This is a genomic window from Massilia forsythiae, from assembly GCF_012849555.1.
Taxonomy (GTDB): domain Bacteria; phylum Pseudomonadota; class Gammaproteobacteria; order Burkholderiales; family Burkholderiaceae_D; genus Telluria; species Telluria forsythiae.
Genome location: NZ_CP051685.1, coordinates 5,058,192 through 5,172,946, shown reverse-complemented (window position 1 = coordinate 5,172,946; position 114,755 = coordinate 5,058,192). Strand labels below are relative to the sequence as shown.

Below are 114,755 nucleotides of genomic sequence, written 5' to 3'. Positions count from 1 at the left end.
GGCGCAGGTGGCTCATGTAGATGCGCAGGTAATGGGCGTTATCGGCCTGGTTCGGTCCCCACACCGCGCGCAGCAGCTGCGGCGTGGTCATCACCTTGCCGGCCTGCCCCACCAGCGCCGCCAGCAGGCGGTGCTCGGTCGGCGTCAGGCGCACCGTTTCGCCGGCGCGGGTGACGCGGCGGTTCTGCAGGTCCACCGTGACCTCGCCGAACGCGACCATGCCATCCATGTCCGCCGCCGGGCCGCGCTGGCGCCGCTGCGAAGCGCGCACGCGCGCCAGCAGTTCGCCCACGCCGAACGGCTTGGTCAGGTAGTCGTCGGCGCCGGCGTCCAGCGCGCGGATCTTTTCGTCCTCGTTGACGCGCGCCGACAGCACGATCACCGCCACCGCCGACCACTTGCGCAGGTCGCCGATGAAATCGACGCCGTCGCCGTCCGGCAGGCCGAGGTCGAGGATGACCAGGTCCGGCTTGCGCGTGGCGGCGTCGATCAGGCCGCGCTTGAAGGTGGCGGCTTCGTGTACGTGCCAGCCTTCCTGTTCCAGGGCGCCGCGCACGAAACGGCGGATGTGCGGCTCGTCTTCCACGAGCAGGGCGGTGGCTGTGGGTTCAGTCATTTGCTTCGTTCACTCCAGTTGATCTCGTCATGCGCGGCCAGCGCGATCACGCCGCGCCGGCCGCGCCGCCATCGGCTTCCCGGTCCGCCGGCAGCGCCTCCGCCAGCGGCATGTCCAGCGGCATCTCGGGCGGCGGCAGCGCCGGCGGCGTCCCCAGCGGCAGCGTGAACACGAAGGCGGCGCCGCCCTGCGGCCGGTTGCGCGCCACGATCGTGCCGCCGTGGGCGCCGACGATGGCGCGGCAGATCGCCAGCCCGAGTCCGACGCCCGGCTTGGCCGATTCGCGCTCGCCGCGCGCGAACTTCTCGAACACCGCTTCTTCCTGGCCCGGCGGCAGGCCCGGCCCGTCATCGGCCACCGTCAGGTCCAGCCAGCGCACGCGCGCCGCCGCGCCGATGGTGATGGCGCTGTCCGGCGGCGTGTATTTTCCGGCATTCTCGAGCAGGTTGCACAGCACCCGTTCGATCAGCATGGCGTCGAAGCGCACCAGCGGCAAGTCCGGCGCCAGCTCGGTGACGACGCGCCGGCCCTGCAGGGCGGCGCGGCTGGCGCGCAGGGCGCTGCCGACGACTTCCTCGACCGGCTGCCATTGCAGGTTCAGCTTCACTTCGCCGCTTTCGATGCGCGCCATCTCCAGCAGGTTCGTCACCAGCATCCCCAGGCGCATGGTTTCCTCGCGCAGCGCCGCCGCCATCGCCTGCTGGTGCGGCGCCAGCGGCGGCCGGGACGAGGACAGCGATTCGGCCAGCGCGATCTGCGCCGTCAGCGGCGTGCGCAGGTCATGGGACAGCGCCGCCAGCAGCGAGTTGCGCAGCCGTTCGGATTCGATCTTGACCAGCGCGTCCTGCGCCACGTCGATGTAGTGCACCCGTTCCAGCGCGATCGCCGCCAGCGCGGCGAACGTGTCCAGCTGCTGGCGCTGCTCCGGCTCAGGCAGCCAGCGCGCGGCGCCGGTCTCGATGGCGAGCACGCCGCGCGTGCGCATCGGCGCCACCAGCGGCATGTAGAACACCGGGCTGGCCGGCAGGGTGTCGGTACCGCTGCCGGCGGGCGCGGCGCGGTCGAAGCTCCATTGGGCGATGCCGGGGTCGATGCCGGCGATCGCTGCCGTGCCGGCCGTGCCGGCGTCGGGGGCCGCCTGCAGGCGGCCGTCGCCGTCCGGCAGCAGCAGCGCGGTGCGCACCCCGAAGCTGGCGGCGATGGCGTCGCGCGTCGCTTCGTACACCTGCTCGGTCTGCAGCACGCCCGACAGGGCGCGCGCGAATTCGTACAAGGCGCGCGCCCTGCCCTCGCGCTCGGCCGCCACGCGCGCCTGGAAGCGCAGGCCGGCGGTCAGGTGGCCGGTGATCAGGCCGACCGCCAGCATCACGCCGAAGGTGACCAGGTACTGGAAGTCGGATACCGCGAACGCGAAGCGCGGCGCCACGAAGAAGTAGTCGAAGCAGGCCACGCCGACGCAGGTGGCGGTCACCGAGGGCCCGCGGCCGAGGCGCACCGCCACCAGCAGCACCACCAGCAGGAACAGCATGGCGATGTTCGCCAGTTCCAGCTTGCCCAGGCTGGTCGTCGCCAGCAAGGCCATCGCCAGGCTGGCGGCCACGGCGGCGCCGTGCGCCAGCGCGTAACGGCGCAGCCGGCCGGACGCCGGCGCCGCGGCCGCCGTCGACCGCGGCGCGGCGCGGGATGGGGCGGCGTTGCCGTCGCCGACCTCGACCAGGTCGATGTCGGGCGCCAGGCGGGCGAAGCGGCGCCCGCGCGCCGGTTGCCACGGCCAGCGGCGCAATGCTGCCCGGCCGATCGCGGCGCGGCCTGGCGCGGCGCGGCCGATCGCGATCTTGGCCAGGTTGTGGCTGCGCGCATACTCCACCGCGGCCGCTTCGACCTCGTTGGCCGCCAATACGGCGGTGACGGCGCCCAGTTCGCGCGCCAGCGCCAAGGCGTCCAGCGTGCGTTCGCGCTGCGGCGCCGGGCGCCGCCGCAGGCTGGGTGTCTCGATGTGGATCGCGTGCCAGCCGGTATTCAACTGGCCGGCCAGGCGCGCCGCGCTGCGCACCACCCGTTCGGCCGCGTCGCCGCTGCCGATGCAGGCCAGCAGCGCGGCGCCGGTCGCCCACACCGGCTCGATCGATTTTTCGATGCGGTAGGCGCGCACGTCGTCACCGATGCGCTCGGCGGTGCGGCGCAGCGCCAGCTCGCGCAGCGCGATCAGGTTCCCCTTGCGGAAGAAATTGCGGCCGGCGCGCTCGGCCTGTGCCGCCTGATAGACCTTGCCGAGGCGCAGGCGCGCGAGCAGTTCGTCGGCCGGCAGGTCGACCAAGATCACCTCGTCGGCGCCGTCGAACACCTTGTCCGGCACCGTCTCGCCCACGCGCACGCCGGTGATGCCGCCGACCACGTCGTTCAGGCTTTCCAGGTGCTGCACGTTGACCGTGGTGTAGACGTCGATGCCGGCGCCGAGCAGTTCCTCGACGTCCTGCCAGCGCTTCGGGTGGCGCGAGCCGGGCGCGTTGGTGTGCGCCAGTTCGTCCACCAGCACAAGCGCCGGCCGGCGCGCCAGCGCGGCGTCGATGTCGAACTCGGCCAACTGCGCGCCGCGATGGGAAAATGCACGGCGTGGCAGCAGGTCGAGGCCGTCCAGCAGCGCCTCGGTCTCGTGGCGGCCATGGGTCTCGACGATGCCGACCAGCGGCGTTGGGCTGCCCGCCGCCGCGCCGCCGGCCGCGCTGGTTGCCGCGCCGTTTTCCGTGCCGTCTACCGTGCTGGTTGCCACGCCGTTTACCACACTGGTTGCCAATAATGCGCGCGCCGCCGACAGCATCGCGTAGGTCTTGCCGACGCCGGCCGAGGCGCCGAAGTAGATGCGCAGGCGCCCGCGCACGGCGCGCCGTTCGCGCGCCTGCAACTGCGCCAGCAGCGCGTCCGGGTCGCCGCGGCGCGCATCGTCGGGCACGACGGGGTCTGCGTCCGCGCGGCCGTCCGGATCAGTGGCCATGCACTTCCCTGGCGCCGCCGGCCGCGGCGCTATCCAGCGCCAGGTTCAGCGCCAGCACGTTGACGCGCGCCTCGCCGAACAGGCCGAGCCAGGGCTTGTCGGCGTGGGCGTCGATCAGCGCCTGCACCTGGCTAGGGGCCAGGCCGCGCGCGGCAGCCACGCGGCCGGCTTGCCAGCGCGCCGCGGCCAGGCTGATGTCCGGGTCCAGGCCGCTGGCTGAGGCGGTCACCAGGTCGACCGGGATCGGCGCGCGGTTGCCGGGGTCGGCCCGGCGCAGCGCGGCGGCGCGCGCCGCGACCGCATCGGCCAGCGCCGGGTTGGTCGGCCCCAGGTTGGAGCCGCCCGAGCCGGCCGCGTTGGCGGCCATCGGCGCAGTGGCCGAGGGGCGGCCCCAGAAGTGGCCGGGCTGGCTGAAGGTCTGGCCGATCAGGATTGAGCCGGCCACGCGGCCCTGCGTTTCGACCAGGCTGCCGTTGGCCTGGTGCGGGAAGGCGGCCTGGCCGATGCCGGTGACGGCGGCCGGGTACAGCGCGCCGCACAGCAGGGTCAAGGCGCCGAGCAGCACCAGGGCCGGGCGCAGCACGGGCGCGGCGGCCGGGGTGCGTGCGTCATTGATGGTGGAATGAGTAAGCGATGACATGTTGTTCTCCTTGTATAGGCAGCCGATCGTCGTTCCCGGCCTTGGCGGCCATGGTTGCCGGAAACGACGATGTGCCTGCTTCACACCAGATGCAATCCTGCCAGCAGCAGGTCGATCAACTTGATGCCGATGAACGGCAGGATGATACCTCCTAGTCCGTACACCAGCAGGTTACGGCGCAGCAGCGCACTGGCGCCGATGGCGCGCAAGCGCACGCCGCGCAGCGCCAGCGGGATCAGGAACACGATGATCAGGGCGTTGAAGATCACCGCCGACATGATCGCCGAGGCCGGGCTGGCTAGGTGCATCACGTCCAGCGCGCGCAACTGCGGATAGGTGCCGACGAAGGCGGCCGGGATGATGGCGAAGTACTTGGCGACGTCGTTGGCGATCGAGAACGTGGTCAGGGCGCCGCGCGTCATCAGCATCTGCTTGCCGATCTCGACGATTTCCAGCAGCTTGGTCGGGTTCGAGTCGAGGTCGACCATGTTGCCGGCCTCTTTCGCCGCCTGGGTGCCGCTGTTCATCGCCACCGCCACGTCGGCCTGCGCCAGCGCCGGGGCGTCGTTGGTGCCGTCGCCCGTCATCGCCACCAGCCGCCCTTCTTTCTGGTAGTCGCGGATCAGGGCCAGCTTGTCTTCCGGGGTGGCCTCGGCCAGGAAGTCGTCGACCCCGGCTTCGGCGGCGATGGCGGCCGCGGTCAGCTTGTTGTCGCCGGTGATCATCACGGTCTTGATGCCCATGCGGCGCAGCTCGGCGAAGCGCTCCTTGATGCCGGCCTTGACGATGTCCTTCAGTTCGACCACGCCCAGTACGCGCACGCCGTCGGCCACCACCAGCGGCGTGCTGCCGCGCCGCGCGGCATCCTCCACCGCGCGCATCACGTCCGGCGGCAAGGCCGCGCCGAGCGCTTCGACGTGGCGCTGCACTGCCGACGCCGCGCCCTTGCGCAGCCGGCGCGTGCCGATGTCGATGCCGCTCATGCGCGTGTTGGCGGAAAACGGCACCGGCTCGGCATCCAGCGATGCCAGGTCCGGCAGTTGCGCCGCGCTGCGCTGGCGTGCCAGCGCCACGATGCTGCGTCCTTCCGGCGTCTCGTCGGCCAGCGACGCCAGTGCGACGACCTCGGCCAGTTGCGGCTCGGTGACGCCGCGCACCGGCAAAAAGGCGGCGGCCTGGCGGTTGCCGTGGGTGATGGTGCCGGTCTTGTCAAGCAACAGCACGTCGACGTCGCCCGCCGCTTCCACCGCGCGCCCGGACGTGGCGATGACGTTCGCGCGCATCATGCGGCTCATGCCGGCCACGCCGATGGCCGACAGCAGGCCGCCGATGGTGGTCGGGATCAGGCACACCAGCAGCGCCACCAGCACCGTGACCGTGACCGGCGCGCCGGCATGGGCGGCGTCCACCGCGAACAGCGAGAACGGCAACAAGGTCACCGTCACCACCAGGAACACGATGGTCAAGGCCACCAGCAGGATGCTCAGGGCGATCTCGTTCGGGGTCTTCTTGCGCTTGGCGCCTTCGACCATCGAGATCATGCGGTCGAGGAAAGTCTCGCCCGGGTTGGCGCTGACTTTCACCACCAGCCAGTCGGACAGTACGCGGGTGCCGCCGGTGACGGACGAGAAGTCGCCGCCGGATTCGCGGATCACCGGCGCCGATTCGCCGGTGATCGCGCTCTCGTCGACCGAGGCCATGCCTTCGACGACGTCGCCGTCGATCGGGATCACGTCGCCGGCCTCGACCAGGATGTGGTTGCCCTTGCGCAGGTCGGTGGCCGGGCACGGCAGCCAGCCGGCCTTGCGCAGCGACGTGGCGGGGTTGGATGCGGCCGTCAGCTTCTTGGCCATCACGCTTTCCTTCAGGCCGCGCAGCGAAGCCGCCTGCGCCTTGCTGCGGCCTTCGGCCAGCGCCTCGGCGAAGTTCGCGAACAGCACCGTAAACCACAGCCAGACGGCGGTGGCCAGGATGAAGCCGGGCGGCGCCTCGGCGTTCCCCGCCAGCGCCTGCAGGTACAGCAGGCTGGTGAGGATGCTGCACACGTACACCACGAACATCACGGGGCTGCGCAGCTGGGTGCGCGGGCTCAGTTTCTTGAAGGCGTCCGCCAGCGCCGGGACCAGCATGGCGGCGTCGAACAGCGGCAGGCGCTTGGGCAGCGCGTTTGGAAGCGCATCGAGCGCCGCGGCGGGTGCCGCCAGGGGTTTTACGATCGTATCGGATTCGGACATGTTGATCACTCCAGGTTCAATGGGCAGCCAGCTGCAGGTGTTCGACCACCGGCCCCAGGGCCAGCGCCGGCACGTAGTTCAACACCCCGACCAGCAGCACCACGCCGACCAGCAGCAGCACGAACATCGGACCGTGGGTCGGCATGGTGCCGGCCGTCACCGGCAGGCGCCGCTTGGCGGCCAGCGAACCGGCCACCGCCAGCACCGGCACGATCACGCCGAAGCGCCCCAGCCACATCGCCAGCGCCAGCATCGCGTTGTAGAACGGCGTGTTGGCCGACAGCCCGGCGAAGGCGCTGCCGTTGTTGTTGGCGGCCGAGCTGAACGCGTACAGCACTTCCGAGAAGCCGTGTGCGCCGGGGTTGGCGATGCCGGCGCGGCCGGCCTCGCTCATCAGCGCGACGGCGGTCCCGAGCAGCACCAGCAGCGGCGTCACCAGGATCGCGATCGAGGTCATCTTGATCTCGTAGGCCTGGATCTTCTTGCCCAGGTATTCCGGCGTGCGGCCGATCATCAGCCCGGCGATGAACACCGCCATGATGGCGAATACCAGCATGCCGTACAGGCCCGAGCCGACCCCGCCGAACACCACTTCGCCCAGCTGCATCAGCAGCAGCGGCACCGCGCCCCCCAGCGGGGTGAAGGAATCGTGCATGGCATTCACCGCGCCGCAGGATGCCGCGGTGGTGACGGCGGCGAACAGCGCCGAGGCGTCGATGCCGAAGCGGACTTCCTTGCCTTCCATGTTGCCGCCGGCCTGCAGCGCGCTTGCGCCCTGGTCGACGCCGAGCGCCTGCAGCGCCGGGTGCGCCGCATGCTCGGCGCCCATGACGGCCATTGCGGCAGCGGCGAACATCAGCGTCATCGCGCCCAGCACCGCCCAGCCCTGGCGGCGGTCGCCGACCAGGTGGCCGAAGGCGAAGCACAGCGCGGCCGGGATCAGGAAGATGGCGACCATCTGGGCGAAGTTGGTCAGCGCCGTCGGGTTCTCGTACGGGTGCGCCGAGTTGGCGTTGAAGAAGCCGCCGCCGTTGGTGCCGATCATCTTGATCGCTTCCTGCGAGGCGACCGGGCCCATGGCGATGCTCTGGCTGGTCGCGGTGAGTTCGTCGGCGACCGGCTTGCCGGCGGCATCCAGGACCGGCTGGCCGTCGGCGCCCGTGCGCGGCTGGGTATAGGCCTGCGGTTCGACCAGCTGCGCTTGCCGGTACGCCGAAACATTCTGGATCACGCCCTGCCCCATCAGCAGCACCGAGAACAGCAGCGACAGCGGCAGCAGCACGTACAGCGTGATGCGCACCAGATCGGCCCAGAAGTTGCCGATGGCGTGGGCGGAGCGGCCGGCGAAGCCGCGCACCAGCGCGAACACCACGGCGATGCCGGTGGCCGCCGAAAAGAAGTTCTGGCAGGTCAGCGCCAGCATTTGCGTGGCGTAGCTCATGGTCTGTTCGCCGCTGTAGCCCTGCCAGTTGGTGTTGGCGACGAAGCTGACCGCGGTATTGAAGGCCGAGTCGGGGCTGACATTGGCCAGGCCCTGCGGATTGAACGGCAGCCAGGCTTGCACCCGCTGCAGCGCGTACGCCAGCAGCGTGCCGGCCACGTTAAACGCGAGCAGCGCCAGCGCATAGGCCTGCCAGCCCATGCCGGCGCCGCCGTCGATGCCGGCGGCGCGGTACAGCGCCCGCTCCAGCGGCCGCAGCCAGTTCAGGCCGGGAACGGCGGCGCCGCCCGGGCCGGCCACGTGCGCCAGCAGGCGGCCCAGCGGCCACGCCAGCATCAATACGACCAGCAAAAAGGCTGCCAGCAGCAGCCAGGATGGCGTGCCCATCACAGTTCCTCCGCGTTGAACAGAGCAACCAGCAGGTAGGCGACCAGGGCGCCGGCGGCGAGCGCGCCGGCCAGGTAGATCGGGTTCATTCTTTGTCTCCCAGGCGCGCGCAGCCGGCGGCCATGCCCCACACGAGGGCGAACAGCGCGGCGATCGCGCCGATATAAACGATATCCATGCAATACCTCGAGAAGGTAAATTGAAAAGCGGGGCGGATCGGCGCCGATGGACGGCGCCGATCCGTGTGCGAATGCCATGATTCGAGCTTAGCGGCCCGCCCCTAAAATCGGTGTAAAGAAGCGGCGGGCCGCTGTAAACGCGATGTAAACGCCGCCATGTCGACGCGGCGGCGCTCAGAACACCTTGGCGATGCCGGCCACCAGTGCGCTGCGGCCGGTGAACTTGCCGTTGGCCGGCGAGGCGTAGGCGGCGCGGTCGGCATTCGTGCCGACCAGCGCCAGCGAGACGGTGACGCCGTGGAGGACGTCGGCGCCATCAAAGGCGTGCGCCACGCCGACCTTCCAGTCGGTGTACGAGGCGTTCGCGCTGTGGCGCACCTGTTGGCGCCCGGCGTGCAGGTTCAATGTCCAGCCATTGCCGAGGTCGGGGTTGGCGCCGAGGTCGAGGTAGCCGCTGTAGCGGCTGTCGCGCAGGCCGAACAGGTTGGTGGTGGCGACGGAATATTTTACGGTGGCCGGCCCGGCGCCGACCTGGGCGTACAGCTCCAAGGTATTGGCGTCGGCAAAGCCGGGGACGTCCTTCAGTCCGTTGCCCGGATAGACGTAGCCGAGCACGCCGACGTCGTAGGTGGCATTGGCGCCGAGCGCGCCGCGCTTGCCGGCGTACAGGTCCCACTCGACGTCGCCGCCGCCGCCGGCATCCTTGCTCCAGCGGATGGTGGACAGCCAGGTGCCGGCATATAGGCCACCGGCGGCATCGGTGTAGTCGGCGCCGCCCTGCAGCGCCGGCCGCAGGCGGGTTTGCGAAATGCCGCGGTAGCGGTAGTCCGAGACCAGCGCGGCGTTCCAGGCGATAGTGCCGGCAGAGGGGCCGGTGGCAGCGCCGGTGTCGGTGGGCGCGGCTTCCTGGGCATGCAGCGGCGCCGCGGCCAGCCAGGTGGCGGCCAGCGCAACGATCGTTTTGTTCATGGTGTCCTTGTCGGTTGATGACGATGGCGGGCATGGCTGTCGCGCATGCCGGCGCCGACTCCGCCGCCGGCGCGCTGCGTGGGAGCGCGCCGGCGACGGAAAGGAGTCTAGGACCGGGGCCGTAAATAGGGTCTAAAAAGAACCGGTTTCAAGATAAACGGTTTATTTACACAAGCCGCTACAGGATGCCCCTGCCGCTCGCCGAACCGATGATCTCGTCGTAGCGCTCGTTGTCGGTCTTGTGCAGGTAGGCCGCCGTGGTGGCGATGCTGGCGTGGCCGGCGGTGTCCTGCAGGGTCTTCAACTGCACGCCGTTGTTGGCGTGGTTGGTCAGCATGCTATGGCGCAGCCAGTGCGCCGAGGCGTGGCGCAGCGTGGCGGCGGTGTCGCCGTCGCCCTGGGCGTCGGCGGCCAGCGCGGCGTCGGCGAACACCGCCTTGATCGCTTCCGATGCCGCCTCGTCGGTGATGCGCGCCGGCACCCGGCTGCGGCTGGACAGCACCAGCGGCGTGCGGTCGCTGCGCCCGGCCTGCGGCGGCAGCCCGAAGGCTTCGCGGTAGGTGCGCAGCGCATCGAGCATGTCGGGCGGCACCGGCAGGCGGCGCGGCTTGCTGCCCTTGCCGACCACGTCCAGCCACCAGCGGCCGTTGCCCTCGGTGTAGATCGAACCCATCACCGCACCGACGATCTCGTTCAGGCGCGCGCCGGTATGGGCGAACGCCACCAGCAGGAAGCGGTCGCGCGCGCGCCGGCGCAGCGCCGCCGGCGTCTCGGCCGGGCGCGCCGACACGGTCTGCAGCGCCAGCGCGATCGCGCCTTGCGTCAGGTAGCGCGTGATGCGGCTGCTGGATGGCGCGCGCACGTTGCGCACCAGCGCGCCGGGGTTGCGCCGCAGGTAGCCGGTCTGCTCGGCGAAGCCCAGCAAGCCCTTCACCGCGATCAGCGCCTGGCGCCGGCTGGCGTCCGAGAGCGGACCGGTGAACGGCCGGTAGCGCGGGTCGCTGCGCGGCCACTTGGTGGTCGAGACCCATTCGGGCGGCGGATTGCGCAGGAATTCCTTGTAGCCGTTCAGGTCGGCCAGGTTGAGCTGGGCCAGCGTCTTGTGCGCCTCTTCGCGGCACCAGGTCAGGAAGCGGAACAGCTCCTTCTGGTTGTTCTGGATCGACTTGGCGCTCAGCTCGCCGTGCGCGATGAATTCGCGCGCCAGCTCGATGTCGGTGCCGGCTTCGGTGATCGCATCGTCGGCGACGCGGTACATCTTCACGTGCAGGCGCCCGCTTTCTGCGCTGACGATGGCGTCGGGAGCCGCGGGGCCGAGGTCGATGGGCGTGAAGTCTGGCATGGAAGGAACAAGGAAATGCTGTATCTATGTACAGTATAGCATCTTGCTCCGTGGCCAGTATGGGCGCGTGCGTCGCGGGCGCCGGCCAATCGTGTTTGCAGCCATCCTTGACGTACGGGACAATGAATCCCTGACAACTTACCAATCAGCCGGAAGGAAAGCGCATGAGCATCACGGTCAACAACACCACCCCGGACACCGTCCGCATCACCTTGTTCGGCGAACTGGACGACGGCAGCTTCGCCGCCAAGGTCATGACGGAAACCGACGTGCCGTACACGCCCTATTGGAACAACCAGATCGAGCAGCGCATCGTCTACATCGAACCCGACCAGGAACAATTGAAAACGATCCTGGCCGCCCTCAACGAACGCCGGCTGACGCTGGACCAGTTGCAGGAGGCGGGCAGCGCCGGCGGTGGCACGTCCGAGATCCAGGCGTGAACGCGGCGCAGACCTTCAATCGAACCGGAGAACATACATGAGCACGAACAATGCGAATGCAGACGCCAGCATCGGCCATACCACCAGCGGCGAACAGGGTGCGACGCCGACCCATGAAACCATGGCGGAAACCGGCGGCAGCGGCGGAGAAGCCCTGACCAAGCCGAAGGACGCCGAAAGCGCACCGCGCGCGGCTCCTCAGCCTGGCGCCGGCGGCGAGGGCCGCGACGCATCGCCGGCGCAAGCCGCGCCGGAGGGCGCCGATACGGCCGCCACCGCCATGGGCCGCGGCCACCTGGACACGCGCAGCGACCAGGCCGATCCCGGCTCGACCGGACTGGGCACGCCGGAAACCGGCGCCAACCAGGACGAAGGCGACCTGGCGCCGCCGCGCCGGGACTGAATCAGGCGGCGCCCGCCATGCGCCGGCATTCTTCCGCACAGCGCCGGCAGGCGGCGGCGCAGGCCTGGCAGTGGTCCATGTCGTGCTTGCCGCACTCGTCGGCGCAGGCGGCGCAGACATCCGCGCACAGGCGGCACAGATCATGTGCGGAGTCGCTGCCGCGCGCCATGAAGGCGGCGGCCGTGCGGCAGAGCTGGGCGCAATCCATGTCGAGGGCAATGCAGCGCGCCATCATCTTGACGTCGTCTTCCTGCAGGCAGGCGCTGGAACAGTGGTCGCACGCCGCGGCGCAGGCGTAGCAGGCTTCGATACAGGCTCGGAATCGGTCTTGGGGCATGCTGGGCTCCTGGTTCGCTGAAAACAGCAGCCTAGCATGGCGGTCCGGGATCGCCCGGACGATACCCAGTGGAAAACAACCGCGCTCAGCGCGCGTCCGCGTCCTTGACCACCGTGCCGCCCTTCATGACGAAGCGCACGCGCGTCAGTTCGGCCGGATCGGCCAGCGGATCGCCCCGCACCGCGATCAGGTCGGCGAACTTGCCGGCGCTGACCGAGCCGATGCGGTCCTTCCAGCCGAGCAGGTCGGCGCCGTCGATGGTGGCGGCGCGGATCGCCTGCATCGGCGTCATCCCGTACTGCACCATGTAGCGGAATTGGCGCGCATTGTCGCCGTGCGGGTAGACGCCGGCGTCGGTGCCGAAGGCCATCTTGACGCCGGCCTGCCAGGCCTTGCGGAAGTTGTCGCGCTGGACCTGGCCGACCTTGCGTTCCTTTTCCAGCGACTCCGGCAGCATGCCGACTTTCGCGCCTTCCTGCAGGATGTAGTCGTCGTTGTAGATGTCCATGACGAGATAGGTGCCCTTCTGGCGCGCCAGGCGGATGCCTTCGTCGTCGATCAGGCTGGCGTGCTCGACCGAGTCGACCCCGGCCAGGATGGCATCGCGGATGCTGCTGGCGCCGTGCGCATGGGCGGCCACGCGCCGGCCCAGCTTGTGCGCTTCCTCGACGATCGCCTGCATTTCTTCCAGTGTGTATTGCTGGGCGCCCGCCTCGTCGCCCTTGGACAGCACGCCGCCGGAAGCGCAGATCTTGATGGTGTCGGCGCCGTATTTCGCCATCTCGCGCACCTTGGCGCGCGCTTGCCACGGGCCGTCCGCCACGCCCTGCTCGGCGTAATGAAAATCGTTGGGCAGCAGGTTGTTGTCGCAGTGGCCGCCCTTGATGCCGAGCGCGTAGCCGGCCACGCGCATGCGCGGCCCGGGCAGCTCGCCGGCATCGATGGCGTCGCGCAGGGCCACGTCGCCGAAGCCGCCGGCGCCGACGTTGCGCACCGTGGTGAAGCCGGCCGCCAGCGTCACTTGCGCCGCGTGCGCGCCGTACATGGCGGCGCGGATGTCGGACACGCCCAGCGACTGGTAGCCGTGCAGCGTGGGGTCGCCGGTCAGGTGCACGTGGGCGTCGACCAGCCCCGGCAGCACGGTGGCGCCGGACAGGTCGACGATGCGGGCGCCGGCCGGAACGACGGCGCCGGCGGCCGGGCCGACCGACAGGATGCGCTCGCCGCTGACCAGGATGACCTGGTCGGCCAGCACCTTGCCGGCGACCACGTCGACCAGGCGGCCGGCGCGGATGGCGGTGACGGCCTGGGCGGACGGCTGCGCGAGCGCCGGCGGCGTGCCGCCCTGAGCGGCGGCGCCGGCGTCGATGGACGAGATGGACGCGGCGGCGCCCAGCGCGGCCAGCACGGCCGCGCGCAATCGGAAGTTCATGAGGACAGTCTTTCGGTGGACGAGGAAGGGACGACGGCAGCGGCCGCGCTGGCGGCTGCTGCAGCGCGCGCCAGCCGGCGCCAGTTGCGCCAGGAAACGATGGCATTGACCCAGAAGCCGGCGTACAGCACGCTGGTCAGCACCAGTCCACGGCTGGCGTACAGCGGCACGGCGATGGTATTGACCAGCACCCAGAAGGACCAGTTCTCGACGCGGCGCTGCATCATCAGCACCTGGCCGATGATGGAGAAGACGAGCACGGTCGAATCCGGGAACGGTGCGTAGGCGTCGGTGGTGGCGTGCAGTAGCGTGCCGTAGGCCAGCGTGGCAGCGATGCCGGCGCCGGCGGTCCAGCCCAGCGTGGAGCGCGTCGCATGGGTGATCGGCAGCGGCTCGCCGTGGGCGCCGCGCAGCCATTTCCACCAGCCATACACGCTGGTGAGGACGAAGAATACCTGCAGCGTGACGTCGGCGTACAGGTGGTTTTGCAGGTACAGGGCGCCGAACAGGGTGCAGCCGACGATGCCGGTCCACCAGGTGTAGACGTTGTTGCGGCCGGCCAGCACGATGGCGGCCGCGGTGAAGGCGTTGGCGGCCAGTTCCAATGCGGAGATCATGCCTTGCCCTGCGTGCGCTGCGCCATTGCGGCTCCTGTCGAGAGAAGCGCGTACTGTACGCCACAAGCTGTGTTTATTGCAAGGTGGAACGACCGGATGCGTTGGGGCCGGATGAACGCGTGGACGGCGAAGCCGCCTCGCCGGCCACGTCCACCCTACGGACCGATGCAGACATCAGGATCGGTGCAGCAATACTACCGCCCTCCGTGGAGGGCGAATCCGGCGTTGCCGCCGCGATTACAGCATCACGGTCTTGTGGTCGCTGTCCAGGTCCGGCTTGTCGCCGGTGATGGCGGCCTTGGCCATGGCGAACAGCTGCACCATCTTGCTGTCGTGGGTGTCCCAGTACTCGGCCGAGTGCGGGTCGACGCGGATCAGTACGGCGTGCTCGTCGTCCGGGCCGGCCGGGAACCAGGCCTGGGCGCCGGCATTCCACATGGCGCGGATTTTCTCGCGGTCGACCACGCGCTCGGCGGTGCCGCTGATCGACACGTACAGGCTGTCGTCCGGCTCCGAGAACGCCAGGTTGACCAGCGGACGCGGACCGATGCAGTTCCACAGGCCGGTCTGGGTCGAGGTGAAGAACCAGATGCCGCCCTGGTCGTCGACCTTTTCCTTGGTCATCGGCTGGCTGAGCAGGTGGCCGTGCTGGTCTTGCCAGACGAACATCGGGAAGCGAACGTCGCTGATCTTGGATGCCATTTCGGCGATGTTGCTGCTGTCGTGCGTGGTCATATGCGTATCCTCATGGTTCTTGATTCATCAAAGAACCCCCATTCTGGACGCGATCGGCCAGCGCTTCCGTGCGGCGGCGAACCATGTACAAAATGATACGGCTTGTACGTGGCGCGGATCGCTGTCCGGCGACGCCAAGGCGTCGGCGACACAGGTTTTGCGTCGATTGCGCCTCTATCCAGGCAGTTTTTGAGACCAGTCAACGGCGCTGGAGAGCGAAAAAAACCCGCCTTTGCAGCGCAATATAATGGCTTCCATGCGCTGGAAACCATTCCGCGCGCCCTTCCGACCCGAGCATGGAGCAGCCCGACATGATCCGCCACCACCGCCATGCGCCTTCCGCCACGTTTCCAGCACGCGCATGCCGGCATTGGGCACGGACCCATGGATGAAGCATGGGCGCCAAGGATTCCGCCGGCGTCGCGCCGCCCTTTCCGGATGACCCCTCGCCCTCCGGCGAGCAACCCGGCGTGCAACCCGCGTCGCGGCTCATCGTGCACCTGGTCGACACGTTCGACGGTGCGCATCGCGAAAACGGCCTGCTCGAGCTGATCCGCCACCTGCCGCGCGAGCGCTACCGCCACGCCGTCGTCTGCCTGCACGAGCGCGGCGGCGACCAGGCCGGGGCGCTGACGCAAGGCGTCGAGATCGTCAACCTGCACAAGGGCGAAGGCCGCGATCCGCTGCATTACCTGCGCATGTTCCGCGCCCTGCGGCGGCTGCGCCCCGACCTGGTCCACACGCGCAACCGCGCCGGCCTGCTGGCCCAGGTGGTGGCGGCCCTGGCCGGGGTGCCGCTGCGGGTGCACGCCGAACACCGGCGTGCCCTGCACGACAGCGGCGGCCGCCTGGGGGCACGCCTGCTGCGCAAGCTGCTGTATCCGCTGATCGACCACGTCATCGCCGTCAGCTGCGACCTGGAACAGTGGCTGGTCGACTCGGTCGGCGCCGAGCCGGCGCGCGTCTCGCAGATCGCCAACGGCGTCGACAGCGTGCAGTTCCACCCGCGCCTGGGGCCGGCGGCCGCGGTCGGCCCGCCCGGCTTCATGCAGGACAACGTGTTCGTGATCGGCTGCGTGGGCGCCATGGACGAGCACGGCGGCCATGCGACCCTGGTCGAGGCATTCCTGCGGCTGATCGCCTCTCCCCACCCCGCGCATGCGCGCCTGCGCCTGCTGATCGCCGGCGAGGGGCCGGAGCGCGCCGAATGCCAGGCGCTGCTGAACCGCGCCGGCGCCGCCCAGCGCGCCTGGCTGCCGGGCGCGCGCGCCGACACCGCCCAGCTGCTGCGGGCGATGGACCTGTTCGTGCTGCCCGCGCCCGCCGAGGACCGCGCCAACGCCATCCTGGAAGCGATGGCGAGCGGCTTGCCGGTGGTGGCCAACGCGGTCGGCGGGAATACGGAACTGGTGCATCCGGGCTTCACCGGCATCCTGGTGCCGCCGCTACAGCCGGAACTGCTGGCCGCCGCCATCGCCGACTATTGCCGCATCCCCGAGATGGCGCTGCGCCACGGCGCGCGCGCGCGCAGCCAGGTGATCGCGCGCCACAGCATCCCGGCCATGGCGCGCGACTACCTCGCCATCTACGACAACCTGACCGACAGCCTGGCCGGATCGCCGGATGCCGCCCCGGCCCACGGCAGCGCCGGGCAGGCCGGCAGGATGGCCGGCCTCGGCCCGTCCGGCGCCGGCGGCGCTGGCGGCGCGGCCGGGCGGGAGCCTTGATGCGCGTGCTGCACCTGCTCGATGCGGCCGTGCTGCGCCCGACCGATTACCGCAGCCGCACGCTGGCGCTGATCGAGCAGCTGCGCGCCCAAGGCGTGCAGACCGTGCACCTGGCGGCGCCCTGCCTTGCCGTGCCCAGCCTTTCTGCCCTGCCGGGTCTTTCTGCTGTCTGCGCCGACGCCACGCCGCACGGCGCCGCGCCGGCGCCGCATCCAGGCCGGTGCGATGCCAACCTACCCGACCCCGGCTGGCACATCTACCGCACCGCCGCACCGGCCTGGCTGCCTGCCGCCGTGCTGCAACGCCTGCCCGCGCGCCATGCGCCGGCGCTGTCGCGGGCGGCGGCGATGGCGGCGTTCGCCCTGCGCGTGCGCCGGGTGGCGCGCCTGACCCGGCCCGACCTGATCCACGTGCATGCCGGGCACGGGACGGCGATGGCGGCATTCCCGGCGCTGTGCGGCGCCCGCCTGCCGGCGGTGGCGGAAGCCGGGCGCCGCGCCGCCGACCGCACGCTGCCGTCCTGGGAACGCTGGGCGCTGGAGCGCGCCGGCGCCCTGGCGGCGTCCAGCGCCGAATTACGCGCGGCTCTGCGCGGCGCCGGCCTCGGCGGACGGCGCATCCGGGTGATTCCGCCGGCCGCCGAATTCGCGGGCACCCCGCGCCGCGATCCCGCGCCGCCCGGCCTGGCGGACGCGCCGCTGCTGGCCCATGCGGGCGGCCTCGAACGCGAGGCCGGCATCGACCTGCTGCTGGCGGTGCTGCCGGCGCTGCGGCGCCGTCATCCCGCGCTGCGCGTGGTGGTGGCCGGCGGCGGCGCGCGCGAGGACGAACTCGCCCGGCGCATCGGCGCGTCCGCCATGCGCGGCCGCGTGGCAGTCACCGGCGCCATGCCGTCGCGCCGGGTGGCGGACCTGCTGCCGCGCGCGGACATCGCGGTGTTTCCGGCGCTGTGCAGCGCGTCCACGCCGGTGGCGTCGCGCCATCTGCTCAATGCCATGGCGCAGGGCTGCGCCATCGTCGCTTCCGACATCGCCTGCCACCGCGAACTGCTGGTGCACGGCCACAGCGCCATGCTGTTTCGTGCCGGCAGCCGGCATGCGCTGGCGGAGACGCTGGCGCGGCTGCTGGCCCGGCCCGCACTGTTGCCGGCGCTGGGGCAAGCCGCCGCGGCCCAGGCGGCGGCGCAGCACAGCTGGCCGGCGACCGCCGCGCGCTACCGGCGTTTGTACCAGGACGTGCTGGCGCAGGCGCGGCGAGGCTGAGCGCATCCGGCACCGGCGGGACGCGGTCGCGGCGGCGGGGGCGTCCGTCCGCTCGTGGACAGGCACCGCAGGCCCTGCCCCGTGCGCAGCCGATCGGCCGGGCATTCGCACGGCAAATGCTCTATAGTGATGCCTCCTTATAAAACCACTAGACTGCGATGAAATTTGACGTAGCAATCGTCGGCAGCGGCCTGGCCGGCCTGTCGGTCGCCCTGCATCTGGCGCAAACGCGCAAGGTCGCCATCGTTTCCAAGCGTGAACTGCTGGATGGCGCGAGCAACTGGGCGCAGGGCGGCATCGCCGCCGTGCTCGACTCCGGAGACAGCCACGACCAGCATATCGCCGACACCCTGGTCGCCGGCGCCGGCCTGTGCGACGAAGCGGCCACCCGCTACATCGTCGAGCACGGGCGCGAATCGATCGAATGGCTGATCGAGCAAGGCGTGCCGTTCACCCGCGACGAGAGCGCGGAACTCGGCTTCCACCTGACCCGCGAGGGCGGCCACAGCCAGCGCCGCATCATCCACGCCGCCGACGCCACCGGGCACGCGGTGCAGGTCACGCTGGAACAGAAGGTGCGCGCGCACCCGAACATCACGCTGTTCGAGCACCATTGCGCCATCGACGTGATCACCTCGGACAAGCTGACCCCGGCCGGCGTGCATGGCGGCGCGCCCAGCCTGGTCGGCCAGCCGCGCTGCCACGGCCTGTACGTGCAGGACGAACGGAGCGGCGCGGTACTGACCTTCCAGGCCGAGCACACCGTGCTGGCCACCGGCGGCGCCGGCAAGGTCTACCTGTACACCACCAATCCCGACACCGCCACCGGCGACGGCATCGCCATGGCCTGGCGCGCCGGCTGCCGCGTGTCGAACATGGAATTCATCCAGTTCCATCCGACCTGCCTGTACCACCCGTACGCCAAGTCCTTCCTGATCAGCGAGGCGGTGCGCGGCGAAGGCGGCCTCTTGATCTTGCCGCCGGAAGCCGGCGCCGCCGCCGGCACCCGCTTCATGCCGGCCCATGACGAGCGCGGCGAACTGGCACCGCGCGACGTGGTCGCGCGTGCCATCGACTTCGAGATGAAGAAGCGTGGCCTCGACTACGTGCACCTGGACATCTCGCACCAGTCGCCCGAATTCATCCAGGAACATTTCCCCACCATTTACGCACGCTGCCTGGAGCTGGGCATCGACATCACGCAACAGCCGATCCCGGTGGTGCCGGCTGTCCACTTCACGTGCGGCGGCGTGGTGACCGACCTGGTCGGCCGCACCGACATCCCCGGCCTGTACGCGGTCGGCGAGACCGCGTACACGGGCCTGCACGGCGCCAACCGCCTGGCCAGCAATTCCCTGCTGGAATGCCTGGTGGTCGGGCGCGCCTGCGCGCGCCACATCGCCGCCGCGCAGCCGCTGGAATCGCCGCAGCTGCCGCCGTGGGACGAAAGCCGCGTTACCAATGCCGACGAGGAAGTGGTCATCGCCCACAACTGGGACGAGCTGCGCCGCTTCATGTGGAACTACGTCGGCATCGTGCGCACCACCAAGCGCCTGGAACGCGCCCAGCACCGCATCAAGCTGCTGAAGGAAGAGATCGACGAGTACTACCGCAACTTCCGCGTGACCAGCGACCTGCTCGAGCTGCGCAACCTGGTCGAGGTGGCGGAACTGATCGTGGCCGCCGCCCTGTCGCGCCGCGAAAGCCGCGGCCTGCACTATTCGCGCGACTACCCGGATACGCTGCCGAAGGCGCTGCCGAGCGTACTGACGCCGCGCCGGCGCTAGCCTGCTGCTGTTGGTTCGCCGAAACAAATGCAGCCGTCGTCCCCGCGCAGGCGGGGACCCATACCGAGCTCAACGAAGCCGCAATGCCGGCATAGCGATTTCAGTTGCTATGTATGGGTTCCCGCCTTCGCGGGGACGACGGTTTACTCACGCCGCGTCTCATATGGCAAGCTGGCTTGCAGCGCAATGAACCAGAAACTCACCCCCTCCACCATCCTCCTGCTGACCATCCCGCCCCTGCTGTGGGCCGGCAACGCCATCGTCGGGCGCCTGGTGCGTGCGGCGGTGCCGCCGATGACGCTGAACCTGCTGCGCTGGAGCATCGCCCTGGCGGTGTTGCTGCCGCTCGGGCGCGCCGCACTGCGCCACGGCAGCGGCGCGCTGGCCAACTGGCGCCGCTATGCGCTGCTGGGCCTGCTCGGCATCGGCACCTACAACTCGCTGCAATACCTGGCGCTGCAAAGCTCGACGCCGATCAACGCCACCCTGGTGGCGTCCGGCATGCCGGTGTGGATGATGCTGGTCGGCCGCCTGTTCTTCGGGGTGGCGGTGCGGCCGCGCCAGGTAGCCGGCGCGCTGTTGTCGATCCTGGGCGTGCTGGTGGTGCTGAGTCGCGGCGATGCGGCGCAGCTGCTGGGCCTGCGCCTGGTGACCGGCGACCTGTACATGATCCTGGCGACGATCGCCTGGTCGTTCTACAGCTGGATGCTGCTGCAGCCTCGGGAAGCCCCGCCCCTGCGCGCCGACTGGGCGGCGTTCCTGCTGGTCCAGGTCGGCTACGGCCTGCTGTGGTCGAGCGCGTTCACCGGCGTGGAATGGTCGCTGGGCGCGCCGGCGATCGCCTGGAGTCCGCAGGTGGTGTTGGCGCTGCTGTTCGTGGGCATCGGCCCGGCGGTGGTCGCGTATGCGCTATGGGGCGCGGGTATCCGCCGCGCCGGTCCCGGCATCGGCGCCTTTTTCGTCAACCTGACGCCGCTGTTCGCCGCCCTGCTGTCGTCCTGGTTCCTGGGCGAAGCGCCGCACGGGTACCACGCGCTGGCGTTCCTGTTGATCGTCGGCGGGATCGTGGTGTCGGCGCGACGCTGAGCCGGCATATCACAGGAATGGCAGCAGGAAACGTGTGTCCTTCGCGACATACGGGATGTTACGATCCCATGCGAAGGAGATCATGATGGCTGAAGCATTCACGGCGCACGACCACGCAGCGGCAATCGCCGCATTCCTCGACCGCCACCCGCGTACGCTGGTGCTGACCGGCGCCGGACTCTCGACCGCGTCCGGCATTCCGGACTACCGCGACCGCGACGGCACCCGGCGCGGCCGCCCGCCGATCCAGGGGCCGGATTTCCGCAAGTCCGAATTCGTCCAGCGCCGCTACTGGGCGCGCAGCATGATCGGCTGGCCGGTGCTGGCCAGGTCGCGGCCGAACGCCGGCCACGTCGCCATCGCCGGGCTGGAAGCGATCGGCCGCATCGGCTCGGTGCTGACCCAGAATGTGGACGGCCTGCACGGCCAGGCCGGCAGCCATGGCGTGCTCGAACTGCACGGCAATATCCACACGGTGGTGTGCCTGGACTGCGCGGCCCTGTTCCCGCGCGCCTTCGTGCAGGGGCAATTGACCGACGCGAATCCGCACATGCTGGGCGCCGACGCCACGCCGCTGCCCGACGGCGACGCCTCGGTCGAGCCGGCGGAGCTGGCGGCATTCAAGCTGCCGCGCTGCGTGTGCTGCGGCGGCACGCTGATGCCGAACGTGGTGTTCTTCGGCGATAACGTGCCGGCCGCGCGCACCGCCACCGCGCTGGATCAGATGGAACGCGCCGATGCGTTATTGGTGGTGGGCTCGTCGCTGATGGTGTACTCGGGCTTTCGCTTTTGCCGCATGGCGCGGGCGGCCGGCAAGCCGATCGCGGTGATCAACCTCGGGCGCACGCGCGCCGACGACATCCTCGACATCAAGATCGAGGATGCCAGCGAGCGGGTGTTGCCGCTGGCGTTGCAGATGCTGCGCGAGCGGCATGGAAACGGTCACGCGCCGTTCATCGAACTCGACGGCGGGACCTTGTAACCGATGCAGTCTCAGCCGACAATCCGCAGCGAATAATCGGTCGCCCGGATATCCTTGGTCAGGCTGCCGATCGAGATGCGGTCGACGCCGGTCTCGGCGATGGCGCGCACGGTGTGCAGGTTGATGCCGCCGGACGCTTCCAGCAACGCGCGCCCGGCGTTGATGCGCACCGCCTCGGCCATCATGCCGAGGTCGAAGTTGTCGAGCAGGACCGACACGGCGCCGGCGCCCAGCGCTTCCTCCATTTCGGCGATCGATTCGACCTCGATCTGGATCGACACCTTGGCATCGACCGCCTGCGCCGCGCGCAGGGCCGCAGTGATGCCGCCGGCCGCTGCGATGTGGTTTTCCTTGATCAGGATGCCGTCATACAGCGCCATGCGCTGGTTGGCGCCGCCGCCCACGCGCACCGCGTACTTCTGCGCCTGGCGCAGCCCCGGCAGGGTCTTGCGCGTGTCCAGGATGCGCGCGCGCGTGCCCTCGACCACGTCGACGTAGACGCGGGTAGCCGAGGCCACGCCCGACAGCAGCTGCAGGAAATTCAGCGCCGAACGCTCGGCGGTGAGCAGCGAACGCGGCGAGCCTTCGATGGTGCAGACCACGCTGTCGGCCGCCATCGGGTCGCCCTCGGCATAGTTCCAGGCGATCTCGGTGTCGTGGTCGACCGCCAGCATGATGCCCTCGAACCAGGGCGCGCCGCACAGCACCGCTTCTTCGCGCACGATCACGCGGGCGCGTGCGCGCGGCTGCTCGGGCACCAGATTGCCGGTCAGATCGCCGCTGCCGACATCTTCCAGCAGCGCTGCCAGCAGGTTCTGCTCGAAGGCGGCCTGCAGCTTTTCATCGAACTGGCCGGCTTCGGCGAAGGGATTGCGCAGCGTCGTGTTCTGGTTGCTCATGCCGGGCCCACTCCATTGAACAAGGTGCTTTCCTGTTCCAGCGCGCCGCTCGGCAGCGCCCTGGCCTTTTTCGCGGCCGCGAAATCGAGCATGCGGTCGATGGCGCGTTTAGCCTGGCGGCCGGTTTCCGGGTCGACGAAGATCTCGTTGCTGCGTGACGTCTTGCCTTCCAGTACGTCGGCCAGGTTCTGCAGGCCGTTCATCGCCATCCACGGGCAATGCGCGCAGCTCTTGCAGGTGGCGCTGTTGCCCGCGGTGGGCGCCTCGATCAGCGTCTTGCCCGGCGCCGCCAGGCGCATCTTGTGCAGGATGCCATTGTCGGTGGCGACGATGAAATGGGTGGCGTCCATGGTCTGGGCCGCGTTGATCAGTTGCGTGGTCGAGCCGACCACATCGGCCTGCTCGACCACGTTGGCTGGCGATTCCGGGTGCACCAGCACCTTTGCGTCCGGATACTCGGCGCGCAGCAGGTCCAGTTCGATGCCCTTGAACTCGTCGTGCACCAGGCACGAACCCTGCCACAGCAGCATGTCGGCCCCGGTCTGCTTCTGGATGTACGATCCCAAATGGCGGTCCGGCGCCCACAAGATCTTCTTGCCCTGCTCGTGCAGCGACTTGACGATGTCCAGGCCGATCGACGAGGTCACCATCCAGTCGGCGCGCGCCTTGACCGCCGCGCTGGTATTCGCGTACACCACCACCGTGCGGTCCGGATGCTGGTCGCAGAAGGCCGCGAACTCGGCCTCCGGGCAACCGAGATCGAGCGAGCAGGTCGCGTCCAGGTCCGGCATCAGGATGGTCTTTTCCGGGCTCAGGATCTTGGCGGTCTCGCCCATGAAGCGCACGCCGGCCACCACCAGGGTCCGGGCCGGGTGGTCGCGGCCGAAGCGCGCCATCTCCAGCGAATCCGAGACGCAGCCGCCGGTTTCCTCGGCCAGGTCCTGCAGGTCGGCGTCGACGTAGTAATGTGCGACCAGTACCGCCTCGCGCTCCTTCAGCAGGCGGCGGATGCGGTCCTTCAAGGCCGCTTTTTCCGCCAGTTCCAGCGGCGATGGCGTGCGCGCCCAGGCTTCGGCGGTCGCGCAGACGCCGCCGACCGGGCGGTCGTATTCGAAAGTCTTGATGGGGGCAATCGTGTTCATGGCAAGGTCATCGCGATGAGTTGGGCGGGTGCGCATGTGGGGGCGCGCTGCCGTGGATTGTAATCCGTTGTGCGGCGGATGGGTGACATCCGGTCCGGGCCGATTCAGTGTGGGTTGAACGCGTGGACGGCGACGATGTCGACGCCATGCGGATGAAGTGGACAGCGCGCTGTCCACGCGTTCAAATAACGTGACGCATCACGAAAATTAATTCACGCCCTGGCTCTTGAGGTAATCCTCGTAATTGCCCTGGAAGTCGACGATGCCGTCTTCCTTGATCTCGAGGATGCGCGTGGCCAGCGACGACACGAACTCGCGGTCGTGCGAGACGAAGATCAGGGTGCCGGCGTACTTGTCCAGCGCGATGTTGAGCGACTCGATCGATTCCATGTCCATGTGGTTGGTCGGCTCGTCCAGCAGCAGCACGTTGTGACGGCCCAGCATCAGCTTGCCGTACATCATGCGGCCCTTTTCGCCGCCGGACAGTACCTTCACCGACTTCTTGACCTCGTCGCCGCCGAACAGCAGGCGGCCCAGGATCGAGCGCACGGCCTGGTCGTCGTCGCCCTCCTGCGTCCAGTTGCCCATCCAGTCGGTCAGGTTGGCGCCGCTGGCGAATTCCTCGGTCGGGTCTTGCGGCATGTAGCCGACGTCGGCATTCTCCGCCCATTTCACACGGCCCGTATCGGCATCCAGGCCGCTGATGTCGTGGCCGCCGATCGAACGCAGCAGCGTGGTTTTACCCGCACCGTTGGCGCCGATGATGGCGATGCGCTCGCCGGCCTCGACCATGATCGAGAAGTTCTTGAACAGCTGGCGCTCGTAGGTCTTCGACAGGCCCTCGGTCTCCACCGCCAGGCGGTGCAGCTTCTTCTCGCCTTCGAAGCGCACGAATGGATAGGCGCGCGAGGACGGCTTGAATTCCTCGATCTTGATCTTGTCGATCTGCTTGGCGCGCGAGGTCGCCTGGCGCGCCTTGGACTTGTTGGCGGAGAAGCGGCGCACGAAGTCTTGCAGCTCGGCCACCTTTTCCTTGGCCTTGGCATTGTTCGCCAGCTGCTGGTTGCGCGCCTGGGTCGAGGCTTCCATGTAGTCGTCGTAATTGCCCGGATACACCTTCAGCGTGCCGTAGTCCATGTCGGCCACGTGGGTGCAGACCTGGTTCAGGAAGTGGCGGTCGTGCGAGATGATGATCATCGTCGAGTTGCGCTCGTTGAGCACGTCTTCCAGCCAGCGGATGGTGTTGATGTCCAGGTTGTTGGTCGGCTCGTCCAGCAGCAGGATGTCCGGATCCGAGAACAGCGCCTGCGCCAGCAGCACGCGCAGCTTCCAGCCCGGCGCCACGGCGCTCATCACGCCCTGGTGCAGGTCGGTGGGAATGCCCACGCCCAGCAGCAGTTCGCCGGCGCGCGCCTCGGCCGAGTAGCCGTCGTATTCCGCGACCTTGCCTTCCAGTTCGGCGGCTTTCATGTAGTCGTCGTCGGTGGCGTCCGGATTGGCGTAGATGGCGTCGCGTTCGCTGATCGCGTTCCACAGCTCGGTGTGGCCCATCATGACCACGTCCAGCACGCGCACGTCTTCGTAGGCGAACTGGTCCTGGCGCAGCTTGCCCAGGCGCTCGTTGGCATCCAGGCTGACGTTGCCGCCCGACGGCTCCAGGTCGCCGCCCAGGATCTTCATGAAGGTCGACTTGCCGCAGCCGTTGGCGCCGATCAGGCCATAACGGTTGCCGTCGCCGAATTTGACGGAAATGTTCTCGAACAACGGCTTGGCGCCGAACTGCATGGTGATGTTGGCTGTACTGAGCACTGAGGAAATCCCTTGAATGGTTTTTCGATTAACCGCGTATTTTACCACTGCGGAAAGCGCGCGGCATAGCGGCGGCCGGCGCGGGCCGCCCGGCTCGCTCAGCGGAGGCGCACGGTCGGATAATCGGACAGCGTCAGCGTCCACCCGTCCGCATCCGACAGCAGATGCCCCTGCGCCCCGAACGGCAGCGTCACCCGGCGTGCGATGTGGCCGAATGCCAGCCCGGTCAGCACGGGGCACGGCAGTTCCTGGCGCAGGTGCGCCAGCATGTGGTCGAAATCGTAGCCGTTGTCGACCGTCCCCAGGCGGTAGCCGGAAAAATCGCCCAGCACGATGGCCTGCTGGCGCGCCAGCACGCCGGCATGCATCAGCTGCAGCAGCATGCGCTCGACCCGGTACGGGTGTTCGGCGATGTCTTCCAGGAACAGGATGCCGTCGTCGATGCGCGGGAAATACGGGGTGCCGAGCAGCGAGACGATCATCGACAGGTTGCCGCCCCATGCCGTGCCGCGCACGTCGAGCGCCGGGTTGCCGGCGCCCTGCCCGCGCACCGTGTGGGTCGGCCCGGCCAGGCAATGCCAGAAATCGTCGAGCGTGAAATCGACCGGCTCGGCGGCGCCGAAGTCGCCGGAAAACATCGGGCCGGCATAGCTGCCCACGCGGCGCCGGGCATACAGCGCCATGTGAAAGGCGGTGACGTCGGAAAAGCCGACGAACAGCTTGCCGCTGTCGGCCATGCGGTCGAAGTCGATGCGCGGCAGCAGGCGCGTCATGCCGTACGAGCCGCGGATCGCCATCACGATCTGCACGTCCGGATCGGCGGCCGCCGCTTCCAGCTGGGCCAGGCGCGCGGCATCGGTGCCGCCGAAGCGCAGGTGGCGCGCATCGTGCTCGTAGTAATTGTGGACCAGGATGCCATGCGCTTCCAGGCGGGCGATGCCGCACCCGATGGATTCGGGCTCGGTGGCGAAGCTGCCGGGCGCGACCAGCGCGATGCCGATCCGGGAAACCGGCGCGGCGGGAACGGCGGATGGGGATCGGGATGGGGTGTCTTGCGTGGGGCTGGCGTTGATCACTGTTTGACGAAGAGCCGTGGTGTCGAGTCGAGCGCCATCTTACCGTGCGCATGGGCGTCGATCAAGGCAAGCAGCCTCTCCAGCAGCTGGCCGGGCAAGTCGTGGCCCATGCCCTGGATGACTTCCAGGCGCGCACCGGGAATCGCCGCGGCGGTGTCGACGCCGCACGCCAGCGGCACCAGCGGATCGGCGGCGCCATGGATCACCAGCGTCGGCGCGGCGATCGTGCGCAGCAGCGGCGTGCGGTCGCCGTCGGCCATCACCGCCAGCGTCTGGCGCGCCACCCCGGCCGGGCAGCAATTGCGGCGCAGCGCGCGCATGACGCGCCGGTGCAGCTGCTTCTCGGGTGTCGGATAGGCCGGGCTGGCCAGCGCCTGCAGCAGGCGCACCGATTGCTGCGCCATGGAATCGAGATCGCCGGGCATGGCGGGACGGCGCATGAAGGCGCGCCGCACCGCCGCCGTCGGTCCCGGCAGGCCACGCCGGCCGCTGCTGGACATGATGGACGTCAGGCTCAGCACGCGCGCCGGGAACCTGGCCGCCACCAGCTGGGCGATCATGCCGCCCATCGACAGCCCCACCACGTGCGCGCGCGCCACGCCCAGCGCCGACAGCACGGCGATGGCGTCGCCGGCCATGTCTTCCAGGCGGTAGGCCGGCTTGAGCGGCAGGCGCAGACGCGACCTGAGCCAGGCCAGCGCCAGGTTCGGCGTGCCGGCCTTGTCGAACTTGGTGGACAGCCCGCAATCGCGGTTGTCGAAACGGATGACGTAGAACCCCAGGTCGGCCAGGCCTTCGACGAAGCCGTCCGGCCACGAGATCAGTTGCAGGCCGAGGCCGTTGATCAGGAGCAGCGGCACGGCCTTCGGGTCGCCCGCGGTATCGAAGGCGATGCGGATGCCGTTGACGTTCAGATTGGGCATGGCGGCAAGGCGGCGAAGTGGAAAGGCGCGCTCCCGGCCCGGCGGGCGTGGCGCATCAGGATGGCTGGTAGCAAGGACGGTCTCCGGGCCGCACCGCGCGGCGTCGAACCAGCATACCATTTTCGCCAGCCCGTGGGCGCGCCACGGACATCATGCGCAAGGCCCGATGGAACGCCGCCCGGATGCGAGCCGGGCGGCCCGGTCCGCCGGCTCAGCCGGCCGCATCGGGCGGCGCCCGCCGCGCGGCGCGCCGTTCGGCGAAAAAGGCCTTCAGCATGGCGCCGGCATCGTCGGCCAGCACGCCGCCGACCACCGCCGTGTGATGGTTGAGCTGCTCCAGCGCGAACAGGTCGAGCACCGAGCCGCACACGCCGGTCTTGGGGTCGCCCGCGGCGTAGACCACGCGCGCCAGGCGCGCATGCATCATGGCGCCGGAACACATCGCGCACGGCTCCAGCGTCACGTACAGCTCGCAGCCCGGCAGGCGGTAGTTGCCGAGCTTTTCGGCGGCGGCGCGCAGCGCCATGATCTCGGCGTGCGCGGTCGGGTCGTGGCGGCCGATCGGCTGGTTGTAGCCGGTCGCCACGACTTCGCCATCCTTGACCACGACGGCGCCGACCGGCACTTCGCCGGCGTCCCATGCCTTGCGCGCCTCGGCCAGCGCCAGGCCCATCCAGCGCACGTCGGCGGCGGATGCGGGTGCGCTCATCGGCACGGCCGGCGGCGCAACTGCGGGCGCGGCGGCCGCGGGAATGCCCGGGCCGACCGGCAGCGCAGCGGGCAGGTCGCGCTCACACATCCGTGATTTCGGCCCAGCAGTTCGGGGTTTCGTGCAGCACCAGTTTCTGCAGGTGCAGGCCGGTGCCGTAGCGGTCGGTGTACGCCGCCTTGAGGATGTTCCAGGCCACCTGCGCCAGGTTCTCGACGGTCGGGATGCGGTCGATCACCACCGTCTTGTGGTTGGGCAGGGTTTCCAGGAAGCCGCGCACCGCTTCGTCCTTCTCGTACACCAGGAAGGCGTGGTCCCAGACGTCGACCAGGTGTTCCTTGGCGATCGCCTTGATGTCGGAAAAGTCCATGATCATGCCGTTGTCGGAATTGCCTTCGACATCGATGACGGCGCCGGTCAGCGTGATTTCCAGCGTGTAGCGGTGGCCGTGCAGGTTGCGGCACTGGCTCTTGTGGTCGGGGATGCGGTGGCCGGCATCGAATTCGAGTTTACGGGTGATAGTGAGCATGTCTGAAGCAGCGTAGGAATAATACTTAGGGAATTTCTTAGGGAATTTGCAGCAGCTTGTGGGTCTGGAGACTCAGCTTCCACTTCGGATTGCGGCGGCAGGTATCGATCGCCAGCTTGGTATTGAAGTCGGCCAGCGGGCCGTCCATCGGCTGCACGTAGAAATTGTCGAAGGCCAGGTCCTCGTAGGCGGACAGGTCCTGTCCGGCCTGCGGCACCACGACCTTGATCTCGTTGCCCTTGCCGACCACCAGCTTGCTGCCCATCTTGGGGCTCACGCAGATCCAGTCGACGCCCTCGGGCACCGGCAGCGTGCCGTTGGTTTCGATGGCGATCGTGAAACCCCTGGCGTGCATGGCGTCGATCAGCGCGGCGTCCAGCTGCAGCAGCGGTTCGCCGCCGGTGAACACCACGTACTTGCTGGCCGGATAGGAGGCCGGCCACAGGCCGTCGATCTCGGCGGCCAGTGCGGCGGCCTCCTTGAATTTGCCGCCGCGCTCGCCATCGGTGCCGACGAAATCGGTGTCGCAGAAGCGGCACACCGCATCCGCGCGGTCGCTCTCGCGCCCGGTCCACAAATTGCAGCCGGAAAAGCGGCAGAACACTGCCGGACGCCCGGCGTGGGCGCCTTCGCCCTGCAGCGTATAGAAGATTTCTTTGATGCTGTAAGTCACGTTAAGCCTCTCGTCAACCTTCCATTATAGCGCGGCGCGGCGCTGCCGTAGAAGCCCGGGAAATTCGACGATTCATTTCCGATTGGCATCGTTATTGATTGCTAGCAATAACTTACTTTTCAGAAACGCGACAATTTCAGCCAGATTCCTCCTATCCCTCTCGGAAGGTTCGCTATGAAAACCATCCTGCAGCAATCCATGCGCGCCGCCCTCGGTTCGCTGGCGCTGGCCGGCGTCTGGCTGCTCGCCGTCAATGGCGCCGCCTGGACCGGCTTGCCGCCGCGGGTGCACACCGGCGTGCTGCTGTTGATGGGCATGACGGCGCTGTTCGCGGTGCTGTTGCGGCGCATGCGTACCGAAGACCGGGTGGCGCGCCTGGAAGCCGAACTGTGCCGTGCGCGGAACACCCGCGGCGAAGCCGACGCCGCCATGGCCGAAGCCGACCTGCTGCTGGCGCGCCTGAGCAGCCGCAGCGCCGCCGGCCGCGCCGCCACCGACCCGGTCGGTCAACTGCTGGCGATCCAGGCCGAGCTGACACAACTGCAGCACAGCGACCGTGTCGACGCCCACCTGGCTGCGCGCCTGGAGCAACTGCGCTGCCGCCTCGACCTGGTCGCCCGGCTGATCCGCTCTTCGGCGCGCGCGGCGCAGGCCGGTTGAGCAAAAAAGCAGGCAAACAGGCGACGTGTGGTTTGCCACGCACGCATTCTTATTATTGAGTAAGATCAATAGTACGCCATCCACTGCAGCGCAGAATCAGTTCCTGTCAGCAAGAGATTGCTCAACGGAACTGAAGGATGGCCTATGAGTAACAAGTCGACCAGCCAGCGTCGTATCGATCCTGCCGGCGCGTCGCCCGAGCGCGCGTTCGCCGACCAGCTGATGCACACGCTGGCAGTTCCCATGTTCGTCCTCGATACGCGCTTCAACGTCCTGATCTGGAACCGCGCCTGCGAGCGCCTGACCGGCGTGCCGGCGGCAGACGTGCTCGGCACGCGCGACCATTGGCGCAGTTTCTTCGACGACCGCCGCCCTACCCTGGCCGACCTGCTGCTCCAGGAACACCGCGACGCGGTGCGCCACCTGCATGCGCGCCAGGGCGCCAGTGCGCACCTGTCGGCGGAAAACTGGTGCGACATGCCGCGCCTGGGTCGGCGCCGCTACCTGGCGGCCGATGCCAGCCCGATCTACGACGAACGCGGCAAGCTGTCCGCGGTGGTGCAGACCCTGCGCGACATGACCGAGGAAAAGCTGGCCCAGGCCGCCCTCGAACAGCTGGCCACGCGCGACGGCCTGACCGGGCTGGCCAACCGCCGCTGCTTCGACGAGACGCTGCAGGCCGAATGGTCGCGCGCCCTGCGCCAGCACCTGCCGCTGTCGCTGCTGATGATCGATGTCGACAACTTCAAGGCCTACAACGATGCCAACGGCCACCTGGGCGGAGACGAATGCCTGAAGCGCATCGCCACCGCGCTGGCCAGCGAGATGCGCGCCAACGACCTGGTGGCACGCTATGGCGGCGAGGAATTCGCGGTGATCCTGCCGAACCAGTCGCTCAAGGGCGCCGCCAGCGTTGCCGAACGCATCCGCACCCGGGTCGAGGCATTGAAACTGCCGAACCGCATGGCGGCCGACGGTTACGTGACCGTGTCGATCGGCGCTGCCACCGCCCTGGCCGCCGCCGGCACCCATGCCGGCGAACTGGTGGCGATCGCGGACGCCGCCCTGTACCGGGCCAAGCACATGGGGCGCAACCGCATCAGCCTGCCGCCGCCGGATCCGGTGTGAACATGCGCGCCCGGCCGTGGCCGCACCAATGAAAAACGCCGGCTTGCGCCGGCGTTCGTGGTCGATGCGGTGATCAGGACGTCATGCGTTCCCAGCCATGGCGTACCGCCGCCTTCATCTTGTCCCAGGTCGACGGGCCGCCGTTGGCGTAACGGGTGTCCCAATCGCTGCGCAGGTCGGACTCGACGTCGTTCCAGTCGCGGCCCTGGTACTTGGTGTTGCGGCGCATGTCGTTGCCGTACTGGTAAGCCGGCTGGTAATCGTTGTAGGTATCGCCCGTGGTGCCGTAGGTGCTGCTGAAGTGGTTGCGATAGTAATTGTCGTCGTCCGCGTCCGGGGTGATCTTGTCCCAGCCGCTGCGCACGGCCGCCTTCATCTTTTCCCAGGTCGACGGGCCGCCGCTGTTGCGCGAATCCCAGCTCGATTTCAGGTCGGATTCGACGTCGTCCCAGTTGCGGTTGCGGTACTGGTCGTCGCTGCGCATCTCGTTGCCGTACTTGTAGGCCGGCGCGTAGTCGTCGTAGCTGCCGCCCAGGCTGGAGTAGTTGGTGTTCCAGTCGTTGCGGAAGTAGTCGTCATTGCCGCCCGACGAAGCGCGCATCGAGGCACGGTCGCCGCCCAGCGATTCGACCTCGACTTCGGTGCGGCGCACCGTATCGTGGATCTGTTCCTGGCGCTGCGAGACTTCCTTGCCGACCAGCACTTCCTCGACCACGCGGGCCGATTTCTGCACCACGGCTTCCTCGGCGGTTTCGCGCAGCTCGATCGATTGCTCCTTGAAGGCGGTGACGTCGCTCGGGTCGATCGGCTGGTTGACCGGACGGCGTTCGACGCTGACGTGCTCTTCGCGCAGGCCGATGCTCTGGTCGACCGGGGTCTCGACCACGCGCGAGAACACGCGCACGCCGCCGCGCTGGACTTCACGCTTGCCGACCTTCAGCTCTTCCTGCACGACCGGGATGGCGGTGGCGCCGTCGCGGTTCAGGCTGCTGTCTAGCTGCTGCGAGGCCGACAGATTATCGCGCTGCATCGAATCGCTGGTGCGCACGGTGCCGCCCAGCGACGCGTCGCTCGAGCCCGGCATCGAGGCGGTGCCCTGCAGGCTCGAGCCGCTCGAGCCCAGCGCATTCTGCTGCGAGGTGCCGAGCGCGGTGGAACCGGCGGCCGGGCTCAGGCCGGTCTTTTGCGAGGTGCTTTCGCTGCCGCTCAGGGTATTGCCGCCATTCGCGCTGTCGAGCGAGCCGATCTGCATCGAGGCGCCCTGCGGTTCCTGGTAGGTGGTGCCCTTCGGTACCGGGTCGTTCAGGTTCTGGGTGGCGAAGTAATTGCGGTCTTCCTGGTAGTCGCCCTGCAGCGCGCCCGGCTCGGTGCCAGGTGGATATGCACCGTTCTGGGAGGCGGACTGCATCGAACCGGCGTACGTGGACGACGACGACGGCTGCTGCAGCGCACTGGCGCCCAGCGTCGATGCGCTGCCGGTCAGGTCGTGGCGCTCGTCGATGTCGACCGGGCCGAAGCGCTCGATCACGTCGGCCGCGCGCTCGACTTCCGGCTCGGACTGGGTGGTGACGGTCAGCACGTGGTGCCCGCGGTTGACGGCGCTCGAATACCGGGATGCGGTCTCGTCGCTGTCGGAGCCGAACAGGCCGCTGAAGAAATGCTTGATGGAAGCGCCGAAGCCTTCTTCCTGGGTGTCATCGGTGCGCACGGCCGTGCCGGTCAGGCTGTCGTTCTGGCCGGTGGGATCGGCGCTCGAGACGTTCACGTCGGTGCGTGAAAAGCCCGAGGCCAGCAACTCGTCCATGGCATTTTGCGCGTCGCTCCGGTTGTCGAAAACCGCTACTAGGGTATGTTGCATGATAGATCCTCCGATGTCATGTGGATGGTAGGTCGCCGGCTTCATCGAAGCGCTCCACGCTGACCTGCTCTGCCTTGAGCAGGACGGTCTCAGCGTGGTGCTCCTCGCGCCTGGTCCTGGTGATGTGCAACTCTTCCTTGATGCGCAGGCGGCGTTCCACCACCAGCACTTCTTCAAGGACCGGCACCACCAGCGTGTCGCCTTCGTAACGCGTGACGGGCGCCTGGTCGAGCGGGACGATGCGGTCGACCGGTACGTGGCTGACCTCGACGTTCTCGCGGAACAGGGTTTCGTCGATCCGGCAGGGAAGCTCGGCGACAGTCTTGTGGATGCGCACGCCGCGTCCCGTATCGACTACCCGCTTTTCGACCCGCGCCTCTTCCTGGTGAACGGGAATGCGGATCTGCTCCTGTCCATCCTGGTTGAGCTGTAATGGGTCAATAGCCACTGGTTGCCTCTTCGATAACGCGACGTTGTGGTAATCACATTACTCCAATCCGCCTCCACCCCGCGCACCATTGACTCCCTGCAACTCAGCGGTTTCCACCCATACAGATCAGTTGCGACAGGCAATGAAAAACGGGCCGAAAGGCCCGCTGGAAGCAATGCTGTGTGAGCGCGCGCACCGACCGCCGCGCCGGCGTTACCTACCTACGCACGCAGCCCTGCGAGCGCATACGGACGCTCATGCAAACGGATTGGCGACGGTCTCGCCGGTGGGTGGCGGCAACTGGTCCGGCAAGTCCTTGCGCGCTTCCAGGCGCGCCACGACCTGGCCCAGCAGCGCGTGCAGCCGGCGCGCCGCTTCCAGTCCCTGGCGGTCGGCGGTCAGGTCGACGTCGCCGGACACGGTCACCCGGTCGAGGCGGTTTTCCAGCATCAGGCGGCCGATCTCGAGGACGTCGGCTTCGTTCTCGAACGGTGCGAAGGCGGGGTTCTTGGTCGTCATGCGGGTCTCCAATGAAAAAAATCGGTCATGCGTGGGGCGGCGGCCGGCCGCTTCAGCCGCGGCCGCCGTTGGCGCGGATCTTCGGCAGGCTCAGCATGCGCTCCTTGTCGCGCTCGCCCAGCGCGGGCAGGAAATTGATGCCGACGATGCGTTCGAGTTCCGTGATCGGAATCACGGTCGGCTTGGCGTCGGCGCGGTTTTCCACGAACCAGGCCGCCCCGGCCTTCTGGCGCGGGCTGTAGACCACCTTGTACAGGTGGGTCGGCACCAGCACCTGGCCGATCTTGCTCAGGTTGGCGCCCAGGAAGGCCGGGCCGGTGATCACGTACAGGTCGCCTTCGCGCTTGGCCATGGCGCGCACCGCGCCCTCGATCGCGGCCCACTGGTTGCGGTTGTTCTCGCCGTTCTGGGGCACGATGTTGGCCAGGCTGAAGCTGTCGCGCTGGCTGGGGCGGTCCGGCATGTCGCCGTTGGGCGCCATGTGGCCGCGGTCGTAGCCGCTGCGCGCGTAATCCGCCAGCTCGGCGCGCTGGCCGGCCGGCAGGCGCGTCTCGGCGTGGAAGGAATTTTCGCGCGACAAGTCCTGGGCCGCCGCCACGTTGTCGGCGCGCAGGTGCTCGGCCGACCACAGCGGCGTGCGCGTCACGCCCGAGTGCATCACGCCGAACACGTTGAAGCACAATTCACGGGTCGAAGCGGCCAGTTTCGGATTGACGATCTGCGGCTCGCGGCCGCCCATGTAATGGCCGGCGCAGGAGCGGTCCTGGGCCGGCGCCTGGGCCTGCACGTGCGCCTGGACGGCGGATTTGAGGCGCTCGAACAGCTGGGCCTGGGCGCCGGCGCCGGCCAGCAGCCCGGTCGCCAGGATGGCGCCAGTAAAAAACTTCTGGAACATGAGAACTCGTATAGATCAAACGGGGCGTCATTGTAGCCGACGACCCTTTGACCATTCTCAGAGAAACCGTTCCATGCTGGCGTGCGCCCGCCGGGCTGGGGCCTGGTCCATAATCGGCACGACCAACCACGATAGGAGCACACCATGGCAAGTACCGACCAGAACGGCCAGCAGTCCGGCCAGCCCGCCACCAGCGCCAACGACCAGCGCTCGGAAAACCTGCTGCCGGCCGATGCCGGCACCGGCGACGCCGGCACCAGCGACGCCAACACGAATGCCGTTGGTTCCGGCGCCAATGCCGGCGACGGACGCTTCGAGGTTGCGGAAGAAGTCAACGCCGACCAGCAGTCCGACGCCACCCGCCGCGTCGGCAAGGGGCCGCAAGGCAATGCCGCGGATGCGCTGGCGGCGTCGCTGACGGACGATGCCGCCTCGCCGGTACCGGGCTCCAGCGACGGCTCCAACCCGGCGGCCGGCGACCCCGGCGCCGGCGACAAAAAGGCGGGCAGCTAGCCTCGGCCCGACTGGAGCGCGGGCTCCGGCCCGCTCTCCGCGCCCGCCGTCACGGCGCGGCGATGCCCATGCGCAGGCCCTCGATGGCATGGGCCTGCTCGATCGTTTCCAGTTCCGGGACGATACGGCAGCGCAGGTGGCGCCGCACCTCGTCCGGCAAGCCGTCCCAATACCCCTGCGTGACCTGCAAATCGTGCTTTTCGGCGTTGCGCCCGTCCGGCGCATCCACGCCCAGTACGAACACCGGGCGCGACTGGCTGGAACGGTTGGCGGTGCCGCGGTGGATCGCCAGCGCCGAGCGCGCCGAGATGTCGCCCACCTGCGGCAGCTTGCGCTGGGCGCGCGCCTCGTAGCGCGGATACAGCGCGGGCGCCGGGAACATCGGATCGCCGCCGGCCAGGTCGTCCCACTGCGTGCCGGGCGCGATCTCGAACGGGCCGATCTCCTCGGTCACGTCCACCGTGGTGATGTTGAAGGCGAGCGAGTTCAGGCGCCGCCCCGCCAGGGTTTCCGGCGGCGCCGCGAAGTCGCGGTGCCAGGGCTGGTGCATGGCGCCCGGGAACGGGATGTCGAAGCCGGCCTCGACGATCTTGTAGTCCGCCCCGAGCACGCTGCGGCACACCGCCGTCACCCACGGATGCGTGACGATGTCGACGAAGCCGGACAGCCGTTCCGGATGCACCTCGACGTAATAGCGGCACGGCCCGCGCTCGAGGGCGCCGCCGGGGCGCCGCTGCGCCTCGGCGAACAGGGTCTCGATGTCCTGCTTCAGGCGCGCCACCCACGGCGCGGCGAAGGCGCCCTTGCAGGCGACGATGCCGTCGCCGTACAGGCCGCCCATGATGGCGGCTTCGTCCATGCCGCCGCGTCCGTCCTGCATGTCCATGCTGATTCCTCCCGGCTTGATTGCCCGCATTGCCCCTTGTATGCTACCGGAAAGCGTGGCGCACGGGGCACGCGCGCGTGATTGACTTTCCATGCGGCTCGCCCTACAGTCGCAGCACGATAATTACCCTTGATACATATGCATCCAGCAGTAGCGATCGTCCGCGCGGCGCGCGGCGCCTTCGACTTCTTGCATACGGAGCGCGCATGAGCACTCTCGGCCATGGCCGCATCCTGTTCCTGTGCGATCGCGCGGCGCCCGATCCGGCGGTGGGCGCCGTCGCCGCGGAACTCGGCTGCGAGCTGGTGCGCGCGCACAGCCTCGACGCTGCCCTGCGCCATGCTGAGGCCTCGCCCTTCGCCCTGGTGCTGGCCGGCTATTCGGGCGACGCCGCCGCCATGTTCCGCAGCGTGCGCGCCTTGCGCGCCTGCCTGCCGCAGACGCCGCTGATCGTGCACGGCATTCCGCGCGACCCGCCGTTCACGCTGGAATCCGTGTACGAGGCCGGTGCGCTGGCGCTGCTGCACGATCCGGTGTCGGCGCCCATTTTGAAATCCAAGGCCGGCTTCTTTCTCGACAGTTACCACAACGCCGCCGCCCGCCGCCGCACCGCCGTCGCGCTCGAGGAAACCCGGGCGCGCCTGGAAGCGACCATCGCCAACGCCGACGTCGCGCTGTGGACCTGGGACGTGCGCCACGACCGCGTCGGCGCCGATGCCCGCATGGCCGAATTGTTCGGACTCGATCCGGCCCGGCGCGAGGGCGCGCCGCTGGCACTGGTCTTCGCCGCCGTGCACCCGTCCGACCGCACGTCCGCACAGGCGCTGCTGCAGCGCGCGCTGGAAAGCGGCGCCCCGTACGAAGCCACGTTCCGGGTACGCCGCGCCGGCGGCGACTGGCGCTGGGTGCTGGCGCGCGGCCGTTTCGAAGGCGCCGCCGGCGGCCCGTCGCGCCTGAACGCGGTGGCGATCGACGTCACCCTGCGCAAGCAGGCCGAGGAGCGCCTGCAGGCCAGCGAGGAACGCTACCGCACGCTGTTCGATTCGCTCGACACCGGCGTGTGCGTGATCGAGATGCTGTACGACGCCGGCGGCCGTCCGTACGACTACCGTTTCCTCGAGACCAACCCGGCCTTCGGCCTGCACAGCGGCCTGTCCGACGTGGTCGGCAAGACCATGCTGGCGCTGAACCCGCAGCACGAAGCGCACTGGTTCGAGACCTACGGCCGCGTCGCCGCCAGCGGCGAGCCGGTGCGCTTCGTCGACCATGCCGCCGGGCTGGACGACCGCTGGTTCGACGTGTACGCGACCCGGGTCGGCGCGGCCGGCAGCCACAAGGTGGTGGTGCTGTTCACCGACATCAGCGCGCGCCGCCGCAACGAGGAGCAGTTGCGGCGCCTGGCCGACGACCTGGCCGAGCAGGACCGCCTGAAGACCGAATTCCTGGCCACGCTGGCGCACGAGCTGCGCAATCCGCTGGCGCCGATCCGCAGCGGCCTGCAGCTGATGCGGCGCACCCAGTCCGATCCGGCCACGCTGGCGCGCGTGCAGGACATCATGGACCGCCAGCTCGACCAGCTGGTGCACCTGGTGGACGACCTGCTCGACGTCGCCCGCATCACGCGCGGCCAGGTCGAGCTCAAGCCCGGCCCGGTCGACCTGGGCGAGCTGCTGCAGGCGGCGGTGGAAACCAGCATGCCGCTGATCGAGGCGGCGCGCCACCGGCTCGATGTACGCCTGCCGGGCGAGGCGCTGCCGTTGTTCGCCGACCGCACCCGCATCACGCAGGTGGTCAGCAACCTGCTCAACAACGCCGCCAAGTACACGCCGCGCGGCGGCTCGATCGTGCTGAGCGCCGAGCGCGACGGCGACCAGGCGGTGATCGCCGTGGCCGACGACGGCATCGGCATCCCGGCGGAGTCGCTCGACGACGTCTTCAAGATGTTCACGCAGGTGCCGGAGCATGCGCGCCAGGCGCCCGGCGGGCTCGGCATCGGCCTGTCGCTGGTGCGCAGCCTGCTGCAGCTGCATGGCGGCAGCATCAGCGCCGCCAGCGGCGGGCACAACGCGGGCAGCGTGTTCACCGTGCGGCTGCCGCTGGCCGGCGCGCCCGGCGTTGCCGCCGCCGGCCTTGCGGGCGCGACCGGCCCGGCGCCGCCCTCCCCCGGCCGGCGCCTGCTGGTGGTGGACGACAACCGCGACGCCGCCGAGACCCTGTCGGCCCTGCTCGCCACCATGGGCCACGAGGTGGCGGTGGCCAACGACGGCGTGCAGGCGCTGCGCATGATGGCGGGCTTGCGGCCGCAGGTGGTGTTCCTCGACATCGGCATGCCCGGCATGTCCGGCTACGAGGTCGCGCGCGCGGTGCGCGAAGACCCGGCGCTGGACGGGGTGCGCCTGGTGGCGCTCACCGGCTGGGGCGGCGAGGCCGACCGCACCCGTACCGGAGAAGCCGGCTTCGACCGTCACCTGACCAAGCCGGCCACGCTGGACGCGTTGAGCGCGGCGCTGGCCGCGCTGGCGGCGCCGCCGTCACCAGTCCAGCGCTGACAGGCGCGCCGCCATGCGCGGCCAGCACAACCTGGCCGCCTCGGCGCGCGTGGCCCACATGAAGCCGTCGGTCTCCGGCGTCGGCTTGCCGGTCACGTGGTGCGGGAAGAAGCTGCGGCAGACCAGGTGGTCCAGGTTCGCCAGGGCGGCGCCGGCATCGACCCGGTACAGGTGCAGCGCCTTGTCCCTGCGGTACGCGTAGCGGCCGAGGTCGACGAAGCGCTCCGGGTCGAAGGCCAGCCCGGTTTCCTCGTACAGTTCGCGCACCGCCGCCTGCAGCGTGCTCTCGCCTGCATCCATCAGGCCCTTGGGGATGTCCCAGCGCCCGGTGCCGGTGACGTGGCACAGCAGCAGGCGAGCGCGGTCGTCCAGCACCAGGGTGCCGCAGGAGATCGCCATGCTGTCGGCAACGGTCTTGTTCATGTCGACCATCATAAGGTATACAGCCGGGTACGGGCGGTTTTGCCGGAATCGCCGGCTTTTGCGGTCGAGGCGGCCCGGCTGCGCCCCTGGCCGGGCGGGTTTTGCCGGGTTTTGTGTTGCCAGATGCAATTGTGCGTTATTGAACAACGAAACAATGATATATTTTTGCCACCACAAACCCGGATGACGCGATGTGGTCCTTGCGTCATCCTGTCTCACAGCGACTTCCGTTTAGTCGATTCGGTACGATTCGGTACGTTTTCGAAATCTGTCTGACGTCAGCCCCGGCATGTGGCCCGGGCCAGCGCCGCGGCACGGTGCCGGCCGGCCTGTCCTACCGCGCCGCCGAGAACAAGAATCACGACCGGTCGGGCCATGCAGGCGGGGCAGCCGCGATCGTACCGGGGAGTCGCGTGGCCACTGCGGACATCGTCCAAGCCGGCGTCCGCAGCGGCGGGTATGGGGGAGCAGGAGGCCTGGCCAGCCGGCAGCGTATTGGCCGTAACGGAAGATAATTACTCATCAGTTAGGATAAACCATGAAAAAGAATGTGGCCATCGTCGGTGCTGGCTTTTCGGGAGCGGTGATCGCGAACCAGCTTGCCCACGCGGGGTACAAGGTGGACGTGTTCGAATCGCGCCCCCATATCGCAGGCAACTGTCATTCGGAGCGCGACAGTGAAACCGGCGTCATGCTGCACGTGTACGGCCCCCACATCTTCCATACCGACAATGAACGCGCCTGGGAATTCGTGAACCGCTTCGGCGAATTCATGCCCTACGTGAACCGCGTCAAGGCGATCACCAACGACCGCGTGTTCACCCTGCCGATCAACCTGCTGACCATCAACCAGTTCTTCGACAAGACCTTCCGTCCGGCCGAGGCGCAAGCCTTCATGGCGTCCATCGGCGACAAGTCGATCGAGAACCCGGCCACCTTCGAAGAGCAAGCGCTGCGCTTCGTCGGCCGCGAACTGTACGAAGCCTTCTTCAAGACCTATACCATCAAGCAGTGGGGCCTGCAGCCGAGCGAACTGCCGGCCAGCATCCTGAAGCGCCTGCCGGTACGCTTCAACTACGACGACAACTACTTCAACCACAAGTACCAGGGCATGCCGAAGGACGGCTATACCGCGATCGTCGAGAAGATCCTCGACGTGCCGGGCATCAATGTCCACCTCAACACGATGTTCGACCCGGACAGCAAGGGCGACTACGAGCACGTGTTCTACAGCGGCCCGATCGACGCCTGGTTCAAGCACACCGAAGGCCGCCTGCCCTACCGCACGCTGGACTTCGAGGTCTTCCGCGACAAGGGCGATTACCAGGGCAATGCCGTGATCAACTACTGCGACAATTCGCAGCGCTACACCCGCATCACCGAGCACAAGCACTTCGCCCCGTGGGAACAGCACGAGAATACCATCTGCTACCTGGAGTACAGCCGCCAGTGCGAGGAAGCCGACGTGCCCTACTACCCGATCCGCCAGGCGCGCGAAAAGGCCCAGCTGGAAGGCTACGTCAACCTGGCGCGCCAGGAAACCAACGTGACCTTCGTCGGCCGCCTGGGCACCTACCGCTACCTGGACATGGACGTCACCATCAACGAGGCCCTGATCACCGCCGACAAGTTCCTGGCTTGCGCCGCGGACAGGAGCGCCATGCCGGCGTTCGCGATCGATCCGCTGGCCTGACCGGCCGGCCGCCTCCATCGCAAGCAGGACGCCAGCTTCGGCTGGCGTTTTTCATTGGCGCCGTACCTTCGCGCGCATTGCTTTTCAAGCGCGGATATGTGCGAAAGGTAATGAACAGCCGGCGCCGTATCCGCGTGCTAGTCTCCCCGACATCGGTTCGAGACCGGACGGCCGTCCGGTTTCCGCGAACCGTGTTGACGTGAGGGAGTGCCAGGCATGAGAGCAGTAAACGAGTCGCCGCCATCGCGGGTGGCGTCGGCGGTCTTCGACGTGCTCGATCCGATACCGTTCGGGTTCTTCGTGGGCGTGCTGATCTTCGACGTGATCTACGCGCGCAGCGCCGACATCTTGTGGATGAAGTTCGCGGCGTGGCTGGTCAGCATCGGCCTGGTGTTCGCCATCGTGCCGCGGTTGATCAACCTGTTCCAGGTCTGGTTCGGGAAATACCGCACGATGCGGGCGGCCAGGCTCGATTTCTGGCTCAACCTGGTCGGCATCGTCGCCGCGCTGTTCAATGCCTTCGTGCACAGCCGCGATGCGTATGCGGTGATTCCCGACGCCGTATGGCTGTCGGTCGTCACCGTCGCCGCGATGGCGCTCGGGCGGATCGTGATGGCGTGGCGACATGCCGGTTTCCGGGAGCTGCGCCATGAGTGAGAATACGCACAAGGCCTGGGGCGCGCTGGGCATGGCGCTGGTCGCTTCGCTGACGTTGAGTGCCTGCGACGACAAGGCCAAAGTCGACATATCCAAACAGATGGGCGGCGACCCGCTGTTGCCGCAGGCGCGCAATTTCCTCGTACCGCCGATGCAGGTGCCGGACGGCGTCGGCTGGAAGGACAAGCAGGCGCCGCAAGTGGCCGCCGGACTGGGTATCGAAAGGATCGCTTCCGGCCTCCTGCATCCGCGCCAGCTGTACGTGTTGCCGAACCAGGACGTGCTGGTGGCGGAATCGAACGGTCCCGGCCAGGAACCGATCACGACCCCGAAACAGCTGGTGGCGGGCATCGTCAAGAACCGGTCCGGCAAGGGCGCCAAGGGCGGCAACCGCATCACCCTGCTGCGCAGGAAGCCGGGCGCTGCCGGCGAATGGGAAAAGCACGTGCTCCTCGAACACCTGCAATCGCCGTTCGGCATGCAGCTGGTCGGCGATACCTTGTATGTCGCGAACACCACCAACATCATGAAGTACCGCTACACCCCTGGACAGACCAGCATCACGGAACCGGGGGAGGAATTGACCGACCTGCCCGACACCGTCAATCACCATTGGACCAAGGCCCTGCTGGCCAGTCCGGACGGCAAGAAACTGTATGTCGGCATCGGCTCCAACAGCAACATCACGGAAAACGGCCTGGATGTCGAATACCGGCGCGCCGCCATCCTGGAGGTGGATATTGCCACCGGTGGCAGCCGCGTATTCGCATCCGGTATCCGCAATCCGACCGGCCTGCAATGGGAGCCGCAGAGCGGCAAGCTGTGGGCCATCGCCAACGAACGCGACGAGATCGGCGCCGACCTGGTGCCCGACTACCTGACCTCGGTGCAGGAGAAAGGCTTCTACGGCTGGCCCTACAGCTACTACGGCCAGCACGTCGACCAGCGCGTGCTGCCGCAGCGGCCGGCCATGGTCAAGAAAGCCATCAAGCCGGACTATGCGCTCGGTTCGCACGTCGCCGCGCTGGGACTGCTGTTCTATACCGGAACCGGCCTGCCGCAGCAATACCGCGGCGGCGCCTTCGTCAGCGAACACGGCAGCTGGGACAGATCGCCCCTGAGCGGTTACCAGGTGGTGTACGTCGCCTTCGAGAACGGCATGCCCAAGGGCGCGGCGCAACCGGTCGTCACCGGATTCCACTCGGCCGACGAGAAAAGCCTGTACGGTGCGCCGGTGGGGCTGGCCCAGGACGCGGATGGGGCGCTGCTGATCGCCGACGACGTCGGCAACACCGTCTGGCGCGTGACCGCGAAGCGCTAGATCGGCCAGGTCCGATGAAACAAAAAAACCGCCCGGCGCATCGCACCGGGCGGTTTTTTTCAGCGGACGCCGGCGGCGCTGCCCCTGACGGGGCCGCCCGCGGCGGCAATTCCCTTACGCAGCCTGCACCGGCATCAGTTCCTCGTTGCCCGCTTCCGCCTTGGCGCCCGAGGCGTTCAGGCGCTCGGCCTTGGTGCGCGGCTTGGCGGCCTGGATCAGGCGATGCATGCTGGCGGCGGTGTTGTCCCACGAGGTACCGGCGACCACGGCGCGCATGCGTTCCTTCAGGGCGGCCATCTCTTCGCCGGACGCGTTCAGCATGCGCTCGCAGGCGGCCACGAAGGCTTCCGGCGAGTCGGCGATGGCGACCACGTCGCCGTACGGCACCTTGACGTCGGTGATCGGGGTGCTGACCGACGGCAGTTCGGCGGCCATGTATTCCAGCACCTTGGTCGGGCTGATGAACTTGGTCGATTCGTTCAGCGCGAACGGCAGGAGGCAGACGTCCCAGCCGGCCAGGAACTTCGGCAGTTCGTCATAGGTGCGCTGGCCCATGTAGTGGATGTTGGCGGCTTGCGGCAGGTGGGCCGGGTCGATCTTGACCACCGGGCCGACCAGCACGAATTGCCAGTCCGGACGGGCGGCGGCGGCCTGCTTGATCAGGTCGGTGTCGAAGCGCTCGTCGATCACGCCGTAGAAGCCCAGGCGCGGATGCGGGATGGCGGCCTGGTCCGGGTGGCTGTTGTCGCGGTTGCGCGCCTGCTGGAAATGCTTGGCGTCGACGCTGCTGGAGAAGCAGTGGGCGTTCGGGTGACGGTCCTTCTTCGCTTCGTACAGGCTGGGGCCGCCGGTGAAGCACAGGTCGGCGATGTTCAGCAGCGCGCTCTCGCGCTGCAGCAGCTGCTTCGGCGGGTTCTTGAAGGCGGCCAGTTCGTCCATGCAGTCGTACACCACCAGCGACGGGTCGAAGTTCTGCAGCAGCGGCAACGCCATCGGGGTGTAGAACCAGACCACCGGACGCTCGCCGGCCGGCACCAGGTCGGCCAGCAGGGTGTTCAGGGTCGGCAGCTGGTCGTCGTGGAAGCCCCACTGGTGGATCGGGGTATGCGGACGGCACACGGTGATGTGCGGCGCCACTTCGGTCTTGCTCAGGTATGCCTCCCCGTCGTGATGCACCGGCTCTTCCACGAACAGGATGTTGTAGTGTTCCGCCAGACGCGTCATCAGGTGCTGGGGACGCTGAAAGACGAAGTCCCAGCGCAAATGGCAAAACACGATCAGGGTCGGCATGTTGTATTCCTTTCGCCTTTGGCGGCGTTCTGGTTAATCTGGATTCAAGTCGGATGGCATGGGATGCGTTTCATGGACCGGCGCTATTATTCCAACCCGACCCTACTATTTTAACATGCAATTTTCCCAATATTTTCCACCAGGAATCACGTTCATGCCGGTCAGAAATGGTCTGACCAATTGAATAGCGTGGCTTCCCTGGGAGCGATGTGAAATTCCGCGATTTTTGTAGGTTCAGTCCTACGTTCATACAGGAAAAAACACTACGAAAAGTCATCATTCGTTCCCGAGCAGGCAAACGTGCGCGGGTCGTTTGGTAGCCTTGCGCGCCGGTTCATTGCGTTTCGCCAGCCTGGATTGAAACAAAGAGTCAAAAGACCTGTGGCAGGACGAAACGGGACAGGCCGCATGGTCCATGCGGCCCGGATCGCGATGATCAGACGTCGAGGTAGGGTTCGGCGCCTTCCGGCTCGCCGCCGGCGTCGAAGGCGCGCGCCACCAGCACGCCGTCCAGGCCGAGCGGACCGAGGGCGTCGCACAGGTCCTGCAGGTCGATCTCGATGTCGGCCGACAAATCGACCGGCTTGTCGACCGTGGCCAGCGGTGCGCCGCCGCCGAGCGCGTACAGGTTGATGCGCAGCAGCGCCTGGTCGCCGCCGTCGTGCGGCGCCACCACCGCCTTGATGCGCTGCGGATCGCGGTCGAGCTCGTCCAGGCGCGCGTTGACCTCGGCCAGCGTGGCCAGCATGCCGAGTTCGGCCACGCCCTGTTCCTTGGCGCCGTAGAACAGGTCCTGGTACAGGAAATTCAGCTCCAGCCCGTTGCCGGCACGCGCCAGGTTGCGCTGCAGCAGCGGCGCGATGGCGCCGGCCCACATGCGGTAGCGCGCCATGCGGCCCTCGTAGTACGCGTCGGCCGCGGCCTCGTCGGCGGGCACGTGGTAGAACGGGTCGTCGGCGTGTTTCAGCACGAAGCCGAGCAGGAAGCGCAGTTCCATCGTCTCCTCGTCGATGCCGGCCTCGCCCGGCTGCCAGCCGCGGATGCTGGCCTCGATCGCCGGCGCCGCCGCCGGCTTTTTCGAACGCATCGACTGCGCCGCTTCGCGCAGCATGGCCTGCAGGTCGCTGTAGCGCACGCGGTCGACCTCGTCGAGGTCGTACAGGTGGCGCACCAGCACCACGCGGCTGTCGGCGCTGGCCAGGCCGGCCTGGCGGAAGCTGTCGTTCAACGCCTCGAAGGCGGTGTCGTCCTGGAATACGTCCGCTTCGACCAGGCCGCCGTTGCTGTTGACGAACAGCGGGATCATGAACGCGTCGATCTCGAATTCTTCCTCGTCCAGGCGCAGGCGCAGCGTGGCGGATTCTTCCTCGATGCATTCGCGCAGCCAGCGGCAGGCGCCGGCATCGGTGTAGCGCGCCAGTTCGATGGCGCCGACCAGCGGCTCGTCCTGGCCGCGGCGCAGCAGGCGCCGCACCAGCGTCAGCGCGTCCTGCTCGCGCGCCTGCGAGGCGGCGGGGTCCTGGTCTTCGCGCTCGGCGATCTCGAGCGCCAGGTCGACCAGGTTCTGCGCCAGCGCGTCGTGGTCTGTCTCCGCCGCCGGCTTGACGGTCTTGCGGGGTGCGGGGCGCTTGTTCTTGGGCATGGCGGCATCGTCAAAAGTGGACAAGCCGCCATGTTAGCAAATCAGGCGCGCGCCGGCGCCGCCAGGTGCGCCAGTTCGTCCAGGCCGCTGCCGCCGTCGGCATAGGCACGCTGGAAGCCGGGGCGCTGCTGCCAGCGCCGCCACAGGGCGTCCAGGTGCTCGAAGCGCTCGTCCAGCGGGGTGGCGTTCACCGGGAACTTGGAGAAGGCGATCGCCACGCACAGCGTGATGTCGGCGAAGGTCGGGTCGTCGCCGCCCAGCATCCAGGGACGGCCGTCGGCCAGGTGGCGGTCGACCAGCGCGGCGTGCGCCAGCGCCTCCTTGCGGCAGTGCTCGCCCCACTGCGGATTGCTGGTCAGTTCCAGCTTCGGTCCCAGGCCCTGGTGCATCACGTGGAACATGGTGACGATGCGGTACAGCACGTGGATCCAGATGCGGTTTTCCCACATCGTATCCTGTCCCTGCTCGAGCGCCGATTCTCCCATGATCTTGCGCCCCGGATAGGCCTGGTCGAGGTAACGCACGATGGCGGCGGTCTCGGACAGGTAGCCGCCGTCCGCCAGCAGCAGGGTCGGGGTCTCGCCCCACGGGTTCATCTTGAGGTGCGGCCACTTGCGCTGGTCGCCGCCGGGGCTCATGTCGTAGACGGTTTCGTCGAAGGCGTCGGCGATGCCCTTTTCGTGCATGAACAGGCGCACGCGTTGCGGGTTGGGAAAGGCGGACGGGGATGTCAGCAGGCGCAGCTTGTCGCTCATGGGGCGTTTCTCCTGGTTTCGAATGCAAAAAAAAAGGCCCTTCACCACGGAAGGGCCGGATCCATTATTGCAGAAGGTGCGGATTCGTGCCGCCGCCCGTCCGCTTCGTCAGGCGGCGAGGCGCGCGGCGCCGGCATGGCTGCCGGCCGCACCGGCGCCCGCCTCCAGGCGGAACACCGCCACCAGCGCATCGAGCTCCTGCGCCAGCTCCTGCAGCGAGCCGGCGCCGGCCGCGGCCTGCTCCACCAGCGCGGCGTTCTGCTGGGTCACGCCGTCCATGCCCATGATCGCCGCGTTGATCTGGTCGATGCCCTGGGTCTGCTCGCCGCTGGCGGCCGAGATCTCGCCGATGATCGCGCTCACTTGCCGGATCTCGCCGACGATGGTGTCCATCGCGGCGCCGGCCTGCGCCACCAGGCGGCCGCCGTTGCCGACCTCGCCGACCGAGGCCTCGATGAGGGTCTTGATCTCGCTGGCGGCGCCCGCCGAGCGCTGCGCCAGCGAACGCACCTCGGCCGCCACCACCGCGAAGCCCCTGCCCTGCTCGCCGGCGCGCGCCGCCTCCACGGCCGCGTTCAGGGCCAGGATGTTGGTCTGGAAGGCGATGCCGTCGATCACGCCGATGATGTCCGCGATGCGCGTCGACGAGGCCTGGATCGCCTCCATGCTGCGCACCACGTCGGCCATCACGGCGCCGCCGCCCTGCGCCGCGCCCGATGCGCGCCGCGCCAGCGCGTCGGCCTGCAGCGCGTGCTCGGCGTTCTGGCGCACGGTGCCGGTCAGCTCTTCCATCGCGGCGGCGGTCTGCTCCAGCGCGCTGGCCTGCGACTCGGTGCGTGCCGACAGGTCGAGGTTGCCGGCGGCGATCTGGCGCGAGGCGTCGGCGATGCTGGCCGAATGGCCGCGGATGCGGCGCACGGTGCCGGCCAGCTCGTCCTGCATGCCGGCGATGGCGCGCAGCAGGCTGCCCTCGGGCACGCCGGCCAGCGGCACCGCCTGCGACAGGTCCTTGGCGGCGATGCGGCGCGTGACCGCCGCGGCCTCGGCCGGATCGGCGCCCAGCTGGCGGTTGATGCTGCGCACCAGGCGCCAGCCCAGCAGCGCGATCAGGCCCAGCGCCGCCACGAACACCAGCCAGAAGCGCGCCGCCGAGGCGCGGAACACGGCGTCGATGTCGTCGCTGAAGAAGCCGGTGCCGATCCACCAGTCCCACGGTTCGAAGGCGATGACGCCGTTCAGCTTGCCGGCCATCTGGCCGGTGACCGGGTGCTTGGTCTTCATGGTGACCAGGGCCACGCGCCCGCGCGCCAGGGCTTCTCGGTAGGCCTCGGCGTCCGGGCGCCCGTCCACCGTCTCGCCCTGGGCGACCTTGCCGACGTTGGCCGGGTTCGGATGCACCAGGTTGAGGCCATCCGGCAGGCGCACCCAGTAGTAGCTCTTGCCGTCGTTGTTGAGCTGGGTCAGCGCATCCCTGGCGGCCGCCTGGGCCTGGGCGCGCGTCATGCGCCCCTGCGTTTCCTGGTCGTGGTAGTGGGACACCAGGTGTTCGCCCATGCGCAGCATGTTGGCGATTTCCGCTTCGCGGCCGCTCAGCAGCGCGTGTTGCAAGGTATATAGACCGAGGGCGCCCAGGGTGGCGAGGGCCAGGACGGCGGCGCCGACCAGGACCAGCAGGCGGGTGGAGACTTTCATGGCGGTTCTTTCTGAAACGGCGCGCGGCGATGGGTACGGCGGGCGCTTGCCGGCCGTCGCCGGCACGGGACAGTGCGGCGACGACGCGGCTGTTGATCTAGAGCAATTTTACCGTGGGGGCCGGCCGTCGAGGTGCGCCGTGAAGTATTCCGGGCGCAGTTTTCGTGTGATTTCCAACACCGGCATTACATGGTCGAGGTGTTCGCGCATGGCGGCGGTGGCGCGCGCGGCGTCGCCGGCGGCGATGGCCTCGACCACGGCGCGGTGTTCCTCCAGCACGCCGGCCATGCGCCCTTCGAGCGGCAGCGTCAGCTGGCGGTAGCGGTCCATCTGCGTCTTGGCCTGCTGGATCATCGGCCACACGCCGGGGCAGCCGGACAAGTCGGCCAGCGCCGCATGGAAGGCTTCGTCGGTGCGGTGGAAGGCGCGGAAGTCGCGGGCGGCGATGGCCACCGCCTGTTCCTCGAGGATGGCGCGCAGGCGCGCCACGCCGGCGGCGTCGGTGCGCCGGGCCGCCTTTTCGATGATCGCGGTTTCCAGCGCATGGCGCACCAGGTTGGCTTCTTCCAGCGCATCGAGCGGAATGCGCGCGACGAAGGTGCCGGAGCGCGGGATCACCTCGACCAGGCCTTCGTCGGCGAGGCGCTGCACGGCTTCGTGCACCGGGGTGCGGCTGGTGCCGAATTCCACGGCGATGTCGCGTTCGACGATGCGTTCACCGGGCAGCATGCTCATTTCGACGATGCGCTGGCGCAGCGCCAGGTACACCCGGCGCGCCGCGCTGATGCCGGATTCGGCGCCCGGTTCGGCCCTGGCGCGCGCCGCGGAGGTCGGATTGGTTTGACAAGTCATGTCGCAAGTGTAGCGAAACTGGGGCGATCGCGGGGTGATCGGTTAGCCGACGCGTTCGCTCACGCCTCGGCCGGCGGCATCGCGCTGCGCGGAATCACCGCGCCGCGCACGCGGATCACGGCCCCCGCCAGGCGGTGGCCGGCGCGGGCGGCGTCCTGCGGACCGCGCCCCGACAGGCGCGCCGCCATGTAGGCCGCGCCGAACGAGTCGCCGGCGGCGGTGGTGTCGACCACGTCCGGCACCGGCTGCGGCGCCACCTCGTGCAGCTCGCCTTCGACCCACACCAGGCAGGGTTCGGCGCCGCATTTGACCACCACCTCGTTCACGCCCAGGGCGCGGGTGCGCTCGACCGCCTCGCGCGCCGTGTGCGCGCCGTACAGCGCCACCTCGTCGTCCAGGGTCAGCAGCGCGATGTCGGTGTTGGCCAGCACGCGCAGGTAGACTTCGCGCGCGGTGGCCGCGTTTTCCCACAGGCGCGGGCGGTAGTTGTTGTCGAACACCACGCTGCCGCCGCGCGCGCGGCACTGGGCCAGCGCGGACATCAGGAGTTCGCGGTCGGCCGGCGACAGGATCGCCAGGCTGATGCCGGACAAATACACCATGCGCGCCGCCGCCAGCTGCACCAGCACCTTGCCGGCCTCGGGCGCTTCCAGCCAGTGGCGCGCCGCCGAATCCTGGCGCCAGTAATGGAAGCGGCGCTCGCCGTCCGGATCGGTCTCGATCAGGTAGATGCCGGGCAGGCGCTCCGGCAGGCGCTGCACGCTGCCGGTGTCGATGCCTTCGGCTTCCCAGCTGGCCAGCATTTCCTGCGACATGCCGTCCACGCCCAGGCCGGTGACGTAGGCCACGCGCGTGGTTGCCGGATCCAGCAGGCGCGCCATGTAGACCGCCGCGTTCAGCGTGTCGCCGCCGAAGCGGTAGTCCATGGACGCGTGGGCGCCCCCCGGGGCGGCGCCGCGCTGCAGTTCGATCATGCATTCGCCGATCGCGTAGACGGTGTGTGCTTCCATGTCGTTCCTCGTAATTGACATCGTTGTCGTCGTGTTCGTAAAAAAACCCCGCCCGCCGCGGGGCAGACGGGGCCGGCGGCCGGCCTGCGCGGGCCGCCGTGCTGCAATATTACTTGCGCGAGTCCCAGGTCGACCCGAAGAAGTTCGAGGAGCCGATGGCCGGGAAGTCGACGTAGGCGCGCGAGCAATCCACCACCTTGGACGGATCGACCGCCTTGGTCGGCACGCCGTTGATCAGGTTGCGGTTGTCCGCATTCGCGATCAGCGGCAGGTTCACGCCCTTGATCGTCAGGTTGGCGTCCGAGGTGGTCAGCGCGATGCTGTCCGGCGCGTCCGCCACCACGTTGGTCATGGTCATGCCCAGCGGGTATTGCGGGTTGCCGAAGCCGCCGGTATTCGCCTGGAAGCCCTGCAGCTTGACCGCCGACTTGCCCTGGATGCGCACGTTTTCCATGGTGATGTCATGGAAGTTCGGGAACAGCGGGCCGGCCGCCGGCAGCGCCTTGGTCGAGTAGTACGGGGTGAACAGCAGTGCGTTCAGCGCATCCTTGACGCAGATGTTCTTGTAGTGCACGTTGCTGACCTCGCCGCCGCGCGCATAGTCCGACTTGATGCGCAAGCCCTCTTCCGAATCGCTGAAGGCATTGTCGTAGACCTCGATGTTGGTCACGCCGGCATTGGTCTCGGAGCCGACCGAGATGCCGTGGCCGTAGTAGATGTGGTTGTGCGCCACCACCATGCCGTACTTGCGGTCGGAGCGGACGTCGCGGTTGCCGTCGATGCCGGGCAGGCCGGAACCTGCCGGGCTCGGGTTCTGGCTGCCCTTGAACGCCATGTCGTCGTCGCCGGTCGACACGTAGTTATAGGCGAACACGAAGTTCTTCAGGTAGCCGTCGAACGACATCTTGGCGGCCGACTTGGTGCTGCTGCCGGTGCCGAGGTAGTCGGAGATCGCCTTCGAGGACGAACCCGGGTCGAAGGCGTCGGTATTCTTGACGTTGTCTTCGGTGAACACCTCGCCGGTGTACAGCGGGTTGCCGTTGCCGGCCGGGTTGGCGAACGCCGCCAGCGACGGCGTCTGCACCTTCACGCCCCACACGGTCAGGCCGTCGACGCCGCTCGGCACCACGTGGAAGTTGGCGCTGTTGTTGAGGGTGATGCGGTACAGGGTCAGGTTCTTGGCGTAGTTGAACACCATCATGCGGAAGTTCGACTGCGAACCGTAGCCGGTGGTGCCGTTCTGGACCATGTTGCCCAGGTAGGCCAGGTCCCACCAGGTCATGTTGCGCACCGAGGACTTCGAGTTGACGAAGGTGCCGCCGTCGTCGCACGGGGTGTTGTCGGCGGCCTGCTGGCCCTTGGCGTAGGCGGCGTAGGTGTTCGAGCAGGTCTGGTCGACCTTCATGATCGGGTACAGCTTGTCGGTGGTGACGATCTCGGCGTAGCCGCGGCTGTCGATGGCGCCGTCGCCCATCACCGCCGCGTTGACCAGGTTGTTGCCGCCGATCAGGGGCGAGCAGTTCGACGAGGAACCGGCCTTGGTGGCGGACACCGCGGTGTTGGCGCAGTACGGGCCGGCCGCGTTGGGCGAATAGGCTTTCGCATCGCGCGTGGCGTACAGGGTGGCGCCCTTGTCGATCCACAGGGTCACGCCGGACGGCAAGGTCAGCGGGCCGGAGATGAAGCCGTTGCCCGGGCCCTTGGAGTTCACCACTAGGCGCACCGCGAACTTGCTGGCTTTGTATGCCGGCTTGGCCAGTTCCTCGCCCGAGACGCCGGCGATGTTGACGTTCGGCTTGGCCGCCGCCTTCTGGCTGGCGGTGGCGCTGGCGTCGGCGGCGGCGATCTTGGCGCCGACTTCCGCTTCCACGGCGGCGCCGCAGGCGTCCAGCGCGGCCTGGATGCGGGCCTGGTCCGGGTTGATCACGGCGGCGTCGGCGGCCACGCCTACGCCGGCCTTGCTCGGGTCGGCTTCCGGCGGCAGCGAGCCGTCCGGACGGCGCACCAGGTTGTTGCTCGCTTCCAGCGTGGCGCAGACTTGCGCGTCGGTCGGCAGGGTCGGCTCGGCCGGCAGGTTGGCGTCGTAGGTGGTGGTGCCGACCTGGTACACGGCGCCGGCGGTGTAGGCGACCGCCGATTCGGCCGAGCCGCCGCCGCCGCCCCCGCCGCAGGCGGACAGGGCGGCCGCGACCGCGGCGGCCATCGGCAGGATCAGGCGCGCGCGGGTGGCGGCCGGTTTGTGGTGTTGCTGGTTCATGTGCTGCTCCGGTGTCTCTTTATGTGTTTCGTATGTCGAAGTGCGTGCGGCCGCGGGCGCGATCAAAAGCGCGCGATCAGAAGCGCGCGATCAGGCCGATGCCGAAGGCGCGCGGGCTGTTGCCCGGCGCCAGGAAGGCGTCTTCCGAGCCGCTGTTGTTGCTGTAGATCGGCGACTGGCCCAGGTTCACGCTCTGCTGGCTGCCGTTGCGGATCTTGGTGTAGTACACGTACGGGCTCAGGTAGCGGTTCAGGTCGTAGATCGCGCCCAGCGAGTACTGGTTGGCGCGGTAGTCGCCGGCGCGCGCGAAGGTCGCGTTCCTGAGGTCGAACAGCTTGCCGGCCGAGGCCATCACGGTGGCGCGGCCGACCTGCTGGGTCACCGAGGCCATGACCGCGTTCTGCTTCATGCTGCCGTAGGTGACGCCGGTGTAGAAGCTGCCGGCGGTCGGCACCGGGGCATCCTCGTAGCCGTACTTGCCCTGCTCGAAGCCGAGGCCGATGGTGGTATGGGTCGGCAGGCGGTACGTCGCCACCGCCTTGGCGAAGCTGGTGTTCACGCCCGACGAATCCATGGTGCGGAAGCCGATGCCTTCGACCAGCGCGGTGGTGTTGACCCCGGTGTTGTTCTGGCGGTCGTAGCCGAGGCCCAGCGACAGCGGACCCCAGACGTACTTGGCGGCCACCGACCAGCGGCCGCGGTCGGTGTTGCTGTCCTGGCTTTCGTCGAAGCCGTAGGACGCGCCGACCTGCAGGCCGTAGACCACCGGCGACAGGTAGTGCGCCGAGTTCTTGTAGCGCGCCTCGCCGCGCGAGAAGATGCTGTCGGCGTTGCCGGACAACTGGGCCGAGGTGTTGTTCCAGACGTCCAGGCCGCGCACGGTCAGGCCCAGGTTGCCGCCCAGTTCGCCGCCCGAACCGATCAGGCTGCGGTACACGGAATCGTTGTTGCCGACCACGAAGGTGCCGAAGCGGGCGCTCTCGATGCCGACGTAGGTGTTGCGCGAGGTCAGCGAGGTCGATTCGCCGCGGTTGTTCACGCCGCCCTGGTCGAAGTTGTTGAGCGCGGCTTCGATCTGCCACACGCCCTTCAAATCGTCGGTCACGCCGATGTTGCCGCGGAAGCCCAGGCGCGAATTGCCGTCCGAGACGCGGCCGCGGCTGTCGTACGGCGTCGCGCCGCCGGTGGCGCGCACCGATTCCAGCTGTCCGTTGAGGAAGCCGTAGATGGTGGTGTCGACCTTCAGGTTGGCCAGTTCGCCGAGGGTGGTCTCGGCCTGGGCCGCGTTTGCCAGGCATGCCAGGGCTGCGGCTGCCAGGACGGTCTTCCTGGCGATGATGAATTGCGTCATGTGATGCTCTCTTGCTTTGTGTAGTTGGCACCCGCTCGCGCGGGCTTCATGCAAAAAACCAGTACTGCTCTTACGTCATTGCTTGCAGCTTGGTTGCTCGGGTCGGACCTGCTGATACAGGGCCTAAGCCGTCTTCAGGGACGGTCTCGGTTTGATGGGAGAATTCGGGCCGCTCTTGTCGCGCACCAGCGACCACACCACGATGCAGGCCAGTACGTCGAACACCGCCAGCACCGCGAACAGCGGGCTGTAGCCGACGACCTTGACCAGCACGCCGAACACCAGCGTGAACACGGTCGCGCCCAGGTAGCCGGACATGCCGGCCAGGCCGGTGGCGGTGGCCACCTCGTTCTTGCCGAACACGTCCGACGTGATCGAATACAGCGCGCCGGACAGCACCTGGTGCGCGAAGCCGCCGATGCACAGCAGGAAGATCGCGGTGTAGGGGCTGGCCACCAGGCCGATGCAGCCCGGCGCCACCATCGACAGCGCGCCCACGGTCATGACCCACTTGCGCGAGTTGAACAGCGATACCTTGAAATGCTTGTGGAACAGCGGCGACAGGTAGCCGCCCAGCACGCAGCCAATGTCGGCGGCCAGGAACGGCAACCAGGCGAAGGCGGCGATCTCTTTCAGGTCCATGTGGCGCTCGGTCGCCATGTACAGCGGAATCCAGGCGTTGAAGGTCTGCCACGCCGGTTCCGACAGGAAGCGCGGGATCGCGATCGACCAGAAGTTGCGGCTCCTGACGATCTGCTTCCACGAGGCCTTGGCCACGCTGCCCTGGCCCGGCGCGTCCTGGAAGGCCGTGTCCTGGCCGGACAGGATGTAGTCGCGCTCGGCGTCCGACAGGCGCTTCTGGTCGCGCGGGTGCTTGTAGAACAGCACCCACAGCAGCGTCCAGACGATGCCGATGGCGCCGACCACGACGAAGGACATCTGCCAGGTACCGTGCAGGATGGTCCAGACCACCAGCGGCGGCGCGCACAGGGCGCCGATCGAGGAACCGATGTTGAACCAGCCGATCGCCACCGAGCGCTCCTTCGCCGGGAACCATTCGGTGGTCGCTTTCACGCCGGCCGGGATGCCGGCCGCCTCGGTCAGGCCCAGTAGGCCGCGGAAGAAGGCCATGCTCTGCCAGCCGCTGGCCAGCGCGGCGCCGGCGCAGGCCACCGACCAGGCCAGCGCGAACGCGGCGAAGCCGATCTTGGTGCCGACCGCGTCCAGCACGAAACCGGCCACCGGCTGCATCACCGCGTAGCAGATCTGCCAGGCCACCACGATGTACGAATACTCGGTGGTGGTGATCGACAGGTCCTTCATCATGGTCGGCGCGGCGACCGACAGGGTGTTGCGCGCCAGGTAGTTGACGATCAGGCCGAACGTGACCAGTCCGACCATCCACCAGCGCATGCCTTTCATCTTGTTCATGTTGTCTCCTGCCGCTGCGGGCAAAGGGGTGGCGTGCGCACGCCGGGCGTGCGCCATCCGGGGCCGTGGGCGGCCTCTTTAGGTGAAGGGTGGGTTCAGTCCAGCAGTGCGCGGATGCCCTGCTGGCCGATCTGCTCGAGCGCGAGCGTGACCGCGTCGGCCAGGCCGGGCACGGCGTTCAGGTCCCTGCCCCACAGCGCGCCGTTGGCCAGCCAGCCGGCGGCCAGCTGCGCGTGCGACCAGGCGCCGGCATCGACCTGCGCCCAGCCCTGGCGGAACCAGTCGAGCGTGGCGGCGTCGTCGGACAGGTCGATTACCGCGCCGCGGTACAGCACCATCGTGGCGGCCAGCGCCAGCACCAGGCGGCGCGGCAGGCGGCCGGCGTTCAGCTCGGCGTAGCGCAGCAGCTGCGGCATCACGCGCGCGGCGAACTTGCTCCAGCTGTTCAAGGCGATCGCCGACAGCTTGTGGTGGATGGCCGGGTTGCGGAAACGGCGCAGCACGTCGCCGGCGAAATCGCGCAGCGCGGCGCGGTCCATCTCCAGCGCCGGGATGATCTCCTCGTCGATGGCGGCGCGCAAAAAGGCGCCGACGGCGGCATCCTCGACCGCCGGACCCACCGCTTCCAGGCCGGCCAGCAGGGCCACCGGCACCAGCGCGGTGTGGCCGCCGTTGAGGATGCCGACCTTGCGCTTTTTATACGGCGTAATGTCGTCGACGAGTTTCACGTTGAGGCCGGCGCCGGCCAGCTTCAGCTCCTCGCCGACCCAGCTCGGCCCCTGGATCACGAACAGGTAATAGTATTCGGCCGCGACCAGGAACCGGTCCTGGTAGCCCAGGTCCCGGGCCACCTGCTCGGCATCCGCCGCCGGGTAGCCGGTGACGATGCGGTCGACCAGCGTCGAGCAGAAGGTACAGGCGTTCTCGACCCAGCCGGCGAAGCCGGCGTCCAGCTTCCACAGGCGCGCGAAGTGCAGCACCGCGGCCTTCAGGGCCGGGCCGTTCTTGTCGATCAGCTCGCACGGCAGCAGCACCAGGCCCTTGTCGGCCGCGCCTTCGAAGGCCTGCCAGCGTGCGAACATGAACTGGGCCAGCTTGGCCGGAAAGGCCACGGGCGGCGCATCGTCGAAGCGGTCGCTGTCGTTGACGGCGATGCCGGCCTCGGTGGTGTTCGAGACCACGAAGCGCACATCCGGATTGGCGGCCAGCGCCAGGTAATCCCCATAGGCGGCGTTGGGATCGATCTCGCGCTGCACGCACTCGACTTTGCGGTAGGCCTTGACGGCGTTGCCGGCTTCGTCCAGGCCGCGCACCAGCACGGTGAACAGGCCGTCCTGCACGTCCAGCAGCGGGGTGGCATCGGCGCCCGGCTTGCCGCCGCGCGGGCGCACGATCACCACGCCGGCATCCAGCCCGGTGCGCTCGTTCAGCAGGTCGACCTGCCAATCGAAGAAGCCGCGCATGAAGTTGCCCTGGCCGAACTGCAGGACCTTGATGGGCAGCGCGAACGGCGCGCTGCGGTGTAGCTGTTCCATGTTTTCCTTGATGCTGTTCCGTCAGAGCGAAATATCGCGCTTCCAGAATATGAAGTCGTACTGCTGCAGGCGGTCGGCCTTGCAGGTGTACTTGCCGCCGGCGGTGGCCACCACCATGTCGAACAGGCCGCGCGCCACCTGCGGCAGCGGCGTGCCCTCGATGATCGGGCCGCAATCGAAGTCGATCAGGTCCTTCAGCTTGGTCGCCACGCGGGTGTTGCTGGAAATTTTCAGCACCGGCACGATCGGGTTGCCGGTCGGCGTGCCCAGACCGGTGGAGAACAGCACGACGTTGGCGCCCGAGGCCACGATGCCGGTCACCGATTCGACGTCGCCGCCCGGGGTGCACAGCAGCGACAGGCCGGGCTTGTCGGTCTGCTCCGCGTAATCCAGCACCGAGACGATCGGCGAGGTGCCGCCCTTCTTGGCGGCGCCGGCCGACTTCATGGCGTCGGTGATCAGGCCGTCGCGGATGTTGCCCGGGCTCGGGTTGTCGGCGAAGTGGGTGCCGACCGCCAGCGCGCGCTGCTCGAAGTCGCGCATCATGCCCAGGAAGCGGCGTTTATCCTCGTCTTGCACGCAGCGCTCGATCAGGTTGGCCTCGACGCCGCACAGTTCCGGGAACTCGGCCAGGATCGAGGAGCCGCCCACGGCGACCACCATGTCCGACACGTAGCCCATGGCCGGGTTGGCCGAGATGCCGGAAAAGCCGTCGGAACCGCCGCATTTCACGCCAATCTTCAGATGCGACAGCGGCATCGGCCGGCGCGTGACCTTGTTGGCATCCTTCAGGTGCGCCAGCGTGTCCTGCAGCACCGCCTTCATCATCGCTTCCTCGCTGTCCCACTGCTGCTGTTCGTACATCAGCACCGGCTTGTCGAAGTGCGGGTTCTGCCTGGCCAGCGCGTCCTTGAACATGCCGATCTGCGCGTTCTGGCAGCCCAGCGAGAACACGGTGATGCCGGCCACGTTGGGGTGGTCGGCATAGCTCGACAGCACCTTGCACAGCGAGCGGGCGTCGGCGCGGGTGCCGCCGCAGCCGCCGTTGTGGGTGATCACGCGCACGCCGTCCAGGTTCGGAAAGGGACGCACCACGGGCTTCGCTGGTGCTTCAAATGCCGCCATGTCCTCGCCCAGCAGCGACAGCGTCAGCGCCGCCAGGTCGTCGGTGGCGTAGCCGAGCGGACGTTCCAGGGCGTTCCGCAAATGCTCGACGTTGCGGTTCTCGCAGAACACCAGCGGGAAGATCAGCCAGTAGTTGGCGGTGCCGACGCGGCCGTCGGCACGCACCACGCCGTCGAAGGTGGCCTCGGCCAGGTCGGCGACGTCGGGCGGCGTCCAGGTGTAGGGTTTCGACTCGCCGATCTCGACTTCCGCCGCATGGTGCGCCAGGTTTTCCGTGGTGACCGCCTCGCCCTTGCGGATCGGCTGGGTGGCCTTGCCGACCACCACGCCGTACATGCTCAGGAGGTCGCCCTCGGCGAAGGCGCGGCGCGCCAGCTTGTGCTTGGTCTTGACCGGCGTCGAGACCAGGATGTTCTCATCGTTCCAGGTGACGACGTCGCCCGGCGCCAGGTCGGCCAGGGCGACCAGCATGCTGTCGTCCGGATGGATGCAGATTACTCGTTGCATGAAATGCAGCCTTTTCTTGTGCTTGGCTTCGGGATTAGAGCTTGAAGTACTTCTTGGCGTTGTCGTAGCAGATGCCGCGCACCACCGTCGCCAGCGCGTCGAAATCGTCCGGATACTCGCCGCCCTCGACCCATTCGCCGAGCTGGCGGCACACCAGGCGGCGGAAGTAGTCGTGGCGCGGGTAGGACGCGAAGCTGCGCGAATCGGTCACCATGCCCACGAAGATGCCGAGCACCGAGTGATTCGCGAAGGCGACCAGCTGGGCCAGGTTGCCGACCTTGTGGTCGTTGAACCACCAGGCCGGGCCGAACTGCACCTTGCCGGCCACGCTGCCGTCCTGGAAGTTGCCGATCATGGTCGACAGCACTTCGTTCATCGCCGGGTTCAGGTTGAACAGCATGGTCTGCGGCAGCTGTTTGTTCGCGTCCAGGCTCGACAGCAGCGCGACCAGGCCGTTACTGGTGGTCATGTCGGAAATCGAGTCGAAGCCGGTGTCCGGGCCCAGCGTGTCCAGCATGCGCTGGTTGTTGTTGCGCATGGCGCCGATGTGGAAGCACATGGTCCAGTCGAACTCCGCGTACACGGCGCCGATGCGCTGCAACAGGCCGCGCAGGTATTGCGCCTGTTCCGTATCGCTCAGCAGTTCGCCCGCCATGCGCTTGGCGAACATCGCTTCCAGCTGTTCATCGGTGGCTGCCACGGTTGGCAGCGCGATGTCGATCGCGTGGTCGGAGATGCGGCCGCCGCGCTCGTGGAAGAAGGCCACGCGCTTGGCCAGCGCGGCGATCAGGCCGGCAAAGGAATCGATCTGCATGCCGGCGACGTCGGCCAGTCGCGCCACGTACTCGACGAAGCCGGGGTTGTTGATGCGCATCGCCTTGTCCGGACGGTAGGCCGGCAGCACGCGCGTCTTGAGTGCGGAGGCGGCGATCTCGGCGTGCTGCAGCAGGTCGTCGGCCGGGTCGTCGGTGGTGCAGGCGATCTCGACCTTGGCCTGTTCCAGGAAAGCCCAGGTATCCATCGTGGCCAGCTTGGCGTTGGCCTGTTCCCAGATCGCGTCGGCGTTCTTTTCGTTGATGATCAGGTCGATGCCGAAGATGCGGCGCAGCTCCAGGTGGCTCCAGTGATAGATCGGGTTGCCGATGGCCAGCGGCAGCACGCGGCAAAAGGCGTCGAATTTTTCGCGGTCCGAGCGCTCGCCGGTGCAGTATTCCTCGGGCACGCCGGCGGTGCGCATCAGGCGCCATTTGTAGTGGTCGCCGCCCAGCCACAGCTCGGCGATGTTGCGGAATCGTTTGCGCTCGGCGATCTCGCCCTGCTGCAGGTGCGAGTGGTAGTCGATCACCGGCAGGCCGGCCGCCACTTCGTGGTACAGCTTGCGGGCGACGTCGGTGGTGAGAAGAAAGTCTTTGTCCATGAAAGCGGCCATGCGTGAAAACTCCTTGCGTTAGGGGCGGCGTCCGGATCGGACGCTCTGATATATCAGAATGGTATGCCTAATATATTACTGGCGCAAGGGCTTTGGCTGCCCTTTGGTAACGACTTTGTAACAGACCACATTATAAATTGGTTAGACCAGTTGGGAAATTGGTCAATGCAAAGAAAGAAGCGATTCTGTCGCATCATGGGAACGATTTGGGCATCTGGCACGGCAATATTTTCGCGCCATGGCAAACGCTCAAGGAAATGAGCGGCGCATTCCCTGTTTTGGGCTGGAAAATTGTTCGTCTGTATAGCGCAGCAGGGTCCGGCGGCAGTGCTATGCTTGGGCCGCGCGCCGCGCTGACGCGCGCATACAACACCGATCTCCCCATCCACCGACCCGCCGGAGCCCGCCGCCCATGCTGGAACGACTTTTCAACCTGAAACAGAGCGGCAGCGACGCCCGCACCGAGATGCTGGCCGGCCTGACCACCTTCCTGACGATGGCCTACATCATCTTCGTCAACCCGTCGATCCTGGGCGACGCCGGCATGCCGAAGGAAGCCGTGTTCGTCGCCACCTGCCTGGTGGCGGCGCTGGGCAGCGCGGTGATGGGCCTGTACGCCAACTACCCGATCGCGATGGCGCCCGGCATGGGCTTGAACGCCTATTTCGCCTATGCCGTGGTGCTCGGCATGAAGGTGCCCTGGCAGGCGGCGCTGGGCGCGGTGTTCGTGTCCGGCTGCCTGTTCGTGCTGGCCTCGCTGTTCGGCCTGCGCGCCTGGATCGTGAACGGCATCCCGCGCTCGCTGCGGGTGGCGATCACGGTGGGCCTGGGCATGTTCCTGGCGCTGATCGCGCTGAAGAACGCCGGCATCGTGGTGGCCAGCGAACCGACCCTGGTCAAGGCCGGCGACCTGCACCGGCCCGGCGCGCTGATGGCCATCGCCGGGTTCCTCCTGATCGTCACCCTGGACCGCTTGCGCGTGCGCGGCGCGATCCTGATCGGCATCGTCGCGGTGACGCTGCTCAGTTTTATCTTCGGCGGCAACAGCTTCCACGGCCTCGTCTCCGCGCCGCCCTCGATCGCGCCCACTTTCCTGCAATTGGACGTGCCGGGCGCGCTGGCGGTCGGCATCCTCAACGTGATCCTGGTGTTCTTCCTGGTCGAACTGTTCGACGCCACCGGCACCCTGATGGGCGTGGCCAGCCGCGCCGGCCTGCTGGTGGAAGGCAAGATGGAACGTTTGAACAAGGCGCTGCTGGCCGACAGCGCCGCCATCGTCGCCGGCGCCGCCCTGGGCACCTCGAGCACCACCGCCTACCTGGAAAGCGCTTCCGGCGTGCAGGCCGGCGGGCGCACGGGGCTCACCGCCGTCACCGTCGCCGTGCTGTTCCTGGCCTGCCTGTTCATCGCCCCGCTGGCCGGCGTGGTGCCGGCCTATGCCACCGCGCCCGCGCTGCTGTTCGTGGCCTGCCTGATGCTGCGCGACTTGGGCGACATCGAGTGGAACGACACCACCGAGGCGATTCCGGCGGCGGTGACCGCGCTGGTGATCCCGTTCACCTATTCGATCGCCGAGGGCATCGCCTTCGGCTTCATCACCTATGCGGCATTGAAGCTCACCACCGGGCGGGCGCGCGAGGTGAAGCCGGTGGTGTGGGTGATCGCGGCCTTGTTCACGTTCAAGATCGTGTACGTCGGCACCTGAGCACGGTCCGATTTCCTTCGGACGTGACATTGTGCGAGAAAGAACGGCGCTGCACCGGCTACATTTGCTGGATCGACATGATCGGAGTGTTCGGATGAATAGGGGAACGGGATGATGGCTTGCAGGCGGGCTGGCCGTGGCGGCCATCGTGGCGGGCGGACTGGCCTGGAAGCAGCGCCCCGACACCTTGCCAGCGCCGCTTGTAAAGGCGGCGCTGGCGCCCCTGCCGCCGCGGCCCGCCTTGCCGGCCGCGGCGCAGGCGGCGCCCATGCCGGCGATCGCCCTGCCCGCTGCCGAAGACGGCGTGCCCGTCGGCGTGCAGGTCGAGCGCCTGCTGGCGCGAAACGATCCGCAACAGGCTTACGCGGCCTATCTGCTGGTATCCGGCTGCGCGATGTTCAACGCCAGGCGCGATATTGCGATCCACGACGATAAACTGCATGCCCCACGTGCCATGAATGCCCGCGAACGGCAGAGTTTCGCCGCGATGTGCGGTGAAATGACCGAGCGCCAGCGCCTGGCCCGGCTCGATCATCTTGCACTCGCCGTCAAGGGCGGCGTCCCGGGCGCCGCTGTGGCGTTCGCCTCCGAAGGGCCCTTCGGCGACCCCAGCGCGCTCAAGACACGTCCCGACGATCCACTGGTGCGGGAATGGAAGGCGCAGGCAAGTGCCCTGCTCGATCAGGCTACCCAAACAGGCGACCAGGCGGCTCTGGCGGCGTGGGGAATCCAGAATATGTTCGGATCCGAACTGCGGGAACCTGATCCGGTACTCGGATATGGGTATTGGCTCGCGCTCGGCCTGATCTCGGCTGACCGCAGCAGGCCGGGCGATGCCGGTGCCACGGCCTATGCCGATGGCGGTGAGCTGATGAACGCAGTAAGCACCGACCTGAAGTTGACTCGGGAGCAACGCGCCGCCGCCCTCGCCGCGGCGCGGCGGATTGCCGACAGCGCGAAGACGCGGCAGCAGGGTCAGGGGGCGGGCACGGCTTCAATACCGACGGCAAACCCGTTCCAGGCCGAACCATCCACACCCCGGGCCATGCCCTGATCCGGCAGGCGGCTGTTCGGCCGACCCGCCTCGATCCGCCGCACCCGCCGTTCACCTGTTGTCTGCTTACTTCGGCTTGACCGTGACGTTCAGCGGCACGTACCAGGGCGAGCCCTCCAGCGGCCTGTTGCACACCAGCGGCGCATCGGCGCACAACTGCACCCGCAGGTAGCTCGTGTAGGTGCCCGGCGTCAGCGTCGGCGAGGTGTGCAGCGTGGCCACGTACTCGAGGTCGGACAGCGCTTCGAGCCGGTAGTCGGTGGTGATCAGAGCCTTGGTCTCGATGATGCCGACGGTGAATTCCTGGGAGACGATGCGGCTCGACCTGGCGGTGACCTTGAACTCGGCCGACTGCCCTTCGGTCACGCTGACGTTGACCGGTGACGGCGAGAAGGTCAGCCAGGACCCGCCCGGTGTGACCGGCGGCGCCGGATCGGCCGGCGTGGCGGGCGTGACCGGTGTCGGGGTGGCGACCGGCGTGGTCGTCGTCGGCAAGGTTGGCACCGGCGTGGATGCCACCGGCGGCGCCGACGTGGCGGCGCCGCCTCCACCGCCACCGCCGCCACAAGCGCTCAATGTCAGCGCGCCAATGAATGCCAGAATGACCGACCGGTTCGAATGCATGACTCCCTCCTCTGTAATTGTTAATGAACAGTCATTATATCTAGGTAAATTTTTGTAAAGAATTCGATACCTTTTGGCAAGTATCATGAACGGCGCGGGATGCTATCGTGTTGTCCCGACAACGTCGACCAGAAAGGAATCGCCATGCGTACCCTGCCCCTTCCCTCCGGCCGCAGCATCCCCGTGCTCGGCCAGGGCACCTGGAACATGGGCGAAGACCGCGCCGCGCGCGTTGCCGAGGCGGATGCGCTGCGCCTCGGGCTGGACCTGGGCATGACGCTGATCGATACCGCCGAGATGTATGGCGAAGGCGGCGCCGAGGAAGTGGTCGGCCAGGCGATCGCCGGCCGCCGCGACGAGGTGTTTTTGGTCAGCAAGGTCTATCCGCACAACGCCGGCCGCGCCGGCGTGGCCGCCGCCTGCGAACGCAGCCTGCGCCGCCTGAAGACCGAGTGCATCGACCTGTACCTGCTGCACTGGCGCGGCGCGGTGCCGCTCGGAGAGACGCTGGACGCCTTTTCGCGCCTGCGCGAGCAGGGCAAGATCCGCGATTTCGGCGTCAGCAACTTCGACCTGGATGACATGCAGGAAGCCGCCGACCTGCGCCACGGCGCCGCGTTGGCTACCGACCAGGTGCTGTACAACCTGTCCCGGCGCGGGGTCGAGTGGGACCTGCTGCCGTGGTGCCGCGCGCGCGGCCTGCCGCTGATGGCGTATTCGCCGCTGGAATCGAACCCGGACGAACAGGCGGCCCTGCTCGGGGCGCCGCCACTGCAGGCGGTGGCGCGCCGCCACGGCGCCACGCCGGCGCAGGTGGCGCTGGCCTGGCTGCTGCGCCAGGACGGCGTGGTCGTGATCCCGAAGGCGGTGCAGCCGGCGCACGTGCGCGCCAACCGGGCGGCGCTCGACCTGGCCGAGCGGCTGGGCGCGCAGGATGTGGCCGAACTGGATGCCGGTTTTCCGCCGCCGCGCGCGCGCCAGCCGCTGGCGATGCGCTAGCGCAGGCCGCTGGCGGCCACCGGCTTCCCGGATCGCTTCCTGGAACCTGTCTTAGGCGTTCCCGGCACCGGGCCCCAGCCGGCCGCCTTCGCGCAGCATGCGCGCAAAGTCCTCGGCCGGCACCGGCCGGCTGAAATGGTAGCCCTGTACCAGGTCGCAGCCCAGTTCGGTCAGCAGGCCCAGCTGGCCGGCGTTCTCGACGCCCTCGGCCACCACGGTCAGGCGCAGGCCGTGCGCCATGCCGATCACCGCGCGCGAGATGGCCAGATCGTCGGCATTGTTTTCGATGTCGTCGACGAAGGATTTGTCGAGCTTGAGCTTGTCGACCGGGAAGCGTTTCAGGTAGTTCAGGTTGGAGTAGCCGGTGCCGAAGTCGTCGATCGCCAGGCGGATGCCCATCGCCTTCAGCTGGCCCAGCAGCTCGAAGCTTTTGCCGGCATCGGCCATCGAGGCGCTTTCGGTCAGTTCCAGCTCCAGCAAACAAGGGTCGACGCCGTACGCGTCCAGGATGCTTTTCACGGTGCTGACGATCTGGTCGGAGAACTGGTGCGCCGACAGGTTCACCGACACCGGCACCACCGGCAGGCCGGCCTGCTGCCATTCGCGGATCTGGGCGCAGGCGCTCATCAGCGCGCTGGCGCCGATCGGCAGGATCAGGCCGCTCTCTTCGGCGAGTCCGATGAAGCAGCCGGGGTAGACCAGCCCGCGTTCCGGATGGTTCCAGCGCAGCAGCGCCTCGGCGCCGACGATGGCGCCGCTGGCAAGGTCGACCTGCGGCTGGTAGTGCAGCACCAGTTCGCCGCGGTCGACGGCGCGGCGCAGGCCGTTCTCCATCTTGAAGCGGTCGTTGGCGCCCTGGTTCAGTTCCGGGCGGTAGAACGCGTAGCGCTGGCCGACGCCGTCGAAGGCCTGGCGCAGGGCCGCCTCGGCGCAGCGCACCAGGCCGTCGTAGCGCAGGCCGTCGTTGGGGAACACGGCGATGCCCACGCTCGGGTCGAGGTGCAGTTCCTCGCCCTCGTGGGCATAGGGCGCGCCCAGCGCCGCCAGCAGCCGCCGCGCGGCCGCCGCCAGGCCTTCGCTGGTCGGCCGCAGCGCCGCCAGCACGAAGCCGCCGTCGGAAAAGCGCGCCACCGCGTCGGCGCCGCCGATCTCGCGCAGGCGCGCCCCCACCTGCTGGTACAGCGCCTGCTCCGCCAGCGGCCCGAGCGTCTCGCGGATCAGGCCCATGCGCGCGAAGCGCAGCAGCATGAAGCCCAGCAGCTGGCCGCCGGCGCGCGCCTGCTCCTTCATCTGGCGCATGCGTTCGCGCAGCAGCAGGCGGTTGGGCAGGCCGGTGAGCGTGTCGAAGTTGCTGATGTAGCGCAGGCGCTCCTCGGCGCCGCGCAGCTCGGTGGCGTCGATGCCGGTGCCGAGCACGTATTCCAGACTGCCGTCGGCGCGTTCGATGCGCGTATTGCGCCAGATGATGGAACGGGTGCGGCCGTCGCGCGTGCGCCATTCTCCCTGCAGGCGCGCCGGCAGGTGGCCGCCGGGAAGGTCCTCGAACATCCGCCGCACCGCGCTGCGGTCGTCGGCGCGCTGCACCACTTCCCAGCACGGCCGCCCGATCGCGTCCTGCGCGCGCCAGCCCAGCGCTTCCTCGCAGGCGCGGTTGAACATCACGATGCGGCCCTGCGCATCGGTCAGCAGGACCAGCGCGGCGGTGGTCTCGACCATCGCCGACAGCCGGTTGCGCTCGGAGCGCAGCGCCTCGGTACGCTCGACCACCAGGGTTTCCAGGCGTGTGTACAGGCGCGCCCGTTCCAGCGCCAGCGCCAGCTGGCGCGCCACGTTCTCCAGCAGCGCGGTCTCGTCCGCCGCCAGTTCGCCCTCGGTGCGCAGGTGCAGGGTGCCGATGTTCGATTCGGCCGTCGCCAGCGGCAGGCACAGGCAGCTGTCCCAGGCCTGTCCCACCGGCAGGCAGGCGCTGCCGCAGCCGGCGCCGGACCGGCCCTGCGAGCGGCAGCCCTCCGCGCCGGCGCCGGCGACCGACCCGACAGTGCCGGCGATGCCGCCCTGGTGCGCGGCAACGATGGCGTCGGCCGCCATCAGGCGCGGCTCGCCGTCGGGGCCGAACACGCTCACCGCCGCAGCGCTGCACAGCGGCAGGCGCGCCAGCTGCTCCAGCGCGACCTGCGCCACCGCCTGCTCGGTGACGGCTTCGTTGAGGGCGCCGGCGATGGCGCCCAGCACGCCCAGCGTGCGACACGAGCGCTCCAGTCCGGCCTGGCGGTCGGCCAGCGCCGCGTTGGTGCGCAGCGCGTCGTCGTAGGTCGAGGCCAGCAGCCCGTAGGCCTGGCGCCGTTCCGCCGCCATGACCTCGGGCGCCGGTGCGGCCGCGCCGTCCCTGCCTTCGACCAGGATGCGGCGCAGGCGCGCGCGCAGCTGGTCCGGGCCGTAGGGCTTGCGCACGAAGCCGTCGGCGCCGGCGTCCAGGCCGCGCACGATGTCGTGCAGCGTGCCGGCGCGCGCCAGCAGCAGCACCGGGATGGCGGCGCGCGCCGGATCGGCCTTCAGGGTGCGGCACAGGGTGAGACCGTCCATGCGCGGCATGGCGATGTCGCTGATGACGAGGTCGGGACGGCGCCGCTGCACCGCTTCCAGCGCTGCATGGCCGTCGGCGGCGACGCGCACCGCGTAGCCCGGTTCCGCGCGCAGCAGGCGCGCTAGCTGCCGCGCCTGGGCGGGATTGTCTTCCACCACCAGGATATCCACCGGGTCCGCGGCCGGATCGTGCGGCAAGGGATCGTGCGGCAAGTCTCGTTCGTGCGTTATCGTCATGGTCTGATCGCCATCCTGCGACCGCGTTCACGGCGGTCTGCCGTTGTGCTGCTCGTCATGGGAGCGGATCGTGGCGGCCAACGCAATCCCGCCACAAAACTTGCTTCGATGATAGCGACTATGGCCGTCGCATAAAATTCGCTGCCGCGTTACCCGGACCGGTATCCTGTATTTACAATTGCCGCACTTCCTGCCTGCGGCGGTGAATCCGTTGGTGGATTTCCGTCCTGGAAAAGGCGGAAAAACAGCGGTAGTCTTCGCGAAACCGGCAAACCCCGTCGCAAATTTAACGACATGGAGCTCGACACAATGTTACATCCAGGCAACGGCAATCGGCTCAGCCGGCCAATCCATGCTGCAACGCATAGCGGATCAGCGCGGCATTCGACGCCAACCCCATCTTGCGGAAGATGCGGCTGCGGTAGGTATTCACCGAGCTGATGCTGATGCCCAGCTCGGCCGCCACCTGCTTGATCTGCAGCCCGGCGCCGATCAGCGCGACGATCTCGAGTTCGCGCGGCGTCAGGCTGTAGTGCGGCGGCTGCGGCGCCGGGCTGCCGGCATCGCGCGCCAGCAGCTCGCTCATGCGCGGGCCGAGATAGGCCTGGCCGGCGGCGGCGCGGCGCACCGCATCCACCAGCTCGGCCGGGGCGGTCGCCTTGGACACGTAGCCCAGCGCGCCCGCACGCAGCGCGGCCAGCGCGTAGCGCTCTTCCGGATGCATGCTCAGCATCACGATGCGCAGTTCGGGAAAATGGCGCCGCAATTCCGCCAGTCCGTCCAGCCCGTCGTAGTCTGGCAGGCTGATGTCGAGCACGGCCACGTCCGGCCGTACCTGGGCGATCAACGCGATGGCCTGTTTCAGGTCCGCGGCTTCACCGACCACCTTGAGGTCGGTGCTGTGCCTGACGATCTTCTTGATCCCTTCACGGATCAACTCGTGATCGTCGGCGATGATTACCCTGATCAATGTGCTTCCTTTTATACATTCACGCCGGTATGTCGGCAAGGCCGGCATTCTTCCACCTGCCGGGCAACATTGCAAACATAATGAATGTAGAGTTAACAATTGCATTACATCCGTTACAGAGGATGCGCCGATCGTAAAATCCGTTCAGGAAAAGGTGGCGGGCCCGGCTTTCGGCTACAATGACGCCTCTGCCGTGTCGTCCCATCGACAGCGGCGGACCATCCACGAACGACAGTCCTCGCGCAGCGCCCGGCGCCGGCGCGCCGGACGGCAGCCGTAAGATGCTTATGAAATCTCTTTCGCTTTTCGCGCTGGCCCTGGCCTGCGCGGCCCAGGCGGCCAGCGCCGCTCCCGACGATATCGCCGACAGCGCGCCCTCGTCCACCTATTTCACCCAGGCGCCCAACAAGCCGATCCCCGAAGGCAGCAACTGGTACACGTCGGCCGAGCTGGGCGCGATCAGCACCAGCGGCAACACCAGCGGCACCTCGGTCACCGGCAAGATCGACGCGCGCCACGAAATGAACAACTGGAGCAACGAGTACATCGCCACCGGTTACTTCAAGGAAGACGAGATCGCCAACGACGACGGTTCGCGCAGCCGCACCCGTTCGGCGCAGCGCTATTCGCTGTCGGCCAAGGCGGCATATAAACTGCTGGAAGACGGCAACCGCGCCTTCGTGCTCGGTTCGCACGTGAACGACAAGTTCGGCGCCTATACGCGCTATTCCTCGATGTCGGTCGGCTACGGCACCCAGCTGCTGCGGCGCGAGGACAAGACGGTCGACGTCGAGGTCGGCCCGGGCGTGTTCCACGGCGTGAACTCGGCCGGCGGCACCGAGGCCGGCATGACGGTGCGCGGCGCGGCCCAGCTGCGCTGGCGCGTCAGCCCGTCGGCGGCATTCAGCCAGACCGTGAGCGTGGAGCGCGGCACCTCGAACATGCATTCGATCGCCGAGACCTCGCTCAGCACCAAGATCAACGGCACGATGCAGATGAAGGCGGCGTTCAGCGCGCGCAACGATACCAACGTGCCCGAGGAAAAGAAGAACACCGATACCCAGACGTCGCTGACGCTGGTGTATTCGTTCTGAAGATCAACAAACAGCGTCGTCCCCGCGAAGGCGGGGACCCATGCTGAGTGTCAAAAGTTGGTATTTTTGAAGCATTCTGATTGCTTCCGGCTACCAAATTTTCTTGCTCAGTATGGCGGGGAGTCGTTCTCGGCAGTGCCGGGAACGACGGCAGATGCGCCGCCCCTGGGCTCGCGCTCAGAAATTCATCTTGAACTGCACGCCCAGCGTGCGCGGTTCGTTCAGGATGCCGGTCAGGTTGTCGAAGTCGATCGCGCCGACGACCTGGATGCGGTTAGTGATGTTGCGCCCGAACGCGGCCACTTCGTATTTCCCCTGCTGCCACTTGTAGCCGACGCGCACGCCGCCTTCCAGCAGGGCGCGCGCCTTGTATTCCCTGGCTTCGTACAGGAACATGTTGTAGGTGCTGCGGTAGGCCCAGTCGGTGTTGGCGAACAGGTCGCCCTCGCCCAGCGGCGTGCTGTAGGCCAGCGTAAAGTTGCTCTGCCACTTGGGTGCGCGCGGCAGCGGGTTGCCGTCGATGCGCACGGTACCGGCGAACGGACCGACCGGATCGGTGACGGTGCAGCCGGCGCGCCCGCCGGTGTTGGCGAAGTTGCCGCACTGCTGGACGAACAGCGTGCTGTCCTTGATCTCGGTGTCGTTGTAGCTGGTACCGAGGCTCATGCGCAGCGAATCGCTGAGCACCGCCTGGAAGTCGAGCTCGAGGCCCTGCCCGGTCACCTTGTCCGCATTGATCAACTGGTTCATGTTGATCACGCCGCTGCCGGCGGTCAGCTGCTTGTCCTTGACCCGGTACTGGAACACGCTGGCCGACAGGCGCGCGCGGCGGTCGAACAAGTCCTGCTTGATGCCGGCCTCGTACGACAGCGCTTTCTCGGCGCCGGCGAACGATGGTCGGTCGCCCAGGCCGTTCAGGCGGCCCTGCATGCTGGGCGCGCGGTAGCCGGTGGCGATGCGCGCATACAGGTTGGTGTCCTTGTCGAGCGCATAATTGCCGCTCAGGTCCCAGCTGACGTTGCTGGAATCCTTGTCGATGACGAACGGGCCGGCCGTGGTGGCCTCGACCCGCTTGGCCGAGAAGTCCTTGCTGTCCCTGGTATAGCGCAGGCCGCCGCGCAGCTTGAGCTTGCTCGATACCGCGTAGTTCAACGAGCCGAACGCCGCCCACGAGCTGGTGTCCTGGTTCTGGGTGGCGTAGAACGGGTTCTGCGGATTACCGGCCGCCAGCGAATCGAAGCTGATGCTGTCGATCTGGATCTGTTCCTTGAAGTAGAACAGGCCGCCGATCCACTGCAGCGGGCCGGTACCGTTCGACTCGGCACGCAATTCCTGGGTCAGCTGGCGGTGATGCGGCAGCAGGTCGGCCGTCTCCACCACGAACGGGATATAACCCGGCCCGCTCGGCTGGGCATACACGGCGCCGTAGCCGCCGTCGACGTCGGCGCGGCTGGTGAACTTGGCGCTCTCGTAGCCGGTGATCGAGTGCAGCGTGAGGTTGTCGAGGTTCCAGCGCAGGCGCATGCTGCCGCCCTTGGTCCGCAGCGTCTGCTTGTTGACGCCGTCGGTCGGATACGTGCCGTAGTCGAAGCCGTCGACCAGGTCGCTGGTGCCGGGCTTGATGATGTTGGCGCGGAACAGCGTGGCGTTGTTGTCGAGGTCGCGCGCATGCAGGTTGAACAGCGCGCTGAAGATCTTGTCCGGCTGGAACAGCACCTGCAGGCGGCCGGCGTTGTCGTGGTAGCCCTCGAAGTCGCGCGTGCCGGTCGGACGCGGGTTGTGCACGCGGTCGTCGCGGTTCTGCGACTGCAGCGACAGGCGCGCCGCCACGGTCTCGCCCAGCGGCAGGTTGAACGCGCCTTCGGCATTCTTGGCGCCGTAGTTGCCGGCGCCGACACTGAAATAGCCTTCCTGCTTGAACACCGGCCGCGCCGAATCGAACTTGATCACGCCGGCCGGCGAATTGCGGCCGAACAGCGTGCCCTGCGGACCCCGCAAGACCTCGATCTGGTCGGTGTCGAACACCGGGAAGCCCTTCAGCATCGGGCTTTCCTGGACGATGTCGTCGACCACCAGGCCGACCGGCTGCGACGCGTTCAGGTCGAAGTCGGTATTGCCCTGGCCGCGGATATAAAAGCGCGGGAACGAACGGCCGAAGTCGGACTCCACGTTCAGGCTGGGCGCGCGCCCGGACAGGAAACGGATGTCCTGGCCGCCGGCGGTGAAGGTGTCGAGGCGGTCGCCGCCGATGGTGCTGACCGCCATCGGTACGTCACGGATATTTTCGGCGCGGCGCTGGGCGGTGACGATCACTGTTTCCAAGCGTGCGGTGCCCGGCTGCGCGGCGGCGGCCGCTTCCTGGACGGGCGCGGTTTCCTGCGCCAATGCCGCCTGTACAGGAAAGGCGCTGACGATGGCGAGGCACATCAGGGTGTGCACGCTTGGACGGGATGGACGGACGACGGCAGGTTTCATGGAACTTTCAAATGAAAGAAATCAGGCAAGACAAGACAAATATGCGATCTACCGACGCCGATCAAGCATGATGCTGACCGGTGTCAATACATATTTTAATGAACGTGCATGTTTTCCTTAGGGAATTTTTATGAAACGATGTTTTTTGGCACAAACTGCCGCGTTACGCAGTGAAACCACAGCGAGGAAGCACATCGTCCGAGGCAGGGCCGGGCACGGTCTATTTCAGCGTCACCTTGACGATCTGGTTGTCGAACGCCGTGAGGAACTGGTGGTTGCCGATATAGGTCAACCCCCGCACCCGACGAGCACCAACCGTATCAATGTCCAGCGGTATGGTATGCGACCCGTCGGGGGCGAGCTTGTAAAGGCTGTAACTGTCGAGATAGAACAGGCTTCCCGCGTCGTCCGGCGCCAATTTCAATGCTTCCACACCGGGCATGCCGCCAGCATAAATGCGTTCGCCTTTTTCGTTGTTCAGGTACCGGGCGCTGCCATCGACATCGCGTTTGACGAGATGATGTCCATGGAACAGATACAAGTTGCCGATACTGTCGAAGCGCAACCCGACAGCCAGTGCAAGCGGCGCCTCTTCCGCGCCTGCCACGCAACCGAGTACGCTTTCCGGCAGCGTCGTCACGACACCCTGCAAGGTCACCTGGCGCAGCCGGTTGGCACCCGGTCCGCATTTGGGACTTTCGCGGTCGCGGCCGACGTATTCCCCGTCGCTCACCAGCAAGTTCCCGTCGGGGCCGATGTCGAGGGCCAGGATGGTATAGAAGGTGGCGCCAGCCCCGATGCCGTCTTGCTGGTCGCGCGAACGCACACCCCCCGCCAAAGTCGTCACCACGCCCTCGGGCGTGACGCGGCGGATGGCGCCGTATTCCGCCACGTACAGGTTGCCGGCCGCATCCGCCGTCATGCCGGTCAACGTGGTGAAGCGCGCCTCGGCGCCGGTACCGTCGACGCTGGTATCGCATTCGGCGCCGGCGCCGGCCAGCGTGCTGACCGTGCCGTCGGTGGCGATCTTGCGGATCCCGCAGGCGTCGGTGGCGTAGATCACGCCGTTCTTGTCGAGGACGAAATGCTCGGGCCGGTTGAAGGAGGCCATGGTGCCCTTGCCGTCCTTGAAAGCCACAGGCACGCCGTCGTCGTGCTTCGTGCCGGCGATGACCGTCACCTGTGCTTGCTGCGATGGCGTGGGTGCAGGCGTGGGAACGGGCGTCACGGCCACGGGCGGCGCGGCGGCCGGCGCGCCGCCGCTCCCGCCGCCGCAGCCGGCCAGAGCGGCGCATGCAAGGAAAGCAAGACCGGCCGGCAGGCGCAGGGTTTGCAGGAACGATGTCTTCATGATGTGCGAGGAGCCGTATTCCGGCAGCCGGAGCCGCCGTCGCCGCGCCTGGCAGGCGGGCGCGGCGCTGCTCCCGTTTGCCAGGCATCGGCACCAGTTGGGGGAATGCCAGGATTGTATTGAAAAATGCCGTTTCAATAGTCTCCAAATGTCACATTTGCGATCAGCGCAACGAGGCGTCTGCCGCCGCCAGGCCGATCCGGGGGACGAAAAAAAGCGGCCGGGATCGCTCCGGGCCGCCGTTCGATGGTGCGGGCGGCCAGGTGGCCGCCAGCCATCACTTGTAGGTAATCTTGCCGCTCAGCTTGATCGTGCCCTTGGCGGTGACCAGGTCTTCGGTGCCGGTGATGTTGCCGCCGCCGCTGGCCTTGGCATAGCGGCCGGTGCCGCCGGTGATCTGGAAGGTGGCGCCGTTGAAGGCTGCCTGGGTGCCCTGGCCGGTCGGGATCGCCTGGCCGCTGTAGTTCGCAAACAGCAGCTCGCCGGTCATGGTGGTGATCAGGAAGCGGCCGTTGCTGAAGGTGAAGGTGGCGCCGTTCTGCGCGAAGCAGTCGCTCGACAGGAACACCACGCGGCCGCCCAGTTCCTCGCTCTCGCCGTAGCCGGCCAGGTTGCCGGCGGTCTTCGACGGGCACAGCAGCGACGGCGTGACGACTTCCTGGAACACGCCGGAAATCTCGAGATCCTCGGTGTTGCTGTTGCCTGCGGACGCGCCCATTGCGGCAGTCATCAGTACGGAAGCGGTGGCGATACGCAGGGCGGATTTGAACATGGAGGCTCTCCAAAAAGTGGTAAGTTATCGATGATAACTTTTAACAATTAAAACAGCGAAAAATTTCACAAACATGATGCTATTGCACCACATTTGGCATAAAACCATTTCATTATAATCAACTAATTGAAATTAAGCTAACTCATTCCCGCGGCGCGTGTGGCCGGATAGACCGGCAGGCCGTCGTCGACACGCAGCCAGCGCAGGCGGCGTGCGGCGAAGGTATGGTCTTGCGGCGCCGCCTGCTCCGGATCGTCCAAACTGCAGGTGGTGATGTCGACTTCGCCGGGGATGTCGTCGTGGCGGTACGTGAGCTGGGTGCCGCAGCGGCCGCAGAAGGCACGCTCCACCGCGGCGCTGGAACGGTGTCGCCGCGGCGCCCCGCGCACCCACGCCAGCGCCGCCGCCGGCACGCTGAACCAGGCTACCGCCGGGGCACCGGCGGCGCGCCGGCAATCGGCGCAGTGGCACAGCGTGCGGTGGAACGGCGCCGCCGCGGCCTCGTAGCGCACCGCGCCGCAGGCGCAGCCGCCGCGCAGGACCATGGGTTTCCCGGCGCCGCCGTCCTGGTCGCCCACGTCGCCGGCATCGCTGTGCGGATCCATGCTGTCCTCCTCACGCCTTCTTCGGTGCGCCGAGGGCCAGCAGCGCGCCCAGGCTGACCAGGGCCGAGGCGCCCAGGTACCAGCCCACTGTGTGCAATCCGTGATGGGTCGCCAGCCAGGTGGCGATGTAGGGCGCCAGCGAGGCGCCCAGGATGCCGGCCAGGTTGAAGGTCAGCGAGGCGCCGGTATAGCGCACCTCGGGCGGGAACAGTTCGCCCAGCAGGGTGCCGAGCGGACCGTAGGTCATGCCGATCAGGCACTGGCCGAGCACCATGAAGCCGGCCACCAGGGCCAGGCTGCCGCTGCCGAACATCGGCCCGAACAGCAGGCCGAACACGGCGATCGCGGCGGATACCGCGATCATGGCGCGGCGCCGTCCATGGCGGTCGGCCAGCAGCGCGGCCACCGGGATGGTCAGCCCGAAGAACACGATCGCGAACAGCTGCAGCAGCAGGAATTGCTGGCGCGTATAGCCGAGCGCGCTGGTGCCCCAGCTGAGCGCGAACACCGTCATCAGGTAGAAGATCACGAAGGTCGCCAGCGCCGCCAGCGTGCCGAGCACCAGCACGCGCGTGTGCCTGCCCAGGACCTCCATGACCGGCAGGCGCACCCGCTCGTTGCGGTCGAGGACAGCCTGGAAATCCGGCGTCTCGGTGATCTTGAGGCGCACGTACAGCCCCACCGCCACCAGCAGTGCGCTCGACAGGAAGGGAATGCGCCAGCCGTAGCGGAAGAAGTCGGCGTCGCTCATCGCCTGCGACAGCACCAGGAAGATGGCGCCGGACAGGAAGAAGCCGATCGGCGCGCCCAGCTGTGGGAACATGCCGTACCAGGCGCGCTTGCCCGGCGGCGCATTCTCGGTGGCCAGCAGCACCGCCCCGCCCCACTCGCCGCCCAGGCCCAGCCCCTGGCCGAAGCGGCACAGCGCGAGCAGCAGCGGCGCCGCCATGCCGATGCCGGCGTAGGTCGGCAGCAGGCCGATCAGCACGGTGGACACGCCCATGGTCAGCAGCGCCGCCACCAGCGTCGCCTTGCGCCCGACGCGGTCGCCGAAGTGGCCGAACACGGCCGAGCCGACCGGACGCGCGAAGAACGCGATGGCGAAGGTGACCAGCGACTGCAGCGTGGCCGCGGCCGGATCGCCGGCCGGGAAGAACAGCTTGGGGAACACCAGCACCGCGGCGGTGGCGTAGATGTAGAAATCGAAGAATTCGATGGTGGTGCCGATCAGGCTGGCGAACAGCACCGTCGCCGGACGGTTGCGCGGATGCCTGCCGCGCTGCTCACCGTGGCCGCCCGGTGGGGTGCCCATCGGAGGCCGCACCGGCGCGCCGGCCACGCTCATGCGCTACCTGCCTGTTCGAGCGCGCCGACCACGTCCTGGCGCTCGCTCGGGCGCACCACGCGTGCGATTTCCCGGCCATCCTTGAGCACCACCACGGTCGGCCACAGCTTGACGCGGAACGAGCGTCCCAGCGGCCGGCCGGGGCCGTCCTCGACCTTGATGTGGGTGACTTCCGGACGGTCGGCCAGGGCGTCGTCGATGACCGGCTCGGCGGCCTTGCAATAGCCGCACCAGTTGGTGCCGAAATCGAGGGCCACGATACCGGCCTGGGCGTCGATGGCGCTGCGCTCGGGCTGGGCGCTGTCGTAGGGTTTGCTCATGGGGTCTCCTGGGGTGTGGGTATGGTGGCAATGACAATAGCGTACCTCAAAATACGACGCCGAGGGTTATGGGCGGCGCATGGCCGCCGTCCCCGGCCTTGGCGGCCGCCTTGGCGGGGACCCATGCCGAGTATCCGAAGTCGTTACGCAAGCGTCTCGACACTGTCAACGTCAGCTTGGGTCCCCGCCTTCGCGGGGACGACGGGGTGAGGCGGGTGGCCGGAATCGAAGCCGCCATCGGGTCGCCGGTTCAATGCGCATGCTCCCCATCTTCCGCGCACTCCTGCGGCTGCGCCCTGCAGCGCGCCGCGTATGCCGCCAGGGAGTCCTGGCGCGCCGCCAGCGCCGCCGGGGTGCGGAACGGTGCCAGGATGTCTTCCTGGGTCCAGGCGCGGCCGTTCTTCATGACCACCTGCACCGCGGCGGCGGCGCGCAGGTCGGCCAGCGGGTTGCCGCGCACCGCGATCAGGTCGGCCAGCTTGCCGGCCTCGACCGTACCGAGGTCACGCTCGACCTGCACCATCTTCGCCGCGTTGATCGTCACCGTCTGCAGCGCCGTGTAGTTACCCAGCACCAGGCCGGCGGCGCGCAGGTTCATGTGCAGCTGGATGCCCGGCGCCACCAGCGGCGAATCGGTGCCGTTGGCGACCAGCGCGCCGCCGGCCACCACCTTGGCCTGCTGGGTGGCGTCGTTGACGATCGTCGCCAGCTGGGCGGGCGTCGGCGGCTGGGCATTCTGCAGTCCCGCCGCGAAGTTGGGCGGCACCAGCACGAAGCGCGGGTCGGCGGCGATGCCCGGGTCCAGACCGGCCAGGCTGGCCGCCGAGAACAGCGTGTCGATCAGGCGGAAGTTGCCCTGGCCGTAGACCGCCACCGCGTCCTGGTAGGTGATCGCCTTGCCGAACGACTTCGACCAGCTGTAGCCCATGCGCTGGGTGGCCGACAGGTGCGTGGTGCCGCCGATGCCGGTGGCCGCGCCCGGCGCGATCGGGTGGGTGCCGCTGGGCACGCCCTGATCGAGCGCGCCCTGAGCGATGCGGCGCATCACCGGGAACGGCGCGCGCACGTACGACTTCAGGAAGTCGGCGTCCATCGTCTTCGCCTTGGCGATCTCGATGTCGGCGACGGCCGGCGTGCGCAGCGAGCGCGCGAAGTGGTAGAACAGGCGGTTGCCTTCCCACAGCGGCGGTGAGACGAACAGGCGCGGCCCGGCCAGGCGCCCGGCTTCCAGCGATTCGCGCAGTTCGACGCTCTGGTGCAGCGGCCCGCCCACCGACTGGCCGGTGGTCACGCCGTACGACAGCATCAGCGGCAGCCACTGGCCGACCTGGCCGCCCTGGTACAGCGTCAGCGGGTGGATGTGGGTCTCGATCAGGCCCGGCATCACCGTCAGTGCGCGCGCGTCGACGAAGCGCTCGGCCCGGGTTTGCGCGCCGTCCTCGTGCGGCCGCACCCAGGCGATGCGGTTGCCGCGCACCAGGATGTCGACGTCGTAGCGCAGCGTCGGCGCGGTGCCGTCCCACAGCGCTCCGGCGCGGATCAGGGTCGAGCCGGCCGGCACGTCCTGGCGCCAGTCCAGGCGCACCGGCACGTCGACGGGCGCGCCTGCCGCGCCGGCGCCGTCCAGGCGCACGATGCGCACCCGGTCCGCCGACTTGTACAGGATGGTGCGCGCGTCGCCCCAGGACGGCAGGTCGGCCGGCTCGCTCGAGGCCACGCGCGCCGCGCCGGCGGGCGAGCCGTCCGGGTTCACCGCCATCAGGTGCAGCAGCGAATCCATGATGAAGGCGACCTGGGTGCCGTCCGGCGACAGCACGGCGGCGCCTTCGTCGCGCTCCGAGATCTGGCGCGGGGCCGCCGCCACCGGGTAGAACACGGCCCGGCGCGTTGCCAGGTCGATCACGCGCAGCTTGTTGTAGCCCTCGCGGTAGCGGTTGTTGATGCGCTCGTTGTCGACCACCATGATGCGGCGGCCGTCCGCCAGCCACTGCGGCGTGCTGATCTGGCTGCCGGCGGCCGGCGCGATCACCTCGAAGGTGCCGGCGGCGCGGTTCCAGACTTCCAGCTGGCCGTTCAGCGTGCTGTAGGCGATGCGCCCGCCGTCCGGCGACAGCTTCGGATTGGCCATCGAGCGGCCCGGGATCGCCGCCAGCCGGGTGCGCGCGCCGCTGGCGACCTCGACCTGGTCGACCGCCAGCTGGCCGGCGTTGCCGCGCTCGCTGGAAAAATAGACGGCGCGGCCGTCCGCCGTCCATTGCGGCGACATGTCGCGGTCGCGGTCGTCGGTCAGGCGCCGCGGCGCCTCGCCGATGCGCATTACCCACACGTCGTTCAGCGCCACGAAGGCGATGCTCTGCCCGTCCGGCGACAGCGCCGGCGCGCTGATCCCTTTCACGGCGCGCAGCGTGCGGTCGTCGAAGTGCCGCTCCTTGGGGTTGGCGAACAGCGGGCGGCGCAGCTGCAGGCGGGCGCGGAACCCGATGTCGGCCGGATGCGCGCCGGCGCCGTCGCGCACGCGGATGCGGCCGTCGGCCGTGTACAGGAAGCGCCCGTCCGGCAGGTAGCGCACCGGGAACGGGAACAGGTCCTCGTCCGCCGTGACTTGCGCGCCGTTCACCACCAGCTGGCGCGCCGCGTTCTGGTACACCAGGCCGGCGCCGTCCGGGGTCCAGGCCGGGCTCGAACCCGGCGCCACCACGGTGGCGGCGCCGCCGGCCAGCGGCGCGGTGACGACGTCGGGACCGTCGGCATAGGCGATGCGCGCGCCGTCCGGCGACACCACCGGGTTGCTTTCGGCGCCGGGGCCGAAGGTGACCTGCCGCGGCGCGCCGCCGCCGGCATCCACCCGCCAGATCTTGTATTGGCCGTCGTTGCCGCGGTCGGACGAGAATACCAGGCCGCTGCCGTCGGGCAGCCAGGCCGGTTCGCGGTCGTCGTTGGGACCGGCGGTCAACGCGCGCGGATTGCGGCCGTCCGGATCGATGGTCCAGACGTGATAATTGCCTTCCGGCGCATAGTTCTGGAAGGCGATGCGCCTGCCGTCGGGCGACCACACCGGCGCGGTCGGTTCCAGCTGCCAGCCGGTGATGCGGCGCGCTTCGCCGCCCGCGACCGGCATGGTCCACAGCGCGCCCTGCGCCGAAAACACGATGCGGCTCCCGTCCGGCGACGGCGCCGCCGCCATGTTGGTGCCTTCGCGCAGCTCGACCGTGAAGTCGCGCACCGGGCCGTGCAAGTCGCCGAGTTGATCGATGCGCTGATCGACCGCGCCGCGCCACTGGCAGCCCGACACCAGGAGCGCTACCGCGCCGGCCAGCAGGCTCAGGCGTACACCGGGATGGGAAGTGAGGATACGCATGCTTGCCTCCAGAATAATTGCCGGATCGCACCACGATAGTGCAAGCGGCAACTCGATCCTACTGCCGAGCTTCCTTATGCGCGCCGAATAACGATTAAACATCTGAGGACTATCAAGTTTCTCGAGTTCATAAAGGGAACTTTCTTCTTGACCGAAAGTTTTTCCTTATCGTTGCAATCGATTGCGGTGCAAGGTGAGACAGCTAACCGACTAGCGCCGGGTCCGCCGCCATACTTTGTGCTCTTCCGGGCAGGCCATGGTTCGTGCACAGGCCGCCGGCCGATGCGGCTTCGCGCCGCCACGGCGCGCCACCGCCTCGCTGCGCAGCGCCGTCCACGTCCGCCATCCTGCCCTTCATCCAGGCCGTTACCCACGCCCTCCCCGGCGCGCGGCCGCAACCTGAAAGGAGCCCATGGATATCCGCGGCCACCTCACCAACCTCGACATCGGCTGGACCAACGCCGCCTTCGCCATCGGCGCGGCGGTGCTCAGCTTTATCCTCATCCACGGCGCCGTGGTGCTGTTCCGGCGCCGCATCGGCGCACTGTCGGACGAGCAGGCGCACCAGCCGATCGCCGACGTGCTGCGCCATACGCTGGCGCGCACCAGCAACCTCGCCATCCTGGCCACCTCGATCCTGATCGGCGTTTCGGTGCTCGACCTGCCGCCGCCCTGGGACGTGCGCGTCGGCCACCTGTGGTTCCTGACCCTGGGCGCCCAGCTGGCGCTGTGGCTGCACCGCGCCATCGCCATCACCGCGCGCCGCTACTTCCGCGTGCACGGCAGGGGCATGGAAGACCAGCAGGTAACGGTGGCGCACACGCTGATGATCTGGGCGCTGCAATGGAGCGTCTGGACCGTGTTCCTGCTGTCGATGCTGTCCAACCTCGGCATCAACGTCACCACCTTCGTGGCCAGCCTGGGCATCGGCGGCATCGCGGTGGCGCTGGCCGTGCAGAACGTGCTGGGCGACCTGTTCGCCTCGCTGTCGATCGCCATCGACAAGCCGTTCGAGGTCGGCGACTCGATCTCGGTGCCGGACTTTTCCGGCACGGTGGAGCACGTGGGCCTGAAGACCACGCGCGTGCGCGCCCAGGCCGGCGAGCAGATCGTGATCGCCAACGCCGAACTGCTCAAGAAGGTGGTGCACAACTTCAAGCGCCAGAGTACGCGCCGGGTGCAGTACGCCCTGCGCATCAACCCGTCCACCGCGCCCGAGCTGGCGGCGGCGCTGGCGGAGCGCCTGGGCGCCATCATCGCGGCCAAGGACAAGGTGAAGTTCGACCACGTCAACCTGACCAGGATGGACCAGAGCTTCATCGAATACGACATCGTCTACAACCTGACCGATGCCGACTACAAGCTGTTCCTGCAGACCCAGCAGGCGGTGCTGCTGGATACCATGCGCCTGCTGCGCGATCTCGGCATCTCGTCGGCGCCGCGCGCCCAGGAATTGCTGGTGCAGGGCAACGCCAGCAACGATGCCGACGGCGCCAGCGCCGCCGAGGCACGGTCCACGGTGGTACGTCCGGCGCCCTGAGCATGCGTGCCGCGCGGCTCGCTTCGTTTCCGCACGGCTCGCTGGCGCGCGATTGCGGCCGCGCCGCCTAGAATCCGTCTCTCACACTAAGCGATGGAGGACACGATGCCCGAAGAGAAACAGCAGACGCCGCCCGGCAGCGAAACGGAAATGAACGTCAAGCCGGACCACGGCGAGCAGAGCTACGTCGGCCACGGCCGCCTGCAGGGCAAGGCGACCCTGATCACCGGCGCCGACAGCGGCATCGGCCGCGCCGTGGCGCTGGCCTTCGCGCGCGAAGGCGCCGACGTGCTGATTTCCTACCTGAACGAGCACGAGGATGCGCGCGAGACCGAGCGCCTGGTGCGCGAGGCCGGCCGCAAGGCGGTGCTGGTGGCGGGCGACCTGGCCGACCCGGCCCATTGCCGCTCCCTGGTCGACCAGGCGGTGCAGGCATTCGGCAAGCTGGACGTGGTGGTCAACAACGCCGCCTTCCAGATGTCGCACGAGTCGATCGAGGACATTCCGGACGAGGAATGGAACCGCACCTTCGCCGTCAACATCAGCGCCATGTTCCACATCTGCAAGGCAGCGGTGAAGCACATGAAACCGGGCGGCTCGATCATCAACACCAGCTCGGTCAATTCCGACAAGCCCTCGCCGCAGCTGCTGGCCTACGCCACGACCAAGGGCGCGATCGCCAACTTCAGCGCCGGGCTGGCGCAATCGCTGGCGGAAAAGGGAATCCGCGTGAACTCGGTGGCACCGGGGCCGATCTGGACGCCCTTGATTCCGGCCACCCTGCCGCCGGAAAAGGTCGCCACCTTCGGGCAGGAAACGCCGATGAAGCGTCCCGGCCAGCCGGCCGAGCTGGCGCCGGTGTACGTGCTGCTGGCGTCCGACGAAGCCAGCTATATCTCGGGCGCGCGCTATGCGGTCACGGGCGGGACGCCCATCCTGTAACCGCTTGTACAGGTATGTCGGGTTCGTAGGGTGGACGGGTTCCCCGTCCACGCGTCCAAACCGATCATGCGTTGTTGTCCAATCCGATCATCCAAACGTCACGCCCGACCGACGTCCGCCCGATCTTCCGCGGGCAGCGCCGCGTACCAGTCCGCATACGGCGTATTCGCCGCCATGTGCCGGTTGTAGTCCGGCGCCCCGTCCGTCCACCATACCGGCCCGCGTTCGCCCAGGCCGCGCTTGGCCTCGTCCACGTCCGCGTGCGCGGCGCGTTCGGCGTCGGCATCGCCGGCCTTGCGCGCCAGAGCGACCCGGCGGCGCGCCCCCATCAGGCGCTCGACCAGCGCCTGGCGTGCATCCGGCGCCAAGGCCGGATCGCTGCTGCGCCATAAACGTCCCCTGACCACGAAGTAACGGCCGTCGGGCGTGCCGGGATAGTGCTTGGGCGCGGCCATCAGGCGTCGTTCGACAGTGAATTGGTTTCGTCGCGTGGCGCCTGCGGCGGTTCGGGCGGCTCCGGCGGGCGTTCCTGCTCCGGCTGCGGGGTGTCCGGCGGCGGTCCGCCTTCCTGCTCCAGGTCGTTGCCCTCTTCCATGTCCTCGACCGGTTCCTCGACGCGGCGCACGGCCGGTTCGATCTTGCGGCCGCCCGGGAACAGGGTGTCTGCACTGATCTTGCCGCCGTCCAGGGCCGCCTTGAAGAAGTCGCCCACCAGCAGGATCGCGCTGTGGCCGCCCTGGCCCCAGTAGTTGGAGCGCATGGTGACGCGGTTGTCGTTGAAGCCCACCCAGGCGCCGGCCACCAGATTCGGGTGCATCATGATGAACCAGCCGTCGGCATTGTTCTGGGTGGTGCCGGTCTTGCCGGCGACGTCGGCGGTGATGCCGAAGCGGGTGCGGATGGCGGTGCCGGTGCCGCGGTTGATCACGCCGCGCATCAGGTCGAGCAGCGTGGCGGCGACGTCCTGCGACAGCACGCGTTCCGGCTTCTGGGCGCCGAAGTCGGCCACCACCTGCCCCTCGCGGTCGACGATGCGGCGCACGAACACCGGGTGGCGGTACTCGCCCTGGGCGGCGATGCTGGAATACGCGGTCACCATTTCGAGCAGCGTCACCGGGCTGGTGCCCAGGCCGATCGACGGCACCGCCGACAGCTTGCTCTGGCGCACGCCGAGGTCGCGCGCCAGCTTGGCGATCGGCGCCGCGCCGATGTCGCGGATCACCTGCGCGGTGATCGTGTTCTTCGAGTACACCAGGCCGTCGCGCATCGGGACTTGCCGTCCGCTGGTGCCGCTCATGTCGGTCGGGCGCCATACGGTGCCGTCGGCGAAGCGGATGGTCGACACCGCGTCCAGGTAGGGGTGGTCGGGGGCGATGCCCTTTTCCAGCGCGGCGGCGTAGACGATCGGCTTGAAGGTGGAGCCGGGCTGGCGTGCGGCCTGGTAGACGTGGTCGTACTGCTCGCGCTGGAAGTTGCGGCTGCCGACCCAGGCCTTGACCTCGCCGCTGGCCGGGTCCATCGCCACGAAGCCGGCCTCCAGGTGCGCCTTGGATGCCTTCAGCTGGCGCATGAAGTCGCGCTCGCCCTTCAGGCGCGTCAAGGCCGCGGCCGGCGCTTCGCCGCCGTCGACCGCCTTGCGGTAGTCGGCCGATTCGCGCACGAAGGCGTCCAGCAGGTCGCCGTGCGATTGCCAGAAATAGGCGAACGGCGTCACCCGGTCGCGCATGTCGGCGTAGGTCTGCGGCTGGCTGGCGTTGACCTGCCAGGGGTTTGCCCAATCGACGTCGGCGATCGCCTGCAGCGCGTCGGCCTGGCGCTCGACCGCGCGCTGCGCCGTCTGCTGCAGGTCGTAGTCGAGCGTGGTCTGCACCACCAGGCCGTCCTGCTGCAGGTCGACGTCGTTCTTGTTCGCCCATTCGACCAGCCACTTGCGCACGTAGGCGGTGAAGTGGTCGTCCTTGCCGTTCTTTTCGGCCAGGCGCGCGAAGTGCAGGCGCAGCGGCCGGCGCGCCAGCTGGCGGTAGCGTTTCTCGTCGAAGGCGCCGGTTTTCAGCATCTGCGCCAGCACCACGTTGCGGCGCGCCAGCGAGCGCTCCGGATTGGTCACCGGGTTGTAGTAGGCGGTGCCCTTGAGCATGCCGACCAGGGTGGCGGCCTCGTTCTCGTCGAGTTTCGCCGCCGGCTTGCCGAAATAGGTGCGCGCCGCCGCCTCGATGCCGTAGGTGTTGTACAGGAACGGCACCGTGTTTAGGTAGGCTTCCAGGATCTCGGTCTTGCTGTAGGTGTTCTCGATCTTGAAGGCGGTGATGAGTTCCTTGAGCTTGCGGTTGACGTTGCGGGCGCGCCCGATCTCGTCGCGGAACATGTTGCGCGCCAGCTGCTGGGTGATGGTCGAGCCGCCCTGGGCGTCGCCCTTCAGGTTGGCGACGAAGGCGCCGGCGATGCGCGTGAAATCGACGCCGTGGTGGTCGTAGAAGCGCCGGTCCTCGGTGGCGATCAGCGCGGCGACCACGTGCGGCGACACCTGCGACAGCGGGATCTTTTCCTGGATGCCCTGCTCGAAGCTGGCCAGCTCGCGCCCGTCGGCCGACTGCACCACGGTCGGACGCGCCACGCGCGCCTGTTTCACGTCCTTGATGGCCGGCGTGAGCGGGAACAGCAGCGCGATGTAGACGGCGAACAGGCCGATCAGCAGCAGCACGGCGCCGCCGGCGACCAGCAGGGCGCGCCGCAGCGGCGGCTGGCGCATCAGGTGGCCGTGCGTGCGCGCATAGGCGGCACGCGCGCGCGCCCCGGCGCGGCCCAGCAGCCTGCGTTCACTGCCGTCCCAGCGGCTGCCGTCGTTATGGTCGTCCACTTTCTTTCCTGTCACCGTCGTTATGAGCGGCACAAGTATAGCCGACCACCGGCGATGCAGGGCGCGTAAGGCATGCGGCCGTCAGGCGTCGACCGAGTGCGGCGCCACCTGGCGCCCGCGCCGCAGCATGGCCTCGAGGTCGGCGCCCGGCACGGCGCGCCCGTAGACGTGGCCCTGCACCTCGTCGCAGCCGCGCCGCCTCAGGTAGTCGAGCTGGGCCTCGGTCTCGACGCCCTCGGCGATGGTGCGCATGCGCAGCCCGCGCGCCAGGTCGATGATGGCGGTGACCATGGCGGCGTCGTCCTCGCTGAAGGCGATGTCGCGCACGAACGAGCGGTCGATCTTGAGCACGTCCACCGGGAAGCGGCGCAGGTAGGACAGGCTGGAATAGCCGGTGCCGAAGTCGTCGATCGACAGTTTCAATCCCATTCCCTTGAGTTCGGCCATGGTGCGGATCGCCCCTTCCACGTCTTCCATCACCAGGCTTTCGGTGATCTCGACCTCGAGGCAGGATGGCGACACCCCGGTCTCGTCGAGCACGCGCGCGATCTGCTTGACCAGGCCGGGATCGGCGAACTGGCGCGCCGACAGGTTGACGCCGATGCGCAGCGGCGCATGCCCGGCGCGCTGCCAGGCGCGGCTCTGGTGGCAGGCGGTGCGCAGCACCCAGGCGCCGATCGGCACGATCAGGCCGGTCTCCTCGGCCAGCGTGATAAAGCGGTCGGGACGCACCATGCCCAGGCTCGGGTGGCGCCAGCGGATCAGCGCCTCGACCCCGACCACGGCGCTGCTGGCCAGGTCCACCTGCGGCTGGTAGTGCAGCTCGAACTGTTCGTGGTTGAGGGCGCCGCGCAGGGCCACTTCCAGGGCCAGCCGCTCGCGCGCCCGCGCATTCATGCTCGGGGTATAGAACTGCACGGTGTTGCGGCCGCTTTCCTTGGCGCGGTACATCGCCACCTCGGCGTGCTGGATCAGGACGATGGCGTCGCTGCCGTCGGACGGGAACGCCGCCACGCCGGCGCTGCCGGTCAGGATCAGCGGCTGGCCTTCCAGCTCGAGCGGATGGGCCAGCGCGGCCAGCACCGCCAGCACCGTGTCCGACACCTCGCCCTCGCTGGCCCGGCCCGGCAGCACCAGCACGAACTCGTCGCCGCCGGTGCGCGCCACGGTATCGCTGCGCCCGACCGCGCCGGCGATGCGCGCCGCCACCAGCTGCAGCAGGCGGTCGCCGGCCACGTGGCCGAGCGTGTCGTTGACGAACTTGAAGTGGTCCAGGTCGAGCGCCGCCACCCATACCGGCGCCTGGCCGGCCGTGTAGTTGATCGCGCCTTCGATACGGTCGTGCAGCAGGGCGCGGTTGGCCAGGCCGGTGAGCGTGTCGAAGCGGGCGCGCGCCTCCAGCTCCGCCTCGTAGCGCTTGGCCACGGTGATGTCGTACTGGGTCATCACCACGTGCTCGATGGTCCCGGCGGCGTCGACCACCGGCGCGACGTAGACCTCGGCGTGCAGGAACTGGCCATCCTTGCACACCACCCGCATGGTGACGTGGCCGGGACGGCGCTGGCGGATCGCGGCGCGGATCTCGGCGACCGCGGCCTGGTCCGGCTCGCGCAGCCCCAGTTCGTACAGCGAGTGCCCGACGATTTCGTCGGCGGCGAAGCCGCGCATGCGCTCGAACGCCGGATTCACGTATTCGACCGGATAATCCGGCTGGGTGGCGCTGATCAGGATCACCGCGTTCGCGCTGGAATCGATGGCGCGCCGGTACAGGCGCAGCGCGTCCATCGCGCCGCGCAGGTCGGCGGTGCGGCGCCGCACCAGCGCCTCGGTGCGGCGCGCGCGCGCCACCCTGCCCTGCACGTAGAACGCCAGGCTCAGGCTGGCCAGGATGCCCAGCAGCGCCGTGGTGAACAGCATGACCGCGTCGGCCAGCAGCGTCACGCGCGCATGGAAGCGCAATTCCCACGGCTGGCCGGCGACCTCGAAGCGGTCGACGGCGGCGAAGTCCCTGGTGCCGAGCCAGCGCAGCCATGCCGGCCGGTGGTTCGACACGATGCCGTCGTAGCGGTACGCCAGCTGCCGTCCGCCCTCGATCGGCCCGTACAGATCCAGCCTCAAGCCCTCCTGGCCCAGCAGGCGCGCACTGGCCAGGCTGGCGCCGACCAAGTCGGCGACGTCGATGGTGACGGCGGTGTCGCCGATCACCGCGGCCCGGCGCGCCGCCGCGCCCAGCAGCAGCGCCTCGGGCCGGTACACCGGCTGGACCAGCACGATGCCCAGGCGCCGGGTGTCCTGCAGCAGCGGCAGCAGCTCGGTCGATACCGGCTCGCCGCTGTCGAGCGCGCGCGCGAACGCTTCGAACTGGGCGCGCCCTACCGTTCCCATCGACGAGAACAGGGCATTCGTCGCACGCAGCACTTCGCTGGCATTGGCGAAGCTGCGCCGCACCACGGCGCCGCGCACTTCCACGCGCCGGTTGAATTCGGCCCGGGCGCGCTGGAAGCCGGCCTCGCGCATGTCCTTCACCAGCACGCCGGTCACGGCAAGCCCCGCCAGCAACGTCAGGAGCGTTGCCAGCGACGGGAGCCGCATGCGCAAGCGGCCGGCGGACGCGTTTCGGATCGACATATCCCATCGTAGCAGGGATATGCCGCCGATGTATCGTATTGACGATTATGACGGCGGATTCGGCGCTGGCTCCGGCGGCGGCAGGCGCGCCAGCTGCAGCCGCGACAGGGTGGCGTACAGCGGCGGACTGATCGCGCGCGCCACCACGCACGACACCAGCGCGCAGGCCATCAGGCTGAGCACCATCTCGTGGCCGTCGACCATTTCCATGACGATGATGAATGACGTCAGCGGCGCCTGGGTGGCGGCCGCCAGGAAGCCGACCATGCCGAGCGCGATCAGGGCCGGCATCTGCGTGCCGTACAGCAGCAGCGCGACGTCGTTGCCGAGGGCGGCGCCGATCGCCAGCGAGGGCGCGAAGATACCGGCCGGCACCCCGGCCCAGGTGGTCAGCCAGGTCGCCATGAACTTGAACAAGGCATAGGCCACCGGCATCGCTCCCGTACCCTCGACCATCACGCGGGTGCTGGCGTAGCCGGAACCGAAGGTGGCGCCGGCGGTGGCCACGCCGATCGCCGCCACCGCCAGGCCGCAGCCGGCGGCGAACAGCACCGGCCGGCGCGCGCGCAGGCGCGACAGCGGATCGGCGCCGGTTCCGGACAGCGAAGCGATCAGCAGGCGCGAGAACACGCCGCCGGCGATGCCGGCCAGCACCGCCAGCAGCAGGCCGGGCCACAGCAGCGCCAGGCCGATCTGGTGCGCCTTGATGACGCCGAAGTACACGCCGTTGCCGTGCGCCGACACCGCCACCAGGCCGGCCAGCACGATGGCGGCGATGATCAGGCCGCTGCTGCGCTGCTCGGGCGAGCGCGCCAGCTCCTCGATGGCGAACATGACGCCGCCCAGCGGCGTGTTGAAGGCGGCGGCGATGCCGGCCGCCCCGCCCGCCACCAGCAGGCCATGCACGCCGACCGCGGCGCCGGCCGGCATCAGGCGGCGCGCCTGCAGCATCACGCCGGCGGCGATCTGCACCGACGGCCCCTCGCGCCCGAGCGACAGCCCGCCGAGCAGGCCGGCGGCGGTCAGCCCGATCTTGGCCAGGCTCAGGCGCAGCGACACGAACAGGCCGCGCTCGCGCTCGCCCACGCGGCGCTCCAGCGTGGCCATCACTTGCGGGATGCCGGAGCCGGCGGCGCCGGGGAAGAAGCGGCGCGTGCACCAGACGATGGCGGCGGCGCACAGCGGCGTCCACAGCAGCGGCGCCCAGGGCGCGCGCAGGCGCATCGCCTCGAACCAGCCGCTGGCGGTCTCGGCCAGCCAGGTGAAGCCGACGATGGTCAGGCCGGCCAGCACCGCCAGCGCCACCACCAGGGCGCGCGCCGCCCAGGTGCGCCAGTCGGCCAGCTCCTGGCGCAGTCCACCATTCCAGTCGTGTTCCGATTTCACCGATTCCCTCACTTTTTCCGTTCGCGCCCGCTTTCAACGCGCGCGCGGGCATGGGAGAATGAGCGTCTCTTCCGCTCTCCTCCGGCCATGTCCCCTGTTTCCACCGAGTCTGCCGAGCCCGCATCCGCCACCCGCGTGCTGCGCCAGTTCCGCATCGTCTTCAATTCCGTCAAATCCCACTTCCGTCAGGTCGAGCGCGAGGCCGGCGTCGGCGGCGCCCAGCTGTGGGCGCTGTCGGTGATCGCCCGCCGGCCCGGCATCGGCGTGACCGAACTGGCACGCGAGCTCGACATCCACCAGTCCACCGCCAGCAACCTGATCAAGAGCCTGTCCGAGCGCGGCCTGGCCGGCGCCAGCCGCGAAGGCCTGGACCGGCGCAGCGTGTCGCTGCGCGTGCTGGCGGCCGGCGAGGACGTGTTGCGCAGCGCGCCGATGCCGTTCGCCGGCGTGCTGCCGGACGCCCTGTCCAGCCTCGATCCGGCCACGCTGGCGCGGCTGGAACACGACCTGGCCAAGCTGATCGTGCTGCTCGAAGCGGACGAGGCCGGCGCCCGGGTGCCGCTCAGCCTGTAGCGCCGGCGGCAGCGGCGCGCGCCGCGCCCGCGCCGGCATGGTTCGCGTCCCATTGCCCTGTTCGCTCGCGCCTTATTCGCCGGCGCGGAAGCGCCGCAGCGCGGCGTCGACGATCGCTTCGCGGCTGCCGTCGGCTTCGAAGGCCTGGCGCAGGAAGGTGGCGTCGCTGCCGGTATGCGACTCGCGGTACAGCAGGTCCAGCGCGGCGCCGCTGCCGAGCGCCGCGGCGTGCGGCTCCAGGCGGCGCAGCGTGGTGAGGATGTCCTCGCGCAGCGGCAGCTGCTCGTGGCGCTGCGGGTGCACCAGCGTCCCGTCCAGGCCGAAGCGGCAGGCCTGGAAGCGGTTGTAATTGTAGACCAGGTAGTCGTCCTCGCGCGGCGCCGGCTCGTTCCCTTCGAGCAGGTAGCGGCACAGCGCCTGCAGGTAGCAGGCCAGCGCCGCCGCCCGCTCGACCGAGAGCGGCGTGTCGCAGACGCGCAGTTCGATGGTGCCATATTCCGGCTTGGGGCGCAGGTCCCAGTAAAAATCCTTCATGCTGCGCACGATGCCGGTGCCGGCCATGCGGTTGAAGTAATCTTCGGCGAAGGCATCCCAGCGCAGCAGGAACGGCGCCCGCCCCGACAGCGGAAACGCGAACACCGAGTTCAGGCGCGCCGACTGGAAACTGGTGTCGCTGCCCTGGCTGAACGGCGACGACGCCGACAGCGCGATGAAGTGCGGCACGTAGCGGTTCAGGGCATGCAGCAGGTACAGCGCCTCGTCGCCCGAGCGGCAGCCGATGTGCACGTGCTGGCCGAACACGGTGAACTGCTTGGCCAGGTAGCCGTACAGCTGCGATACTTCGCGAAAGCGCGGCTTGGCATAGATGCGCCGTTGCGACCATTGCTGGAACGGATGGGTGCCGCCGCCGCACACGCCCACGTTCAGGCGGTCGCCGGCGCGCACCAGCGTGTCGCGGATCTCGCGCAGCTGGGCCAGCAGTTCGCCGTGGCCGGTGTGCACGCTGGAGTTAATCTCGATCATGCTCTGGGTGATCTCGGGCGTCACGTTGCCCGGGAACGGCGCGCGCGCCAGCAGGTCCAGCATGTCCGGCGAGGCCGGCACCAGGTCGAAGTCGGACAGGCTGACCAGCTGCAGTTCCAGCTCGACGCCCAGGGTCAGCGATTGCGAGGCACGGAACGGCTCCAGCGCCGGCGCTGCCCCTGTGCCTGCTGCTGCCGCGCCAGCGGCGCTGTCGGTCTCGAACGGCATCTCAGGCCTCCTTGTCGTACGGGGTTTCATTGGCGGCGATCACCGCGCGCTGCGAGATCAGCGGGCCGGCCAGCTGCAGCAGCAGCGCGATCGCCGCCAGCGGCGCCAGGCTGTGGAACAGGTCGACGCCGAGGCGCCGCGTCTGCTCGATCAGCAGCACGGCGAACACGCCCATCGGCGCCAGCGCCAGGCCGGACAGCGCGCCCTTGCGCACCGAGATGCCGGACACGCGCGCGAACGCCGCGCACACGCCGACCTTGACCGTCAGGCGCACGATCACCAGCAGCGTGCCCAGGCCGAGGCCGGCCCAGACGTGCTGCCAGTCGAGCGTCGAGGCGGCGTACACGAACAGCATCACCGACAGCAGGTCGCCGAGGGCGCCGAAGTTGCGCTGGGCCACGCCGAGCGCGCTGCGGCGGTGCCGCGCCACCAGGCCGAACGACAGCGCGGCCAGCACCGGCGACAGGTGCAGGACGTGGGTCACCGCCACCAGCAGCAGCACCGCCAGCGCGAAGGTCATGGTGGCGTCGCCGCCGCTGCTGCCGGCCCGGCCCATGCCGCGCAGCCACCTCGGCACCAGCATGCCGGCCACGCTGCCCAGCAGCGCCGATGCGCCCAGCACCAGCAGGCTGGCGGCGGCCGCATGGCCGAGGTTGCCCGACGTCTGGAACACGCCGATGCCGACGATGGCGTTGTAGGCGAACACGGCCAGCACGCAGTTCAGTGCGCTCAGGTGCAGCGCGCGCTCGGTGACCTGGCCGCCGGCCTGCTGCTCGTTGAACACGCGCACCAGGCCGGCCGGCGAACTGGCCATGGCCAGCGCGGCCAGCAGGCTGGCGGCCAGCGCCGGCATGCGGAATGCCTGCGCCACCAGCACCACGGCGACGAAGGTCAGGCTGCTTTCGGCCAGCGAGGTGGCCACGATCCACGGGTTGGCGCGCAGCCAGCGCAGGTTGATGCGGTAGCCCAGCTCGAACAGGATCAGCCCGAAGCCGAGGTTGGCCAGCAGCAGGAAGGCGTTGTCGTCGGTCGGCGCCGCAAAGCCCTTGGCCAGGTTGCCGAACGCGAAGCCGGCCAGGCCATAGATGCTGATGCGCGGTAGGCCGGTCCAGCGGAACAGGATTTCGCCGGCCATCCACGACAATACCAGCGCCAGGGGCCAGGCCAGCTGCGCGAGGGAGACATATGGATCGGTCATGCACAATCCCTTTCTTGAAGACGCCGATCAGAAGTCGAGTATCACACGGTTAATAGATTATAAGCAATAACATTTGTGGAAATGTAGTCTTCCGTGCCGCGCATGCCCGGGGTCGCCGGCCGTGTTCTTGCGTCGGCAAACGATCGCCCGGCTGCGCTTTTTTGCGGCAGCGCCTGCGAACCGCTGACTTGCATGCCGGTCCAACGATACACGGGAAGAAAGCGGGAGCAGGATGGCGCGGCCCATGCGCGTTCAACATCGGAGGAACCCATGCTTGCCACCAAATCGGCTGTCTCCGCTTCTTCTGCCGGCGTTTCCTGGCCGGACATCCTGCGCTGGCCGGTGCGCATCGTCGCCCTCGGCATTGCCGCGGCCATCGCCCTGCTCACGGTCGCCCTGGCATGGCACCTGAGTTTCGGCGCTCCCGAGAGTGCGCCTGCGGCCGCTCAGGTGGCGGCGGCATCGAGAGCATCGGTGCGCCAGATGGTCATCGGCGGCATGGTGTTCGTGGCCGGGGTTTGCCTGGTGTTTTTCCTCTGGTGGCTGGCGGCGCGCTTCTTCAACCTGATCGCCACCGGACGGATCCAGGCGGCCAGCCTGGCGGACATCAAGGATTTGCCGATGGGTTTGCCGGAAGGCACGGTACGCGCGGTCCTGGCACTGGTGGTCGCTGTCGTCGGTTTGCCCCTGCTGCTGTTCCATGACGCGCTCGATCTGGAAGAATCGATCGCCGGCTACATGAACGGCATCATCGCCGGCGTCTTCGGCTTCTATTTCGGCACGCGCACGGCGGGCATTCCGGAAAAGGCGGTCAACCAGATTGCCGATGCCCGCGAGACCGCGGCGAAGAAGGAAGAAGAGGCCAACGCCGCCAAGGGAGAGGCGGCGACTGCGGCGCGCGACGCCAGGACGTCCAGGGAGGAAACCGAGCGCATCAGGAGCGATTCCGAGCAACAGCTGCAATTGGCCAGGGACGCCAAGGGCTTCGACGCCGACTTCGCCAACGCCACGCGCCAACTGGCGCTGGCCGACACCGTGCTCAAGGATTTCGGCGAGGCCTTGTCGTCCGGCCTGGTCGCGCCGGAAGCGGCGCAAAGCCTGGCCGATGCGCGCCAGGCGCTGGCCGGACTGCAGGGCGCCGCCGCCGGCAATGCCACCAGCGATCAGCTGCGCCAGCTGGCCAAGGCCGTCGATACGGCGACCGGCCCCGCCTCGCCGCTACCGGCCCTGCTGCGCGGCGCCGCGCCGCTGCTGGCGGACGCGCCGGCGCCGCCTGGGCTGGGCCCGACCGCGCGCCTCGCGACCTTGCTGGGCATCGGCGCCCGCCTCGGTTCCAGCCAGTACCTGCGCTGGCGCGCGCGCATGCTGGGCGCACCGGTCGGCCAGGGCGTCATCGATTTCGGCACCGTGACCGCCGAGCGCATGCACGCTGCCCTGCAAGCGGCGCAGCGCGCCGGCAGCGCGCTGGTCCACTGTTCCCAGCCCCAGGTGGAGACGGCGCTGGCCGGCATCCTGGCGGCGCCGGATGGCACGGCGCGCCTGGTTGCCGCCTGCGGCACGGATGCGGCCAGCGGCCAGGACGTGCTCACGCGGCAACAGGCGGAGGTAGCGCTGGCGGACTTGCGCCAGGCCCTGCTCGCCTCGTACTCGGCCGACGATATCCAGCAGGATACGCTGCGCCAGGTGGCCGACGCCCTTGCCGGCGCCATCCAGCCGGAACTGGCATCGGCCGCGGCGCAAGGCGCGCTGCGCAGCCTGACGCCCGCCGACGCCAACCGGCTCATCGATGCGGCCGCCGGTATGTCGGCGCGCTTGCACTTGCCGGAAGCCCAGCATGCCGCGTTCGACGCGCTGATCGCGCTGGTGGACGCGGCGCGCTACCGCAACATCGACCTGGCCGCCGCACTGGGCGCGTTGCGGCAATGAGTGGACGCAGGACGACACGGAACCAGACCATGGATTACCAACGTGAACTTGCATTTCGCTTCCCCCTGATGCGCGGCGAGGACGTGATGCTGGTGCAACTGGCGCTGACGGCCATCCGAACCGATCCGCCCTGCGGCACGCCCGACGGGGTTTACGGCAACGCCACCCGGATGTCGCTAATGGATTTCCAGCGTACGCAGGGATTGCCGGTGGACGGCGTGGTCGGCCCGCGCACCTGGATCGCCCTGTTCCAGGCGGCGGATGAAAAGCGCGCCGCCGGCAGCGTCCTCAAGCGGGCGGCCGCGGCCCTGCCCCCGGCCGGCTTCCCGCTGTCGGAGGCGAAGGCGCTGGAGACCCGGCGCTGGATCATGTCGCATTTCGGCGACCGCCTGCTCGCCGGCCTGAAGGGTAGCGGGCTCGATGCGGAACTGGTGTGCGCCATCGCCTGCAAGGAAACCGCACCGGTATGGCTGGGATGGACGTCCCGGCTGGCGCCGGACGCGGTCCTGATGCGCTGCGTGTTCGATGCCAGCGGCGACGTGCCCGGCACCAAGCGCTCTGCCTTTCCCCGCAATACCGCCGAATTCCGCGACCTGTATGGCAGCGCCCTGACCGACGACCTGATCGGCGAAGCCAACAAGACACGCCGCCTGCGCGGCTATCCGGACGCCGCCTGGGTATACAGGGGATACGGGTTGTTCCAGTACGATATCCAGCATATCGAAAATGACCGAGAATTCTTCGCCGACAAGCTGTGGTACCAGTTCGACGCCTGTCTCGACCGTTTCAAGCGCGAGATGAGCGACAAGCTGCGCGCCAGCAATGGCGTGCTGGCGGACGCCGTGCGCCGCTACAACGGCAGCGGGCCGATGGCGGAGCAATACCGTGACCAGGTGCTTGCCATGTCCGAATGGCTGCACACTGCGGCGGCGGAGCCGGCCGGCGCGCTGCTGGCATGACGAGGCAGCCGGCGCTAGCGGCCGCCGCCGCCCTGCACCTGCGCCAACGCGCAGCGCGAATGACGGCCCTTGATCTCGCAGGTATTGCGCGCGCGCCCGTCGCGGTCGTGCACCACCGCGTGCCAGGCGTCGGGACCGGTGCGCTCCATGGTCATGAAGCCGAAGCCGTCGATCCACGAGCTCATCGCCTCGACCAGTGCGCCCGGCGCCGGCGTGACGGTCGGCGGCACCGCGGCCGGCAGCGGCACGATGTCCTCGGCGGTGCCGGCGAAGCCGGCCACGAACTGGGTCGGATGGTCGCTGCCGAAGCTGGTCTGCTCCCACAGGTGCACGTGACCGGACAGCAGCACGTCGATGTTCGATGGCAGCAGGCGCGGCCCGAAGGCGCCGAAGGCCTGCACCAGCCCGGCGTCGCCGCCGAACAGCGTGATGGCGCCGGTGGCGGCGTCGCGGTTGGCGCCGAAGGCGTACAAGGGGTGGTGGTCGACGGCGATGTTAAAGCGCGCGGCGCGGCTCAGCGCCTCCATCTTGCGCCAGGCCTCGGCGTACTTCTGCAGTCGCACGTCGCCCGCCTTGAAACCCTTGTACGTCGTGTTCGCGCTGTCGAACACGATGAACTGGGCGTCGCCGCCGATCGGCACCGCGTACGGATCGGTGTAGTCGGCCTCGACATCCATGGCCGGATCGTCGCAGCTGCGTTGGGGCGCGTACGCGTGCGGATCGAGATAGCGCCACCAGCCCTGGCCGCCGCGGCTGCAGGTTTCGTGGTTGCCGCGTGCCACGATCCACGGCGCCGCCGCCAGCAGGGTCCGTGCCGGCGTGAAGAAATCGGCCTTCCAGGCGTCGTAGTTGTAGCCCCAGGGCGAGCCGGCGCAGCCCGGACGGTCGGCCGGGCACGGGTCTTCGCGGTAATGGAAATCGCCGACGTGCACCACCAGGTCCGGCTTCCAGGCGGCGGCGCTGGCCGCGATGTGCGCGAACGGGTAGGCGTGCGGGTCGTTGCACTCCTGGAAATCCTTGCCCTTCAGGCGGCAGCCGGTGTCGCCGATCACCACGATGCGGCGGTAGGCCTTGTCCGCCTTCGGCAGCGGCAGCGGCTGGCCGGCGACCGCCACGCGCGTGCTGCCGGCCGGGATCGGCGTCTCGCACGACAGTACCGCGGTCGACGACGCCGGCGCCGGGCGCTTGCCGCCGTCTTCCAGCGGCCGCACCGGAATCGCACCCCATGGCGCGCGCACCGTCATCGGCGACGTGCGGCCGTCGATCTCGATCGCCGGGCAGGCCTGCGCCAGCGTGATGGCGCGCGCGATCGGGGCGCCGTCCTCGCCCAGGATCACGAAGGCGCTCTCGGGCGCCTGCTGCGCCTGCTGTCCGGGAAAGCCGGCGCAGCCGCCCAGCGCGGCCAGCATTGCCAACAGGCCGGCGCGCGGCAATAGACGCGCACTCCGGCGTCCAGCCTGGCGTAGCGGTGGACTGATGGATCGGAAGGAAGGACGAACGAGCGGCATGGGTATTCCTGTACCAGGTTGGCAAAGTTGGCAATCTACCACAGCGCTACGGTACACGCCCCTGGGGCGGGGGCCTTTACCGGCATTTCCGGTATAAGCATAAGCCCATTCGTTATTGGCCAATGCGTTTCCCGGCTGCTAAGCTTGCGCCCCTTCGCCAGCCGCAGCGCCGGCGTCATCGCCGTCTTACAACAGAAAGAAGAAAATGAGCGTCAAATTCCCCGCCCCCAATGCCTCCCGCGCCCTGCTCGCCCTGGGCCTGCTCGCCTCGATCCTGCCGGCCCATGCACAGCAGGGCCAGGAAGGCGTGCCGGCTGCGCCGAACGCCAGCGCCGACCCGCAAACCGTGGTCGTCACCGGCACCCGTTCGCTAAACCGCCGCACCCTCGATTCGGCATCCCCGGTCGACGTGATCGGCGCCAGGGAAATCCAGTCGACAGGGTCCGGCGAACTGGCCACGGTGCTGGGCCGCCTGCTGCCGTCGATGAACTTCCCGCGCCCGTCCGGCGCCGACGCCAGCGACGCCGTGCGTCCGGCCCAGCTGCGCGGCCTGTCGCCGGACCAGACCCTGGTCCTGGTCAACGGCAAGCGCCGCCATACCTCGGCGGTGGTCAACGTCAACGGCACCCTGGGCCGCGGCTCGGCGCCGGTCGACCTGAATGCGATCCCGCTGGCGGCGATCGACCACATCGAGGTGCTGCGTGACGGCGCCGCCGCGCAATACGGTTCCGATGCCATCGCCGGCGTCGTCAACATCATCCTGAAAAAAGGTGCGGAAGGCGGCGACGCCGAAGTCAGCTACGGCAACTACGACAAGGGCGACGGCCAGCAGACCACCCTGCGCGGCTCCACCGGCTTCAAGCTCGGCGACGACGGCTGGGTACGCATCGCGCTGGAAGCGGCGCACCGCAACCCGACCAACCGCGCCGGCCCCGACCCGCGCCCGCAAGCCGGCGCGCTGCAGGGGCAAGTCACCCAGCGCCTGGGCGATCCGAAGAGCGAGCCGCGCACGCTGTTCGTCAACAGCCAGTACCGCATCAACGACAACGTCGACTGGTACGCCTTCGCCAACTACGGCGAGCGCAAGACCTCGGCCGCCGCCAACTACCGTACCGCCTATACCAGCGATGCCCGCACCACCCTGCGCAGCACGCTGTACCCGAACGGCTTCCTGCCGCTGGAAGACAGCACCTCGACCGATGCGTCGCTGGTCACCGGCCTGCGCGGCGACCTGGCCGGCTGGCGTTGGGATGCGAGCGTCAACTTCGGCCGCAACCGCTTCAAGCTCGACGTCGACAACACCGCCAACCTGAGCGCCGGCTTCGCCAACCCGAGCCAGACCAGCTTCTACGCCGGCCGCCTGACCTCGACCCAGGACGTGGCCAACATCGACGTGGCGCGCGACATCCCGGTGGCGTTCATGAGCGGCCCGCTGACGGTGGCGCTGGGCGCCGAGGCGCGCTACGAGTCGTACGAGATCGGCGCCGGCGAGGCCAATTCCTACTTCGGCGGCGGCTCGCAGGGCTTTTCCGGCTTCCGTCCGGAAAACGCCGGCAAGAACAGCCGCAACAACCAGTCGGTCTATTTGAACCTGGAAGGCGACATCACCAAGGAGCTGTCCGGCTCGCTGGCCGCGCGCCACGAGCGCTACAGCGACTTCGGCAGCACCTCGTCCGGCAAGGCGTCGCTGCGCTATGCGTTCACGCCGGCCTTCGCGCTGCGCGCCACCGCCTCGAACGGCTTCCGCGCCCCGTCGCTGGCCCAGCAGTTCTACACCATCACGACCACCAACTTCATCGTGATCAACGGCGTCAACACACCGATCGAGACCGGCACCTTCGCCGTGAACAGCGCCGCCGCGCGCGCCCTCGGCGCCCAGTCGCTCAAGCCCGAAAAGGCGCGCAACCTGAGCCTGGGTGCGCAGTGGCAACCGACCCGCAACTGGACCAACACAGTCGACTTCTACCGCATCGACATCGACGACCGCATCGTGTTCTCGGCCAACCTGCAGCTGTCGGCAGCGCTGCAGCGCACCCTGGCGGCCCAGGGCGCCTACGTGGGCGCGGCGCGCTACTTCACCAACGCCGTCGACACCCGCACCAAGGGCGTGGACGTGGTCAGCACCTACCGCCTGGCGCTGCCGCAGGGCGCGCGTACCGACTTCACGCTGGCCTACAACCACAACGACAACGAAGTGCGCCGCGTGGCCGCCAACCCGGCCTTCCTGGCCGCCAACAACCTGCTGCTGGTGGACCGCCAGACCGTCAACCGCCTGACCGTCGGTTCGCCCAAGGACAAGCTGAGCCTGTCGGCCGACTACACGCAGAGCGTCTGGAACGGCCGCGCCACCGTGACCCGCTACGGCAGCTTCACGGTGCCGCAGAACATCGTGGCGCAGGACCAGACCTACGATCCGCAATGGGTGCTCGATCTGTCCGGCAGCGTGCGCCTGGCCAGCAACTGGCGCGTGACGCTCGGCATCGACAATGCCACCAACCGCTATCCGGCGCAGGTGACGTCGGTGGGCAACCTGAACAACTTCGGCATCAACACCTATAGCGGGTTTGCGCCGAACGGGTTCAATGGGCGGTTCTACTATGTGAAGGCGGGGTATACTTGGTAAGAGGATGGTGATGTGCCCGGATGCATTTCTCCGGGACGCTTGGTGTGAGAACGGCAGACGTGGTCTGCCGTTTTTCATTCATGTCGTCTACAAACCCTCGTCGTCCCCGCGCAGGCGGGGACCCATGCTGCGCATCGGAGACCACTAAACCCGACATGGTGCGTGATTTTCAAGGCTGTGGTGTTGGAAGCTCGGTATGGGTCCCCGCCTGCGCGGGGACGACGGGGTGAATGACGTGGTCATCCGGGAGTTTCCGTGACGCAAACGAAAATCGATGCCGATTATTTGTCGTGACGCGAACGGAAATTCGCCGCTCCCCATCACGCCACGCCGCCGCCACCCTCCCCCAGCGCCGGCGTTCGCACTCACACCCTGGGCGGATCCGTCTCGCGCGCCCAGGTGCGGTGCCGGGCCAGCGCCGCCTTGAATGCCGCCAATGCCGCTGCCAGCCCGGCCTCATCGGCCAGGAACAGGCCGGGATCGGGCGACCCGTCCGGCAGGGCCAGCGGGATGACGGCCGCCGCCAGCAGCTGGCGTCCGGCGCCGATGACCAGGATCGGCTTGCCGTGCCGGTACTGGTCGCGCACGAATTCCAGCACCCGGCCGTCGCGCGCCAGCGCCGCCGCCGAGGCGTCGCCCGGCCCCACGACCAGGCCGTCGTACATGACCGACGGGGTCGCCTCGAAGCTGACCTCGACGTCGAGCGGGCGTCCGGATGCCGTGCTTAACTCCCCTAGTCTCTGGCCGACGATGCGCGGCTGGGCGCCGTCCCGGAGCAGCGAGGCGTACAGCTCGCGCGCGCCGGCCGCATCCACGCCCTCGGCGGCGGCGAGCGCCACCCGGCGGGTGCGGATGCCGGTGCGGCCTGGCCGGAACAGCAGCGACAGCGACGGCGACGGCGGATAGTCCGGCACCGGGGTGTCGTTCACGCGCGGCAGCGGCGCCGGCACCGGGATGCCGAGGCCACGCGCCACCGCGGCCGCGAGGCGTGCGTTGATGTTGGCCAGGCCGGCGACGATACGCTCGCGCACCGCCGGCGTCTGCACCCGGGTCAGCTCGAAGCGGAAGGCGTCGATGATGTGCTGCTGCTCGAACGGGCTCTGGCTGTTCCAGAACAGGCGCGCCTGGCCGTAGTGCTCGGCGAACAGCTCGGCTTTGCCGCGCACCTTGCTGCCTTCGACGTGTTCCGGCCAGCTGGCGAAGCCGCGCGCGCCGGCCTGGAACGGGCAGCCGCCGGCCAGCGAATTCGGCTCGTAGGCCACGCGGCCGCGGTTGATCGCCTGGCGGTGCATGCCGTCGCGCTGGTTGTTGTGCACCTGCGCCACCGGGCCGTTGATCGGGATCTCGTGGAAGTTGGCGCCGCCCAGCCGCGACAGCTGGGTGTCGATATACGAGTGGATGCGGCCCTGCATCAGCGGATCGTTGCTGAAGTCGATGCCCGGCACCAGGTGGGCGATGCAGAACGCCACCTGCTCGGTCTCGGCAAAGAAATTGTCCGGATTGCGGTCCAGGACCAGCTTGCCGACCGGCCGCACCGGCACCAGTTCTTCCGGCACGATTTTGGTGGCGTCGAGCACGTCGAACACGCGGAAGGCGGCCGCCTGCGCCTCGGTGAACACCTGCAGGCCGAGTTCCCATTCCGGGAAGTTGCCGGATTCGATCGCTTCCCACAGGTCACGCCGGTGGAAATCGGCATCGGCGCCGGCCACCTTGACCGCCTCGTCCCACACCAGCGAATGGGTGCCCTGCAGCGGCGTCCAGTGGAACTTCACGAAATGCGATTCGCCCTTGGCATTCACCAGGCGGAAGGTGTGCACGCCGAAGCCCTGCATGGTGCGGAAGCTGCGCGGGATGGCGCGGTCGGACAGCACCCACATCAGCATGTGGAAGATTTCCGGCGACAGTCCGGCGAAATCGTAGAAGGTGTCGTGCGCGCTGGACGCCTGCGGGATCTCGTTGTTCGGCTCCGGCTTGACTGCATGGATCAGGTCGGGGAACTTCATCGCATCCTGGATGAAGAACACCGGGATGTTGTTGCCGACCAGGTCGAACACGCCCTCTTCCGTATAGAACTTGGTGGCGAAGCCGCGCACGTCGCGTGCGGTATCCGCCGAGCCGCGCGAGCCGGCCACGGTCGAGAAGCGCACGAACACCGGGGTGCGCTTGCCGGGCTTGCAGAACAGGCCCGCGCGCGTGATGCTCGATAAGTCGTGGTAGTTCTCGAAATAGCCGTGGGCGCCGGCGCCGCGCGCGTGCACCACCCGCTCCGGAATGCGCTCGTGGTCGAAGTGCGTGATCTTTTCGCGCAGGATGAAATCCTCCATCGCGGTCGGACCGCGCAGCCCGATCTTCAGCGAGTGCTGGTTATCGGCCACCTTGACGCCCTGGTTGGTGGTCAGTTCGCGTCCGCTATCGTCGACGCGTACCCGGTCCAGTGGCCCGGCCAGCGGATCGGCGCCGATCCCGGGTGTGCCGTCGCCCACCTTGCGTGACGCGATGTCCTCGGTGGTCGTGCTGGCGGTGGCCAGGGGCGTGTCCGGCCGCCGTACTTCGCCCTGGTGCGGCGTGAGCGCCGCGGCGCCGTATTCGAGCGGCTTGGTCTCGTTGTACGGCATCGCCGCCGCCAACTCGGCGTCTTCCCTCACCTTTTCCAGCAGGCGCGCGCTTTCCGGGGTGACGGCGCCCAGGCTTTCCGGCGGGTTCGGGTCGGCCGGACCGCCGATCGTGCTCAGTATCGAGCCGGCGCCGTCGTAGGGGCCGTTGGGGGCGAATCCGGGAACGTCCGGCGCATCGTTTTGCGTAGTCATGCGGTACTCCTTTGCGGTTGTGAACGGCATGTGTTGATGCGCGTACACGGACCGGGCATTCCAATCAGCAAAAATATCTTGCGCGCCGATAAAGGTGTACGCAATAGTCGAGTCTGCTTGTGGCGTTTCGGGGCGTTTTGCGTGGTGCCAAATCCGAGGTGTGTGTGGTCTTGTCGGGTGCCAAGGAGGTTGTGGATGGCTTGGGTGCTGTTTAGGATGTCCAAGCGGCGGTCGGCTGGCCACCTGCTTTGATGGCTGGTTTTTGTATAGTTTATTTTATAGTCGGTTAGTTGCAATAATGTAGTTGGGCGCGTCGATGTCTTATCGGCTTGGTGTGCGGGTCGTGGAATAACGGGGATCATGCAGGCCACGCTTGAACGCGTGGACGGCGCAAGCGATTTTTGATTGGAAACGGTTCGGTGGAGCCGCCTCGCCGGCCACGTCCACCCTACGCGTCACGGAAAATGGCGGGGCCGCCCTGCCCTGCGCCTTATTTGACGCGCTGCTTTTCGAGCTTGCGGGCCAGCGTGCGACGGTGCATGCCGAGGCGGCGCGCGGCTTCGGAGATGTTGAAGTCGGTCTCGGCCAGCACTTCGTGGATGCGCTCCCACTCCAGCGTCTTGATCGAGGTGGAACGGTTGGTCAGTTCCATGTCGGTGTTCCCCGCCACGTGGTCGAAGGCGGCTTCGATGTCGTCGGTGTTCGAGGGCTTGGCCAGGTACTGGCAGGCGCCCAGCTTGATCGCCTCGACCGCGGTGCCGATGCTGGCGAAGCCGGTCAGGACCACGATCAGCATCTCGGGGTCGTGCTGGTGCAGCATCTGCACGCAGGCCAGGCCCGAGCTGTTGCCCTTCAGCTTCAGGTCGACCACCGCGTAGCCGGGGCCGTGTTCCTCGGTCAGCGCGGTCGCCTCTTCCAGCCCGGGCGCCAGCAGCACGCGGTAGCCGCGCCGCTCGAAGGAACGGCCGAGGGTGCGCGCGAAGGCGTCGTCGTCCTCGATGATCAAGAGCAGGCGCGGTTCGGCCGCCTCGTCCGGGTCGCCGTCGCCGGCCTGGTCGCGCATCGTAGTGTCCATGTCGTGATTATGCCCTTACTGGCGGCCGAGCGCGATGGCCGCCAGCGGCAGCGTCAGCACCACGCGGGCGCCGCCCTCGGGCCGGTTGGACGCCGCCACGCTGCCGCCCAGCGTGCGCGCCACGTTCACCACCAGGAACAGGCCGAGGCCGCCGCCGGCGCGCCCCTTGCTCGACTGGTAGGGCTTGCCGAACTGGGCCAGCATCGCCGGCGCGAAGCCGGGGCCGGCGTCGGACACCGTCAGGCGCAGGGTGTCGTCCTCGATGCAAGCTTCCAGGCCGACCCAGTCGGGCGAGGCTTCCAGCGCGTTGTCGAGCACGTTGTCGATCGTCTGCTTCAGGGTCGAATCGAAGGCCACCGGGCGGTCCTCGTCGATCCGGTTGACGTACGAAAAATCGCGCACCGGCCGGCTGTCCTGCCAGTCCTCGACCAGCCCGTCGAGGAAGGTGCGGATGGTGGTGCGCGCCGCCGATTCGCCGCGCGCCTCGCCGGCCGACAGCAGGATGCCGCTGACGATCGACTTGCAGCGCTGGATCTGGGTCTGCATTTCGGTCAGTTCTTCCAGCAGTTCGGGGTTGCCCTTGAATTCGCGCATGCGCTTCCAGTCGCCCAGGATCACGTACACGGTGGCCAGCGGCGTGCCCAGTTCGTGCGCCGCGCCCGAGGCCAGCAGGCCCATGCGCACGATATGCTCTTCCTCGGCGGCGCGCTGGCGCAGGTCGGCCAGCTGGGCCGCCTTGGCGCGCAGCGTGCTGGTGATGCGCGAGATGAACACCACCAGCAGCGCGGCATCCAGCACGAAGCAGATCAGCATGCCCTGCACGTACAGGCTGGAGATGCCGCGCGCGTGGTCGAACGGCAGCGGCAGCGGGTGCGCGAACGCCGCCAGCCCGGCCAGGCAGGCCAGCGTGATGGCCACGATGATCCAGGTCGACCAGGCTTCCAGCAGCACCGCCGACAGGATCACCTGCAGCAGGTACAAGAAGGCGAACGGATTGGTGGTGCCGCCCGACAGGTACAGCTGCATGGTCAGGCTGGCGACGTCGACCAGCAGGGCCAGGAACAGTTCCTTGTTGGTGACGGCGCGGTGTTCGTGCCAGCGCAGGTGGCTGGCGACGTTGAAGGCGATCAGGCAGGCCAGCACTTCCAGCATCTGCACCAGCGGCAGGTGCACGTCGAACACCAGGATGGCGCCGGCGATGGTGGTGATCTGGCCGACCACGGCGATCCAGCGCAGCTCGATCAGCTGCAGCATGTTCTTGTGGCCGGCCGCGTATTCGACGTCGGCGGCCGAGGTCAGGGCGCCGCGCAGGCGCCCGAGGCGGCTGCCCTCCTTCAGCGGATCAGTCGCCACGCTCGTCCGCATCCATGCCCGCCGCCCTTGCCGTGCGCCGGGCGGCGCCGTGGGCGACCCACCACCAGGCGCCGGCCACCATGGCCGCCAGCGCGTACCAGGTCAGCGCATAGCCGAGGTGGTTGTTGGCGAAGCTGACGACCGTGAGGCCGCCCTGCGGCGCATCCGGCGCGCCGGGCGCGTTCTGGCCGGCGGCGGCGTCGACGAAATACGGGGCGGCCCGCGGCAGGCCGCGCGCGGCGGCGATGGCGCCGGCGTCGCGCGAGAACCAGCGGCCGGCGCCGGGGTCGTTGGCGCGCGTGAACGGGCCGCCGCGCTCGCTGACGCGCAGCAGCCCGGTGATGGTGACCGGCGGCCCGGCCTTGGCGCATGGGTCGGCGCCCGCCGGCACATCGGAGCCGGCGCGGCGGGCGTCGTAGCGGGTGCGCTCGCCCGGCGTGGCCGGGATGAAGCCGCGGTTGACCAGGATGATCTGGCCGTCGCTCACGCACAGCGGCGTCAGCAGCCAATAGCCGCTGCCCTGCTCGGTGAGCGCCTGGACGGGGGTGGTGAGGTCGTACAGATAGGAACCGGAGAGGCGCAGCCGGCGGTATTCGTCGGCGGCCGCGGTGAGCTGCCTGCCGGCGGCCGCCGTGGGAGGCGGCGCCGGTTCGGCGTGCACGCGCGCATCGACGCGTGCGATCAGGTCCAGCTTCCATTGCAGGCGGAACACCTGCCAGGTACCGAGACCGGCGAACAGGACGATCAGCAGCAGCGCCAGCGCCGCCAGGGCCAGCCTGGCGCCACGGCGCGCAACCGGTGCTTCGGTGCGCGACGCCGTGGAACCTGCCTGCGCCGCCGCGAAATCGTCCTCCCGCATTACTGCTTACTGCATGTCGTGCATGCCATGCACGGCGCCGCTGTCGTTCAGCATGTTCGGCATCATGTTGGCGTTCATGTGGTACATGACCCAGATCGAGCCGCTCAGGATGATGAACAGGAGCACGGCGGTCAAGAGCAGCGCCATCATGTTCCAGCCGCCTTCCGACTTGGCATTCATGTGCAGGAAGTAGACCATGTGCACGATCACCTGGACGGCGGCGAAGCCGAGGATCACGAACTTGGTCATTTCCGGCGCCAGCTGGTGGGTCATCACCATCCAGAACGGGATCGCCGTCAGGATCACCGACAGGACGAAGCCGATCGCGTATTCCTTCAGGCTGCCGTGGGCTTCCATATGGTCGTCGTGGTCGACGTGGCCGTGGGCGGCGTCGTGGCCGCCATGGGCGTGGCCGTGGTGGCCGTGTTGGTGCGGGGCGCTCATGGCAGGGTTCCCATCAGGTAGACATAGGTGAACACGCCGATCCAGATGACGTCCAGGAAGTGCCAGAACATCGACAGGCAGGACAGGCGGCGGTAGTTGGCGGCATTCACGCCGTGCTTGCCGACTTGCACCATCAGCGTCACCAGCCACACGATACCGAAGGTCACGTGCAGGCCGTGGGTGCCGACCAGCGAGAAGAACGCGGTCAGGAAGCCGCTGCGCCACGGGCCGAAGCCTTCGTGGATCAGGTGCTGAAACTCGTACAGTTCCAGGCCCAGGAAGCAGGCGCCCAGCACGCCGGTGATGGCCAGCCACAGCTGCACGCTGCCGACCGCCTTGCGCTGCGCCGCCAGCATGGCGAAGCCGTAGGTGATCGACGACAGCAGCAGGAAGGCGGTGTTCACCGCCACCAGCGGCAGGTCGAAGATCTCGGCGCCGCTGGGGCCGCCCGCGTAGTTGCGGCCCAGTACGGCGTAGGTCGCGAACAGGCAGGCGAAGATGAGGCAGTCGCTCATCAGGTAGAGCCAGAAACCGAGCAGCGTGCCCTGTTCCGGATGGTGCTCGGTCACGTAGTAGCGCGAGCTCGCGTCGGCGCCATGGGCGCCGGCAGAGATGACGTTGGTATCAGACATGGGCGTTCAGCAGTCGGGTATGCGCTTCTTCCGTGCGCGCCACTTCTTCCGCAGGGATGTAGTAGTCACGCTGGTAGTTAAAGGTGTGGAAAATGATGGCGGCGATCATCGCGACGAACGTCACCGCAACCAGTGCCCACATGTGCCAGATGATGCCGAAACCGATCACGAACGACAGCGCCGCGATCACGAAGCCGGCCCAGGTGTTCTTGGGCATGTGGATCGGCAGGTAGCCGGAGAGCGGACGCTGGTAGCCGTTCTTCTTCATGTCGGCGAAGGTGTCGGTATCGTACACCACCGGGGTGAAGGCGAAGTTGTAGTCAGGCGGCGGCGACGAGGTGGCCCACTCCAGGGTGCGGCCGTTCCACGGGTCGCCGGTCACGTCGCGCAGCTTCTTGCGGTTCATGATCGAGACGAACACCTGCATCAGCAGGCAGCCGATGCCCAGCGCGATCAGGATCGTGCCGAACAGCGAGATCTGGAACAGGTAGTGGATCGACGGGTCCTCGAAGTGGCTCATGCGGCGGGTCACGCCCATGAAGCCCAGGATGTACGGCGGGATGAAGGCGAACCAGAAGCCGATCGTCCACAGCCAGAACGAACGCACGCCCCAGGTACGGTCCAGCTTGAAGCCGAACATCTTCGGCCACCAGTAGTTGACGCCCGCGAACAGGCCGAACAGCACGCCGCCGATGATCACGTTGTGGAAGTGGGCGATCAGGAACAGCGAGTTGTGCAGCACGAAGTCGGCTGGCGGGACCGCCAGCATCACGCCGGTCATGCCGCCGACGGTGAAGGTGACCATGAACGACACGGTCCACATCATCGGCAGTTCGTAGCGGATGCGGCCCTTGTACATGGTGAACAGCCAGTTGAACAGCTTGGCGCCGGTCGGGATCGAGATGATCATCGTGGTGATGCCGAAGAACGAGTTCACGCTCGCACCGGAGCCCATCGTGAAGAAGTGGTGCAGCCACACGAGGTACGAGAGGATCATGATCACGCTGGTCGCGTATACCATCGAGGTGTAGCCGAACAGGCGCTTGTTGCAGAAGGTCGGCACGACTTCCGAGAAAATGCCGAAGGCCGGCAGGATCAGGATGTACACCTCCGGGTGGCCCCAGATCCAGATCAGGTTCACGTACATCATGGCGTTGCCGCCCAGCTCGTTCGTGAAGAAGTGGGTGTCGAACAGGCGGTCCAGGCCGAGCATCGCCAGCACGGCGGTCAGCACCGGGAAGGCCATCACGATCAGGATGTTGGTGCACAGCGAGGTCCAGGTGAAGATCGGCATCTTCATCAGGCCCATGCCCGGCGCGCGCATCTTGACGATGGTGACGATCAGGTTCACGCCCGACAGCAGCGTGCCGACGCCGGCGATCTGCAGCGACCATATGTAGTAGTCGACGCCGACGTCCGGGCTGGCCAGGATGCCGGACAGCGGCGGGAACGCCAGCCAGCCGGTGCGGGCGAATTCGCCCACGAACAGCGAGGCCATCACCAGCAGCGCGCCCATGGTGGTCATCCAGAACGAGAAGTTGTTCAGGAACGGGAAGGCCACGTCGCGCGCGCCGATCTGCAGCGGCACGATGTAGTTCATCAGGCCGGTCACCAGCGGCATCGCCACGAAGAAGATCATGATCACGCCGTGGGCGGTGAAGACCTGGTCGTAGTGGTGCGGCGGCAGGAAGCCGTGCGAATCGCCGAACGAGAACGCCTGCTGGGCGCGCATCATCAGGGCGTCGGCGAAGCCGCGCAGGAACATGACCAGGCCGAGGATCATGTACATGATGCCGATCTTCTTGTGGTCGATGCTGGTGAACCAGTCGGTCCACAGGTAGCCCCACAGCTTGAACTTGGTGATGGCCGCCAGGACCACCGCGCCGCCCAGCAGGACGGCGATGAAGGTGCTGATCAGGATGGGCTCGTGGTAGGGAATCGCTTCCCAGCTGAGCCGTCCGAAGATCAATTTCGCTAAGTCGAAATGCTCTTGCATGGTTACTTCTTCACAGAGTTGTTGGGCGTGGTGCAGACTTCGCCGTTGGCTTGCGCCAGGCGGGTCGCTGCCGCTCGTTGAGGCATGCTGCGCATGGCCATTTCACGCGCCTTGCGTTCGTCGTCCATCATCATCTTGTCCATGCAGACGACGCCGTCGGCGACGCAGCGGTTCAGGACGCGATAGAACATGTCGTTGTCGACGCTGGCGTAGTGACGCACCGGATCCTTGATGCTGGGCTTTTCCAGGGTCAGGTACGAAGCGCGATTCAGGTTGCCGCCGCCGTCCTTGACCGACTTCACCCAGCCGTCGAAGTCGCCCTGGGCCACGCCGCGGTAGGAGAAGCGCATGTCCGAATAGCCGGCGCCGCTGTAGTTGGCCGAGAAGCCCACCGACTTGATCGGCTTGTTCTGGACCGCGTTCAGTGAGGTTTCCATGCCCGGCATCGCGTAGATCATGCCGGCCAGTTCCGGCACGTAGAACGCGTTCATGACGGAGGTGGCGCTGATCTTGAAGCGCACCGGCACGTCTACCGGGACCACCAGTTCGTTGACCGTGGCGATGCCCTGCTCCGGATAGATGAACAGCCATTTCCAGTCCATGGCGACGGCCTGCACCACCAGCGGCTTGGCCGATGCCGGCAGCGGACGGTTGGCGTCCAGGCGGTCGAGCGGACGGTAGGGGTCGAGCTTGTGGGTGTAGATCCAGGTGATCAGGCCCAGCACGATGATGATCAGGAGCGGCGCGCCCCAGATGACCAGTTCCAGCTTGGTCGAGTGGTCCCAGTCGGGCAGGTACTCGGCTTCGGTGTTGCTGGCGCGGTACTTGTGGGCGTACCAGAGCGTCAGTGCGATCACCGGGATGATGATCAACAGCATCAGCAACGTCGAGATGACGATGAGATGGGCCTGCTGTGCGGCGATGTCGCCTGACGGGTTCAGCACCACCGTGTTGCAGCCGGCCAGCGCTGCCAGGGGGGCGAGAACGAGTCCGCGACGTAAGGTCGAAGGAATCATGCTTGTGTTTTACAGTACATGGGAAAGATAACATGCTAATGTAACGCCAACGGCATAGCTTTGGCGATTGGACGTTTTGTCCCACCCCTTTCCGTACAGCACCATGGCGCGGGTCGAATTGTCTTTCTGCTATGCTGGGCGTATTGACATCAGGAGAATCATCCATGCAGAGCACGACACCGTACGGCGACGCAGGCGCCGCTCCCATTTCCGCTCCCGGCAGCGGGGCCCGCAACATCAATACGCGCGATACCCACATCGCCCCCGGCGACATCGCCGTCGGCGTGGTGATCGGGCGGGCATCCGAATACTTCGACTTCTTCGTCTACGCGATCGCCTCGGTGCTGGTGTTCCCGGCCGTGTTCTTCCCGTTCGCCGACCGCCTGGAAGGCACGCTGTATTCGTTCGCCATCTTCTCCCTGGCCTACGTGGCGCGCCCGATCGGCACGCTGGTGTTCATGGCGATCCAGCGCCGCTTCAGCCGCGAGATCAAGCTGACCATCGCCCTGTTCATGCTGGGCACCGCCACCGTCACCATCGCCGCCCTGCCGACCTACTCGCGCTGGGGCGAATGGGCCATCATCTCGCTGGCCATCCTGCGCCTGGGCCAGGGCGCCGCGCTGGGCGGCACCTGGGACGGCCTGCCGTCGCTGCTGGCCCTGAATGCGCCCGAGAACAAGCGCGGCTGGTACGCCATGCTGGGCCAGCTGGGCGCCCCGGTCGGCTTCATCATCGCCGCGGGCATCTTCGCCTACATGCTGACCGAACTGTCGCAGGACGACTTCCTGGTCTGGGGCTGGCGCTTCCCGTTCTACGTCGCCTTCGCCATCAACGTGGTCGCGCTGTTCGCCCGCCTGCGCCTGGTGTCGACGCCGGACTACGCCCACCTGCTGGACGAGCGCGAGCTGGAGCCGGTGAGCGCCATCGAAGTCACCCGCATGCAGGGCACCAACATCCTGATCGGCGCCCTGGCCGCGCTGGCCAGCTACGCGCTGTTCCACCTGGTGACGGTGTTCCCGCTGTCCTGGATCCAGCTGTACGACACCCGCTCGATGGCCGACTTCCTGACCATGCAGATCGTCGGCGCCGTGCTGGCCATCGGCGGCGTGGTGGCGTCCGGCGTGATTGCCGATAAATTTGGCCGCCGTAATACGCTGGGTACCCTGGCCGTGCTGATCGCCCTCTTCGCCGGTTTCGTGCCGACGCTGATGGAAGGCGGCGAAGCCGGCCAGAACACCTTCATCCTGGTCGGCTTCCTGCTGCTGGGCCTGTCGTACGGCCAGGCCTCGGGCGCGGTGACCGCCAACTTCCAGTCGCGCTACCGCTATACCGGCGCCGCGTTGACCTCCGACCTGGCATGGCTGGTGGGCGCCGCTTTTGCCCCGCTGGTGGCGCTCGGCCTGGCCGCCAACTACGGCCTCGGCTACGTCAGCCTGTACCTGCTGTCCGGCGCGCTGGCCTCGCTGGCGGCGCTGAGCCTGAACCGCAAGCTGGAGATCCGCAACTGAGCAGGGTAATGTGGCCGGCGATACAGCTTTGCCGGCGACGCCTTCGATCGATGTATGTACGGGCAAGCAAATCCTGCCCGCATGCGGTAAGATGAATCAGCAGAGTTGAGCCCCGGTCCGCCGGGGCTTTTTTTTGCTCCTGATACTTCCAATACGAATCGGGTTACAACGGTAGCTGGCATGTCTCGCCGTTGACAGCGGCGAACCGCCCATGCCTGAGGGCGCGACTGACAAGGGCATGGGCGAACCTCCTACGCAGCAGTTGCCAAGGACGCACTAACATGGTCATATAAACAAGACCAACAGGAGGAACAACCATGTTTTCTTTAAAAAAGCTGAGCCCATCCATCACCGACATGATCCGTTTCGATCACTCGCACGTGATGGTGACCTTTCACCAGTACACCGTCGACAAGCGTCCGAGCGTGAAAAAGGCGCTGGCCGAGACCATCTGCGACGCGCTGGAAATCCACGCCACCCTGGAAGAGGAAATCTTTTATCCGGCGATGCGGCCGCGCGCGCACGACCGCAAGGTGATGGACAAGAGCGAGCCAGAACACGACGAGATGCGCAGCGTGATTGCCGAACTGCGCGGTACCGATCCGAAATCGCCGCGCCACGATGAGCTGGTGTTCGAACTGATGCGCGACGTGGTGCACCATGTGGCCGACGAGGAAACCGTGCTGCTGCCGGAAGCCGAGCAGACCATGAGCAAGGACAAGCTGTCCGAACTGGGCGTGCAGATGACCAAGCGCCGCCTGGAACTGGTGACGCCGAAGGCCGGCAAGATCGCTGCCAACACCGCGCTCGGTTTCTCGAGCAGCACCGCGGCGCTGGTCGTCGGCGTGGCCGGCGCCCTGTTCGCCGCGCGGGCGGTGACGCGCAAGAGCGCCTGACCAGGCCACCTGGACACCGCGGTCCCTGACCGCGGCCTGCCGCCGGACTGCTTTCCGGCGGGACGACGATATGCCCGCACTTCACGGCGGGCATTTTTCTTGTGGGACGCTTTTCGTGGCGGCCGTTTCTCGTGGCGGGCGTTGGTCGCGGACGGCCCGTGCCCGCGGAGGACGATCCCGGATCTGCTTCTAGCCGCCGATCCAGCGCAGCAGGTGCGGCACCAGCCACGGTGCCAGCAGTGCCGTCAGCACCCCGTTCACCCCCATCCCCAGGCCGGCATAGGCGCCCATCTCGGCGCTGACCTGGAATGCGCGCGCGGTGCCGATGCCGTGCGAAGCCACGCCCAGCGCCAGGCCGCGCGCCGCATGTGACTCGATACGCAGCGCGTTCATCAGGAAGCGCGCGGTGACGGCGCCGAAGATGCCGGTGCCGATCACCAGCACGGCGGTCAGTGCGGGAATGCCGCCCAGGTGTTCCGAGATCGCCATGGCGATCGGCGTGGTGGCCGACTTCGGCGCGATCGATGCCGCCAGCTGCGGCGAAGCGCCCAGCAGCAGCGCGATACCGGTGGCGCTCACCAGCGCGGTGACACAGCCGGCGAGCAGCGCGCAGGCCAGCGGCAGCAGGCTGCGGCGCAGGCGCGGCACCTGCCTGGCCAGCGGCACCGCCAGCGCCACCGTGGCCGGCCCGAGCAGGAAGTGGACGAACTGGGCGCCGGCAAAATAACGCTGGTAGGACATGCCGCTCAGCGCCAGTACCAGGCTGATCAGCGCGATCGCGATCGCCACCGGATTGGCCAGCGGCGAAAATCCGCAACGGGCATACACCCATTGCGCGAACAGGTAGGCGCACAGCGTCAGGGTCAGCCCCAGCAGTGGCGAGGCCGACAGGTAGACCCAGAAGTGGCCGAGTTCCGCGAAACCGAAGGCGCCGAGGCTAGGCATCGCCGCCCTCGCGTGGTTCGACAGCGCTGCCCGGTCCGAAGGCTTTCAGCACCAGCGCCGTGACGGCCAGCGTCAGCAGCGTGCTGAACACGACGGCGGCGACGATCGCCAGCCAGTGGCCGCTGCCGCTGGCCGCCGCCGCCACGATGCCGACCCCGGCCGGCAGGAACAGCAGCGACAGGTGGCGCAGCAGCTCGTTGGCGCCGCTTTCCACGACCTGGAACAGGCGCGGCCATGCTACCAGCGCCGCCAGCAACAGCAGCATGCCGAGCACCGGGCCGGGCACCGGCAGGCCGGCCAGGAACGCCAGGGCTTCGCCCAGGCACTGGAACAGCAAGAGAACGGCAAATGCGTGCAGCAAGAATCCTCCCATCGCGGCAGCCGCGGCGCGAGAGTACGCCGGGCTGGTCCGCCATGAGGGAAGGATAACAGTTATGGTGATTGGAGCACGGCCGTCGCGTGCGGATACACGTCGGTCGCGTAGGTAACCCTGACCTGGCGGCGGCTATGTTCGGAACGCTGGCGTAGCGACCGTGGTCACTCGGTATGGGTCCCCGCCTGCGCGGGGACGACGGGAGATGGTTCGGCCGCTCGAAATTTCCCTCAGGCCGCGGTCTTGAGCGCGCCGCGGCGCAGCTGGTCGCGCTCCATCGACTCGAACAGCGCCTTGAAGTTGCCTTCGCCGAAGCCGTCGTCGCCCTTGCGCTGGATGAATTCGAAGAACACCGGCCCCAGCTGGTTCTGCGAGAAGATCTGCACCAGCAGGCGGCGCTTCTTGTCCTCGCCCTCGCCTTCGATCTTGCCGTCCACCAGCAGGCCGCGCGCTTGCAGGGCGCCGAGGTCCTCGCCATGGTCCGGCAGGCGGCCTTCCAGCATCTCGTAGTAGGTCACCGGCGGCGCCGTCATCAAGGGCACGCCGGCGGCGCGCAGGCCGTCCACGGTGGCGTAGATGTCGTCGGTCAGCAGCGCGATGTGCTGGATGCCTTCGCCATTGAACTTGAGCAGGTATTCCTCGATCTGGCCGCCGCCGGCCTGGCTTTCCTCGTTCAGCGGGATGCGGATCATGCCGTCCGGCGCGGTCATCGCCTTCGAGGTGAGGCCGGTGTATTCGCCCTGGATGTCGAAGTAGCGGATTTCCTTGAAGTTGAACAGTTTTTCGTAGAAACCGGCCCAGTAGGCCATGCGCCCGCGGTAGACGTTGTGGGTCAGGTGGTCGATGATCGAGAGGCCGTGTCCGGCCGGATGACGCTCGACGCCGTCCAGGAAGCGGAAGTCGATGTCATAGATCGATTTTCCCTCCTCGAAGCGGTCGATCAGGTACAGCGGCGCGCCGCCGATGCCCTTGATCGCCGGCAGGCGCAATTCCATCGGCCCGGTCGGGATCTCCAGCGCCTGGGCGCCCAGTTCCAATGCACGCGCGTAGGCCTGGTGCGCATCCCTGACGCGGAAGGCCATGCCGCAGGCGGATGGGCCGTGCTCGGCGGCGAAGTAGGCGGCGGCGCTCTTCGGCTCGTTGTTGATGATGAAGTTGATGCCGCCCTGGCGGTACAGGCTCACGTCCTTCGAGCGGTGCACGGCGACCCTGGTAAAGCCGAGCGCTTCGAACACGGGTTCCAGCACGCCCGGCGTGGGGGACGCGAATTCGACGAACTCGAATCCCATCAGGCCCATCGGATTGTCGAACAGGTCAGCCATTTTTCGTATTCCTCATGATAGGTTGTATCTCCTCCTGCGCGTGTCCGCACCGTCGTGCGGCTATTCGGCGAACACGTCCACGATCAGTTCCCGCAACCACGCGATACCCGGATCGTGGTTGAAGCGCCGGTGCCAGAACACGTTGGTCTGCAGCGTCGGCAAGGGCAGCGGCGGCTCGATCCATTTCAATCCGAACGGCGCCGCGGCGCTTTCGGCCAGCTTGTGCGGCACCGTCACCACCAGGTCGCTGGTGGCCACGATGTACGGCACCGCGGTGAAATGCGGCACCCGGAAGCGCGTGCGCACCAGCACGCCGGCCTTTTCCAGCAGCGTGTTGATGCGGTCGTACGGGCTCTGCGCCGCATCCACGATCAGGTGCGTCGCCGCCGTGAAGCGCGCCAGGTCGACCGCACCGCTCCCCAGCGGATGCCCGGCGCGGAACATGCTCACGAAGCCCTGGCGGAACAGCTGGCGCTGGAACAGCGCCTCCGACATGTCCTCGAAGGCGCCGATCGCCAGGTCCACCCGCCCCGTCTCCATCTCGTCCTTCAGCGCCAGCGCATTGGCCCGCTGCGAAGCGATCTCCACCTGCGGCGCCACCGCGCGGCAGCGTTCGATCAGCACCGGCATGAAGTACACCTCGCCGACGTCGGTCATGGCCAGCGTGAAGCGGCGCGTGCTGGTGGCCGCATCGAAGCGGCTGCGCTGGCTCAGCGCCAGCGCCACCTGCACCATCGCCGCGCCGATCGGCTCGGCCATCTGCTGGGCCAGCGGCGTCGGCTGCATGCCGTGCGCGGTGCGCACGAACAATTCGTCGCCGAAGCTGCGGCGCAGGCGCGCCAGCGCGTTGCTGACCGCCGACTGGCT

The 114,755-nt window shown here is 68.1% G+C and carries 96 protein-coding genes (2 of these 96 cut by a window edge); 27 read left to right on the top strand and 69 right to left on the bottom strand.

Annotation, left to right across the window (positions count from 1 at the left end):
* From kdpE to HH212_RS21645, 9 genes are all read right to left on the bottom strand, one after another.
* Positions 1-616, bottom strand: the 5' portion of a protein-coding gene (gene kdpE / locus HH212_RS21680; protein WP_170204397.1) for a two-component system response regulator KdpE. Its footprint begins 80 nt before the window's first position; only the first 616 of its 696 coding nucleotides appear in the window; the start codon lies at positions 614-616; its stop codon lies off the left edge, out of view.
* 46 nt (positions 617-662) lie between these two features.
* A complete protein-coding gene (locus HH212_RS21675) occupies positions 663-3,608 on the bottom strand; it encodes a DUF4118 domain-containing protein (protein WP_170204396.1) in 2,946 nt (981 codons plus the stop codon).
* Entirely contained in the window at positions 3,598-4,248 is a 651-nt protein-coding gene (gene kdpC / locus HH212_RS21670; RefSeq protein ID WP_170204395.1) for a potassium-transporting ATPase subunit KdpC, read from the bottom strand. Before kdpC ends, HH212_RS21675 begins: the two co-directional genes overlap by 11 nt.
* 80 nt (positions 4,249-4,328) lie before the next feature.
* Positions 4,329-6,482, bottom strand: a complete 2,154-nt coding sequence (kdpB, locus tag HH212_RS21665; protein WP_170204394.1) for a potassium-transporting ATPase subunit KdpB — start codon at positions 6,480-6,482, stop codon at positions 4,329-4,331.
* Between the two features lie 16 nt (positions 6,483-6,498).
* Positions 6,499-8,310: a potassium-transporting ATPase subunit KdpA gene (gene kdpA / locus HH212_RS21660; protein WP_170204393.1), complete on the bottom strand. Its 1,812-nt coding sequence runs from the start codon at positions 8,308-8,310 to the stop codon at positions 6,499-6,501.
* A complete protein-coding gene (locus HH212_RS21655; RefSeq protein ID WP_170204392.1) occupies positions 8,310-8,399 on the bottom strand; it encodes a potassium-transporting ATPase subunit F in 90 nt (29 codons plus the stop codon). The genes kdpA and HH212_RS21655 overlap by 1 nt, the downstream gene beginning before the upstream one ends.
* Positions 8,396-8,488, bottom strand: a complete 93-nt coding sequence (locus HH212_RS27115) for a potassium ABC transporter ATPase (RefSeq protein ID WP_211172391.1) — start codon at positions 8,486-8,488, stop codon at positions 8,396-8,398. Before HH212_RS27115 ends, HH212_RS21655 begins: the two co-directional genes overlap by 4 nt.
* Positions 8,489-8,663: 175 nt before the next feature.
* Complete coding sequence (locus HH212_RS21650) at positions 8,664-9,458, bottom strand: TorF family putative porin (RefSeq protein ID WP_170204391.1); 795 nt, start codon at positions 9,456-9,458, stop codon at positions 8,664-8,666.
* Positions 9,459-9,636: 178 nt separating this feature from the next.
* On the bottom strand, positions 9,637-10,800 hold the full coding sequence (locus tag HH212_RS21645; protein ID WP_170204390.1) for a tyrosine-type recombinase/integrase: 1,164 nt from the start codon (positions 10,798-10,800) through the stop codon (positions 9,637-9,639).
* Positions 10,801-10,964: 164 nt separating this feature from the next.
* Here HH212_RS21645 and HH212_RS21640 point away from each other — a divergent pair, with 164 nt between their 5' ends.
* Complete coding sequence (locus tag HH212_RS21640; protein WP_170204389.1) at positions 10,965-11,243, top strand: hypothetical protein; 279 nt, start codon at positions 10,965-10,967, stop codon at positions 11,241-11,243.
* Positions 11,244-11,280: 37 nt separating this feature from the next.
* Complete coding sequence (locus tag HH212_RS21635) at positions 11,281-11,646, top strand: hypothetical protein (protein WP_170204388.1); 366 nt, start codon at positions 11,281-11,283, stop codon at positions 11,644-11,646.
* 1 nt (position 11,647) lies between these two features.
* Here HH212_RS21635 and HH212_RS21630 read toward each other — a convergent pair whose 3' ends face one another.
* The 4 genes from HH212_RS21630 to HH212_RS21615 form a co-directional block, all read right to left on the bottom strand.
* Positions 11,648-11,983 carry a four-helix bundle copper-binding protein gene (locus HH212_RS21630; protein ID WP_170204387.1) on the bottom strand — a complete coding sequence of 112 codons (336 nt, stop codon included), beginning with the start codon at positions 11,981-11,983 and terminating at the stop codon, positions 11,648-11,650.
* An 85-nt stretch (positions 11,984-12,068) separates the two neighbouring features.
* The gene (locus HH212_RS21625; protein WP_170204386.1) at positions 12,069-13,415 is read right to left on the bottom strand and encodes a Xaa-Pro dipeptidase; all 1,347 of its coding nucleotides are present in this window, start codon (positions 13,413-13,415) and stop codon (positions 12,069-12,071) included.
* Positions 13,412-14,032 carry a nicotinamide riboside transporter PnuC gene (pnuC, locus tag HH212_RS21620; protein WP_170204385.1) on the bottom strand — a complete coding sequence of 207 codons (621 nt, stop codon included), beginning with the start codon at positions 14,030-14,032 and terminating at the stop codon, positions 13,412-13,414. The genes HH212_RS21625 and pnuC overlap by 4 nt, the downstream gene beginning before the upstream one ends.
* Before the next feature lie 237 nt (positions 14,033-14,269).
* A complete protein-coding gene (locus tag HH212_RS21615) occupies positions 14,270-14,767 on the bottom strand; it encodes a pyridoxamine 5'-phosphate oxidase family protein (RefSeq protein WP_170204384.1) in 498 nt (165 codons plus the stop codon).
* A 395-nt stretch (positions 14,768-15,162) separates the two neighbouring features.
* On the opposite strand from HH212_RS21615, the gene HH212_RS21610 reads away from it, so the two are divergent.
* From HH212_RS21610 to HH212_RS21590, 5 genes are all read left to right on the top strand, one after another.
* The gene (locus HH212_RS21610) at positions 15,163-16,494 is read left to right on the top strand and encodes a glycosyltransferase (protein ID WP_170204383.1); all 1,332 of its coding nucleotides are present in this window, start codon (positions 15,163-15,165) and stop codon (positions 16,492-16,494) included.
* Positions 16,494-17,756, top strand: coding sequence for a glycosyltransferase family 4 protein (locus HH212_RS21605; protein WP_170204382.1), 1,263 nt, complete (start codon positions 16,494-16,496; stop codon positions 17,754-17,756). Before HH212_RS21610 ends, HH212_RS21605 begins: the two co-directional genes overlap by 1 nt.
* 158 nt (positions 17,757-17,914) lie before the next feature.
* Positions 17,915-19,543, top strand: a complete 1,629-nt coding sequence (gene nadB, locus HH212_RS21600) for an L-aspartate oxidase (protein WP_170204381.1) — start codon at positions 17,915-17,917, stop codon at positions 19,541-19,543.
* 186 nt (positions 19,544-19,729) lie between these two features.
* A complete protein-coding gene (locus tag HH212_RS21595) occupies positions 19,730-20,629 on the top strand; it encodes a DMT family transporter (protein WP_170204380.1) in 900 nt (299 codons plus the stop codon).
* Positions 20,630-20,714: 85 nt separating this feature from the next.
* Positions 20,715-21,611 carry an NAD-dependent protein deacetylase gene (locus tag HH212_RS21590; protein WP_170205606.1) on the top strand — a complete coding sequence of 299 codons (897 nt, stop codon included), beginning with the start codon at positions 20,715-20,717 and terminating at the stop codon, positions 21,609-21,611.
* A gap of 11 nt (positions 21,612-21,622) precedes the next feature.
* Here the strand turns inward: HH212_RS21590 and nadC are convergent, their stop codons facing one another.
* The 8 genes from nadC to queE form a co-directional block, all read right to left on the bottom strand.
* On the bottom strand, positions 21,623-22,510 hold the full coding sequence (gene nadC, locus HH212_RS21585; protein ID WP_170204379.1) for a carboxylating nicotinate-nucleotide diphosphorylase: 888 nt from the start codon (positions 22,508-22,510) through the stop codon (positions 21,623-21,625).
* The gene (gene nadA / locus HH212_RS21580) at positions 22,507-23,652 is read right to left on the bottom strand and encodes a quinolinate synthase NadA (RefSeq protein WP_170204378.1); all 1,146 of its coding nucleotides are present in this window, start codon (positions 23,650-23,652) and stop codon (positions 22,507-22,509) included. The genes nadC and nadA overlap by 4 nt, the downstream gene beginning before the upstream one ends.
* A 207-nt stretch (positions 23,653-23,859) precedes the next feature.
* The gene (locus tag HH212_RS21575; protein WP_170204377.1) at positions 23,860-25,461 is read right to left on the bottom strand and encodes an ABC-F family ATPase; all 1,602 of its coding nucleotides are present in this window, start codon (positions 25,459-25,461) and stop codon (positions 23,860-23,862) included.
* A 98-nt stretch (positions 25,462-25,559) separates the two neighbouring features.
* On the bottom strand, positions 25,560-26,462 hold the full coding sequence (ldcA, locus tag HH212_RS21570; RefSeq protein WP_229217761.1) for a muramoyltetrapeptide carboxypeptidase: 903 nt from the start codon (positions 26,460-26,462) through the stop codon (positions 25,560-25,562).
* A gap of 71 nt (positions 26,463-26,533) precedes the next feature.
* Entirely contained in the window at positions 26,534-27,460 is a 927-nt protein-coding gene (locus HH212_RS21565; RefSeq protein WP_170204376.1) for an alpha/beta fold hydrolase, read from the bottom strand.
* A 211-nt stretch (positions 27,461-27,671) separates the two neighbouring features.
* Positions 27,672-28,169, bottom strand: a complete 498-nt coding sequence (gene tadA / locus HH212_RS21560; protein WP_170205604.1) for a tRNA adenosine(34) deaminase TadA — start codon at positions 28,167-28,169, stop codon at positions 27,672-27,674.
* 82 nt (positions 28,170-28,251) lie between these two features.
* Entirely contained in the window at positions 28,252-28,698 is a 447-nt protein-coding gene (queD, locus tag HH212_RS21555; protein WP_170204375.1) for a 6-carboxytetrahydropterin synthase QueD, read from the bottom strand.
* A gap of 37 nt (positions 28,699-28,735) precedes the next feature.
* Positions 28,736-29,371, bottom strand: a complete 636-nt coding sequence (gene queE, locus HH212_RS21550; protein WP_170204374.1) for a 7-carboxy-7-deazaguanine synthase — start codon at positions 29,369-29,371, stop codon at positions 28,736-28,738.
* Positions 29,372-29,545: 174 nt separating this feature from the next.
* Here queE and HH212_RS21545 point away from each other — a divergent pair, with 174 nt between their 5' ends.
* A complete protein-coding gene (locus HH212_RS21545) occupies positions 29,546-30,031 on the top strand; it encodes a hypothetical protein (protein WP_170204373.1) in 486 nt (161 codons plus the stop codon).
* 222 nt (positions 30,032-30,253) lie between these two features.
* Entirely contained in the window at positions 30,254-31,159 is a 906-nt protein-coding gene (locus tag HH212_RS21540; protein ID WP_170205603.1) for a diguanylate cyclase, read from the top strand.
* 73 nt (positions 31,160-31,232) lie between these two features.
* On the opposite strand, the gene HH212_RS21535 is transcribed toward HH212_RS21540, so the two are convergent.
* From HH212_RS21535 to HH212_RS21520, 4 genes are all read right to left on the bottom strand, one after another.
* Positions 31,233-33,017: a DUF2382 domain-containing protein gene (locus HH212_RS21535; RefSeq protein WP_170204372.1), complete on the bottom strand. Its 1,785-nt coding sequence runs from the start codon at positions 33,015-33,017 to the stop codon at positions 31,233-31,235.
* Between the two features lie 16 nt (positions 33,018-33,033).
* Positions 33,034-33,465, bottom strand: a complete 432-nt coding sequence (locus HH212_RS21530; RefSeq protein WP_170204371.1) for a DUF2382 domain-containing protein — start codon at positions 33,463-33,465, stop codon at positions 33,034-33,036.
* 237 nt (positions 33,466-33,702) lie between these two features.
* Complete coding sequence (locus HH212_RS21525) at positions 33,703-33,966, bottom strand: nucleotidyltransferase family protein (protein ID WP_170204370.1); 264 nt, start codon at positions 33,964-33,966, stop codon at positions 33,703-33,705.
* A gap of 52 nt (positions 33,967-34,018) precedes the next feature.
* The gene (locus HH212_RS21520) at positions 34,019-34,861 is read right to left on the bottom strand and encodes a DNA/RNA non-specific endonuclease (RefSeq protein ID WP_170204369.1); all 843 of its coding nucleotides are present in this window, start codon (positions 34,859-34,861) and stop codon (positions 34,019-34,021) included.
* 144 nt (positions 34,862-35,005) lie between these two features.
* Between HH212_RS21520 and HH212_RS21515 the strand changes: the two genes are divergently transcribed.
* Positions 35,006-35,374: a hypothetical protein gene (locus HH212_RS21515; RefSeq protein WP_170204368.1), complete on the top strand. Its 369-nt coding sequence runs from the start codon at positions 35,006-35,008 to the stop codon at positions 35,372-35,374.
* Between the two features lie 49 nt (positions 35,375-35,423).
* On the opposite strand, the gene HH212_RS21510 is transcribed toward HH212_RS21515, so the two are convergent.
* Positions 35,424-36,260: a phytanoyl-CoA dioxygenase family protein gene (locus tag HH212_RS21510; protein WP_170204367.1), complete on the bottom strand. Its 837-nt coding sequence runs from the start codon at positions 36,258-36,260 to the stop codon at positions 35,424-35,426.
* Positions 36,261-36,466: 206 nt separating this feature from the next.
* On the opposite strand from HH212_RS21510, the gene HH212_RS21505 reads away from it, so the two are divergent.
* Positions 36,467-38,809, top strand: coding sequence for an ATP-binding protein (locus tag HH212_RS21505; RefSeq protein ID WP_170204366.1), 2,343 nt, complete (start codon positions 36,467-36,469; stop codon positions 38,807-38,809).
* Here HH212_RS21505 and HH212_RS21500 read toward each other — a convergent pair.
* Positions 38,792-39,232, bottom strand: coding sequence for an NUDIX hydrolase (locus HH212_RS21500; protein ID WP_170204365.1), 441 nt, complete (start codon positions 39,230-39,232; stop codon positions 38,792-38,794). The genes HH212_RS21505 and HH212_RS21500 overlap by 18 nt on opposite strands.
* A 538-nt stretch (positions 39,233-39,770) precedes the next feature.
* Here HH212_RS21500 and glf point away from each other — a divergent pair.
* The 3 genes from glf to HH212_RS21485 all read left to right on the top strand — a co-directional run bounded on the left by glf (position 39,771) and on the right by HH212_RS21485 (position 42,903).
* A complete protein-coding gene (gene glf / locus HH212_RS21495; protein WP_170204364.1) occupies positions 39,771-40,925 on the top strand; it encodes a UDP-galactopyranose mutase in 1,155 nt (384 codons plus the stop codon).
* A gap of 216 nt (positions 40,926-41,141) precedes the next feature.
* Positions 41,142-41,582: a DUF2231 domain-containing protein gene (locus tag HH212_RS21490; RefSeq protein WP_170204363.1), complete on the top strand. Its 441-nt coding sequence runs from the start codon at positions 41,142-41,144 to the stop codon at positions 41,580-41,582.
* A gap of 31 nt (positions 41,583-41,613) precedes the next feature.
* Complete coding sequence (locus HH212_RS21485) at positions 41,614-42,903, top strand: PQQ-dependent sugar dehydrogenase (RefSeq protein ID WP_370663942.1); 1,290 nt, start codon at positions 41,614-41,616, stop codon at positions 42,901-42,903.
* A gap of 114 nt (positions 42,904-43,017) precedes the next feature.
* On the opposite strand, the gene HH212_RS21480 is transcribed toward HH212_RS21485, so the two are convergent.
* The 12 genes from HH212_RS21480 to uxaC all read right to left on the bottom strand — a co-directional run bounded on the left by HH212_RS21480 (position 43,018) and on the right by uxaC (position 59,767).
* A complete protein-coding gene (locus HH212_RS21480) occupies positions 43,018-44,193 on the bottom strand; it encodes a glycosyltransferase family 1 protein (RefSeq protein WP_170204362.1) in 1,176 nt (391 codons plus the stop codon).
* 436 nt (positions 44,194-44,629) lie between these two features.
* A complete protein-coding gene (locus HH212_RS21475; protein WP_170204361.1) occupies positions 44,630-45,835 on the bottom strand; it encodes a DUF2863 family protein in 1,206 nt (401 codons plus the stop codon).
* Positions 45,836-45,876: 41 nt separating this feature from the next.
* Positions 45,877-46,590, bottom strand: coding sequence for a glutathione S-transferase family protein (locus HH212_RS21470; RefSeq protein ID WP_170204360.1), 714 nt, complete (start codon positions 46,588-46,590; stop codon positions 45,877-45,879).
* 108 nt (positions 46,591-46,698) lie between these two features.
* Entirely contained in the window at positions 46,699-48,282 is a 1,584-nt protein-coding gene (locus HH212_RS21465) for a methyl-accepting chemotaxis protein (protein WP_170204359.1), read from the bottom strand.
* A 108-nt stretch (positions 48,283-48,390) separates the two neighbouring features.
* Complete coding sequence (locus tag HH212_RS21460) at positions 48,391-49,134, bottom strand: GntR family transcriptional regulator (protein ID WP_229217399.1); 744 nt, start codon at positions 49,132-49,134, stop codon at positions 48,391-48,393.
* A gap of 59 nt (positions 49,135-49,193) precedes the next feature.
* On the bottom strand, positions 49,194-50,144 hold the full coding sequence (gene kdgK, locus HH212_RS21455) for a 2-dehydro-3-deoxygluconokinase (protein ID WP_170204358.1): 951 nt from the start codon (positions 50,142-50,144) through the stop codon (positions 49,194-49,196).
* Positions 50,145-50,253: 109 nt separating this feature from the next.
* Entirely contained in the window at positions 50,254-52,347 is a 2,094-nt protein-coding gene (locus HH212_RS21450; RefSeq protein ID WP_370663941.1) for a glycoside hydrolase family 28 protein, read from the bottom strand.
* Positions 52,348-52,477: 130 nt separating this feature from the next.
* Complete coding sequence (locus HH212_RS21445) at positions 52,478-53,752, bottom strand: porin (RefSeq protein ID WP_170204356.1); 1,275 nt, start codon at positions 53,750-53,752, stop codon at positions 52,478-52,480.
* Positions 53,753-53,875: 123 nt separating this feature from the next.
* Positions 53,876-55,183: an MFS transporter gene (locus tag HH212_RS21440; RefSeq protein ID WP_170204355.1), complete on the bottom strand. Its 1,308-nt coding sequence runs from the start codon at positions 55,181-55,183 to the stop codon at positions 53,876-53,878.
* Positions 55,184-55,278: 95 nt separating this feature from the next.
* Positions 55,279-56,718: a tagaturonate reductase gene (locus tag HH212_RS21435; RefSeq protein ID WP_170204354.1), complete on the bottom strand. Its 1,440-nt coding sequence runs from the start codon at positions 56,716-56,718 to the stop codon at positions 55,279-55,281.
* A 21-nt stretch (positions 56,719-56,739) separates the two neighbouring features.
* Positions 56,740-58,350: a UxaA family hydrolase gene (locus tag HH212_RS21430; protein WP_170204353.1), complete on the bottom strand. Its 1,611-nt coding sequence runs from the start codon at positions 58,348-58,350 to the stop codon at positions 56,740-56,742.
* A gap of 34 nt (positions 58,351-58,384) precedes the next feature.
* Positions 58,385-59,767, bottom strand: a complete 1,383-nt coding sequence (gene uxaC, locus HH212_RS21425) for a glucuronate isomerase (RefSeq protein ID WP_211172389.1) — start codon at positions 59,765-59,767, stop codon at positions 58,385-58,387.
* A 170-nt stretch (positions 59,768-59,937) separates the two neighbouring features.
* Here uxaC and HH212_RS21420 point away from each other — a divergent pair, with 170 nt between their 5' ends.
* From HH212_RS21420 to HH212_RS21410, 3 genes are all read left to right on the top strand, one after another.
* The gene (locus HH212_RS21420; RefSeq protein ID WP_170204351.1) at positions 59,938-60,216 is read left to right on the top strand and encodes a hypothetical protein; all 279 of its coding nucleotides are present in this window, start codon (positions 59,938-59,940) and stop codon (positions 60,214-60,216) included.
* On the top strand, positions 60,192-61,484 hold the full coding sequence (locus HH212_RS21415; protein WP_170204350.1) for an NCS2 family permease: 1,293 nt from the start codon (positions 60,192-60,194) through the stop codon (positions 61,482-61,484). The genes HH212_RS21420 and HH212_RS21415 overlap by 25 nt, the downstream gene beginning before the upstream one ends.
* Positions 61,485-61,620: 136 nt before the next feature.
* Entirely contained in the window at positions 61,621-62,538 is a 918-nt protein-coding gene (locus HH212_RS21410; protein WP_170204349.1) for a hypothetical protein, read from the top strand.
* Between the two features lie 66 nt (positions 62,539-62,604).
* On the opposite strand, the gene HH212_RS21405 is transcribed toward HH212_RS21410, so the two are convergent.
* Positions 62,605-63,162, bottom strand: coding sequence for a hypothetical protein (locus HH212_RS21405; RefSeq protein ID WP_170204348.1), 558 nt, complete (start codon positions 63,160-63,162; stop codon positions 62,605-62,607).
* Between the two features lie 144 nt (positions 63,163-63,306).
* Here HH212_RS21405 and HH212_RS21400 point away from each other — a divergent pair, with 144 nt between their 5' ends.
* Entirely contained in the window at positions 63,307-64,161 is an 855-nt protein-coding gene (locus HH212_RS21400) for an aldo/keto reductase (RefSeq protein WP_170204347.1), read from the top strand.
* A 51-nt stretch (positions 64,162-64,212) separates the two neighbouring features.
* Here HH212_RS21400 and HH212_RS21395 read toward each other — a convergent pair whose 3' ends face one another.
* The gene (locus HH212_RS21395) at positions 64,213-66,981 is read right to left on the bottom strand and encodes an EAL domain-containing protein (protein WP_170204346.1); all 2,769 of its coding nucleotides are present in this window, start codon (positions 66,979-66,981) and stop codon (positions 64,213-64,215) included.
* A 337-nt stretch (positions 66,982-67,318) separates the two neighbouring features.
* Positions 67,319-67,951 carry a response regulator gene (locus tag HH212_RS21390; protein ID WP_170204345.1) on the bottom strand — a complete coding sequence of 211 codons (633 nt, stop codon included), beginning with the start codon at positions 67,949-67,951 and terminating at the stop codon, positions 67,319-67,321.
* A 287-nt stretch (positions 67,952-68,238) separates the two neighbouring features.
* On the opposite strand from HH212_RS21390, the gene HH212_RS21385 reads away from it, so the two are divergent.
* Positions 68,239-69,045 carry a DUF481 domain-containing protein gene (locus HH212_RS21385; protein WP_308633220.1) on the top strand — a complete coding sequence of 269 codons (807 nt, stop codon included), beginning with the start codon at positions 68,239-68,241 and terminating at the stop codon, positions 69,043-69,045.
* A 177-nt stretch (positions 69,046-69,222) separates the two neighbouring features.
* Here HH212_RS21385 and HH212_RS21380 read toward each other — a convergent pair whose 3' ends face one another.
* The 7 genes from HH212_RS21380 to HH212_RS21350 form a co-directional block, all read right to left on the bottom strand.
* Positions 69,223-71,520 (bottom strand): TonB-dependent receptor, encoded by a 2,298-nt coding sequence (locus HH212_RS21380; protein ID WP_170204343.1) that lies wholly within the window; start codon positions 71,518-71,520, stop codon positions 69,223-69,225.
* Between the two features lie 220 nt (positions 71,521-71,740).
* Positions 71,741-72,871 (bottom strand): NHL repeat-containing protein, encoded by a 1,131-nt coding sequence (locus HH212_RS21375; RefSeq protein ID WP_170204342.1) that lies wholly within the window; start codon positions 72,869-72,871, stop codon positions 71,741-71,743.
* Positions 72,872-73,148: 277 nt separating this feature from the next.
* The gene (locus tag HH212_RS21370; protein ID WP_170204341.1) at positions 73,149-73,643 is read right to left on the bottom strand and encodes a hypothetical protein; all 495 of its coding nucleotides are present in this window, start codon (positions 73,641-73,643) and stop codon (positions 73,149-73,151) included.
* A 137-nt stretch (positions 73,644-73,780) separates the two neighbouring features.
* A complete protein-coding gene (locus HH212_RS21365) occupies positions 73,781-74,248 on the bottom strand; it encodes a GFA family protein (protein WP_229217398.1) in 468 nt (155 codons plus the stop codon).
* 10 nt (positions 74,249-74,258) lie between these two features.
* Complete coding sequence (locus HH212_RS21360) at positions 74,259-75,560, bottom strand: MFS transporter (RefSeq protein WP_170205599.1); 1,302 nt, start codon at positions 75,558-75,560, stop codon at positions 74,259-74,261.
* A gap of 29 nt (positions 75,561-75,589) precedes the next feature.
* Positions 75,590-75,913 carry a thioredoxin family protein gene (locus HH212_RS21355; protein ID WP_170204340.1) on the bottom strand — a complete coding sequence of 108 codons (324 nt, stop codon included), beginning with the start codon at positions 75,911-75,913 and terminating at the stop codon, positions 75,590-75,592.
* A 250-nt stretch (positions 75,914-76,163) separates the two neighbouring features.
* Positions 76,164-79,271 (bottom strand): amidohydrolase family protein, encoded by a 3,108-nt coding sequence (locus HH212_RS21350; RefSeq protein ID WP_170204339.1) that lies wholly within the window; start codon positions 79,269-79,271, stop codon positions 76,164-76,166.
* Between the two features lie 412 nt (positions 79,272-79,683).
* Here HH212_RS21350 and HH212_RS21345 point away from each other — a divergent pair, with 412 nt between their 5' ends.
* Together HH212_RS21345 and HH212_RS21340 are read left to right on the top strand one after the other, a co-directional pair.
* Positions 79,684-80,811 carry a mechanosensitive ion channel family protein gene (locus HH212_RS21345; RefSeq protein ID WP_170204338.1) on the top strand — a complete coding sequence of 376 codons (1,128 nt, stop codon included), beginning with the start codon at positions 79,684-79,686 and terminating at the stop codon, positions 80,809-80,811.
* Between the two features lie 93 nt (positions 80,812-80,904).
* Entirely contained in the window at positions 80,905-81,753 is an 849-nt protein-coding gene (locus HH212_RS21340; RefSeq protein ID WP_370663885.1) for an SDR family oxidoreductase, read from the top strand.
* 98 nt (positions 81,754-81,851) lie between these two features.
* Here HH212_RS21340 and HH212_RS21335 read toward each other — a convergent pair whose 3' ends face one another.
* The 4 genes from HH212_RS21335 to HH212_RS21320 form a co-directional block, all read right to left on the bottom strand.
* Positions 81,852-82,208 (bottom strand): hypothetical protein, encoded by a 357-nt coding sequence (locus tag HH212_RS21335; protein ID WP_170204336.1) that lies wholly within the window; start codon positions 82,206-82,208, stop codon positions 81,852-81,854.
* Positions 82,208-84,610 carry a penicillin-binding protein 1A gene (locus tag HH212_RS21330; RefSeq protein WP_229217397.1) on the bottom strand — a complete coding sequence of 801 codons (2,403 nt, stop codon included), beginning with the start codon at positions 84,608-84,610 and terminating at the stop codon, positions 82,208-82,210. The genes HH212_RS21335 and HH212_RS21330 overlap by 1 nt, the downstream gene beginning before the upstream one ends.
* Positions 84,611-84,691: 81 nt before the next feature.
* Positions 84,692-87,238: a bifunctional diguanylate cyclase/phosphodiesterase gene (locus tag HH212_RS21325; RefSeq protein ID WP_229217396.1), complete on the bottom strand. Its 2,547-nt coding sequence runs from the start codon at positions 87,236-87,238 to the stop codon at positions 84,692-84,694.
* A 45-nt stretch (positions 87,239-87,283) separates the two neighbouring features.
* On the bottom strand, positions 87,284-88,624 hold the full coding sequence (locus tag HH212_RS21320) for a chloride channel protein (RefSeq protein ID WP_170204335.1): 1,341 nt from the start codon (positions 88,622-88,624) through the stop codon (positions 87,284-87,286).
* A gap of 87 nt (positions 88,625-88,711) precedes the next feature.
* Here HH212_RS21320 and HH212_RS21315 point away from each other — a divergent pair, with 87 nt between their 5' ends.
* Positions 88,712-89,197, top strand: a complete 486-nt coding sequence (locus tag HH212_RS21315) for a MarR family winged helix-turn-helix transcriptional regulator (protein WP_170204334.1) — start codon at positions 88,712-88,714, stop codon at positions 89,195-89,197.
* Positions 89,198-89,269: 72 nt separating this feature from the next.
* Here the strand turns inward: HH212_RS21315 and HH212_RS21310 are convergent, their stop codons facing one another.
* From HH212_RS21310 to HH212_RS21300, 3 genes are read right to left on the bottom strand one after another with little or no spacing between them, the layout of a single operon-like run.
* Positions 89,270-90,448, bottom strand: a complete 1,179-nt coding sequence (locus tag HH212_RS21310; protein ID WP_170204333.1) for a YbdK family carboxylate-amine ligase — start codon at positions 90,446-90,448, stop codon at positions 89,270-89,272.
* A gap of 1 nt (position 90,449) precedes the next feature.
* Entirely contained in the window at positions 90,450-91,646 is a 1,197-nt protein-coding gene (locus HH212_RS21305; protein ID WP_170204332.1) for a cation:proton antiporter, read from the bottom strand.
* Between the two features lie 41 nt (positions 91,647-91,687).
* Positions 91,688-91,918 (bottom strand): hypothetical protein, encoded by a 231-nt coding sequence (locus HH212_RS21300; RefSeq protein ID WP_170204331.1) that lies wholly within the window; start codon positions 91,916-91,918, stop codon positions 91,688-91,690.
* On the opposite strand from HH212_RS21300, the gene HH212_RS21295 reads away from it, so the two are divergent.
* On the top strand, positions 91,917-93,572 hold the full coding sequence (locus tag HH212_RS21295) for a hypothetical protein (RefSeq protein WP_170204330.1): 1,656 nt from the start codon (positions 91,917-91,919) through the stop codon (positions 93,570-93,572). The two genes, HH212_RS21300 and HH212_RS21295, sit on opposite strands and share 2 nt — an antisense overlap.
* A gap of 29 nt (positions 93,573-93,601) precedes the next feature.
* Positions 93,602-94,531, top strand: a complete 930-nt coding sequence (locus tag HH212_RS21290; protein WP_170204329.1) for a peptidoglycan-binding domain-containing protein — start codon at positions 93,602-93,604, stop codon at positions 94,529-94,531.
* A gap of 14 nt (positions 94,532-94,545) precedes the next feature.
* On the opposite strand, the gene HH212_RS21285 is transcribed toward HH212_RS21290, so the two are convergent.
* Positions 94,546-95,964 carry a metallophosphoesterase family protein gene (locus HH212_RS21285; RefSeq protein ID WP_229217395.1) on the bottom strand — a complete coding sequence of 473 codons (1,419 nt, stop codon included), beginning with the start codon at positions 95,962-95,964 and terminating at the stop codon, positions 94,546-94,548.
* A gap of 280 nt (positions 95,965-96,244) precedes the next feature.
* Between HH212_RS21285 and HH212_RS21280 the strand changes: the two genes are divergently transcribed.
* Positions 96,245-98,662 (top strand): TonB-dependent receptor plug domain-containing protein, encoded by a 2,418-nt coding sequence (locus HH212_RS21280; protein WP_170204327.1) that lies wholly within the window; start codon positions 96,245-96,247, stop codon positions 98,660-98,662.
* 365 nt (positions 98,663-99,027) lie between these two features.
* Here HH212_RS21280 and HH212_RS21275 read toward each other — a convergent pair whose 3' ends face one another.
* The 8 genes from HH212_RS21275 to cyoA form a co-directional block, all read right to left on the bottom strand.
* Positions 99,028-101,469, bottom strand: a complete 2,442-nt coding sequence (locus HH212_RS21275; protein ID WP_170204326.1) for a catalase — start codon at positions 101,467-101,469, stop codon at positions 99,028-99,030.
* Positions 101,470-101,959: 490 nt separating this feature from the next.
* The gene (locus HH212_RS21270; protein ID WP_170205596.1) at positions 101,960-102,532 is read right to left on the bottom strand and encodes a response regulator transcription factor; all 573 of its coding nucleotides are present in this window, start codon (positions 102,530-102,532) and stop codon (positions 101,960-101,962) included.
* A gap of 27 nt (positions 102,533-102,559) precedes the next feature.
* Positions 102,560-103,897, bottom strand: a complete 1,338-nt coding sequence (locus HH212_RS21265; protein WP_229217393.1) for an ATP-binding protein — start codon at positions 103,895-103,897, stop codon at positions 102,560-102,562.
* Positions 103,887-104,756, bottom strand: a complete 870-nt coding sequence (locus HH212_RS21260; RefSeq protein ID WP_170204324.1) for an SURF1 family protein — start codon at positions 104,754-104,756, stop codon at positions 103,887-103,889. Before HH212_RS21260 ends, HH212_RS21265 begins: the two co-directional genes overlap by 11 nt.
* Positions 104,757-104,762: 6 nt before the next feature.
* Positions 104,763-105,200, bottom strand: coding sequence for a cytochrome o ubiquinol oxidase subunit IV (gene cyoD, locus HH212_RS21255; RefSeq protein WP_170204323.1), 438 nt, complete (start codon positions 105,198-105,200; stop codon positions 104,763-104,765).
* Positions 105,197-105,832: a cytochrome o ubiquinol oxidase subunit III gene (gene cyoC / locus HH212_RS21250; protein ID WP_170204322.1), complete on the bottom strand. Its 636-nt coding sequence runs from the start codon at positions 105,830-105,832 to the stop codon at positions 105,197-105,199. Before cyoC ends, cyoD begins: the two co-directional genes overlap by 4 nt.
* Complete coding sequence (gene cyoB, locus HH212_RS21245; protein ID WP_170204321.1) at positions 105,825-107,828, bottom strand: cytochrome o ubiquinol oxidase subunit I; 2,004 nt, start codon at positions 107,826-107,828, stop codon at positions 105,825-105,827. The genes cyoC and cyoB overlap by 8 nt, the downstream gene beginning before the upstream one ends.
* Before the next feature lie 2 nt (positions 107,829-107,830).
* On the bottom strand, positions 107,831-108,844 hold the full coding sequence (gene cyoA / locus HH212_RS21240; RefSeq protein WP_170204320.1) for a ubiquinol oxidase subunit II: 1,014 nt from the start codon (positions 108,842-108,844) through the stop codon (positions 107,831-107,833).
* A gap of 164 nt (positions 108,845-109,008) precedes the next feature.
* On the opposite strand from cyoA, the gene HH212_RS21235 reads away from it, so the two are divergent.
* Both HH212_RS21235 and HH212_RS21230 read left to right on the top strand, forming a co-directional pair.
* Entirely contained in the window at positions 109,009-110,352 is a 1,344-nt protein-coding gene (locus tag HH212_RS21235) for an MFS transporter (protein ID WP_170204319.1), read from the top strand.
* Between the two features lie 317 nt (positions 110,353-110,669).
* Complete coding sequence (locus HH212_RS21230; protein ID WP_170204318.1) at positions 110,670-111,248, top strand: hemerythrin domain-containing protein; 579 nt, start codon at positions 110,670-110,672, stop codon at positions 111,246-111,248.
* Positions 111,249-111,437: 189 nt separating this feature from the next.
* On the opposite strand, the gene HH212_RS21225 is transcribed toward HH212_RS21230, so the two are convergent.
* From HH212_RS21225 to HH212_RS21210, 4 genes are all read right to left on the bottom strand, one after another.
* Positions 111,438-112,193 carry an LrgB family protein gene (locus HH212_RS21225; protein WP_170204317.1) on the bottom strand — a complete coding sequence of 252 codons (756 nt, stop codon included), beginning with the start codon at positions 112,191-112,193 and terminating at the stop codon, positions 111,438-111,440.
* The gene (locus tag HH212_RS21220; protein WP_170204316.1) at positions 112,186-112,554 is read right to left on the bottom strand and encodes a CidA/LrgA family protein; all 369 of its coding nucleotides are present in this window, start codon (positions 112,552-112,554) and stop codon (positions 112,186-112,188) included. The genes HH212_RS21225 and HH212_RS21220 overlap by 8 nt, the downstream gene beginning before the upstream one ends.
* A gap of 242 nt (positions 112,555-112,796) precedes the next feature.
* Positions 112,797-113,888 carry a 4-hydroxyphenylpyruvate dioxygenase gene (gene hppD, locus HH212_RS21215; protein WP_170204315.1) on the bottom strand — a complete coding sequence of 364 codons (1,092 nt, stop codon included), beginning with the start codon at positions 113,886-113,888 and terminating at the stop codon, positions 112,797-112,799.
* 60 nt (positions 113,889-113,948) lie between these two features.
* Positions 113,949-114,755: the 3' portion of a LysR family transcriptional regulator gene (locus HH212_RS21210; protein WP_170204314.1), read on the bottom strand. 99 nt of this gene lie beyond the right edge of the window; only the last 807 of its 906 coding nucleotides appear in the window; the start codon falls outside the window, past its right edge; it ends in the stop codon at positions 113,949-113,951.

Bases quoted from the DNA above. Each gene is read 5' to 3' on its own strand.
- HH212_RS21515 (WP_170204368.1), top strand. From the start codon at position 35,006: ATGGCAAGTACCGACCAGAACGGCCAGCAGTCCGGCCAGCCCGCCACC.
- HH212_RS21615 (WP_170204384.1), bottom strand. From the start codon at position 14,767: ATGACCACGCACGACAGCAGCAACATCGCCGAAATGGCATCCAAGATC.
- HH212_RS21395 (WP_170204346.1), bottom strand. From the start codon at position 66,981: ATGACGATAACGCACGAACGAGACTTGCCGCACGATCCCTTGCCGCAC.
- HH212_RS21365 (WP_229217398.1), bottom strand. From the start codon at position 74,248: ATGGATCCGCACAGCGATGCCGGCGACGTGGGCGACCAGGACGGCGGC.
- HH212_RS21645 (WP_170204390.1), bottom strand. From the start codon at position 10,800: ATGCCAGACTTCACGCCCATCGACCTCGGCCCCGCGGCTCCCGACGCC.
- HH212_RS21335 (WP_170204336.1), bottom strand. From the start codon at position 82,208: ATGGCCGCGCCCAAGCACTATCCCGGCACGCCCGACGGCCGTTACTTC.
- pnuC (WP_170204385.1), bottom strand. From the start codon at position 14,032: ATGATCTCCGCATTGGAACTGGCCGCCAACGCCTTCACCGCGGCCGCC.
- HH212_RS21505 (WP_170204366.1), top strand. From the start codon at position 36,467: ATGAGCACTCTCGGCCATGGCCGCATCCTGTTCCTGTGCGATCGCGCG.
- HH212_RS21225 (WP_170204317.1), bottom strand. From the start codon at position 112,193: ATGCCTAGCCTCGGCGCCTTCGGTTTCGCGGAACTCGGCCACTTCTGG.
- HH212_RS21415 (WP_170204350.1), top strand. From the start codon at position 60,192: ATGCTGGAACGACTTTTCAACCTGAAACAGAGCGGCAGCGACGCCCGC.
- HH212_RS21230 (WP_170204318.1), top strand. From the start codon at position 110,670: ATGTTTTCTTTAAAAAAGCTGAGCCCATCCATCACCGACATGATCCGT.
- HH212_RS21545 (WP_170204373.1), top strand. From the start codon at position 29,546: ATGAAAACCATCCTGCAGCAATCCATGCGCGCCGCCCTCGGTTCGCTG.
- HH212_RS21460 (WP_229217399.1), bottom strand. From the start codon at position 49,134: ATGACTTGTCAAACCAATCCGACCTCCGCGGCGCGCGCCAGGGCCGAA.
- HH212_RS21535 (WP_170204372.1), bottom strand. From the start codon at position 33,017: ATGCAACATACCCTAGTAGCGGTTTTCGACAACCGGAGCGACGCGCAA.
- HH212_RS21310 (WP_170204333.1), bottom strand. From the start codon at position 90,448: ATGCCGTTCGAGACCGACAGCGCCGCTGGCGCGGCAGCAGCAGGCACA.
- HH212_RS21630 (WP_170204387.1), bottom strand. From the start codon at position 11,983: ATGCCCCAAGACCGATTCCGAGCCTGTATCGAAGCCTGCTACGCCTGC.
- HH212_RS21450 (WP_370663941.1), bottom strand. From the start codon at position 52,347: ATGGCCGCCGCGGTCGCGGCCGCCCTGTCCGCCTGCGGCGGGGGCGGC.
- HH212_RS21650 (WP_170204391.1), bottom strand. From the start codon at position 9,458: ATGAACAAAACGATCGTTGCGCTGGCCGCCACCTGGCTGGCCGCGGCG.
- cyoA (WP_170204320.1), bottom strand. From the start codon at position 108,844: ATGATTCCTTCGACCTTACGTCGCGGACTCGTTCTCGCCCCCCTGGCA.
- HH212_RS21275 (WP_170204326.1), bottom strand. From the start codon at position 101,469: ATGACTACGCAAAACGATGCGCCGGACGTTCCCGGATTCGCCCCCAAC.
- HH212_RS21360 (WP_170205599.1), bottom strand. From the start codon at position 75,560: ATGGGCACCCCACCGGGCGGCCACGGTGAGCAGCGCGGCAGGCATCCG.
- HH212_RS21500 (WP_170204365.1), bottom strand. From the start codon at position 39,232: ATGAACAAGACCGTTGCCGACAGCATGGCGATCTCCTGCGGCACCCTG.
- HH212_RS21345 (WP_170204338.1), top strand. From the start codon at position 79,684: ATGGATATCCGCGGCCACCTCACCAACCTCGACATCGGCTGGACCAAC.
- hppD (WP_170204315.1), bottom strand. From the start codon at position 113,888: ATGGCTGACCTGTTCGACAATCCGATGGGCCTGATGGGATTCGAGTTC.
- kdgK (WP_170204358.1), bottom strand. From the start codon at position 50,144: ATGGAAGCACACACCGTCTACGCGATCGGCGAATGCATGATCGAACTG.
- HH212_RS21260 (WP_170204324.1), bottom strand. From the start codon at position 104,756: ATGCGGGAGGACGATTTCGCGGCGGCGCAGGCAGGTTCCACGGCGTCG.
- kdpB (WP_170204394.1), bottom strand. From the start codon at position 6,482: ATGTCCGAATCCGATACGATCGTAAAACCCCTGGCGGCACCCGCCGCG.
- HH212_RS21295 (WP_170204330.1), top strand. From the start codon at position 91,917: ATGCTTGCCACCAAATCGGCTGTCTCCGCTTCTTCTGCCGGCGTTTCC.
- kdpA (WP_170204393.1), bottom strand. From the start codon at position 8,310: ATGGGCACGCCATCCTGGCTGCTGCTGGCAGCCTTTTTGCTGGTCGTA.
- HH212_RS21675 (WP_170204396.1), bottom strand. From the start codon at position 3,608: ATGGCCACTGATCCGGACGGCCGCGCGGACGCAGACCCCGTCGTGCCC.
- HH212_RS21520 (WP_170204369.1), bottom strand. From the start codon at position 34,861: ATGTTCCAGAAGTTTTTTACTGGCGCCATCCTGGCGACCGGGCTGCTG.
- HH212_RS21235 (WP_170204319.1), top strand. From the start codon at position 109,009: ATGCAGAGCACGACACCGTACGGCGACGCAGGCGCCGCTCCCATTTCC.
- HH212_RS21350 (WP_170204339.1), bottom strand. From the start codon at position 79,271: ATGCGTATCCTCACTTCCCATCCCGGTGTACGCCTGAGCCTGCTGGCC.
- HH212_RS21445 (WP_170204356.1), bottom strand. From the start codon at position 53,752: ATGACGCAATTCATCATCGCCAGGAAGACCGTCCTGGCAGCCGCAGCC.
- HH212_RS21565 (WP_170204376.1), bottom strand. From the start codon at position 27,460: ATGCCCAATCTGAACGTCAACGGCATCCGCATCGCCTTCGATACCGCG.
- nadB (WP_170204381.1), top strand. From the start codon at position 17,915: ATGAAATTTGACGTAGCAATCGTCGGCAGCGGCCTGGCCGGCCTGTCG.
- HH212_RS21405 (WP_170204348.1), bottom strand. From the start codon at position 63,162: ATGCATTCGAACCGGTCGGTCATTCTGGCATTCATTGGCGCGCTGACA.
- HH212_RS21435 (WP_170204354.1), bottom strand. From the start codon at position 56,718: ATGGAACAGCTACACCGCAGCGCGCCGTTCGCGCTGCCCATCAAGGTC.
- uxaC (WP_211172389.1), bottom strand. From the start codon at position 59,767: ATGGACAAAGACTTTCTTCTCACCACCGACGTCGCCCGCAAGCTGTAC.
- HH212_RS21380 (WP_170204343.1), bottom strand. From the start codon at position 71,520: ATGAAACCTGCCGTCGTCCGTCCATCCCGTCCAAGCGTGCACACCCTG.
- HH212_RS21385 (WP_308633220.1), top strand. From the start codon at position 68,239: ATGAAATCTCTTTCGCTTTTCGCGCTGGCCCTGGCCTGCGCGGCCCAG.
- HH212_RS21355 (WP_170204340.1), bottom strand. From the start codon at position 75,913: ATGAGCAAACCCTACGACAGCGCCCAGCCCGAGCGCAGCGCCATCGAC.
- cyoD (WP_170204323.1), bottom strand. From the start codon at position 105,200: ATGAGCGCCCCGCACCAACACGGCCACCACGGCCACGCCCATGGCGGC.
- HH212_RS21490 (WP_170204363.1), top strand. From the start codon at position 41,142: ATGAGAGCAGTAAACGAGTCGCCGCCATCGCGGGTGGCGTCGGCGGTC.
- cyoB (WP_170204321.1), bottom strand. From the start codon at position 107,828: ATGCAAGAGCATTTCGACTTAGCGAAATTGATCTTCGGACGGCTCAGC.
- HH212_RS21480 (WP_170204362.1), bottom strand. From the start codon at position 44,193: ATGCCGACCCTGATCGTGTTTTGCCATTTGCGCTGGGACTTCGTCTTT.
- nadA (WP_170204378.1), bottom strand. From the start codon at position 23,652: ATGAACACGATTGCCCCCATCAAGACTTTCGAATACGACCGCCCGGTC.
- HH212_RS21375 (WP_170204342.1), bottom strand. From the start codon at position 72,871: ATGAAGACATCGTTCCTGCAAACCCTGCGCCTGCCGGCCGGTCTTGCT.
- HH212_RS21370 (WP_170204341.1), bottom strand. From the start codon at position 73,643: ATGTTCAAATCCGCCCTGCGTATCGCCACCGCTTCCGTACTGATGACT.
- queD (WP_170204375.1), bottom strand. From the start codon at position 28,698: ATGCTCACTATCACCCGTAAACTCGAATTCGATGCCGGCCACCGCATC.
- HH212_RS21540 (WP_170205603.1), top strand. From the start codon at position 30,254: ATGCACACGCTGGCAGTTCCCATGTTCGTCCTCGATACGCGCTTCAAC.
- HH212_RS21315 (WP_170204334.1), top strand. From the start codon at position 88,712: ATGTCCCCTGTTTCCACCGAGTCTGCCGAGCCCGCATCCGCCACCCGC.
- HH212_RS21340 (WP_370663885.1), top strand. From the start codon at position 80,905: ATGGAGGACACGATGCCCGAAGAGAAACAGCAGACGCCGCCCGGCAGC.
- HH212_RS21400 (WP_170204347.1), top strand. From the start codon at position 63,307: ATGCGTACCCTGCCCCTTCCCTCCGGCCGCAGCATCCCCGTGCTCGGC.
- HH212_RS21440 (WP_170204355.1), bottom strand. From the start codon at position 55,183: ATGAACAAGATGAAAGGCATGCGCTGGTGGATGGTCGGACTGGTCACG.
- HH212_RS21525 (WP_170204370.1), bottom strand. From the start codon at position 33,966: ATGACGACCAAGAACCCCGCCTTCGCACCGTTCGAGAACGAAGCCGAC.
- HH212_RS27115 (WP_211172391.1), bottom strand. From the start codon at position 8,488: ATGGATATCGTTTATATCGGCGCGATCGCCGCGCTGTTCGCCCTCGTG.
- kdpC (WP_170204395.1), bottom strand. From the start codon at position 4,248: ATGTCATCGCTTACTCATTCCACCATCAATGACGCACGCACCCCGGCC.
- HH212_RS21465 (WP_170204359.1), bottom strand. From the start codon at position 48,282: ATGAAAGTCTCCACCCGCCTGCTGGTCCTGGTCGGCGCCGCCGTCCTG.
- HH212_RS21485 (WP_370663942.1), top strand. From the start codon at position 41,614: ATGGCGCTGGTCGCTTCGCTGACGTTGAGTGCCTGCGACGACAAGGCC.
- HH212_RS21510 (WP_170204367.1), bottom strand. From the start codon at position 36,260: ATGGACATGCAGGACGGACGCGGCGGCATGGACGAAGCCGCCATCATG.
- HH212_RS21640 (WP_170204389.1), top strand. From the start codon at position 10,965: ATGAGCATCACGGTCAACAACACCACCCCGGACACCGTCCGCATCACC.
- glf (WP_170204364.1), top strand. From the start codon at position 39,771: ATGAAAAAGAATGTGGCCATCGTCGGTGCTGGCTTTTCGGGAGCGGTG.
- cyoC (WP_170204322.1), bottom strand. From the start codon at position 105,832: ATGTCTGATACCAACGTCATCTCTGCCGGCGCCCATGGCGCCGACGCG.
- HH212_RS21655 (WP_170204392.1), bottom strand. From the start codon at position 8,399: ATGAACCCGATCTACCTGGCCGGCGCGCTCGCCGCCGGCGCCCTGGTC.
- HH212_RS21635 (WP_170204388.1), top strand. From the start codon at position 11,281: ATGAGCACGAACAATGCGAATGCAGACGCCAGCATCGGCCATACCACC.
- HH212_RS21430 (WP_170204353.1), bottom strand. From the start codon at position 58,350: ATGCAACGAGTAATCTGCATCCATCCGGACGACAGCATGCTGGTCGCC.
- HH212_RS21590 (WP_170205606.1), top strand. From the start codon at position 20,715: ATGGCTGAAGCATTCACGGCGCACGACCACGCAGCGGCAATCGCCGCA.
- HH212_RS21470 (WP_170204360.1), bottom strand. From the start codon at position 46,590: ATGAGCGACAAGCTGCGCCTGCTGACATCCCCGTCCGCCTTTCCCAAC.
- HH212_RS21290 (WP_170204329.1), top strand. From the start codon at position 93,602: ATGGATTACCAACGTGAACTTGCATTTCGCTTCCCCCTGATGCGCGGC.
- HH212_RS21300 (WP_170204331.1), bottom strand. From the start codon at position 91,918: ATGGGTTCCTCCGATGTTGAACGCGCATGGGCCGCGCCATCCTGCTCC.
- HH212_RS21475 (WP_170204361.1), bottom strand. From the start codon at position 45,835: ATGCCCAAGAACAAGCGCCCCGCACCCCGCAAGACCGTCAAGCCGGCG.
- HH212_RS21305 (WP_170204332.1), bottom strand. From the start codon at position 91,646: ATGACCGATCCATATGTCTCCCTCGCGCAGCTGGCCTGGCCCCTGGCG.
- HH212_RS21325 (WP_229217396.1), bottom strand. From the start codon at position 87,238: ATGTCGATCCGAAACGCGTCCGCCGGCCGCTTGCGCATGCGGCTCCCG.
- HH212_RS21270 (WP_170205596.1), bottom strand. From the start codon at position 102,532: ATGCGCGACCAGGCCGGCGACGGCGACCCGGACGAGGCGGCCGAACCG.
- nadC (WP_170204379.1), bottom strand. From the start codon at position 22,510: ATGAGCAACCAGAACACGACGCTGCGCAATCCCTTCGCCGAAGCCGGC.
- HH212_RS21605 (WP_170204382.1), top strand. From the start codon at position 16,494: ATGCGCGTGCTGCACCTGCTCGATGCGGCCGTGCTGCGCCCGACCGAT.
- tadA (WP_170205604.1), bottom strand. From the start codon at position 28,169: ATGAGCGCACCCGCATCCGCCGCCGACGTGCGCTGGATGGGCCTGGCG.
- HH212_RS21625 (WP_170204386.1), bottom strand. From the start codon at position 13,415: ATGAACTTCCGATTGCGCGCGGCCGTGCTGGCCGCGCTGGGCGCCGCC.
- HH212_RS21595 (WP_170204380.1), top strand. From the start codon at position 19,730: ATGAACCAGAAACTCACCCCCTCCACCATCCTCCTGCTGACCATCCCG.
- HH212_RS21280 (WP_170204327.1), top strand. From the start codon at position 96,245: ATGAGCGTCAAATTCCCCGCCCCCAATGCCTCCCGCGCCCTGCTCGCC.
- HH212_RS21610 (WP_170204383.1), top strand. From the start codon at position 15,163: ATGGGCGCCAAGGATTCCGCCGGCGTCGCGCCGCCCTTTCCGGATGAC.